The following is a 90,680-nucleotide window of genomic DNA, read 5'->3' on the forward strand; positions in this document are numbered from 1 at the left end:
AACCCTCGTAATGGAAGTCCTCCACTTCGGGGAACCCATCCTGAATACGTTTTCAAGTGAATCCTTTCCTATAGCCATTCATCCACCTCAGAGATCTACAGTTTTATGGTTGCCCTTCTCGGCTCCACACAGCATGCCAGCCTCATTGAGACTATTCTGACACCGCTGGCCCTTTGAGGCCCCACATTCACCAGGGAACCAAGGGCTGTTGTGGATCCCCCAAGACCCAGGGGTCCTGTTCCGGTACTGTTAAGGGATTCTGTAATGTAATCCTCAATTTCAGACTGCTCATCAAGGCTTCCAGTGGCCATTGCCCTGAGCATAAGGCCTGTGGCCTCAAAATGAGTTCTCCCAATACCTATAACAGGTATGCACGGGGTGCATCCAAGTAAAGGGACCTCTGTTTTCATCCATGTCAGAACTTCCTCAAATACTTTTCTATAACTGTGTCTGTGAAAAACCCTCCTGGTCCTCGCCCTTATCTCAGGGCCGCCTCCAAGGAGGAGAACATGGATTCTGACCTCATCTCCCGGGACTGAGTCAACAAGGAATGGTGCAGGGGGAAGTTTTGATGGGTCACTGTAGAGACCCCTGCTCTGCTCTATCCTCTCAATCTCATCGCCACGCACCGCCATTGGCCTTCCTGGAAGTTTGAGTAGGCCCTCAGCAATCCCCCTCCTTATGAGGTTGAAAAAGCCGGCGGGGATGAAGGAGTCCTCACCCACCTCCACAAGGACATGGGGTATTCCGGTGTCATCACAGAGGGGTCTGCCGCTTTCTTTGGCTATCCTGGCATTCTTAATGAGAAGTTCAAGGATCCATGCGGCCTTTTCATCCTCTTCCCTCTCAAGTGCCCGTTTATATGCCCTCATAACATCCGGTGGCGTGGTTGTGCCGGCCTCCACAAGGGCATCCCTCACCCTTGCTGCTATATCCAATCTACCTTCCCCCCACAGGTACCGCCAGGTCCTCTCCTGATGAAAACACCGCTTCAGGGTAGTAACGCTCTATCATGTCCCTAACAAGTACAACCTGCCTTATCCTCTCACGGGCCTGTGACTCTGTGGTGTCCCATCCATGGTGTCCAGCCACAGATCCCCCTGTTTTGAGGTAAACCGGGGATGCATACCTTATGATATCAGGGACCTCATAGTGCCTTATGAATCCACCGGATGATTTGGGGTTCTCTGTGTGGACATCGATTGAAATGTCAGTGGCCTCCCTTATCGCTGCAAGCATGGGTATCTGGAGGTCCCTCACAGGGTTGAGGGAATCGGCGCCTATATCCTGAAGTAGCCGTGCTGATGCAGGGTTACCGTGCCCGCAGTGGGCTGAAACCTTGAAGTGGAGGTCCGCTGGAAGTTCACCGTCACCACGCATCCTCCCCAGAACCCATAGGAGTCCCTCATCATAGACCACTATGCCCCTCACGCCCAGTTCAGCCGCTCTCCTCACATCCTCAACCGCATAAACCAGGTTGTCGTATCCCCTCAGCCTGTAACCTATCCTTGAGCCCTCCGGGGTCCTTGCAGATGCACTTGTATCGTAGGTTGCCCGAGGACCCACACTCAGGAAGAGTTCTATATCGGCTTCACGGGCCATTTCAGCCATCTCCTCAATCTCACCGTCGGTTAGGAGCATTATACCCTTTGTCTGGGTTACCCTGTGGACCCTGACGTCGTGTTCTTCCATTGCATCAAGGAGGGCCCTCATGGCCCCAGGTCTCTGTATCCCGGGGACCTCAAAGCGGTACTGTCCACCGTCACTGAATCTCTTCTCTGATTCACCTTTGGGAACTCCTATTCCTATTCTATCAAGGTATCTGCGGGTTTTTTCCAACTTTTCACCTCCAGTTTTAATTATACCCTTTAATCAGTAGCCCATGAATGTTCTGAGCATGTGTAAACCTAAGGAGCCACCATCAGCTCGCTCCAATGCATCAATCAAGGACCTCAGAGATTACCTCTGAGGTTGTCTCTGACCATGCACCCCTGAGGACCCCCAGTTTATCTCTCCTGTAACCCGGGTTCAGGAGGGCGAACTTCTCAAGGATGTCCTCCCAGGTGTAGGGGTCCTCTGGTTCCCCTGATGGGAGCTCTCTGAAGGCCGTGTGAACACTACCATCCCTGAGTCTCACCGTAACACGTGCAGGTCTCCTGTTCTTCATTCCCTGCATCTCTGGATCCACCATTATTCTGATCTTTGATGCCGTCTCCCTGACATCAGATGTTATCTCAAGATCCTCAATGTTCAGATCCCCTTTCTCCATGAGTATGGCCAGTGAAACAGGCAAACTCTGCCTCACCGCCTCAATGGTTTTTGGGGAATAGTTGTCGTGTTCTGCTGCAACCTCATAGGTCTCCACAAGGACATCATGGATCTCTGATGCGGAGAATCTGGTCATTTCAAGTATCTCAAGGGCGCAGTCAAGGGCGGAGTGGAGGTGCCTGCAGACAGGGTACCTCTTGAGGTAAACGTCTCCTATGTGGAACACGCCAGTTTCAGGTGTTCCTGATGGAGACTGGCACATTGCATTGATGAATCCCTCCTTTCCCTCAATTATGGACTCTGCCCCGGTGAAACCCTCCGATGCAAGCTTTGCAGATATAAGACCTGAATGGGCCGCCCTCCCGGCGTGAAGGTGCTTGCCCATTGACCCTGAATGGTCTGACTCAAGGAGTCCTGCTGCCTGGGTCCCTGCAAGTCCCAGTGCATTGACTGTCTCCTCGAAGTCAAGGCCCATTACGCTGGCTGCGGCTGCGGCGGCCCCAAACGTGCCACAGGTACCTGTGGTGTGGAAGCCCCTCTCCCTGTGACCGGGGTTTGCGAGGAGACCCATGAAGATGGCCACCTCATAACCTGCCACAACCCCTGCTATGAACTCCTTGAACTCTGCATCCATGGCCTCTGCAGCTGCCAGGGCCGCGGGGATCACGCATGCCCCCGGGTGCAGCTGGGCCCCCCTGTGGCCGTCATCAAGGTCAAGATTATGGGCGAATATACCATTCAGAAGGGCTGCTCTTTCATCGGAACCTCTTCCATGGCCTATAACCATCACATTGCCCTGCCCGGTGCCAAGTGCCCTTAGAGCTGAGATTCCGCTCCTTTCCTCTGAACCCCTGAGTGCGACTCCCATGAAGTCCAGGATGCATATCCTGGCCTTTTCAATGATTTGGGGAGGTAGATCAGTGTATGAGAGTGATGATGCAAATTGCGCGAGCTTTGCGGTTATCATTGATGCTACTATGTTGCCTTTAAATATAACAGTGATTGTTATAAAGGTTCCTATTTTTTATTAACTCCTGCTGAGGATATTCACCTGCAGGGGTTCCGTTTATTTAAGTCAATCAGGGTATCTGCCCCCCCTGATTCCCATTCTGACAAGCTGCTTTGAGAGATGTCTCCTGGCGCAGGTGGGAACCTCATAGTACCCCTCCCTGACCGGCCTCTCAAGTACCCTCTTAACCTTCCTGGAATTTCTTAGCCTCCGTCCGCAGGAGGGACACTTGAATCCCTTATTCCTGCCTGCAGATTTCATGCGCCTGCCACAGGTGCAGAGGGGGTTCTCCTCAACGTAGAGTTCAGATGCCCTCTCAAGGCGTATCTTTTCAATGTTGAGTGTCCCCTGGGCCCCGATACCCCCATAAACCGTGACCATGTCCCCAGGTATGAGTTCAAGGATAACCTTCCTGAAGTCCTTTGTTGGCTCATATGCGCCACATTCGATTTCTCCTGAAGCATCGCCAAGTGTGAAGAAGACGTGGCCACCCTCGATTACCTTTGGTCTGTCGAGCACCTCACCTCTGACACGGTAACAGCCAAAGGTTTCCATGGCAGCTATGCTGGGGGCGTCCTGTATATGCTGATCTGTGTGCTGGTTTGTCTCGAAGATGCAGAACCTCTCTATCTCCTCAGAGACATCAACCATCTCCATCGCCCTCAGAAGCACCTCAGGGGATTCTCCCCTGATACCATACAGTATGGGGCATGGCGTATGCGGTTCTATTGCAATGTAGTCCCCGTCAATGTTATCGAAGGTCTCCCTACCGGTCTCAGAGTCCATGAGTCTGACTGATTCAGGATCTATCTGGCGGGGTTTGCCATAGTTTTCAGGGATCCTGTAGGTGAGAAGTTCGTATGTACGGTCCTCCAGGGGGCATCCAATGGCTGCGAGAGCCCCTATGATCCCACGCCCCTTCTTGAAGCCATGAACCTCTGCCCCAACAGCCTCTGCAACCCTGAGCGCGTCTTCGATTTTAATTATTCTTCTTATGGCTGATATGGCAAATTTTCTCATGGCATCAGTGATTTCTCCCGTATAGAAGACCACTCCAGGGTTTGTTCTGTCATTATCAAGTTCTGCAAGTTCCTCAACCCTTTGAAGGACTTTATTCTTGATCTCTCTGATTTCATCCTCTGATTCAGCCTTTATGGTGAATGCCACTGCCCCGTTACCCCTCGTTTTATGGGGTGCGAAGGGGTTTAGTCTTATGAGGCGCGGGTAACCGTCAGGAGAGAAACCACAACTTTTAAGTTCATGGATTATAAAGCATGATATATAGGTTGTGCACATCCCATCCGGGGAGTCGGTATCATCTATACCCACATGAATTCTATACATTAAATCACCTGGTGATCCAGTTGGATAAATCTGTTAAAAGAGAACATGTATTAAGGGAGATACATGAACTTCTTGTCAACAACGGATTTGAAACATCCCATATATATGAGCGGAGCTGTTTTGACCTGATGGCGAGGAGAAAGCTCCTGCTACTCCTACTTAAGGTCCTTGTGAACATTGATGGTATAAATAGTTTGCAGGCCCATGAGATAAAAACCCTTGCACACACGTTCCTTGCATCACCACTCCTCATCGGTATAAGGTCAAAGACAGAGTACCTTGAGGAGGATGTTGTCTATGAGAGGCACGGCATCCCTGTTGTTGCCCCTGAGACATTCAGGAACATTGTGGTTGATGGTGAGTGCCCTGAGGTGATAGCTGACCGCGGGGGCTACTATGTGCACATAGATGGGAGAACCCTGAAGGAGGTCCGTGAGGAATACAGGCTATCACTTAAGGACCTGGCAGACCTCGCCCATGTATCACGCAAGACGATCTACAAGTATGAGAATGGACTTGCAAGGGCCTCAGCCGAAACAGCCATGGTACTTGAGGAACTGCTCAATGTGAGAATAACACTCTCAATTGACATCTTCAGTGTGCCTGAGAGGGGGGATGTGGAGATAAAACCTTCAGGTAGGCTGGGTGATATTGGATTCGGGATGATCGAGACCCAAAGGACCCCCTTTGATGCCGTTGCAAAGGAAATGGAATTTGAGAGGACCGTCATAACGGACCTTGAAAAGGGGAGAGATTCGAGGACCCTCAGGAGGATGGCTGTACCCCTGCGGGATCTGTCACTCATAAGTGGCTCAGAATCTGTTTTTATCATTGACAGCCCCCGTATAAGGGAGAACCTTGAGGGTGTCCCTGTGATCAAGAGCTGGGAGATAAATGATATGGAAAGCAGCAGGGACTTCCTGAAGGTAATAGCAGAAAGGAGGACCTGCAGCTAGCAGCTGAAGAATTTTTGCACCCCTTCCATCCCCTTTTAGTTTTATGAATCATTGATCCACCCATTCTTTTCATCAGTACAGTACCATATTTCACGGCCATTCAAGATCACCACATGGAACACCTTCAACAGTCAAAAAACCCTTTTATATTTTGAAAATATTTTATTTGCGCTAGCTGAACCCTTTAAAACCTGTAATATCCGCCATGCTTTTTTGATAGCGTTCTCAGCCAGTGTTGCAGCAGCCAACAATGCAGGTATAGAGAATAATCCTATGCCGTCCCATTTAAAAGGACAGGCACAGGATATGGCACCATAAAGGCCGCCATAGACGACACAGAACCAGGCGACACAGTAAGAGTGGAAACAGGACCATGCACAGAAAAACATCCAGATAAACAAGAAGCAGAAGGAAAAGCGATTTAATGAAAACGCCTGATAGGAATCCATATATTCCACGATGACAAAAATGTTGTAGGGTACCATTGTTTATCCTGGCTTACTGCCAAAATTCACAGTAGCTGTGAAAAATCTGGGCAGCTCATCGCCCCGACAGAGATATGTATCAACGGCTCATCCCCACCATGAGCCCCGCTCTTCCATCAAACACCCCCAACAGAGAGACTTATCAGCTCAGAATTTTATTTTATGTACCTACCTCTGAAAAACCAATACGATGAAAAAATCTCCATATCATATCCTAAAGAGTTCTCTGAAGGTTTCACCTGCCTCAGATACCGATGCAACACCAACTGCAACCATGTCCACATATTCAAGACTTTCTATGAACTTAAATGCCTCAGAAGGAGGTATTATCCCGGCTGCAAGGACCTTCTCAGCAACCACGGTTTTTCCAAGTTCATCAAGAAGCTTTCCGAGTTCCATCCGTTCATCCTCAAGGAAAACCGGGAAATCTGTCATGTAGCCAAGTCTGTTGATGGGGACCATGTAGAGCTCAAAGTTATCAATACCCTCATCAATCAGCCTCCCTGTTGTCTTCCGGGGCATGGTTGTGGCAAGACCCCTGAGCATCCCTTCCACCTCATCAAGGAGCTCAGAGACCCTGGATGCCGGGAGTAAGTCCGTGTAGTGTTCATCAAGAAGCACTGCGGTGGACCCAAGTTGAGATAGAGTCTCAAGGTCCTCTTCAAAGTGTTCATGTCTCACAGTACCCATGAGGGTCAGATCACAGCCAGCATCCCTCACCATCTCAAGGGCCTCAAGGACCTGATTCTCAGGTATGACCTGGAAACCCCTCACACCCACATCATATGCTCCCATGATAACCTCTGCAATATTTTCAGGCTTCCTTTTGAGGTCCATCTCATAGAGCCTCGATCGATGCCCAAAATAGGGTGCTGCAGTGAAGGGTGCGCTTCCCAGGAACGCCTCCGGGAGTTCAATTCCATTAACACTGACCGAACCTGTGAACATGATAAAGTCCTCCTCATAACACCAATAATTATAATATACACTACCTCTATAGATTCTCTATCATTCTATAAAATCTTCATTGTGATAAGTGTGGTGAAATTATGCCAGAGATGAAAGTTCTTATTGCTGATTCCATCAATGAGAAGGGAATATCCGAACTTGAAGAGGTGGCGGAGGTTGTGGTTAACACAACCATAACACCCGAAGAGCTCCTCGAGGCCATAAAGGACTTCGATGCCATAGTTGTCAGGAGCCGGACCAAGGTCACAAGGGACGTCATAGAGGCAGCCCCCCGCCTCAAGATAATCGCAAGGGCGGGTGTGGGTGTTGACAACGTGGATGTTAAGGCCGCCACAGAGAGGGGTATAATGGTCATAAATGCCCCTGAGTCAACATCCATAACAGTTGCCGAACATTCAATAGGCCTCATGCTGGCCCTTGCAAGGAAGATCTCCCTTGCAGATAAATCCGTAAAGGAGGGTAAATGGGAGAAGAACAGGTTCATGGGTATAGAGCTCAACGGCAAAACCCTCGGTATAATCGGTATGGGCCGTATAGGTTCACAGGTTGTTGTGAGGACAAAGGCCTTCGGAATGGACATACTGGTCTATGACCCATACATAAGCAGGGAGGCCGCCGAGGAGATGGGTGTGACCGTCACGGACCTTGAAACCCTCCTGAGGGAATCAGACATCGTAACCATACATGTCCCCCTAACACCTGAGACAAGGCACCTGATCTCAGATGATGAATTCAAACTGATGAAGGAAACCGCATTCATAGTTAACTGTGCCCGTGGCGGTATAATCGATGAGGAAGCCCTCCACAGAGCCCTCACAGAGGGCGAAATAGCTGGCGCAGCACTTGACGTCTTTGAGGAGGAGCCTCCAGAGGGCAGCCCTCTCCTTGAACTGGAAAACGTGGTCCTGACGCCACACATAGGAGCTTCAACCGCCGAGGCCCAGAGGGACGCTGCAATAATAGTTGCAAATGAGATAAAAACCGTTTTCCAGGGAGGTGCCCCGAGGAACGTCCTAAACATGCCAGTGATGGATCAGGAGACCTACAAGTCCCTCAGACCCTACACCGAGATCGCAGAGAAACTGGGCAGCATCATCACACAGGCCCTGCCCGGTAACATAGAGAAACTGGATGTCACATACTGCGGTGAACTTGCAGAGATGCAGTTCGACATCCTCACAAGGACCATGCTTCAGGCCATACTCAACCCCATACTCACAGAACCTGTGAACCTCATAAATGCCCCGGCAATTGCAAAGAAGAGGGGTATCATGGTTACAGAGGCCCGAAGGTCAGAGGCTGATGGCTACAGGTCCATCATAATGGTAAGGGCTGTCTCCGACAGGGGCGAGTTCAGCGTGGAGGCCACCCATATCAAGGAACCCACGATAATCGGTATCAATGGCTACAGGGTGGATGTGAAGCCAGAGGGTACCATGATAATAGCACGCTACAGGGACCTCCCGGGTACCATAGGGGCCATTGGAACCAAGCTGGGCGAGCACCAGATAAACATAGCCACCATGCAGGTGGGAAGGAAGGAGATCGGTGGCGAGGCGGTCATGGTCCTCAAGGTTGACCAGAGTGTCCCCTCTGAGGTCATAGATGAGGTCAAGAAGCTTGAGAACGTGGACGATGCTGTTGCAATAGAAATATAACTTGCTCTCAATCCTGACCTCAGGAACTGGGAGTAACCCCTTTTCATTTTGTTGTGAATGATGACCTGTAATCTGCCGCCATCATGTTACCTGTTTTCACACCCTACACTGATAACGGTGTGAATATACCATCTCAAAACAATTTAGAAGCTTCATTCCCAGCGTTCATAACCGGTATGAATATACCATCTCCTGATCGGTTCCAGCTGATGAATGGAAACTCAGAACTTACATTCAATTAGCAGCAGAGTCCAGATAGAAAAAACATTGGAAGAACCAATACAATCAAGGTTAATTCTGGAAATTCAAAAAATACCCGCCAACATTCAATGTTTTTTGATTTTATATGTTCTAATCCAATCATGGATAAAATCCCATCATATTATGTGAAAATTCAAGCTAATGATCAACATTATTATGAAAGGTTATCATCTGGCTCAACCACCTGGAAATCAACAGGAACGCCCTCTCTAGTATAGGCTGCCACAGTATCCATACTATATGGGTATGATATTATCATATGAAAAAGACCATTTTTTGAGAAGAACTGCATATCAGCACCCGATGGTAAATTGCTGGGACCCGGATGGGAGTGCACCGACCCCACAGTACCTGTGAATGGTGGGAGCATCAGGACATCCATGACAGCACCCTCATCAGAGGTCCTTGATGGGAGGAATATGAGGCCCGTGATGTGAAGGGCATCACCCTCCTGTTTTCCCTCAAGGAGCGCCACAAATTCGTGGGGATGTGACTTTTTTGCGATCTCCAGGGCCTCCTCAATGACATCGGAATCAACCAGCGCTCTCCTTACCGGTTTCACACCCATAAAATTAAGGATCCTTTCAATTAAACCCATTCTATCAGGCACTCTCTGATCCGTTGTCTTCCTTCAAACCCTTGAGCCCCTCAAAGAATTCCTCTGTGAAGAGGGGAAGCTCCATGTCGACCCTCACCCTCATCCTCACAGCAGAGACCTCCCTGTCGGTGATGGGATTGTAGCCCCTCACCTTCACCGGAGCCCTGTAGACCCCTATACCCCTTCGCTGCCATGCGGGCACCTCTGAGATGTTCAAACCCCTCTCAAAGAGCAGTTCATGGAGGGAATCCGATTTCATCCCATTCAGAGTTCTCGCAGCATCATCTCTATCCATTTCATCCCTCAGTGTCCAGTATGCATAGCTGTTGAGGCAGTTTCTCCAGGCCTCATTCTGCCTTGACCTGAAGTACTCCCAGACCAGCTCCCTGCCCAGTGGTATAACCCTGCAGTCAAATGAAACAGGTTTATCAAGTGATAAACCCCTGCTGACGGCCCCGAGTGTAAATGATGACGATAAAAAAGCCGGGAAGACCGAGTCAAGCTTCTCAACCCTTCCAGAGAATGGAACAGAATCCAGGAGTACATTGATCTCATCAGAGAAAGTGTATATGAAGGATGGACTGAACTCATTCATGATCTCAAGGCATGCTGAAACCATGAGGTCACGGAAGACATCATCATAGGGCCTCCTGAACCCTGCCTTTGCTGTTAACCTGTGGAAGCCCCTCCCATCAAGCCTCAGTATTATGCTGGAGGATGGTGGCACCCTGAGGTTTGAGTAGATTTCATGTTCTCGCATCATGCCATCAGGTTCCAATGCGCATGTTCTCACTGAGGGATTTAAGGAGTCTTATGGCGGAATATGCGGCCATCACACTTGTCTTGGGGTTTATGGAGCACCTGACATTCTCTGTTATTGTCTTGAACTCCCCGAAGTCCCCCTTAACGGTCAACTCATGGACGTTACGGTCAACTGCAGGGTCTGCTATTATCTCAACATCAATATCCCGTCCACAGGCGATACTGATGGCTGCAGCCACATTTATGTTAAGGGGAAACCTCTTAACGGCCTCTGATGCCTTCCCAGTGTAAAGGACCTTCTTCTCATCCATGCTGATTCCCAGGGACCGTGGGGGTTTCCTTGTAACAAGTTTAACTGACTCTATACTGCCCATGGATGCCGCCTTAAGACCATCGAGACCCACTATTGCCCCTGAGGGTACATGTATCTCAGCGTTATTCTCTGAGGCCTTCTTCTCAAGCAGACCCCTTAATTCAGGGTCCATGAGGGCACCTACACTCATAACGATGACGTCCCTGCCGGCCTCAAGTATCCCGGGGACCAGTTCCCTCACAGCCTCAGGTGATGCTGCTTCCACCACAAGGTCAACGTGGGGGATCATGTCTGCAACATCAAGGACCGCGGTCCCGTTCACCATGGACGCCAGGTTCTCTGCCCTCTCAAGGTCCCTGTCATAGAAGAATCCCAGTTCAACGGGCACCTTGCCGTCCCTCACGAAACCCGCTATAAGGTTGGCTATTGCACCGCAGCCCACTATACCCACGATCATGTCATCACACAGAAAGAATCAGGATTCAATGGGGTTTACCTTTTTCTCCGCTGAAACATCAGGAGATATTATGAGTATATCTCCAACCGCCTGGACACGTTCATAGTTTATGTCTATGATTCCCTCCTCCTGTATGGGTCTTATCTCATCTGATGATTCAGGGACTATCCTTATGCTGGTCTTGAGGACATCCTTTATACCCACATTCTTCTTATCGTGTCTCATTGGACGGACCTTCAGTGTTGATACACGTCCCTTTTTGATGTTGAGAACAACGTCCTGAACCCTTCCAACGTACTTACCCCTTGAGGTGTATATTTCAAGTCCATATAGACTGGATAATTCAACCATCTTTCCACCACCGGCAGTTTAAACATGTAGCGCTGCTGCATAACCTGCTGTTGGTTAATATTATTGTTCATAGCTTAAATAGTTATAGGGAAATAACAGATTACTGAAGTGGCAGGAAAAGGCTGTTGCTGGAATTAAAAAAAATGATTCTGGATTGTGATTGAAATGTGGGACACCAGTAAGGATTACAGGCTCATGGTTGCAGTTAAGGCAGTTGACCTCTTCAGGAGGGCCCTGGAGGCAGGGGGTTTCAGGGGGCAGTGGAAGAAGAAACCGGCCATCCAGGCCGCCTCTGAGATTGAGAGGATACTGCAGAGCCTCATATACTCATACCTTGAACCCGAGGACCTTGCAGCAAGTCCTGAGATGATGAGTATTGAGGAAAAACTTAAGGAGATAACCGATGCCCTGGGGGGTGAGGACTGGAGCCGTAAATTCCTTGATGGGGCCTCAAGGGATGAGAGGGAGAGGGTTGAGGAGAACATAGCAAAGGTGAAGTTCTTCATGAACACCATCGGAAACCTTAGGGGTCGGCTGATGCTTGGAAAGATATCAGATCCTGTTATTGCAGTTGATATAGTTGCAGGTGAGGTTATGAGTGTTGGGGGGCACCCATCTGCGGATAAACTTCAGATCTGCAATGTTAATGTGGGTGGAAGGTCCATAAAGGTGGTTACAAATGACCCTGATGTAAGGGAGAATGACAGGGTGGCGGTGGCCCTTTTACCGCCCCAGAACTTCATGGGTGTTGTTAGTGAGGGCATGTTCCTTGGTGCCGACGGTGTTCTGAGGGGCGTTGAAGGGATCCCTGGTGAAATGCCCAGGGGGATACCTCTTGAGGCGCTTAACGAGACAAGGAACCTCGTGGAGGAGTTCCTGGCTGGTTAACTCCTCCATGGCTCCCTGAGAATCGCCCTGCACACTTCATATCTGCAGCTTCCGCAGTCCCTTGGCAGACCGCATCCTGCTTTTCTCAGACGGTCCTCAAGCTTCAATTCTGATAATGGGTAGTATCCTGAATAATCAACCCTTTCAAGGCCCTCTGCCCTGCAATCATCCACGAGTTTCTCCATAAGTTTTCTGCCTGGTCCCCTGTGGTAGTATAGAAGGAAGTTCGGTCTGAAACCTATGAGGCGGTAGGGGATCTCTGGATTTATTTCTGCAATGAATGATGCTATCTCACCTATCTCATGGTGGTTTATACCGGGTATCACAACCGTCCTGAAGACCCGTATCTTTTCAGGGAATTTCTCTGCAAGGTAGGCTGCGTTGCGGAGTACAGGAGCCACTGGTGCCCCTGTCAGGTTTCTGTGGAGTTCATCTGAAATGGCCTTTATCTCAAAACTGAAGAGTGAGGTGAACCTTATGATGCGTTTTAATGTTTCAGGTGTTTGAAAGCCATTTGTTGCCACCATGACATCAGCATCGCATTCACCTTTTATTTCATGCAGCATCCTTTCGATGTAGGGTGTGTGTATTGTGGGTTCCCCGCCAGTAAAGCTCAGATTTGATATACCATGTGCTTCAAGTTCCCTCAACGCCTCCAATGCCAGATCCTCAGGTTTCACATGACCCCTGTAGACCCACCCTGAGTCAGGGTACTGTGATATCCTGTAGGCATTGCAGTAGGCACACCTGAAGGGGCAGGACAGGAGGGTTATCGAGTAACTTTTCAGGACATCTGTAATTGATGTGTAGGCGATCTCAGTCTCCGCAGCCCCACAGACGCCCCTCTCACCTGCGGAACGGTTTGCCCCGCACCTCCATTCGCATAGCTTGCAGTTCATTAGTTCGTCCATAAAACAAGTATAGGTATCTCTGTTAATACATTTTCCAAAAAATGTAAAAATAAAATGGATCAGGCTATCTGCCAGAAGCTGCTGATCCTCTTAACGTACCTGTAGGTCCAGTAGTACCTCCACTCGTATCTCCATTTGCCCCTGTACCTGTACCATTTTTTGTACCACTTTTTAACCTTTTCATTGACATAGTAGCTGAGGGTTACCGGTTTCATAACAGTGTAGGTGGCTGAGGACACTGCAGAGGATGCTCCGTTAACAACAGCGATGAATTTTAGTGTCGCTGATTTTGTGAGGAGAACTGGTGCTGTGTATTTTGTGCTGTTAACAGTTGGATTTGACCCGTTAAGGGTGTAATAGATCACTGACCCCTCTGGACCTGTCAGTGTCACTGTTACATTGTTCATGTAGATACCGGGAACTGGTGATGCTGTCGGTGTTGAGGGGATTGATTTGACACTGAAAGGTACCATGTCATTGACTGTAACATTGTAGAGCCCTGCTGGGAGGGTGTATGTGAATGTTACAGGGACAGTTTGACCTGTTGGGACGTTCACAGTTTTTGTATCCTTAACCTCACCGTTGACCCTGAGTTCTGCTGTGAATTCGTCTTCAATACCGGTGTTTGTGACATTAACTTTGACAGTCACATCAAGGGGTGCGTTGCCAGATTCTGGTGTGACCGTCAGGTTTTCCAGGGTGAAGTGTGGCTGCAGGTCCACTGTGAGCTGGGTTGAGTTGAGTACGGTTTCATTTTCAGGTCCACCGGCACCCATCTGGAAGGCCACTGAGTTTGCCCTCACCGTGAATACCTTGCCCTTTGCATTTTCAATTGCAAAGAGCCACCTGTAGCTTTTGCCGTCCTCCATGTACAGTTTTGCAGCTCCCTGAGGTACCGGTGCATTTGTGAATGAACTGAGCCAGACGGTGCTAAAACCCTCAGGGACCGTGTAGTTTGCAAAGGGTCCGCTGAGGTCACCTGTGTAGTACCATTTTATTTCTGAGCCTGTTATGTTACCGCTTACGAGTTCAAGTTTTGCATCAACGGCTAAACTCTGATCAACATCCTGAAGGTCATCACTGTAGTTTACATCCACAATTATCTGTGCCGGGTCAGATGCATTCTGCTGCATCTTCAGGCTCACGGCATCATTGGGTATGGCTGTCGCCGATGCTCCTGAGATGCCCGCTGCAAAGACAACGAGAAGCATCAATGACAGCAATTTATATTCAGTTTTCAATGTTTCACCTCCACATAGCTGTAAAAATGTTTATTCATATATCTAATATAAAAACTTTTTTGAATTTATAAAATAGTAAATTTTATATTTTTTTATTGAGATAAAAATCTGTTATTTCAAATTTATAATGACTTAATTTAATTTAAATGTCTACTATCTCTCCATATAATTAAAAGTGAACTGAAATATGTTTATAGCCATTTTTAATTAACATCGTCAATTCAAATGGTTCAAATAAGACATGTTCGTCTATTATTAAAAAAATAAATAATATGGTTTTTTTATTAAAGAATTGGAAAATATAAGACCCTGTTTTCAGCCAAAAGCCCCGGCATTATTCCTTAAATAGCGATGATCCTTCGGTTAATCAAATGCTGTTAAATGTTGATGGGACATGTGAAATCATCTGCTGTTTAAAACCACAAGTTTGGTCCGGGTCATGTCCTCTATGGCGTACTTAACGCCCTCCTTACCCATTCCACTGCACCTGAACCCGCCAAAGGGCATATGGTCCACCCTGAAGGTGGACTGTTTGTTCACAAGAACCGTGCCCGCCTCGATCTCAGATGCCATCTTCAGGGCGGTTCTTATGTTCTCAGTAAAAACCCCTGCCTGAAGTGCATAGCATGTACCATTTGCAATCCCTACAGCCTCATCAGCATCAGAAAACCTTATAATCGGGGAAACCGGCCCAAAGGTTTCCTCTGAAACAACCTCCATCTCAGGACGCACATGGTCAAGGACGGTGGGCTCAACAAAGTTGCCACTCCTTGACCCCCCATGGAGAAGCTGGGCACCATCATCAACGGCACCCTCAATTCGCCTTTCAACCTCAATGGCCGCCTCCTCATTTATAAGCGGTCCTATATCAGTTTTCGGGTCAAGTGGATCCCCGGCCCTTAACCTGCGGGTTTTATCCACAAGTTTATCTGCAAATTCGTCGGCCACATCTTCATGGACCACCATCCTCTTAACCGCGATGCAAACCTGTCCAGAGTAAAGATAGGAACCCCTCACCGCGGCCTCAACTGCAGAGTCAACGTCTGCGTCATCCATGACGATGAGGGGATCGTTGCCTCCCAGTTCAAGGGTAACCTTCTTCATTGAGGCCCTCCGGGATATGTATCTTCCAACCTCCACACTGCCTGTGAATGTTATCTTATCCACGAGGGGGCTATCTATTATAACATCCCCCACCTCCCGGCCCCTCCCTGTTAGAGCATTAACAGCACCCTGCGGGAAGTGCTCATTCAGTATCTCACAGAGTCTAAGTGCGGAGAGGGGCGCCTCAAGTGAAGGCTTGAGAACAGTGGTGTTACCTGCTGCCAGCGCCGGCCCAACCTTATGGATGGCGAGATTGAGTGGATAGTTGAATGGGGTTATCGCGGCCACGACCCCAAGCGGGATTCTTACAGTGAATCCAATAAGACCCTTCCCGCCAATACCTGCATCCATGGGTATTGATTCGCCGTAGAGCCTTCCTGCCTCCTCTGCACACAGACGTGCGGTTTCAACTGACCTTTTAACCTCATCACGTGAGAACCTTATGGGTTTACCTGACTCAAGGGTTATGAGACGGGCAAATTCATCCATCTCTGCCCTGAGCTCATCAGCCACATCATGGAGGTTCTCCGAGATGCGCCTGGCAGAAAGATCAGACATGGCACCTTTTGCACGGTGGGCCGCCTCAAGGGCCCTCAACACATCATCCCTGCCTGCGATGGGTACAGTGTCAACCTCCCTGCCATTGAAGGGGTTCCTGACACTGAAACGGTTATCTCCCCCCACGTATTCACCATCAATGATCATGTCCATATGACCACCTTAAAATTAGAACTTGTTCTTGAGTCCCTTAATGGAGTTGGTGACGTTCTGAACATCAGAGTTCATTGCAGTCTGAGATGAGCTCACATAGTTGCGGTACCACACCACCGCAAAGGTCACGATGACTATTATACCTCCAAATACAAGTATCAGCTCGGCTGACCCCTGACCTGAATCATCAGCAATTAAACCCCCTGACAAAACCTTAACCTCCTATGGTGCCATGCTTCCAACAAGGCTCAATCCAAATTTGCCTATAACATAGAATATTGCGTAGGCCACGATTGAAAGTGGCACAGAGAACTTAACACCCTTCCTTGCGCTCCCATACATTATGATGCCAATCAGCAGTCCAGCGATTATGGAGTGTATTATGATGTAACCTGCAGCGGCGATCTTGGCGGCGCCAAGGATGGGGTTGGGTTTCCCCACAGACTCCATGAATCCCGAGTAGACCATTATCATTCCAAGGGCGAATGGTGCCGCGATTATGGCGGCGACAATAAGGAACATCACAGACATCATAACATTGGCCTTCCTCTCCCTCTTGAGTGCCAGAACCGCCCTGAGATCCTCTGCAACTGTCTCAATTACATCAGATAGGCTTCCTCCTGCCCTTCTACCCTCAAGGATCATCCTGAATGTCCTGTCAAGGTTCTTGGATTTGAGCCGTTCGCTCATGGAGAGTATGGCATCATCGAATGTCCGCCCGATCTTTATCTCAATAACCGCCCTCCTGAGTTCATCGTAGAGTGGTCCCTCACCCTGTTTGGATACGTCCTCCAGGGCCGATTCAAGGCCTACCCCTGCCCTCAGCAGTGATGCTATCTGACGGAGGAAGTCGGGGGTTGACTGCTCAATGGCATCAACACGCCTCTCCATCATGACAAAGATGTAGGCCCCAAGAAGGATTGATGGCATGGAGAATCCCACAATTACTGCAAGGATAACATTCAGACCTGTAACTGCGGCTACAACTGATCCAAGAACAGCGAAGAGTGCCCCAGCGAGAAATGCAAGAGTTATTATCTCAGATGCCTTCACATAAAGGCCAGTCCTTATGAGCGTTTCCTGCACCCTGAGGAGCAGTTTATCAGGTAATATGCTCTCCAGGGCCTCGCTCACAGGTTTCAATGCTGCCGGTAATACTGCCATCTACACACCACTTGAAGTCCTTACCGTTACTAATTATTTACAGCCTATTATTTATACTATTATTTCATTGCCAGAAATGGTGGAAGGTCACATGGGACAGCGCCACCTTCTATATCCACCCCAGGTGATCAGGTAGGCGGTTCATTACCCCGCCACCCACAACGAACATGTCCTCCAGCCTCACACCGAATTCACCGGGAAGGTATATCCCTGGTTCAATGGTGAGGACCATTCCCTCAGTGAGAACCGTTTTATCGTCGGATGAAAGTGATGGCCTCTCATGGACCTCAAGTCCAACACCATGGCCGCTTGAGTGTATGAAATTATTAGCGTAGCCATATTCATCTATAACACCCCGCACTGCACTGTCAACTTCACATGCCCTTACACCAGGTTTAGCTGCCCTCAAACCCTCCCTTTTGGCTTCAATCAGTATATCCAGGACCTCATGTTCCCGTTCACTCTCCACGAATGTCCTTGTGGTGTCGGAGTGGTAGCCGCTGTGAACAGCGCCCCAGTCAACCAGTAAAGGGGAGCCTAAATCGTTAGAGGTGGGTACCGCATGGGGCATGCTTGACCTTGAGGCCGATGTTACGATGGTGTCGAATGAAACCCCCTCTGAACCTCCAAGACGCATAATGTAGTCCAGTCTGGCGGCTATCTCAGATTCGCTGCCATGGAATTCAATTTCCTTAAATGATTCCTCGGCAATTTTAAGGGCTTTATCCATCCTTCCTATCTCCTCCCTGTCCTTGACCATCCTAAGCTCTGCGATGGGATCCATCACCTGAAAGTCACTGCCAAGACCGATTCTCTCAATGAGACCCACCGGCATGGAGGGTTCAACCGCAAGTGCCCCGGGTTCAACCATTTCAGACACATCAGATACTTTCTTAAAGACATCAACATGAATCCCGCATCCCTCTGCTGACTCGATGTCCATTTCATTTACAAAGAGAACCGGTTCATCAGTCAGGAACAGGAAGGCCGTGACCGTTGGCATGAACCCTGTGAGGTAGTATATGTTCTCCCTCTTTGTTATGAGTGCCCTGTCAGCTTTACCGGAGATAGTTTCAAGTGCCCTTTCAATCCTTTCCAAGTACATCACCCAGACTTTCCATAACAGCTCTTTTAATGACCAGTTCAAGTTCATCCATAACCTCATCGGGTGACCTGCACTCAATGGGTAAAGGTATGTGACCAAAGTCAGGGTCCCGGAAGACCTCCCCTCCAAATTTCACGGGTCTCCTGTAGCGGGGGATGAAGTGCCAGTGCACCTCTGGGTCCGGATTTTCAGACCTGAAAGCCGAATTTTTAAAGCAGCTCCAGTTGAAGAGGTCCGGACCAAAAAGGCTCCCCACAGCGGATTCAAGTGCACTCACCACCACTGAGAAGTCAACCCACTCATCGTTGTTTAGTTCAGATAGGTCCCTGCATTTCCTCCGGAGGGCCACCACACAGGTTGCAAGGTAGCGCTGGCTCGGTGCAAGGTAAACAATCCATTTGTCTGTGCTGGCAATTTCACGACCATAATAACCATCAACCCCACAGTACTCACAGACCGCCATATGATCACCGCTAAAATCTATGGACAGTGTAACACCCAAGTTTTATATTGATCATTACACCTAATTTATATGTATGTAGCCATCACCGGCATCTGCACAGGTGGTTAGGATGGGGGAGCTTCGGAAATTTGTGACGGCTGAATTTGTTTTTGGAAACGGGGCCAGGTTCCTAGCTGGAAGATACGCTTCAAACCTCGGGGCCAGCAGGGTCCTCCTTGTAACAGATCATGGTATAATGGGGACTGGACTTGTGGATGACGTTACAGGTAGTCTCAGTGAGGAGGGCCTTGATTATGTCATATTCAGTGATGTAACACCAAATCCCCGCGACCACGAGGTCATGGAGGGTGCTGAGGTCTTTGATGCAGAGGAGTGCAACATGATAGTTGCGCTGGGCGGCGGAAGCCCCATTGACTGTGCAAAGGCCATGGGTGCTGTTGTATCCAACAGGATGAATGTGCTGGATTTTGAGGGTGTTGACCGCATCCCCATACCATCGGTTCCAATTATATGCATCCCCACAACCGCCGGCACAGGTGCAGATGTATCCCAGTTTGTGATAATCATGGATACCCGCAGGAGGGTCAAGATGGCCATCATAAGCAAGGCAATGATTCCTGATGCATCCCTCATAGACCCGGAAACCACTCTCACCATGGATGGTGAGCTGACAGCTGCGACGGGTATGGATGCCCTCGCACATGCCATTGAGGCGTACGTATCCAATGCAAGCTTCCACCTGACCGACCTAAACGCCCTCGACTCAATAGGCATCATAAACCGCGCCCTGCCCCGGGCTGTACTTGAACCCGATAACATGGATTACCGTGAGGATATGATGCTTGCAAGCCTTGAGGCTGGTCTTGCATTCTCCAACGCCAGTCTGGGACTTGTGCATGCCATGGCCCACAGCCTCGGTGGGATGCTGGACATACCCCATGGTGAGGCAAATGCTCTCCTCCTTGAATACGTTATTGAATTCAACTTCAAAGCCGCAAGGGAGCGGTACCTCAAAATCGCAGGGGCCATGGGCCTTGAGGGTTCGGGTCTGGAGGAACTCAAGGGACACATAGGGGAATTCCGGGAGGCCCTGGGAATGGACATAACACTGAAAGACCTCGGTGTTGATGAGGATGACATACCCGCCCTTGCAGAGACCTCAATGAGGGATCCCTGCATAGTCACAAACCCTGTCAGGCCAGAACAGAGGGATGTTGAGGAGATATTCAGGAGGGCCCTCTATGGACCTTGAGGTGTGATGAAATGTCTGATAGGGACTGGGAAACCCTAAGGGAGAAGATAATAGGGTTCGGTGAAAAATCCATAAGAAAGAGTTACTATCCCCGTCTTCAGGAGTCACTCGCAGAACTCAGGAGGTTCAAAAAACTCCTTGACTGTACAGATGACGCCATATTCCTGGTTAAAATACCCGGAGGTGAACTTACAGACGCCAACCGATCGGCCTGCGCAAAACTGGGGTATTCAACCCGTGATATACCCGGGCACAGGATCTATGATCTTCTGCCCGAGGACATGCATCCCCGCTTCAGTGAGATCCTTGAGGGTAATGATGAAAGGATAACAATGGAGGGGCACCTTATAAAGAGGAACCGCGAACTGATACCTGTTGAGATAAAGGTGGACCTGGTTGATTTTGATGGTGAAGGGTACGCTGTCCTGGTGGCCAGGGATATAACCGAGAGGCTGAAGATGGAGGCGGAACTCAGAAGGTCCCTGAGGGAGAAGGAGGTCCTTCTGAGTGAGATACACCACAGGGTAAAGAACAACCTCCAGATAATTTCAAGTCTCCTGAGCCTTCAGAGCCACAGCATCAATGATCCCACCTGCAGGGATCTCCTTGAGGAAAGCCAGGACCGGATAAGGTCCATGGGACTCATACATGAGCAGCTATACCGCTCAGGTGATTTCAGCTCCATAGACTTTGGATTGTACGCCTCCAGACTCCTGAAAAACCTCCAGAGGTCATACTCCCAGGGAAAGGATATAAAATTCTCACTTGAAGCCGATGAGATAAATTTGAGCCTTGAGACCTCAATTCCCCTTGGCCTCATACTGAGTGAACTGGTAACCAATGCACTCAAGCATGCCTTTAAGGGAAGGGATAGGGGGAAGATCACAGTCAGATTTAAAAGGAGGGACTCTACCTGTATTCTTGAGGTGAGGGATGATGGCGTGGGGTTCAGGGAGGAGGATCTCAGGAAGAGCAAGTCCCTTGGCTTCAAACTTGTTGAAATCCTCACAGAACAGCTTGACGGAACCCTCACCTTTTCAGGGGCAGACGGTGGACTTTTCAGGATAGAATTCAGGGAGCCACCCTACACCGACAGGATGTCAGTGGATTCTAAGAAATAATCTTCCAAGGCATTTAATTTTTCGACATAAATCAGGGGATTGCCATTAAATTTCTTCAGATAATGTAAAGGCAGTCTCAATCCAGCAATGGAAAGCATTATAAGCCCCGTGCCATGTTAATATAAACATGGTTAGATTCAGTAAGGGAGAGGTAAGGGATATTCTGATCTCAATGGTCGTGATCGCAGGGGTATTCGCCTATGTGTTCTCAGCTAGAAACCTGCAGGTCGCGCTGATTCTGCTTCCGGCAACCCTGGTTACCGTGGGGCTTGGATTTGTCCTCCATGAGATCGCCCATAAGTTAATGGCAATGAGGTATGGATTCTGGGCCGAATACCGGCTCTGGCCAGAGGGCCTAATACTGGCTCTTGTAACATCCTACTTTGGATTCGTCTTCGCAGCCCCGGGGGCCGTTTACATTCATGGAACCTACATTGACAGGGATGTTAACGGGAAGATATCAATTGCAGGACCCCTCACCAACATGATGCTGGCCCTCATATTCCTCATGGCCTCATCTGTACTTCCATCCCCATTTAGATATGTTGCTGTACTTGGATACACCGTTAACAGCTTCCTTGCCCTCTTTAACCTCATACCCATCGCTGTACTTGATGGTGCCAAGGTTTTCAGATGGAACCCCCTCATATGGCTCATTGCAGCCGCATCTGCATTTGCACTCACATTCACCAGACTGTTCCAAGTGATCTAGATGTTCCGGGATATCCCTGTTAAGTATGTTGGATGCACGCACCGGGCCATGAAGCCCTCGGAGACACTCAGGGCGTTCAGGGAAAAACTCAGGGCCATAGGTGTCACAAGGATAACCGAGATAACGCACCTTGACCGTATAGGCATACCGGTATTCTCAGCCATAAGGCCAACAGCAGAGGAGGGTGCCGTTAGCATATACGCAGGTAAGGGTGCCACCAGAAAACAGGCAAGGGCCTCTGCAATGATGGAGGCCTTTGAAAGGTACTCTGCTGAGAGAAGTCCCCTGGACGAAACACTGCGGGCCCATCCATCTGATATGGATAAACGGGTGGACCCTGAAGCACTTATTCTCCCTCAAAACGTTGATAGAGACTCTGAAGTTGAGTGGATAATTGCAGAGGACATAAAGAGCCAGGAAAAGGTTCATGTACCTGCAAATGCAGTGTTTCACCCTTACAATCCCCCTGAGGGATGTGTTAGTCTCTTCAGATCCAACACCAATGGACTTGCATCCGGCAACGTCCTGGAGGAGGCCATATTCCATGGTCTCATGGAGGTTATAGAGAGAGACGCCTGGAGCCTCTTTGAGGCTAGGAGGGGCCCCAGGATAGAGATCGACTGCTCAGGGACAGATAACAGGATTATAATGTGTCTCCTTGAAAGGTTCCAGAGGGCAGGGGTTGAGATAACACTTGTGGATCTCACCGCTGACACTGGCGTTGCAACGGTTGCCGCGGTTGCAGATGATGTTGTGCTCAGGGACCCTGCACTCCTCACCATGGGTGTGGGGACCCATCTTGACCCTGAAATTGCAGTTATAAGGGCCCTCACAGAGGTTGCCCAGAGCAGGGCTACCCAGATACACGGTACCAGGGAGGACACCGTAAGGGCGGAGTTCATGAGGAGGGCCGGTTATGAGAGGATGAAGAGGCTAAACAGGCACTGGTTCTCTGAACCCGATGATACAGTTGCACTTGAGGATATGGATGATCTCTCAAAAAGGTCATTCCAGAGGGACCTTGAGATCACCCTGGATAAACTGAAGAATGCTGGTCTGAAACAGACACTCTATGTGGATCTAACCCGTGATGTTGGTGTTCCAGTTGTAAGGGTCATTGTACCGGGACTTGAGGTTTTCTCTGTTGACCCTGAAAGGGTGGGGGGACGCATAAGGTCATCCCTCAGATAAAAACATCCAGTACATCACATGAAAGAGACATAGGGTAACAGATGAAAGGATTAAGTGACCCTACACACTAGATAACTCATATACATGAAAGAAAGATCATAATGAAAGGATTAAGTGACCCTACACACTAGATAACTCATATACATGAAAGAAAGATCATAATGAAAGGATTAAGTGACCCTACACACTAGATACTCATATGCCTGGAAGAAAGATCATAATATTTACAGGACCATCGCTTTCACACAGTGAGGCATCAGATATCCTCAGGGCAGATTACAGGCCACCGGTGAAGCGGGGTGACATCCATGACGCTCTCTCTGAGAAGCCATATATAATAGGGATAATTGACGGTGTTTTCCATCAGAGCCCGGCAGTGGGGCACCGTGAAATCATTAAAGCCCTCAGGAAGGGTGTTACCGTTGTTGGGGGGGCCAGTATGGGCGCACTAAGGGCCTCCGAACTTCATGAACTGGGGATGGTGGGAGTCGGTCGTATCTTCAGGGCCTACCTCAACGGTGATTTGGAATCTGATGATGATGTTGCAGTTGCCTTCAACCCTGAAACCCTTGAGGCCCTCTCTGATTCCCTTGTGAGCATTCATTTTAACTTTAAAAGGGCCCTCGAAAGGGGCATCATCGGTGAAGATGACTTCAGAGAACTCATGAAAATCGCCAAGAACCTTTTCTACCCCCTGAGGAACTACCAGAGGATTCTGCATGATGCAGAAATACCTGAAAACAGAAAGGCATCCCTCAGTTCATTCCTTGAATCTGAAGGGAGGGATATAAAAAGGGAGGATGCCCTTGAGGTTATAAATTACATTAAGCGACTGGTAAGCTCTGATGATCAGGATCAGGGATGTGGACCTCATGAATCTTGAATCAAAGATAAAAAAGGTGAAGGATGCCCTTAAGGGTAGGAGGGTTGCTGTTGGATTCTCGGGTGGGGCTGATAGCACAGCACTGCTTGATATTGCAGTGGAGTCTGCTGATGCCGTTGCTGCATTCACAGTTGACACAGGTGTCATGCCCCGTGGCTTCATAGAAAATGCGTCATCAATTGCCCGATCCCTTGGGGTGGAGCACTTTATAATAAACAGACCTCTGCTTGAAAACCAGGAATTTGTGAGTAACACCCCCCAGAGGTGTCTTGTATGCAAGAACATCATATACACCTCAATACTCCATGAGGCCAGAAAAAGGGGATTTGAGGTGGTCCTGGATGGCACCACTGCAAGCGACATGTTGGAGGACCGCCCTGGAACCCTGGTTAACCATCTCCTGGGGATAGAGACACCTCTACTTGATGCAGGGATTACGCGGCGTGATGTCCTTGAATATCTAAAAAAGAGGAACCTTGAATATTCAGAGAACACCACATGCCTTGCAACAAGGATAAAGGATCAGGAGATAACACCTGAAAGGATAAACAGGGTCTCATATGCTGAAACCCTCGTCAGGGGACTCTACGGTGAGGGCACCGTGAGGGTCAGACATGAGGGGGATTCTGCGATAATAGAGGTTGATGAACCAGAGAGGCTCCTCAGTCCCGGAAATCTGAGGCATATAGAGAATGAGTTGAGGGCCGTTGGGTTTAAGAGGGTGCTTCTGGACCTCACAGGCTATAGGGGGGGTGAGGATGACATCGTACTCTACAGGCCCTGCAGGGATGCTGAATCAAGGATAATGTTCGAGGTTAAACTGCCCTACCACATCGATATAAAGGAAACCTGTGAAAAGCTGGGGGAGATGGAGCCCCGATGCTCAGAGAAGATGGGTGTTGTCATGGTTGAGGTGGGTGACAGCAACGTGACCATCTTCAGGAACGGGAAGATAGTGGCAAGAAGGGTGATAGACAGGGAGGATGCTGAGGATGTGCTCCTTGAGGTGCTGCCACACATCATAAGGGAGCAGGGAGAGATGCATTCACAGGATAACTCCCAATCAGAAGCATGATTGCCCGGAAGAAGGTAATGTGGGACCTCAGATTATAGGTTCATTGGATTGTCCGGTCACAGGACCCTCTGGACATTCTCATCAACCCTTCTTCTGAAGGCGGTGATCCTCTGAAGGAGACCCCTCGAATCATCACCCCTTAAAATAAGTCCATAGGGTGTGCTGAATTCAATCCCATCGGCACTTATCTCATTGAAAATTATCTCAACCTCAGTGGAGTCATCAGGGAGGTCATCTGTCCTCACCGTGTAATCAATCAGTAGCTCATCGTGGGGGAGTACCTCCGAGACGGTCCTCTTCAGTGTCATCTCCAGCACATCCAGCAGTGTTTCAATAACAGGCAGATCATACCACCAGCAGTATCCGAGGAGCATCTTGATCTCGATGTCCCTTATTGAGACCTCACCATGGTTCTTAGCCGCCACCCTCAGAAGACCCTTTGAGGCCTTCAGGTTTATCCTCTGGTCACTCATTTGAATCAATCAGAGCATTTATAAGGTCATTGGCCCTTGCAAGCCCTGTGAGGTTTCCCTCATAGTCTATGATGGGTATCTGTTCAATGTTCCTCCTCTTCATTTTCCTTGCGCAGGAGGTGACCGTGGTTGAGGTGGTTGCGGTGACCACATCTGTGGTTGCAACATCCCTGACTTCCTTATCAGAGAATTTGAGCTGGTTTTTTATAACGTAGAGCACGTTTTTGCTGTCCCAGGACCACCTGTCACCCTCTGTACCCACAGATGTGTTATGAACCGTGCTTTCAGATACAACCTCACTCTCATTTATGAAGTCGGTCTCTGTGAGGACCCCTGAGAGTTCACCGCGGTTATTAAGGGCCAGGAGGACCTTCAGCCCGAAGTACCTCATTATCTCAAATGCCACACTGAGGGGTGTTCTGTCCCATGTTGTGGGGATGTTCCTTGTCATGTAATTTTCCACTGGTTCATCGATTTCCATCTCTGCAATTGCACCTGCAACCAGGTCATAGCTTGTCACTATACCCACAAGCCTGTCCTGGTCCACAACGGGGACCCTCCGTATGTTCTTCTCAAGCATCCTCTCTGCAGCCACCCTGACATCATCATCGGGGGCGACTGTCACGGGATTCCTCGTCATTATCAGCGCTATCTGCTCCTCATCCGGATTCTCAACAAGATCTGATCTTGTTATTATCCCCACAAGTTCCTCTGTTCCCTTCTTAACAACCGGGAGCCCTGATACATTCTCCTCTCTCATGAGTTCAAGGGCTGTTGCCCTGTTTCCTGGAACAGTTACATAGTGTATTTTCTCTGACATTATCTCCTTTACAAGCATGACCAACACCAGAAGTGAGTCGGTTAAAAAAAATGGTTTTCAGTGCACAACAAGGACCGGGCAGCCGGCGGACCTTACAACCTTCTCTGCCACGCTGCCCAGGAGGAATCTGTCAAGGCCGTGTTTGCCTGAGGTTCCCATGACCACGAGATCCACGCCCTCCTTCTCCACTGTCTTCAGTATGGCCTCTGCAGGTGAACCCTCATCGGTCCTGAGTGTCAGTTTAACACCTGCCCCTGATTCCTCAACAAGCTTCTTAACGGCTTCAAGGGATCTTGATGCCTCCTCCTCGAGCATCTCCCTCAGCCTTATTATAAGGTCGTCTGCCGGGAGACCCACAAGGGATGATGTCTCCATAACTGTTAAAGCAATTATCTCGGCTCCACTTTCCCTGGCGATCCATATAGCATGTTCAGCTGCCTTGTTGGCATGTTTTGAGCCGTCGGTTGGGAGCAGGATTTTACTGTACATAGCCTCACCTCTTAACTAATTTACCTTTTATTATTAAATATATTATATTTTTCGATTCAGTGCGGTTTATGATGGATAGGTAGGGGTCAGTGGATAGTTTCTCGCTGATCATTAGGTCGGCCGGGAATCCCTCCTCAATAACACCCCCGCCAGTTATCTCCGAGGCGTTAACGGTTGCCATCCTCATCACCTCAAGCGGTGGGAAGTACTCGCCTGTGGATCCCCTTGTAACCTTCAGGGTGTACTCCATCTCCCTGAGGATATCCGGTGAGTTGAACATGACGTTGTCTGTGCCAAGAAGGAGATTTATGCCCATCTCATGCATCCTCTTAACCGGGGGTATGCCTGCTGAGAGCGCCCCGTTGGATCTCGGGCACAGCACAACCGATGCCCCGCTTTCCCTTACAATTTCAAGGTCATCCCTGATTGGGTTTGTGAGGTGCACCAGAAGCTTAAATCCGGCTTCCACAGCCCTTTCTACCTCAGTCCTGCCGGTCTCCTCAAGTGACCTCATCTGGGATTCTGGGTGCTCTGCAACGTGAATCGATGCAACCTTACCCATCCTTTCACATTCATCAACGATTATGCGGGCTGCCTCATCGGTTATCTCGCCCATGCCGCTTGGTGCAAACCCGTCAGATACCTCAAGGATCCTCCTCACAGCACGCCTGACATCGGCATGTGATGCCTCAGGGTCAAAGACAGCAGGATCCCTGCCGAGTATCATTCCCTTCAGTGGGAGATCTTCCATTGCTTCAGTGAGGAGTTCAACACCACTAACACCACCCTCCCTGTAGTCAATGAATGACCCCACACCATGGGCCATCATCTCAGCCATTGCATCCTTCATGGATGCCTTAAGTTTCCAGCGTGGTGATGATTCAAGTATCCGGTGTTTCAGACCACTGGGGGGCCTCACTATATCCTCAATTGGTCTCCCATCCCCCACGTCCATTGCAACTGAATCTCCAAGGTGCACGTGGGAGTTCACAAGGGCGGGTGCAACTATGAGGTCTGATGCATCAATCCTGTTGCTTCCAGGGATCCTATCATGTGTTATCTCGGCTATGATACCATCCTCAATGAGGAGGTTTGTCCTCTCGGGTTTCAGACTGGAGCCGCGGAGGACAGTCCCGTTTTCAATAACAAGCATGTTTAATTATTGGTTTTTGCCCTTTTTATCCTTTGTGAATCCAGAAAACAAAGAAAAATTGAATCCATATGTTGTGCTCAGGAATAATTAAAAAATGAATCCAGACCACCACTACAAACCAAAAAAAAGAAATAACCAAAAACCAGAACACCAGAACTTCAGAACTTCCTGATGTTGTTTGTTTCTGATTTCTCAGAGACCCTGTTGTAGTAGTCGACCTTAACAGTCCCCCTGGAGTACCTGTAGTAGGTCTTCAGTGTGACCGTTGCACCGGGGTTCAGTGTACCTGTGTAAACCTGTTTATAATTCTTTGTTGAGTAGCTGCCATACCACACCCGTGTGTAGAAGTTTCTGGCTGCAGCTGTCCCCTGGTTCTTAACGTATATGTAGAGTGTGCTTCCAGATTTTCTTGTTCCTGTTACCACAAGGTCTGGTTTCGGGTTTCCAACCGTGATCATCTTCTTCTTAACTGATATCAGGCCGTTGCTATCTGTCGCGGTCAGTGAAACTGTGTAGTAGCCCTCCCTTGCATAGGTGTGGGTGACCTCTTCAGAGGTTGCTGTTGAGCCGTCACCGAAGTTCCATTTGAGTTTTATTGTGTCGTTATCAGGGTCATATGCAAGTGATCTGAAGGTGAATGCCCTGACTGATGCTGAACAGCAGTAGGTGTATGTGAATTCCGCCACAGGTTTGCTTCCTGTGAAGTTGGGTTTGACCTTGGTTCTGTACCATTCCTCTGCAGCGGCATCATCATAGGGTGTTGTATTGCCGGCCTTTGGGAATGTCCCGTTCCAGTCCCCGACGAAGGCTGCGTATCCGTGGTCGTTGCGCCAGATGGTTGTGCCATTGTAAACTGTACTATTATTTATAACCTCAAAGTTCTTCTGGTTGGCCTCATGGAAGTTCCTGGAGCCGTTCAGGAAGTCATATATTATCTCTGCACCATCCCATGCTGTGGCATAGTAGTTGGCTCCTGAACCTGTGAACATCCTTGAGAAGTGGTAGATGGTCTCTATGGGGTTTTTAACCTCATAATCCTCAACCCATCCAGTTGAGAAGCAGGCGTGGAGCAATATTGCGGGTATTCCTTCCTTGAAGGGCAGGTAAAATGTCTGCCCATTGACCTGCACCATGTCACCTGCACCCCATATGTAGCCGTCACTTGCAACCAGGGAAAATGGTGGACTGGCATATCCCCCACGGCAGTCATAGTTCCCTGACATGTATCCGCCATGGCCCGCGTATATCACAGCATCTGCACCGTACATGCCCTTGAGTATGTTCTTAACGGTTGCATTTTTCCGGTAGAGTTCAAGTACCTGGTAACCCTTATTCTTGAGGGTTGTTGCAACCTTCTTTGCCTCCTCATACATGCAGCTGCTATCTGAGAGGCTGTCTGCAACTATGAGTATGTGGGCCTCTGATAGGGGTAATGCAGTGAGTGATAATATCATGAATGCAGCGAGCATGAGTTTTCCATATCTCATGTTCTTCACCAGCACATCCTATAATATCACAACACTTTAAAATTTAAAAGAAAGTTGGTGCCAGGGGTCACATATCGTGGTATTCCTCAAGGGACTTCACGGTTATCCTCCCAAGTCGAACAGCCTCAATGGCATTAAGGGCTGCCCTTGCCCCGGCCAGTGTCGTAACGTAGGGTATTCCAAGTTCCACTGCCATTCTCCTTATTAGATAGCCATCGTCGGCTGACTGCTTCCCTGATGGTGTGTTGATTATGAGACCAACTTCACCATTGAGTATGGAGTCCCTTATGTTTGGTGACCCCTGGCTCACCTTCCTCACAACCTCTATATCGGCTATGTCACTGACCGCCCTGGCTGTCCCGCGGGTTGCCATGATCCTGAAGCCCAGGTCACTGGCCTTTTTAACGATGTCGGCTATCTTATCCTTATCCTGGTCCCTGACGCTTATGAACACCTTGCCCTCTGTGAGGAGGTCCATGCTGGCAGATAACTGGGACTTGTAGTAGGCTATCCCGAAGTTCTCATCGATACCCATTGCCTCCCCGGTGGATTTCATCTCAGGGCCCAGCACAGAGTCTGCCCCCGGCAGTTTTATGAAGGGGAACACTGACTCCTTCACCGCCACATGGTCTATCTCCTTCTCCTCTGTTAGTCCAAGGTCACTGAGCTTTGCCCCCATCATCAGCCTGGCAGCAATCTTGGCGAGGGGAACACCGGTGGCCTTGCTGACGAATGGAACTGTACGGCTGGCCCTGGGGTTCGCCTCGAGTATGTAGACCGCCGGGTCAGAGTCGGGTTTCACCGCATACTGGATGTTTATTAGGCCGACAACATCCAGTTCAAGGGCCAGTTTCCTGGTGTACTCCTTTATGGTTTCAATTATTTCCTTCGGGATGCTCTGGGGTGGTATCACACATGCCGAGTCCCCCGAGTGGACTCCTGCCTCCTCTATGTGCTCCATTATCCCGCCGATGTATACGTCAGTTCCATCGGACAGTGCATCCACGTCAACCTCTATTGCATCCTCAAGGAACTTATCCACCAGGATGGGGTGCTCAGGGGATACCCTCACAGCCTCCCTCATGTACTCCTCAAGCTCCCTCTCATCGTAGACTATCTCCATTGCCCTTCCACCGAGGACATATGATGGCCGTACAAGTACAGGGTACCCTATGCGTTCAGCCACCTCCCTTGCATCCTCAAAGGACTTGGCGATCCCGTAGGGTGCCTGGGGTATCCCCAGTTTATCAAGGACATGGGTGAACCTTTCACGGTCCTCAACCCTGTCTATGCTCTCATGAGGTGTTCCCAGTATCCTTACACCCTCCTCTGCCAGGGGTACAGCAAGGTTTATGGATGTCTGACCTCCGAACTGTACGACGACACCCTCCGGTTTCTCCTTATCCACCACAGCAAGGACGTCCTCCAGTGTGAGGGGTTCGAAGTAGAGCTTATCAGATATGTCGTAATCTGTACTCACGGTTTCAGGGTTGTTGTTGACCATTATGGTCTCATAACCCTCCTCACTGAGGGCCATCGCCGCATGTACACAGCAGTAATCGAATTCTATACCCTGACCTATCCTTATTGGACCCGAACCTATGATGAGGACCTTTTTCCTGTCTGAGACCTCAACCTCATCTTCAAGGTCATGGCAGCCATAGTAGTAGGGTGTTTTCGCCTCAAATTCGGCTGCGCATGTGTCAACCATCTTGTAGACAGGTTTTATATTATTCCTGATCCTGAGAGACCTTATTTCAGATTCTGCAAGACCTGTTATTGATGCCAGCCTTGAATCTGAAAAGCCCATCCTCTTGGCCTTAAGGAGGACCCGGGGATCCCTCACGGATTCTCTGGTGAGGGATGACTCAAAGTTCACTATATTCCAGATCTTCTCAAGGAAGAATGGATCTATCATTGTTAACTCATGTATCTCATCTATACCCATACCATCCTTAAGGGCAGTATAGATCTGGAACAGTCTGAGGTCAGTGGGGTTCTCAAGGTCTCTCCTTGTGTATGGTATCTCCATGAATCCATCTGCACCTATATCAAGGGATCTTATGGCCTTGTTAAGGGACTCCTCAAGGGTCCTTCCTATGGCCATGACCTCACCAGTGGATTTCATCTGAACCCCTATCTCCCGGCTTATTCCCCTGAACTTATCAAAGGGCCACCTTGGAATCTTTGTCACGATGTAGTCGATGGCTGGTTCAAAGGATGCCGGTGTTTCCTTTGTTATGTCATTCTCTATCTCATCGAGGGTCATGCCCACGGCTATCTTGGCGGCTATCTTGGCTATGGGGTAACCTGTGGCCTTTGATGCCAGTGCACTGCTCCTGCTCACCCTCGGGTTCACCTCTATGACCTTGTATTCCCCTGTCTCCGGGTGAACAGCGAACTGTATGTTGCAGCCCCCCTCAATCTTTAGGGCCCTTATTATCTTTATGGCCGCATCCCTCAGTCTCTGGTTGTCCTCGTCACTGAGGGTCTGGGCCGGTGCAACCACCACGCTCTCCCCTGTGTGTATGCCCATGGGGTCAATGTTCTCCATGTTACAGACGATTATGCAGGTGTCATTGCGGTCCCTCATGACCTCATACTCGAATTCCTTCCAGCCAAGGACAGACTGGTCTATGAGGACCTGGTTGATGAAACTCATCTCAAGGCCCCTTGTGGCTATCTCAATGAGCTCATCACGGTTCTGGGCCACCCCACCACCGGTACCCCCAAGGGTGAATGCTGGCCTGACTATAACAGGATACCCTATCTCCTCAACAGCTTCAAGAGCCTCTTCAACTGAATTTACCGCCCTCGCTGCGGGTACTGGCTCGTTGAGTTTCCTCATGAAACTGTCAAAGAGGTCACGGTCCTCAACGTTTCTTATGGTCTCAATGGAGGACCCTATAACCCTCACACCCTCAAGGGCCCCCATCTCTGCAAGGCCTGTCGCAACGTTGAGGCCTGTCTGTCCCCCCATGGTTGGGAGTACTGCGTCGGGTTTCTCCTTTTCGATTATCTTTGCAACTATCTCAGGTGTTAGGGGCTCCACATAGACCCTGTCGGCCATGTCCATGTCGGTCTGGATTGTGGCAGGGTTTGAGTTCACAAGTACTGTCTCGATCCCCTCCTCCCTCAGTGATTTGCATGCCTGAGAACCCGAATAATCAAATTCAGCAGCCTGCCCTATCTGTATAGGGCCGGATCCTATGATAAGTACCTTGTTGATGCTTTCATCCCGCGGCATTTTATCCCCATCTTCTCTTCTACTAGTATTCTTTCATAACACTTACAAGACGATCAAAGATGTTCATGGTATCATGTGGACCTGGTCCTGCCTCAGGGTGGTACTGGACACTGAAAACCGGGAGTTCCCTGTGCTCTATTGCCTCAGGTGTCCCGTCGTTGAGGTTCAGCTGTGTGATCTCAATATCCGTCCCGCTGACTGAATCCGGGTCGATGGTGAACCCGTGGTTCTGGGATGTTATTGAGACCGTGCCTGTCCTGAGGTCCTTCACCGGCTGGTTTATACCCCTGTGCCCGAATTTCATCTTGTATATGCTGGCTCCAAATGCAAGGCCGATTATCTGCTGTCCAAGGCATATCCCGAATATTGGCAGCTGTTCTGATAGTGTTCTGACCGTGCTTATGGCCTTTTTCACCCTTGTGGGGTCACCAGGTCCGCTTGATATGAGGAGTGCGTCAGGGTCATATTCCATTATTTCCTCGGGCTCCATTCTGTAGGGTACAACCACAACACCAGCGTCCCTTTCAAGGAGGGCCTTTATGCTGTTTCTCTTGATTCCACAGTCAACTATAACAACCCTCCTCTCTGCGTCCTCATTCATTGTGACTGGTTCGGTAACACATACCCTGTCCACAAGGTCCATCTCGGTTATGTCTGGCTGGTTCAGTGCCATCTCAAGGAGTTCATCATCATCAATTTCCTCCGTTGCAAGGGCACCCTTCATGGTCCCCCTCTCCCTTATCTTTATGGTGAGGGCCCTTGTATCAACGCCGGCTATGCCGGGGATTTCATATTCCTCCAGGAACTCTGAGAGTGTCTTTTCTGATAGCTGATGTGAGGGTTTCTGGCATTCCTCCCTCACTATCAGGCCCTCAACCTTTATCCCATCTGACTGGTACCATTTCTCAGATATTCCATAGTTGCCCTGCAGGGGGTAGGTTGGCATGAGTATCTGGCCCTTGTATGAGGGGTCGGTGAGCGATTCAACATAGCCAGTCATTCCAGTTGCAAATACAACTTCCCCCGTCTTAACTGTTTCAAATCCAAATGCCTCTCCTCTTATTATTGTACCATCTTCCAAGGCTAATTTTGCTTCCCTAAACATTTCACCACCGTGATCATGACTTCTGACCGATTAGATTTAATTTAATTATTCATTACCATAAGGAGAATCCCCTCCAGGGTGGATATCCATCCTCATCACTTTAATATTCATTACCATAAGGAGAATCCCCTCCAGGGTGGATATCCATCCTCATCACCACAGCGTCCTCTCCATCCTCATAGTAGTTCTCTATAACCTTCTCCTCACTGAAGCCAAGGGCCCGGTAGAAATTTATGGCCCCTCTATTCTTTGCCCTTACCTCCAGTTTAATATTTTTAATATGAAATTTTTCAAATATACCTATGGCTGTCCTGACAAGTTCCGCCCCGACACCCTGGCGGCGGTAATCTTTATCAACTGCAAGTGAGATAATATGACCTTCATCCTCAAAGCGGATCCAGAATATTATGAATCCAACCACCCTGCCATCATCCTGGGCCACAAGAAAACCTGCGCCAAGGTTGTATATGTCCCTCAGGAGGTGTGCCGGGTAGGGATCAGCAAATGATTCCCTCTCAATCTTCAGGACCGTTTTAAGGTCCTGTGGTCTGAATTCCCTTACTATCATCTCTATCTCCGTGGTACAATGTGGAAAGATCTTGCACTTTACATAATCAGGAGTTCGCAGCCATCCGACCGTGTTGTTGAGGTTGGTGCCGGTAGATTCCTGTATGTTTCAGATTATATCATGAAACATTCAAAAGTTGATTTGGTTCTAACAGATATTAAACCTTCCCGTGGGGACATAATTTGCGATGACATCACTTCACCGGACATGGATATCTACAGGGATGCAGCCACCATATATTCCATAAGACCCCCATCTGAACTCCACAACCCCCTTATGATGGTGGCGGACGCTGCCGGTGCCCGGCTGATCATCAAACCCCTCACTGGAGAAAATATAGTCACAGAAAAGCCCATGAAGCTTGTAAATTACAGGAAAAGCTTTTTCTACCAGTACATTCCATAGATCCGTCCAGTTATTATGATGTCCTCAGCTGTGGCTTGCTGAGATGATTTGCTTCAGAGTTGACCCCACCACAACCACACCAATCTTATAATAAAAACACGCCAATTCTCATAATACTATATACTTTATAAATGAGTAATGAATTTCATGATGGCAATCCAACCAATAATATCATAATCAGAGCCTGAAAAATTGAATTACTAAAGAAATTGAAAAGTGTTAAAAATGAAATGGGCCAGGATGAGTGTAAAGGAAGTCTTGAATGAACTTAAAACTTCAGAAAATGGTTTAAAGTCAGAGGAAGCAGTCAGAAGACTTGAAATTTATGGTAAAAACGAACTGATTGAGGAGAAAAAGGCAGGACCCCTCAGGATGTTCCTTGCCCAGTTCATGGATATACTCATCATACTCCTCATACTTGCGGCTGTGGCATCCTACTTCGTCGGTGATGTGCTCGATTCTGCCGTCATACTATTCGTGGTGATTGTGAATGCCACGGTTGGCTTCATACAGGAGTACAGGGCCGAGCGTGCAATGGAGAAGCTCAAGGGCCTGGTATCAACTGAGGCCACGGTTATAAGGGATGGGGTGACCCAGAAAATACCAGCCTCTGAGCTCACGGTAGGTGATATTGTAATCATAGAGGAGGGGGACAATGTACCTGCAGATATCAGACTCATAGAAGCCTATGAACTCCGTATAGACGAATCAGCACTCACAGGAGAATCCATACCCGTCCAGAAGACACATGAATCCCCTGAGGATGAAAGGGATGTTATCGCATTCATGGACTCTGACGTTGTATCAGGTCGCGGTAAGGGTGCTGTCATAGCCGTGGGTATGGATACATCAATAGGCAGGATAGCCGAGATGATACAGGAGGATGAGGGTAAGACACCTCTGCAGGAGAAGATAGCCTCCCTTGGAAAAAGCCTTGGGTTCATAGCGGTGGTTGTATGTACCCTGGTATTCGCCATACAGTTCCTCCGTGGACTTCCGCTGGTTGACACCTTCATGACCGCTGTTTCACTGGCAGTTGCCTCTGTACCTGAGGGTCTTCCCGCCATACTGACACTCACCCTCGCACTGGGCATGCAGAGGATGGCCCGTAGCAATGCCATAGTTAGGAGGCTCCTTGCAGTTGAAACCCTGGGTTCATGTTCGGTGATCTGCACCGACAAGACAGGTACACTCACCCATAACCGGATGACAGTGAGGGAATCAGAGCTCACCTCACCAGAGATGGCCCTCCTTGTATGCGCACTCTGCAACAACGCCACCATCTCAGATGATAGGGTCATAGGGGACCCCACCGATGCAGCCATACTGAGTTTTGCAGCTGAAAATGGATACAAAAGGAAGGATCTTGAGGAGAAATACCCCCGCCTCATGGAGATACCCCTCGACAGTAAAAGGAAGAGGATGACCACCATAAACCAGCTGGGTGACGGGCGATACCTCCTCATAAAGGGAGCCCCTGAGATAATACTCGGTAGATGCAGTTACGTGGATTACAGCGGCTCCCTGAGGGCAATGGATGATGATGAACTGGCTAAATGGATGTCAAGGCTCAACGATATGACATCAAGGGCCCTCCGTGTTCTGGCCCTTGCATACCGGAAACTACCTGATGGCGATGATGAGGAGAGGGACCTTGTGCTTGCTGGCCTCGTTGGTATGATGGACCCTCCCCGAAAGGAGGCTGCAGAGGCTATAGAGACCTGCAGAAAGGCAGGTATAAAGGTTGTTATGATCACAGGTGACCACAGGGACACTGCAGTTGCCATAGCACACGAACTGGGACTCATGGATGATGGTTTAGCCCTCACAGGTAGGGAACTCGATGATCTCTCTGATGATGAATTCGAGGAGATGGTGGAGGACGTGAGGGTCTATGCCCGTGTCTTCCCTGAACAGAAGGTCAGAATAGTTGAGGCCCTCCAGAGGAGGGGTCACGTGGTTGCCATGACAGGTGATGGTGTCAACGACGCACCCGCCCTCAAGAAGGCCGCTATAGGTGTCGCAATGGGCAGCGGGACAGATGTTGCAAGGGAATCCTCTGACATGGTGCTCCAGGATGACAACTTCGCAACGATAGTTAAAGCAGTGAGGGAGGGGCGGACCATCTTCGATAACATAAGGCGCTTCGTTAAGTTCCAGCTTTCAACAAACGTTGGGGCCATCCTGACAATCGTATCGGCCTCACTCATCAACCTTCCGGTGCCATTCAACCCGATACAGATACTCTGGATAAACATAATAATGGACGGGCCCCCTGCACAGTCCCTGGGTGTTGAGCCCCCTGAATCCGATATAATGCTCAGAAAACCCGAGAGGGAGGATATAATGCCAGGAAGGAACCTGCTGCGTATAGTGATTGCAGGTGCTGTCATGGCGGCGGGGACTCTGGGACTCTACATGTACATGCTCTCCTCAGGTACCGGTGTTGAGCGGGCCATGACAGTTGCATTCACGGTCTTTGTGATGTTCCAGATATTCAACGTATTCAACTGCAAGTCAAGGACCGGGTTTTCCAACAGGACCCTCATTCTTGCTGTTGCAGCCTCACTCCTGCTGCAGATCCTTGTGGTGTACCTTGCACCCCTGGAGGGTGTATTCAGGACCGTCCCCCTCACGCTTACAGACTGGGTCCTCATAGTCGCAGTGGCTTCACTCATACTGATTGTAGAGGCCCTCATGAGGTTTGCTGATGGGCGGGGATGAGCTATGAATGTTATTGTGATGGCAGGAACCAGGGACGCCAGGAGGATCATTGAAGAACTCTCAAAGGATCCTCGAATTGATATAACAGCCACGGCAACCACTGAATACGGTGCGGGGCTTGCAGAAATGTCAGGGGCATTGAGAACAGTGCGCGGACCCCTTGACCGGTTCGGACTGGGCGAACTGATAGATGAAATCGGTGTTGAGCTCCTAATAGACGCCACCCACCCCTTTGCGGCAAGGGCCACTGAAAACGCGCTCCTGGCATGCCATGATACAGGAATAACCTACCTGAGGTTCGAAAGACCGCTGCTGGATGTTGAGGGCGCCATAAGGGTTGAATCATTCCGCAGGGCCGGGGAGGTGGCCTCATCACTCCTTAGGGAGGGTGAGGTGGCAATGCACCTTGCAGGGGTCTCAACACTACCTGAGGTTCTTGAGTCACTTGAGCCAGAAAGGGTTGCGGTCCGGGTCCTCCCCCAGACATCATCCATTGAGGCATGCCACAGGCTTGGAGTGCCCCCAGGGCAGATCATCGCCATGCAGGGCACGTTCTCTCAAGAGATGAACAGGGTGCTCATGAAGGAATACCATGCCGGTGCAGTCATCACGAAGGAGAGTGGGGAGACAGGAGGTCTCCCTGAGAAGGTTGCTGCGGCATCAGAGCTTGGAATACCCATCATCCTCGTTGAAAGACCAGGAATTGACCTGAAAGGAGAGAGGGTATTCCATGACATTAAGGAACTTGTAGAGCATGTCACCGGCATCCCGAAGAAAGAAACCAATAACCGCCTTTAAATATTTCAAGGAATAATTTCACCTGTTCTCAAAGAGGACAACCTCAACCTCCTCCCCCTCATTGAGTATCTCAACGTTTTTTGGCACCTCAATGTACCCATCGGCCCCTGCAAGGGCTGCTATTGCACCGGAATCCCTGAATATGGGTCTTGCATATTGGCCATCAACCCTCACAAGTGCATACTGGACCCTGCCCCTTGATGAGTGGAATCTCTCCGCAAGTTTAAGTGTCCTCACGGAACCCTCGGGCGCTTTCATTCCTGAGAGTTCCCTGAGTAATGGTTCCACAAGTGACCTGAAAACCAGAAGGGCTGCAACCGGGAAACCAGGGAGCCCCACCACCATCTTACCGTCAACCACCCCCACTATGGTGGGCTTACCCGGTTTCATGGAGATGCCATGAATGATAACACGCCCGAGATCCTCAAGCACATCAGCCAGGACATCACCTGCCCCCGCAGAGGTGCCGCCTGATGTTATAACAAGGTCCGCTTTACCCAGCCCCTCAATGAGGGCCTTCCTGAGTTCATCGTAATCATCCCCAACTATACCCCCACGGCTGACACTGCAGCCGGCATCCCTCAGGGCTGCAGATATTCCTGAAGAATTTGAATCAAATATCTTTGCCGGTTCAAGTTTCCCTGCCGGCTCAATGAGCTCATTACCCGTTGATATGACATGCACAGAGGGTTTTGATATAACATTCACCGAGGTGACCCCTGCAGCTGAAAGCGCCGCGATCTTGTCGGGTGAGAGTACCTTTCCGCCCTCCACAAGTACACTGCCCGCCTCAATATCAGATCCTGCAGCCGCTATATGCTGCGATGGATATGCTGGCCTCTGGATGTAGACGTCCTCACCACTAACCTCGGTGTACTCAACCATGACAACTGCATCGGCACCCTCGGGTACAGGAGCCCCGGTACTTATCCTGGTGCATGAACCGCTTTCAACCCTCCTTGATGGAGAAGAGCCTGCCTCAACCGTCTCGATACACCTTAGCCTCACCGGTTTCTCATCGCTTGCCCCAAAGGTATCTGAGGACACCACCGCATACCCATCCCGGGATGCCCTGTCAAATGGTGGCAGGTCAATGGGGCTTTCAGCATCCTCTGCAAGTACCCTCCCAGGGGCATCATCAATATTAACTGTTTCGGAACCTCTACTGTAAAGTTCCCTGAAGAGATCAGCCATTATCCTCCTTGCATCGTCCAGATCGATTATATCAAGAAATTCGACTCCCATTGAATCACCATGAAGCAGTCTAGCAATTTATTTATATCTGCACCGGTAATAAATTATACTGTCTATTTCTTTGATTGCTGAATGTGTAATCGCATTAGAATCAAAGTTAATCAACGAAAAAAGAGGAGGAGAGTATTTGAGTAGAGGACACCAGACACAAGAAGTTAGGCGTGTGAGGACGCCCAGGAAGGGTGAGATACCTGGAGTTGTTGAGCAGATAATGGGGCACGGGAAGCTCAAGGTGAGGTGTGCCGATGGCCATATAAGGCTTGGCAGAATCCCGGGCAAGATGAAGAAGAGGATATGGATCCGTGAGGGTGACGTTGTACTCGTGAAGCCATGGGAGTTCCAGAGCGAGGAGAAGGCCGATATCGTGTGGAGGTACACCCGTACAGAGTCCAACTGGCTTGAGAGGAAGGGCTACCTTAAACTCTGATTGTTCCAAGAGAAGTTGATTTTAATGGATCCTGAAGAAACAGGGCAGCCTCCTGAACTCAGGGCACTTAAATCAGGGGCCATGGATAGGGTAGACTCTGATCTTGGACGGATGGAGGCTGTCAAGAGGTTGAAGGGTGTTGAGGACCGGAGGGTTGGTAGTGAGGTCTTTGATGAGCTTACCCTCAAAACACTCTACAAACTTGCCAATTCAGGTTACCTTGCTGTGCTCAATGGTGCTGTGAGCACCGGTAAGGAAGCGAATGTCTTCAAGGGCATAACCGATAACGATGAATTTGTTGCTGTCAAGATCTACCGTGTCGCCACATCTGACTTCAGGAAGATGCAGTACTACATACAGGGCGACCCGCGGTTCAGGGTGAGGACAACCAACAGACGCCAGCTTGTCCAGGCATGGGTTAACAAGGAGTTCAGGAACCTCAAAAGAGCCCTTGAAGCTGGTGTCCGTGTGCCGGAACCCATGGTTGCAAGGGACAACATCCTCATAATGGAGTTCATCGGGGATGATGGTGAGCCTGCGCCCACCATGAGGGAGGTTCCACCTGAGGATCCTGAGGGTGTACTTGAGTTAATAGTTGAGTACATGCACCGTCTCTACACCGGTGCAAGGCTTGTGCATGGGGATCTGTCATTCTTCAACATACTGAACCATTCAGGGGAGCCTGTTATAATCGATGTATCCCAGGCAATGGTCCTTGATCACCCGCTGGCCATGGAACTCCTTGAAAGGGATATAAAGAACGTGGTCCGCGACTTCAAAAGGCTGGGGGTCAGTGCAAGTGAGGATGATATAAGGAGAAGAATTAAAAGGGAACCAGAACCCTTAAAAAAACAAAGCCGGGAAAAAGAATTAAATGAACCGTAACCTTATAAAGAAAAGAATTAAAGAACCACGGTACCCCAATGCAGAAAAGAATTAAAAAGAAAACCATAAGATCCATTACCTGGAACCCTGAAGATAAGGATCCATCCCCGATAAGAAATCAGAAATAGAAAATCCGCTGGATACCCTGCAGGAAGTTACTGTAAGTGTTATAAAAGTTGATCCTTACTTACTCATTGAGGTGAATCAGATGCCCACCGAAGAATATCTCAAAATACCCCGAGAAAGGGTAGGAGTTCTGATAGGTAAGAATGGTGAGGTCAAGTCACAGATCGAACGCCTCACCCAGACAGACCTTGAAATTGACAGTGAAACAGGAGCAGTTACACTCATACCCAGGGATGAACTCGAAGATCCCCTATCACCATGGAAGGCAAGAAACATAGTGAGGGCCATAGGACGTGGCTTCAACCCAGAGGTTGCCCTCAGGCTCCTGGATGATGATGTTGCCCTTGACATCATCAAGATAACCGACTATGTCGGTAAATCCAAAAAGGCCATAGCAAGACAGAAGGGCCGTGTAATAGGTCGGGGCGGTATAACCAGACGCATAATCCATGATATGACCGGGGTGGATATATCGGTCTATGGAAAAACCGTTGCACTTATAGGTGAATTTGAAAAGCTCTCTGTTGCAAGGGAAGCAGTTGAAATGATACTCAATGGCGCCAGGCACAAGTCTGTGTATGCATTTCTTGAAAAGAAGAAACAGGAAATGAAAATGAAGGAGTTTCAGGAAGGCGTTAAATTCATGTAAACTCCGCCATAAACCTGTTTTTTGTGAGGGCGAATTTCAAGTATTTCACAAGTATCGCCCGAACTATGCTTTCTTGAATAGTTACATCTAGGGGTATAAGTTTATATGCTATAAGTTATACATATATGCATATGAGCATGGTATCCCATGTGTATTATCCTGTGAAAAATTTTTAAGGAGGCGAACTTTTGGCTAGGCAAGCTTTGGATCTCTTTGACGAAGGATTCCAGGAACTCACCCCCTCAGAATTCTTCAGGAAAAACAAGCAGATGCTGGGTTTTACAGGGAAGATAAGGTCACTGACGATAGTTTTTCATGAACTCATAACAAACAGTTTTGACGCCGCAGAAGAGGCGGGCATACTCCCTGAAATCAAAATAGATCTCAAAAGAATTGGCAAGGACCACTACATCCTCAGACACCAGGACAACGGCCCAGGAATACCTGAAAAGTACATTCCCAAGGTATTCTGTACCATGTTCGCCGGGTCCAAGTTCAGGAACATCCAGTCCAGGGGGCAGCAGGGACTTGGATGCAGTGGTTGCGTTCTATTATCACAGATGACCACAGGAAAACCCATAAAGGTCATCTCAGGAACCAGGGAAAACGGCGAACTCAAGGGGGTCAAAATGATCCTCAAGATGGACGTTAAGAAGAACCAGGGCCTCATACTCGAAAAGGAGGAGGTCGAGGTTGAGGACACGGGGGTCTGCATAGAGCTCCACTTCAAGGATGTCTCCTACTCACTCTCAGAGCAGGGAGCCTACGAGTACATAAGGAGGACAATGATAGCCAACCCCCATGCAAAGATAATATTCAATGACCCCACAGGAAACCGCTACGTCTTCAACAGGGCATCAGACGTTATCCCCCCAATGCCAAAGGAGGTCCTCCCACACCCATGGGGTGTCACAGCCGATGACCTCATATTCATGGCAAAGCACACCGATAAGAGACGGTTCAGGAGCATGCTTACAAGCAACCTCTCGAGGATGTCCTCCAAGAAGATAAAGGAACTCGAGGAGCTCACAGGCATAGACCTCAACAAGCGCCCCAAGGATATGAAGTGGGAGGAGGCCGAGAGCATAGTTGAGGCCTTCAAGAAGATGAAGTTCATGTCACCACCAACCTCTGGCCTCATACCCATCGGGGAGGAGCAGATTGAGAAGGGTATGAGGGAGATACTCCAGCCAGAGTTCACTGCCACCGTTACAAGAAAACCCAAAACCTACCGTGGGGGTATAGCATTTGTGGTTGAGGCGGGTATAGCCTACGGTGGAAACTCCGGTAGAATGGTTGGTGACCAGAGGAAGGCTGAGATAATGAGGTTCGCCAACAGGGTCCCCCTAACCTTTGATGCCGGCAGCTGCGCAATAACCGAGGGTGTTAAGAGCCTTGACTGGAGGCGCTACGGCATAAGGGACCTTGAAAATACGCCCCTCACCATATTTGTGAATATTGTATCAACCAATGTCCCCTACCTCTCAACAGGTAAGCAGAGCGTTGCGCCTGAACCTGAAATACTCCATGAGATCAGGCAGGCCACCATGATAGCTGCAAGAAAACTCTACAAGTACCTCAGGAAGAAGAAGGCCGCCAAGGAGGAGGCTGAGAGGGCAAAGGTATTTGAAACCTACGTCCCGGTGATCATAAAGCAGGCGGCTCTCCTGGCGGAGAGGGAGGAACCGGATTACAGGGAACTCCTGGACACAGTTACAAGAAGGGCAAAACTTGAAATTCTGGGGGAATCACTAGATGAATAGAAGGGAAATAGCCATCAACAAACTTAAAGGTCTTGGGGATGTCATACTCGACGATGTGACCCGCGGGAAGATCCCCAGGATAAAGGTACCATCAAGGGGTACATCAAACATAATCTATGATGAAGAGAAGAGGCACTACATCCTTGGTGACCGCTACGGTACACGTTCAATGGGTAATGTGAAGCAGATAAAGAAGATAGGCCAGATGCTCTACACCGCAAACTTCTGCAAGGACCTGGTGGCCAGGGAGAAAACAGCGACCCTCAGGGAGCTCTACTACATCTCAGAGGGCTGGGAGGTGGACTTTGCAGACCAGCAGGAATCCAACATCGTTGGGGAGGACCTTGAGGTTACCCTGGGGATGACCAGGGAGGAGCTGGGTCTCATGCCGGAGGAGGACGGTGCATCTGTCTACGGTGCCCTGACGGTTCGTGAGGGTGATATAGAGATAAACGCACTCAGATCTGGCAAATCAGGTTACAACATATCACCCACCATAGATGAGGTTGAATTCGTGGATCACGATGTTGAACGTGTCATTGCGGTAGAGACAATGGGTATGTTCCACCGTCTCGTGCAGGAGAAGGCCTACAAGAAGTTCGACGCCCTCATCGTCGGGCTTAAGGGTCAGGCCGCAAGGGCAACCAGAAGGTTCATAAAGAGGGTCAATGAGGAACTGGACCTTCCCGTCTACATCTGTAACGACGGAGACCCATGGGGATTCCACATCGCCATGGTCATAATCTCAGGAAGTGCGAAACTCGCCCATGTGAACCACCAGCTTGCAACCCCAGATGCAAAGTTCCTGGGGGTCACAGCAAGTGACATAATAAACTATGACCTCCCCACTGATCCCCTAAAGGACATCGATGTGGTGAGGCTCAAGGAACTCCTGAACGATCCAAGGTACAGGGACGAGTTCTGGAAGACCGAAATAAAGAAGATGCTGAAGATCGGTAAGAAGGCAGAACAGCAGTCCTTCTCGAAGTATGGTCTTGAGTACGTGGTTGACACGTATCTTCCAGAGAAACTTGAAGCCGTGGAGAACCAGTAACCCAGTTCTCCATATTTATTTATTTTTTAAGTTCCTTCTGGAATAATAGAAGTTCTCATCCCAAAAGCTACTGGTTTTTAATGGTTATCAAATCCTCAAATCCTCAGAAATAAATTTAGAATAAATCCAGAGATGATAAGAACCTCCATAACACGACCATCCCCCTCACAGACAACACCGGAATCAATCCCTAAGGCCTTCGCTCCACTTCAGAGATAACTATATAAAATAATCAATGCGAAATAATATCAGATTACACCTTTAACTTAAGAGGTTCCTCTGGGAACAGAAGTTTTCAGGGGATAGGAGGTTTCTTTAATGATATCTGTAGCCATTAACGGGTATGGAACAATAGGAAAGAGAGTCGCCGACGCTGTGGCTGCCCAGGACGACATGAAGGTCGTTGGTGTCAGCAAAACAAAACCTGATTTTGAGGCGAGGGTTGCAATTGAAAAGGGCTATGACCTCTATGTAAGCATCCCTGAACGTGAAAAGCTCTTTGATGATGCAGGAATCCCTGTGAGCGGTACCGTGGAGGACATGCTGGAGGAAGCAGACATAGTTGTGGATGCAACACCAGAGGGCATCGGGGCAAAGAACCTTGAACTGTACCGTAAAAAGGGGATAAAGGCCATATTCCAGGGCGGTGAAAAGCACGACGCCATTGGACTCTCATTCAACTCCTTCGCAAACTACGACGAGTCACTGGGGGCAGACTACACAAGGGTTGTTTCATGCAACACCACCGGCCTCTGCAGGACCCTGAAACCTATAGATGACCTCTGCGGGATAAAGAAGGTGAGGGCAGTGATGGTCAGAAGGGGCGCTGACCCTGTCCAGGTGAAAAAGGGCCCTATAAACGCCATTGTACCGAACCCCCCAACGGTTCCATCACACCACGGACCCGACCTCAAAACTGTCATGAAGGGTGTCAGCATCCACACCGTTGCACTCCTTGTCCCCACAACACTGATGCACCAGCACAACATAATGGTGGAAGTGGAGGACCCTGTGGACGCCGATGAGATAAAGGCGAAGCTCAATGAAACCACAAGGGTAATGCTTGTGAAAGCCTCAGAGGGCCTTGCATCAACCGCAGAGATAATGGAGTACGCCAAGGAACTTGGAAGGTCAAGGAATGACCTCTTCGAGATACCTGTCTGGGAGGAATCCATAAATGTGGTTGAAGGTGAACTCTTCTACATGCAGGCGGTCCATCAGGAATCCGATGCTGTCCCCGAGAGTGTGGATGCAATAAGGGCCCTCCTTGAACTTGAAGAGGACAACATGAAATCCATAATGAAGACCAACAGGGCCATGGGCATACTCTAAAAACATTTCTCTTTAACCCCTTAATCTGGTGTTTTTTTGATAAGGGTAGGTCCTGCAGGGAACCCCGTGGGTTACCGTGGCAGTACAGTCAGTGTTTTCCGGAAGATCAGGGCCATGGGACTTGACGCCTACGAGTACCAGGCAACCTATGGACTACGGTTAAAGAAGGAAAACGCACTTAAGATAGGTGAAAATTCAAGGAAGAATGACATACTTGTCTCAATGCACGGGCCCTACTATATAAACCTTTCATCATCCAGGGAGGAGACCATAGAGAAATCAATTGACCGGCTCTTTGACTGTGCGGTTGCAGGGGAGTGGATGGGGGCCTACCGTATTGTATTCCACCCCGGCTTTTACGGTGACCTGGGCAGGAGAAGGGCATTTGAGCTCTGCAGGAAGTCACTTGGAGAACTGATCTCAAGACTTGAAAGTGCCGGTATCAGGGACTTCACCCTTGCACCTGAGACCACCGGTAAGAGGTCGCAGGTGGGAAGTCTGGAGGAGATTATAAGCTTCTCAGAGGAATTTGAGAACGTCGTGCCCACCGTTGACTTTGCACACATACATGCAAGGGATGGTGGGTGCATAGGGGGCGCCAGTGATTACAGGAGAATACTTGAGGAGATTGAGGGAAGGCTCGGAGCTGAACACCTCCACTGTCACTTCACAGGGATAGAGTACACAGATGCGGGAGAGAGAAGGCATCACACCCTATCCGAAGGCTTTGGCCCTCCTGTTGAGCCCCTCCTTGATGTACTGGTTGATGGTGGCTGGGATGCTACCATAATCTCCGAGACACCCAGAAAGGATGAGGATGCAAGGAGGATAAAGGCCCTCCTTGAGGGGTACCTGAGCAGGTGACGCCGTCCAGAGAAATAAGTGTGCATACTGTATCAAAATCCAAAGCACCCCTGTTTTTATATGGCTGCATGAAGTTTGCCAAAGGCAGGGTTCATGTTTGGGTGGGATGTGCTGAAAGTTCGCACACCTCAGAGTGTACCTAAAACTTTATACACTTGCCTCACTGAGTAATTCATCTGGCTCAGTGAGACACCTCAGAGTGTACCTAAAACTTTATACACCCAGATGCACAATTTACCTATGATGAGTTTATTTCTTAGGATCACAGTATCAGAACTTGTTTCTGAAGAACAGGTGATGTGGTGAAATTCAATAACATAGTCTATGACCCCCAGCTATCAGATAAAAAGTTTCCTGTGAAGGCCTCTGATCCTGAAAGGGAGGCTAAACTTGTTGTTCTCCAGCCGGTTGGATACCCCTTCGTATGCAACTTGATGGAGTCACCAAGGATAGATGCTGTTAACAAGGAACTATTTGAGATCTATGCAAGGGACCAGTGGGAGGGTTTCAGGGCAACTGAGGGTTCCTATCTATTCGACCAGAAACTGCTCCCAGACTATGCATTCAAGATAATAAGGGCCCACCCTGATGGTTCAAAGATAACCAGGAACACCTCCATTATACTGCTGGAGAACGAGAGGGAGGAGTTCCATGAGGTGAAAAGTGACATCACCATGGATGATGTTATCGGTCAGGAGGACGCCAAGATAAAGTGCAGGATAATCATGAGGTACCTTGAGGATCCTGACAGATTCAGGGACTGGGCGCCCAGGAACGTCCTCTTCCATGGAAGCCCTGGTACCGGTAAGACCATGCTTGCAAAGTCCCTTGCAAATGAACTCAGGGTCCCCCTCTACCTTATAAAGGCCACAAGCCTCATAGGTGAGCATGTGGGTGATGGTGCAAGGCAGATACATGAACTCTATGAACTGGCATCAAAAACTGCCCCATCCGTTATATTCATAGATGAGATGGACGCAATTGGCCTCGACCGGAGATTCCAGTCCCTCCGTGGGGACGTTTCAGAGGTGGTTAACGCACTCCTGACCGAGATGGATGGTATAAATCAGAACTGGGGTGTTGTAACCATAGGCGCGACCAATAACCCTGAACTTCTTGATAATGCGATAAGAAGCCGTTTTGAGGAGGAAATAGAGTTCAAGTTACCGGGGGATGATGAGAGGCGGATGATGCTCGAGAAATACATTGAGACCATGCCCCTGGCTGTGGATTTCTCTCTGGATAAACTTGTTAAACTGACAAAGGGAATGTCAGGACGGGACATAAAGGAGAGGGTGCTTAAAACAGCCCTCCACAGGGCACTGGCAGATGACAGCCCCCGTGTGGAGCGTGAACACATAGAATATGCCCTTAAGGAGCGTGATCTAAAAGGCGAGCCCAGGCACATGTTCGCCTAGATCAAAAATTTTTCATAAAATCCGCTTAACTGAAGAGCTCCATGAGTGCACCTAAACCTGATTTCCAATCAAAGAACTCAGAACACACCAAAAAAACAACCACTAAAACTCTTCACAACCAAAGAGCTCAGAACACATCCTCAGGAACTCCGTGTCATCCCTCTCTGCAGCATCCCTGATTTTCAGTGCGATATCATGGAATATCTTATCAACGAGAGACCTTGTAAGGCCCTCAACAACCCTCTCAGGGTCCCCGCTGTTTTCAATTTTCTTAATTGCCTTACCTGCCTCCCTCTGCCGGAGAGACTCCATACGCCCCCTTATTTCAGCAAGAAGTGGCTCCACATCCCTTTGCTTCATTGCCCTAAGGAGGAGTTCAAGTTCAGCTCTCACTATCTCCTCTGCCTCCCTTGCCTCTGCCTCCCTCCTCTTCCGGTTCTCCTCGGCCACACCCCTGAGGTCATCAATTGTGAATAGCCTGACACCAAGCTCCCTCACGGATTCCTCTATATCTCTTGGGTTGGCTATGTCCACCATCACAATGCTGGACCTCCTCTCAGGGGGCACCGCCTCCATGACACGCTCACGGGTGAGTATGTAATGGGGTGAGCCTGTGGCACTTATAACAACATCCGCATCCCTTAGGGCCCTGTTGAGTCTGTCGAAGTGTATCGCATCACCGCCAAGTTCACATGCAAGCTGGTATGCCCTCTCATATGTCCTGTTTGCAACCATTATCGCCTTGAGGTGCTTTTCGGCGAGGGCACGCGCAACCAGTGTCCCCATTTTACCGGCCCCTATAACAAGGACCTTCTTGCATTTGAGATCCCCCTGTACTGACTCTGCAAGATCAACGGCCGCTGATCCTATTGAAACTGAACCCCTGTTTATCTTCGTCTTCCGCCTCACGGTCTGGCCCACATGGACCGCCTTGGTGAACACCATATCAAGGAGGGGGCCGCAGGTGCCCTCACGCAGGGCCTGAATCCTTGCAGCCTTTATCTGCCCGAGTATCTGATCCTCCCCGATTATCATTGACTCGAGGCCTGAAGCCAGTCTCAGGAGGTGTAGGAGGGCATCCTCATCCACTTCAACTGTAAATCCATTAAAATCAAATTCAGGGGGGGTCCCTGTAACGTTAAGGTAGTACTCGACCCTGTTGCAGGTCATCAGGGGTACCTTCTCGGTCACGGCTCCGAGGGCCTCAAGTTCACCCACAATCTCCTCTATCCTGCCTGAGGCTGTTTCCATTGTCCTCACATCGGAGGTCTTGTGGTCAAGCCTTATGTTAAGAATCACCTGAAGCCCTCCTGTCCATGATTATGTGCCGCGCCCTTCTTATGGCACCCTCCAGGTCTCCAGCTTCAAGTTTTTCCTGTACCATTTTATCCTCAGAGATTTCATAGAGAATTCTGCGCCTCTTTCTGTGATCAGGGACCTCTTCCATGAGCATACGACGGGATACATCCTGAACCTCAATCATGAGTATATCCTCTGGTTTTATGAGCTCCTGGATCCTCCTGCGGAGGTATTTTGCCATTAGCGGGCTCTTCTTACCTGTGAATACTGAGATTGAGACATCCGCTATTTTGAATGTTGACGGGACAACCACGTTACCCCTTGACGGGTCATCTGCCCTGTTAAGGAGTTTGTCCCCTGCAAGTTCAGTTACCCTTTCATTGAGACCTCTATCCGGACTTGCGGCAACTATGAGGTCTGCCTGCCTAATCCACTCCCCCAGTTTTTCCTCGGTGATTGAAACAGCACCTTCAACTTCCTGTCCGAAAACTGCAACCTCTGCACCTGCCTCAATGAACCTCATCGCCCTTCTTCTTCCAACTTCCCCTGAACCCACCACGAGTACCCTCTTACCTTCCATGTCAATGTAGAGGGGTGTGAGGGACATTTTACCATCCATCAGAGGGATTTCATTCTGAGTATCTTCATGGCTGTTCTGAGGTCATTATCTGCCTCTGCAAGGGCCTCCCTGGCCTCCTCAAGGGATACCTCAAAGGCGTCTGCCAGGGCCTTCACGCTCTCGGTGTCAGGCTCAGAGGTTCCCACAAGTTTCTCTGAGAGCTTCTTTTTGAGTTCCATGTACTCCTCGGTTGTCATGTTGATCCTCTTCATGGCCATGTCCCTGAGTGGACAGGGCTTTGAGGGCTTGCAGCACCAGACAAGTGAACCGAAGCATGTCCCCTGGCCCTCGCCGAGCCTGGTATTCCTTGCGAATGACTCCTTAATTTCAATGTAATCCTGTGGTGTCAGTCCTGCCTCCTCGAGTGCTATCATTATCGGGCAGGGCTTCACCGGTGGGCAGCAGAATGTAAGCGCCCTTTTATCACCACCCCTGCAGACATGGGATGGTGCGTCGCTCCATACCAAATACAGTCCTCCTTTATTAATTATATTTATTCTGTTAATAATAATTCATTACATGGGTTGAAACATGCCAATTAATGCCTTTAACAGCTTTTTGATAAATAAATTGTGGTTCCCCAATTAAAGGGGGGTTTATTCCCTGAGCATCCCCTTTTTCTCATCGGGTGTGAGGTCACCGACGATTGACTCAGGTTCACCTGTCTTGAGGATTCTGCCTCCCCTCATGAGGGATGCCCTGTCACAGACATCAAGCACGAAGTCCATGTCATGTGAAATTATCAGGAAGGTCTGATTCAGTTCCTCCCTGGCCTTCAGGATTGAATCTGTAACCTGCACCCTCGTTATGGGGTCCATGGTACCTGTGGGCTCATCAAGTATTATTATCCTGGGCTCCCTGATGAGGACCTGGGCAAGGGCAACCCTGTGTCTCTCACCACCGGAGAGCTCATCTGGGTACTTGTCAAGGAGGTTTTCTGCGTACTCCTCATCAAAGCCTACGGCCCTGAGGACATAGATTGCCTTCATCCTGGCAAATTCTGCAGGGAGCTCAAGGCTGATGGCCTCTGTGAGGTTACCCAGCACATCCCTGTGGGGGTACAGGCTGTACTCCTGGTGTAGTATCCCAATGTAGGGTGTTACACGGCCACGGCCAAGGGGTCCCTTCTCGGTCATGTCTATCCATTCATCACCCAGCCTCACGCAGACCTTTCCACTGCTTGGCTCGGTTATTCCGATTATTATCCTTGAGAGCGTCGTCTTACCGGCCCCGCTGAGTCCCACAACACCAAAGATCTCGCCCTCATAGACCGTGAGATCAACGCCGTCAACCGCCTTTACAACACCCCGGTCAATGGAGTAGTAGTGCTTCTTAACATCAACCATCTTTATGATGGGGGTTTCCCTTTCAAACTCCTTCACCTTTTCAGGTGCGGGAACCTGTTCCATGAACCTGGCAACCACGTCATCAGGGTCTCCCTCCTCAATTATCTCACCCCTCTCAATCCATATGGCATAATCAGAGAGGTCCCTCATGACCTCGGGCCAGTGGGAGGTTATGATCATGGTTATTCCCTTATCCTTGACACCCTCAAGGAGGGCGTCGTGTATGAGCTCCGCTGTCTGGGGGTCCAGGGTACCGGTTGGCTCATCAGCCAGGAAAACCATTGGCTCCTTGGCCAGCTGCCTTGCAAGGACAACCCTCTGCTTTTCACCACCACTGAGATCCCTTGCAATATGGGTTATCCTGTGGCTCATCTGAACCATTTCAAGGAGGTCAAGGGCATGGTAGAGGGCTGTTTCATATTCAACATCAGGCATGGACTTTATGACGTTATCAATTACCGTGTCGTCCTCATAGAGGGCGAATGTCCTCTGGAGCATTATGGCTATTCTTCTCCTGACGGCGGCGAAGGTCTTCTTGTCACAGTTCCAGAAGTCCACCTCCCGGACTGAAAATTCTGAGCCACATCCACATACCTTACCCTCAAAGGAGGGGGGTTCAACCCTGAGGCATTCAGGGCAGATTGCCACGTTGTAGATGACGCGTCCGCTGTCGGGCCTGTATTCCTTCATACCCCTCAGCATGTTTATGAGAACAGATTTTCCTGCCCCGCTTCTTCCCAGTATACCAAGGACCTTGCCCTCATCGATTTCAATGCTGATGTTTTTTAGAACCTCAACACCCTTAAACTTCTTTGTGACATTTTCCAGCTTTATGAAAGACATGTGCTCACCCTCAGTTGCTAAAATTAACGTTACCGGTGAAAGATGAATCTGTATTATTCTTTTGATAAAGGGACTATTAAAATTTTCTAAATTTTTAGTCCAGATTAAATCTGATTTCCCTGAGATTGAAGTCCATCCTTCCAGATATTGCGGCCCTTGCCACGGATACCGCATCTGCACCTGCAGCAAGCATTGCAGCGGCGGATTCAGGGTCTCTCACCGAATTGTTACCTATGAGGACCGCATTCCTTAAGTTCTGTGAAACTTCACTCACAAGTTCAAGGTCGGCCCTATCCTCACCTGGCTTCATGGCGTCCAGGTGAATGTAGCTTACCCCAAGGTCATCAAGCATCTCCGCAATGTCAGCCGTGGCAACTCCAGGTACATTTCCCCTTACCTTAACGGAGACCTCTGCATGGGCCCCCCTCACAACCTCGGATGTGAAGTCCTCAAGGAATTCAGGGTCATGTAGCATGGCCTGACCGGCGCCCAGCGAGGTTATCTCTGGCTGTCTGCAGTGTGCATTTATCTCAACAATATCCACTTCCCCAATGGACGATATCTCCATGATGGGTTCAGGGTCAAGGGCCCTGAGGTTCACAGAGACCAGCACCTCAAAACTGTCCTTTATCAGTGATGCCTCAGATTCTACTATTGATTTAAGTTCAGAGCAATCAAAATCAAATTCAGGTCTGCCCCTCTGGGCTATTAGCCTTCCAGCCCGGGATGTTTCCTCATCTGCATTGTAGCCACCCAGTGTGACAGCATCGAAACCATAGGGGATAAGTTTCATGCAGAATTCTGCATCGGTTATACCTGCCATTGGGGCCAGGACAATTATGCTATCAGCAACCATAAGTTTTGGGTTCGGAACATTTGATGATACAGGACCTCATCTAGCTATTCCTTCATCACATGAACCAGGTCATATGTGAAGCCGCCCCTTATCTCCTCAAGGGCCAGGTCTGCCAGATTAGCGGCCTTCTCAGCGGTTGGTGCCTTCCCGATACCTGCCTTGAGTGCGACGTTTATCTCGTCATCTATCTCATTCAGTATGCGAAGCAGGCCCTGTGGTTCAAGGCCATTGCAGGGGGACATGAAGTTATCCCCACCTATGAAGAATAGAAGGGCGCCCTCCTTTATGAGCTTCTTCATCAGAAAGTGCTGGACCCTGTTCACAATGAATGATGTGTCATAGGCCGGCACAATGTCGGTCATGGTCTCTGTGATGCCATTTATATCAATATGTGCAATCTGCACATGACCCTCCTCCACAAGACCATCTATGGCAAGGACCTCCTTCCTATCCTCTGATTGGGCTCCCCCATGACTCTGAAGAGCCCTTGAAGCGTTTCTCTGGGCATCATATGGGGTTTCAGCGGCCCCCACACCCATACTCACCGTTATGGGGTAACGGTTACCTATGGATTTCTGTATCCTTCTGTGGTCCTCCACCCCTATACCATTGGTGATGGCGAGCATGTTATCGAATCTTGTGAAGAAAACAAGTCCCTGACTGGCAGCAAACTGGCGCTGGAGGTCAGCGTAAAGTTCCGCCTGGAGTATCTGAAGATCAGCCTCATTACGTGGGGCCGGCGTAACTGTCCATGGCCCATAATTGTCTATCTGAATTAAGGTCATCTGTATCATAATATTTCACCCAAAAGTATTCTGGCCAACATTATTTTATCCCCTGTGTTTTCCATGATGGTGTTTGTTATCGTTACCTCTTTTATTAGTTTTTCTATTTCCATCTTGAGGTTTGAGTCGGCCTCATCAATCACCAGCATATCAAGAAAATCACTGTACATCTCTGCAAGGCCGAGACTTGAGGCCTCATAGCCTTTAGTTTCCATGAATTTCCCTGCGGGCCCACTGAATGGCCTCCTACCTATAAACGGGGATACTGCATATACCTCTGCACCCCGGAGGGCATTCCTCACACCCTCTGTTCTGATAATGGGTCCTATGGATGTGACGGGGTTGGATGGTCCCACTATGACCCTTTCAGCAGATTCGATCGCATCCAGAACACCTGGTGCCGGTTTAACCCTGCTGAATCGAACATCCAGGACCTCAGGCTCTGACCTCCTCTCCACAAGGAACTCGTGGAACCCCATCTCACCCTCATCTGTAAGTATCCTGATATCTGATTCCTGGTTGCTCATGGGGATAACCCCTGATTCCACGCCAAGGGCCCTGCACTGGTGTTCCACCACCCTGTGGAGTGGCATCTCCCTTAAAAGAAGGGTTTTCTGTATCTTGAATGCCCGGTCAAGGTCTCCTATCCTCAGGAGCTCGGGGCATCCAAGTTCAGCAAGCCTATCATGGGTTATGAATGTGTCGTCCCGGACCCCGTACCAGGTCTCCTCGTTTATTATCCCCGCAAGGGTGTAGATAACGGTATCAATGTCTGGTGCGACGTAGACTCCGGAGAAATAATCGTTCTCAACCGTGTTAACGATAACTGTAACCTCAGAGGGGTCCACAACCCTCACAATGCCCTGCAGGAGTTTCGGTGTGCCTGTACCCCCCGAGAGGACTGTTATCATTGAACCACCTAATCCCTGAAGACGTCGAGTTCCCGGGGCCTCAAAAGTTCCCTTGCGCTTCCAGTTGCGCGGAGGTGCCCCCATGGGTAACCCCTTATTATGACGGCGGGTACGCCTTCAGCTGCCTGTCCCATCACAAGTGAGGCCGCGGCTGCCAGCTCATCTGCAACCGCCACCCTGGTTGTCTGGAGGCTCCTGCCATAAAGGTCCAGTTCACCCTTCCGATCCCAGATTGGAGAGATTCCTGCAACACCAACAGCAACACCAACAGCCCCCTCCCTGAAGGGCCTTCCCTGTGTATCGGAGATTATGACAGCCAGTTCCCTCCCTGTGAGTTCCTGAAGACCCTCAAGTATCCTCCTGGCGCTTCCGTCAGGGTCCTCGGGGAGTGGAGTTGCCAGTCCATCCTCAACATTTGACTCGTCAATACCCGCATTGGCACATACAAACCCGTGCTGGGTTTCAGATACTATGAAGTCATGACCAACCTTTATTATCTCACTGGACTCTTCAAGTATTGCCTCAACGAGCCTGGGGTCCTTACCTGTCCTTGAGGCAATCTGAAGTGCCTCCCTTGATGGTTCGATCATCCCAAGGTCAACCGTGCTGCCCTCTGCCTTGGCCACCAGCGTTTCGGCTATCACAACTATGTCACCATCAAGGAGTTCCATGTCCGAGGACCCCATGGCGTCCACTATGAGGGCGGCTATGTCATCCCCCTCAGAAACAAGGGGGAGGCCCTCCACTCCACTTAGGGTTATCTCCATTTAAGCACCGGGATTCATTTTTCTACTGTGGCCAGCTTCCAGCCGTCTCCTTGGTTGAATGCAGCTGCAGAGGTGACGGGGTGTGTGAATGCTGCAAAATCTCCGCCACCTATTATGAACTCTGCCGCCTCCTCTGCATTTCCAGCTTCAAATAGGGTCTCTGCGGGTTCTGTCTGTTCATAGGTTGATATGTACATTGAAACGCCCTCAGGGACCCTTCTGACCTTTATCCCATCCTCTGTAACTATCCCTATGAATGCATCCGAGTCGTTGATTGCTGCTGCGATTCTGGGGGTGTTGAGTTCATCCTTCTCATAATCCATTGTAAGGAGCGAGAAGCCCAGGGCATCCTTCAGGTTCATCCCGAGGGATATCTTATCTGCAATTGTATCGGTATGGGAACCGTTGGATACAACCGCGGTCCCATCAACTATCCTTATGCAGTTGTATGCTATGTAGGGGTTTTTGAAGACATCACCCTCACAGCCCTCCACAGGTACAATTGCCACCCTCTCATCCAGGAGCCTTGCCGTCCTGTTTGGGAAGGATCTGCTGGAGACCCTGTACGCCACGAAGGATCCGCTGCTGTTTCTTCCAACTGCCAGTATTCTTCCAAGATACATAATATCACCTGCCAATTAATTATGATGGTGTTTTAACCGCCCTGTCAACCGGAAGATCCGGTGGTGCTGTTATGATTATGGCCCCCTCCCTGGGCCTTATTATTATTTCACCCTCATCTATAACCCTGGTGTGGACAGCCACTGCACTGTTCCTTATGTGGCTGGACATGTCAATCCCGTTAACCGTTACCCTTCTGAGACCTGCAACAGGTATCAGGTAGTACTCTGATGGGCCGGTGTTTTCACTTATCTGGGGCTTTCCTGAGGCCTCACCTGCCCCCCCTGAAAAGGTGGTTGTTACCACAAGGAATATCAGTATTGTGAAGAGTATATCAATGAAGGGGACCATGTTGAACCTTGGCCTTCCATGGATCTTGTTTCTGTACCTCTCTGTATCCAGGACCATTTTATCACTGCCGCAGCTTACTCTCAATGATCTCTGCGCTCTTACCGCACCTTTCAAGTATTATGTTGTTTATGCTCTTCTCAAGCATGCTGGGCTTGAATGCCACCACAAGGTTTGCCTCAGGGTCATCAACCGTCCTCACGCTTACAACGCCATCCGATTCCATGAGGGCCCCGACCACATCATCAACGTTTCCATCAACCCTTATCCTCATAATGGCATATCCCCAGTTTGTCATCTTCTTTATGAGTTCAATCTTGTCTATCTCATCGTCAATCCTGCCTGTTATGTAGGAGTAAAGGGGCATGAGGATTATTGCAACTGCCAGTCCAAGTATTGTGGTTATAAGTGCAACATAGATTCCCTCAGCCATTGCAGCGGGGTCAGCGTTAACACCGAGGGCCCTGAATGTGTACCATATCCCTATGACTGTCCCTATAAGACCCAGCATTGGGGCAACCTCTATTATTGTCCTGAGCGTCCCCAGACCCTTTGTCATGTTGCTCATCTCAACAATAAAAACACGCTCCATTGCATCCTCAACCTCTGAACGGTTCCTGTATCCTATCTTGAGGGCCTCTGATATTATCTTTGATACCGGGTTCTGGTACTGTCCTATCTCCCTGAGTGCTTCAAGTGCTCCGCCCTTCTCCATGGATTCATTGACCTTACCTATTATCTGGGGTGTGCTAACACGTGAAATCTTCCTGAGATAGTGTATTTTCTCAATGGACGTGATAAAACCATAGATGCCTGTGATTGCTATTATGTAGGTTATTACACCGCCGCTGCGGAACATTTCAAGTACCGTGCCAAAGAAGTTGAAAACTGGTTCTAGAAACATTTTTTCTGCCTCACCTGATGGGTATTTACCGGAGAGGATATATTTAAAAATAGTGGTCAGACCTATAAATTAAATCAATTTTTCTTCCTCTTCTGGACGGTGGCCCATGACTTCCTCACAAAGTCCGGGAGTTCATCGTAGCTCAAGGACTCCAGGAAAGCCCTGGTGCGTGGGTCACTGGGATAACCGGAACCCATATCCCCCAGTTTCCTGTTCCTCTTCTGTATCCTCTCTATTTCAAGGTCCCTTTCAACCTTGGCTATTATGGAGGCCGCTGCAACGGGGTAATACCTTGCATCTGCACCGTGCTCGGCCTTCACCTCTATGTCCCCAAAGTGGGACCTTATCTCCTCCGCCAGCCTCTCTGGTTTTACATCCACCGAATCTATGATGACCGAATCCGGCTGTGCCTCAGCTATTATCCTCTTTATTGCTATCTTTTCTATCTCATTGAGGTTGAAGCCCTTCTCACGCATGCTGTCAATATCCGATGCAGATATCTTAACCGTGAACACCCTTGAAATCCTTCTTATCTTACGGGCGAGAAATTTTCTTCTCTCAGGTGTGAGCTTCTTTGAGTCCCTTATACCCATCTTCCGGAGGATCGAGAACTTCCTCTCAGGTACCATGACACCCGCAACGACAAGGGGGCCTATTACGGGACCCCTTCCCGCCTCATCAATTCCAAGAACCTTCATCAGATCAGAAAAAATAAATTAATTATTTCATTGCCTTGAGCCTTACCTCAGGTTCAAGTGCCCTTGGCTCTGCAGCAACTATTGCGGCTCCCTTGGCAACCACTGTCATGGGGTCATCTGATATCTCGGCAGGAATGCCCACCTCGTCCAGTATCCTCTCCCTGAGGCCCCTGAGCTGTGAGGTTCCACCCACAACAACGGTTTTGTTGTAAACCCCTGAGATGAGTTCAGGTGAGAGTCTTTCAAGTACTGCTGCTATGGAATCCACTATGCCCTTTACAACGGGCTCAGCAGCCTTTGCAACCATTTCAGAGTCAATTTCAACCTTTTTAGGTTTGTTTGTCTCCATGCATTTACCTATAACCACTGTTTTGATGTTTTCAAGATCCTCATCACACCTGACCATTCCAACCTCTATCTTTGCCTTCTCTGCCTCATGGATGCCTATCTCAACATTGTACTTCTCCTTCACAAGTTCAACAAGGTTGTTGTCAATATCATCCCCGCCGACCCTGATTGTCTCAATGTCGGTTATGCCCCCAAGGGATATCACGACAATGTCACTTGAACCGGCTCCTATGTCAACAACCATGGTCCCTGATGCCTCTGCTATTGGCAGTCCGGCCCCTATTGCAGCTGCAAGACCCTCACTTATAACCAGGACATAATTTGCCCCGGTCTTTCTTCCTATCTCCTCAACGGCGTTTTTTTCAACCTCTGAGGCATCCCCTGGTATTCCTATAACTATCCTGTCAATGGACTCAGAATCTCCGGCCCCCATCTCCACCGCATATACAAGGAGAGCCTCTGCCTGTGCAACGCTCTCAATAACACCCTTCCTCAGCGGCCTTACAGCAATTATGTCCTCAGGAGTTCTTCCAAGCATCATCTTTGCCTCTTCACCCACTGCCAGGACATATGATGGGTCCTCCTTTTTGACAGCCACCACAGAGGGAATCTTGTAGATATCAAATTTATCCCCTGCTGGTTTGGCAACCACAGTGTTGAGGGTACCCAGGTCTATTCCGAGTGTATTGGTGATTGCACTCTTCCTTTCTGGTTTCTCTTCAGATTTCTTCTTTCCAAATGAAAACATGCTACTCCTCCTCAAATATGTCTCTAAAGTCAACTGCAAATATGTTGTTGCGGGATGCTATCTCATTTATCCTCTCAACATCCCCTAATTCATGAACAGATATCAACAGTGTCACCAGGACAACGTCTGTAACCTTGAAGAGGGGGTCGATTATACTTCTTATAAACCCCGGGAGCCTCTCTGTAAGGTAGACGTCTGTCTCTATAAACCCGCTCGTTCTGTCCTCGAGGATGAAGGAAAAGCCTATTTTATTCTTTTCAGCCTCCCCTGCAAACCTTTTCATATAGTTCTCAGGGGCCACCAGAAGCACAAGGTTGGGTTCTTTCTCAACGTAATATGGGGCTATCTTTATATAGGCCCCTCCCTTCTCCTTGCAGATAAGTGAAAGATCTCTTATCTTATTGCTTTCGCCATAAAGCATTATTAAATCAAAGCGTTTTCTTAAAAAGGAATCCCTGATGGTAACGTGTTCCCTGAAGAGTATCTTTACAAGATCCCTGGATGTGATTGCCTCGTATGCCACAGAGTTGACCATTTCCTCATTACCTACAATCACACACCACAGCCTGTCTGAACTCTGGGCTGTTGAAACCTGTGCTGCCTTTCTGAGAACCTTTATCTTACTCTCTATCATCACCATCACATCTACTCTAAAAGGAACTTAAAAGAAAGTTCCCCTGCTCCAGAGGAAAACACATGCATATCAACCACAGATTACATTTAATCTTCAGCACATGACTATATATATGTTTCACTATAATTATTCAACATCCAGTGTAGGTGCTGATTTCCCGGTACCGCAGTCCCGGTGCTTCATTAATGCTGATGATAAGTGAAAAACAGGGTGTTAATCTGAAAAGGGTCTTCATGTGCCTCTAAAACATTAGACCAGGTGAACTGTGTGTTTGTGAAGGGCGTTGCAAAAAGGGCCAGTTTCCTCATGAGTGTGGCCACCATCCCGTTTCTCCTTGGCTACCACGCGGTCAGTATACTCATGTTCACCCTCATAGCATTCATGATGCAGTTCTTCAGGGACCCCGAACGGAATATCCCCCCTGATGACAACCTGATAGTTGCCCCAGCGGATGGAAGGCGTTTATCCGGCAGTATAGACCGTATAAAAAGGGTGGGGCTCGATTATCCCCTCATTGACAGGATATTCCCCGATGGTGAGGGTATTCTCATAAGCACCTTCATGTCACCATTTGATGTTCATGTTAACCGGGCCCCTGTATCAGGAAGGGTGATATACACAGAGCACCTTGACGGCAAATTTCGTATTGCACGTTCACGTGTCCTGACGGAAAATGAAAGGAACCTCATTGTGATAGAAACAGAGCATGGAAATGTTGGTGTGGTGCAGATAGCAGGGTTCATTGCAAGGAGGATAGTTCAGTACGTCAATGAGGGAGACCATGTTGATAGGGGGAGCCGTATAGGTATGATAAGGTTCGGCTCAAGGGTCGACCTCATACTGCCAGAAAACTGTGAGGTGCTTGTGAAGACAGGTTCAAGACCTGTTGCCGGGGAGACCGTGGTCGCAAGGTTCATAAAGCCTAAATCAGACCGCAAAAATTAATTAGTCAGACACATATACTCATAAATCTGCAGGTGGCGCTGATGAATGACAAAAAAATAACATCCTTCATATCATTACCTGATCTCTTATCGATTTTAAATGCCTCTTCAGGCTATTTTTCCATTTTAATGTCCATTCAAGGGGCTTTTAGTGCTGCCTCTGTTCTGATGCTTCTGGCTGTCATCTTCGATTCAGTTGATGGGTGGGTTGCACGCCGCACTGGTAGAGTTGATATTCATGGATTTGGTAAAAACATGGACTCCCTTTCAGATGTAATCTCATTTGGTGTTGCTCCAGCCATCCTTATCTACCTAACAAGTGCCGATTTTCGATATATTAATATATTAGTAGGTCTCTTAATAGTAATATGTGGCATACTGAGACTTTCAAGGTTCAATGTTCTCACAGGGGGTGGGAAGAACTTCACGGGACTCCCAATACCCGTGGCGGCGGTTGTTACATCATCATTTTATCTCACAGGATTCTACAGTGAAAAAGTTGTGGGGGCCATGATGCTCGCTGTCAGTATCCTCATGGTCAGCAGCATCGAATACCCGCGTGTGGGGGGTAAAATGGCCCCTGCTGCTTTCATACTCATAATGGCAGTAATTGTAACAGGTTTAATTGGAATGGCTGCTGGTCCCGCAGCTACCATGCTTTTTATGGCCACTGTGGCATACATTGCACTGCCCATAACACCAATGAGACGTGATCTGAATGCTTGATAAGATTAAAGGTAATGACAAGGACAAAAAGAATAACCCTCCTGATCTCCGGAAAAACAACAGAAAAGATGACTCGAACATTGGAGACAGACTCAAGGGGCTTGTGGGTAAATTCAGTGGCGGTGAGGGCTCAGATAAGAAAAAACCCAGGCCCATGCCAAAACCCAGGCCCCGGCTGAAACCCCCTGAAGAGCCAAAGGCCAGGAAAACCCCTGAAAAACCTCTTAAAGGTGGTGAAAAACCTAAACCCAGACTTACACCACCACCCAAACGACCTGGAGGTTCATCAGGAGGTATAGGTCGAAAAATCCCGGACGAAGATCAGAAAACCCTCGTTGGTGCCCTCGTGTTTGGTGTTATTCTCATGGTTCTCGCTGGTGCAGGCTACTACTTCCTGGTCTACCAGCCATACCAGGAGGTGCTGCAGAACGCCAAGGCCACAAAAATCGCTGAGGTTGACGCACTCTTCAAGGGTCCCCTTGCAACCGACCCCCAGAAGCAGGCCATTCTTGCACAGATAGATGCCGCTGTTACACCAGAGGAGGCGCTGGCAGTTGACGTTGTGGGTCCCGCAACACAATCATGGCGTACCTATCAGAACCAGCAGATAAATGTAAAGAAGGACCGTGTCGGCAGGGTCATGGTTAATTATACAGATAATGGCCAGGAAAAGCGCGTGATAATGAAGGTGAATGATGCAAAGAAATTTGTGAGCCAGGCCGATGCAACCGTACTTGCAAATACACAGATTCAAACCCCTGATACCGTTGCCGTGCCAATAATGATCACGAGACTGCAGGCGGCAGGAGGCCTTATAAGTGTGGGTAACATGGTCGACGTCTACCTCAACCAGAACGCCACCGGAAACAATACATCAACTGCAGCATCAACACCAAGGATAAGCGGGGCGACTGTGCTTGCGATTCTCAGATCCAAGGACAGCGGTACAGTGGACGCCCGCATACTCAATAGCCAGCGGTTAACACTCAACACCATAACCTCACAGAGCGAAAATGAGAGGACATCATCAACAGATGTGGAGCAGCTCCTCAGGGCAGCTGCAGCAGGTGGTCTGAATGAAGCCGAGATCAATGCGATACTACAGAACTATGGTATAAGATTATCCGACTATGAGAGGTCATCAAATCTGGGAGAGCTTGATACAAACTACCTCATAATACTTGAGGTCCCAAGGGAGGATGTCCTCTTCCTGATACAGAACATGAACAGCATCGTTCTGACTGTGCCAACACAGAACGCCCCTGACTGGATGATAAGGGAGCTGCAGAGTATATACGGCTGATTAAGCCGAAAATTTTATTAAATTTTTATTTAATATTCTAGGTGGGGATGTTTATGAAATGGGTGTATGTTACTATAGCTGCTGTGTTCATGCTTTCCATTCTGGGAGTCTCTGATACAGGGTCAGCCGCCAAGGAGACATGGGTTTCTGAGAAACCATCTGCAACCAGTTTCAGGTTGAAGGACCTGACCGCTGTTATAACCGTGAAGATAAAGAACAATGACAACAACGTCCAGTACTTCAAAATAGGGCAAGTATACCAGGGAAGCCTTTCAGAGAACAACACGATTAAATGGCTCATCCAGTGGACGGATCCAGCGGCGGTTAAAATGGTCAAGTCAAGGACACCTGAACTAGGCGACTACGGATGGAAGGTGAACCCTGGGGAGACAAAAACAGTTTCCTTTGGTCTTAGGGCCACAGGGGATATGGGTGAGATACCCACTTACATCGTTAATGTTGATTCAGACAACAGCAACTACTGGCCACTTATAAATGAACCGGGCCTCATGTCCTCATGGTTCATGCCCAATGAGATAGAGGTCCTAAACCCATCACTGGACCTCAAATACTGGAAGGGGACCTTTGGATTCACTCTGATCAACATCGATGAGGAGAGGGTTTCAGGTATCGTGAGGGCCCCCATTGCCCCTGCAAATTCAAAGCTGGTGTACAGTTCACCAAAGGCATTTGTGGATGATGACCTCTTTGTGAGCACACAGGTTGCTGCATGGGATGTCACAATGGACCCCAAGACCTCACAGAGGTTCGTGTACACCTACGAATGGCCCGCAAAGGTAAGCGGGGGTAACGGTTCAACCGGTGGCGGAGGGTATTATCCACTAAGCACCCTCCAGGGTACAACTGGTTCATCATCTGTCCCCGGTGCGAAGACAGGTGCCCCCTACGGCCCACTGGTGATAGGTGTACTTGTGACTGCAGCCGCAGTTGCCTACACAAGGATCATGAGTTAATCATCCCACCTTAATTTTTTATGGGGACATTCATGAGGCTGGCAACTTTTCTGATAATTGCAGGTATGTTCATATTGTCACTCTACGCCCTTCTAGAGGTGAGTTTCTACTCCTCACAGGTAGTGGTCCAGAACCCTGACATCAGGGCACCTGTCATTGAGATACCATCCATTAACCTGCAGGAGACCATCAACAACAGATCTGTTTTCTACGGGGTCTACCATGAACCCATGTCCTATCCCCCGGGTAACAGAACCGTCATACTCTTCGGGCACAGGACACTATACGGCTCACCCTTCCTGAACCTCGATAAGGTTAAGCCAGGGGATGATGTTCTCCTCAACTGGCCAGGGTTTGGTCTTGCCAGCTACAGGGTTAATCGATCATTCATCGTGCCCGCATCCTACCAGATCTCTGTGAATCAGGGGGCAAGGCTATTTCTCATCACATGCCACCCCCTGGGATCAACGAGGGAGAGGCTGATAGTGGAGTGTAAACTTGAAGGAATGAAGCCCTACCAGAGAAACATCAGGGTGGAGAACCCCAAGAGGCACTATGCGCTCCTCATAATACTTGGATTCCTTGGTGTGGGTCTTCTGATCACCAGACTCTATCCTGTTTATGAAGATAGAAGGCTTCTTCTTGCAGCGGTGATCAGCCTCACACTCTTCCTTCTGCTGGGGTACATCTTTCCTATCCCTCCAGAATTCATATCAGAGAAGCTCATTGAATTCAACAGCATATTTGGAATGTAGTGAAAAATTTCAGGTGTTTAAAATGAGAGAACCCGGAGAAGACTACCTTTCAAATCTATCAGACAGGGAAAGGGCAATATTTGAAGGTGGCATAAGTATGGGTGCCCTCTTCCACCAGTTCGTTGGAACCCCTGTTAACCCTGAAACCGTTGAAGTCCTTGAGGGGGCCATTGAAGAATCCATAAAGCTTCAGCCAGCGATCAGGAATGTGGAGGTCCATATAGACAGGGATATGGTAAGGGATGCTGCTGGAGAATTCGGTTACGTCTCACTCACAGGGGAGATGCTGAGGGTGAGGTTAAGTGTGGAATATGGCTCATCAAGGATAACGGTTTGCATGGAGTACCTCGATGAACTGAGGTATCCCCTCATGTATGTGAAGGATTGATGGGGAACCCCATAAAATCCACACCAGAAGCTACACCAACTAATCCAACCATCAAAATTCGATTGACGGGAAACCCCCATAAAATCCACACCGATGAAAATCTATCTTGATTAATTATTTAAATTCTGAAAGCAAAGCTATGATAAGAACCTTGATGGAAGATTACCATGATAAAGATAGATTCAGATCTCTGTAAGGGATGCGACATATGCAGGGAGTTCTGCCCTGAAGGGGTTTATGTCAGGTCAGAGGAACTCAACAGGAAGGGCGTGCATGAACCCATCCCAAAAAATCTGGATAAATGTACGGGATGCAAGCTATGCATGCTCATGTGTCCTGATCAGGCGATAGTGGTGTATGACGATGACTGAGGAGTACTTTATTCAGGGAAATGATGCCTGCGCCCGTGGCGCCATAAGTGCCGGCTGCAGGTTCTTTGCAGGTTACCCCATCACACCATCCACAGAGATAGCTGAGCAGATTGCGGTTCTCCTTCCAAGGGAAGGCGGAGTCTTTGTTCAGATGGAAGATGAGATAGGCGCCCTCGGGGCAGTTATAGGTGCTGTGTGGAGTGGTGTTAAGGGAATGACCGCCACCTCAGGGCCCGGTTTTTCCCTCATGCAGGAGCATGTTGGATACGCTGCCATGACAGAAACCCCCCTTGTGATCGTTGATGTCCAGAGGGGTTCGCCCTCAACCGGACAGCCAACAATGGCATCACAGAGTGATATGATGCAGGCAAGGTGGGGGTCGCATGGGGACTATGAGATAATAGCCCTCTCACCATCCTCTGTGCAGGAGTGTTTCGATTTCACCGTAAGGGCATTCAACCTTGCAGAGGAATACAGGGTGCCTGTGGTGGTGCTCAGTGACGAAATAGTGGGCCATATGAGGGAGAAGATAACCATACCAGATAGAGTGGAGATCAGAAAGAGAAGGTCACCCACAGCTCCCCCAGGTGAGTTCATCCCATTCAAACCCAGGGGAGACTTCGTCCCTGAGATGCCAGCCTTTGGGGATGGGTACAGGATACCTGTGACAGGACTCACACATGATGAGAGGGGTTACCCTGACGCTTCAAACCCTGAGAGCCACGAGAAACTCGTGAAGAGACTCTGTGACAAGATACTGAATCACAGAGATAAAATAGTGGATGTCCAGGAGGTTTGGACCGATGATGCGGACATAACGGTCGTCTCATACGGTGCCCCCTCACGTTCAGTTGCAACCGCAGTTAAGATGGCAAGGTCAGAGGGTGTTAAGGCAGGGTACATCAAGATAAACACTCCCTGGCCGTTCCCTGAGACTGAAATCCGGAAAGCAGCTGAATCATCAGGGAAGCTTCTGGTGGTTGAAATGAACCTCGGGCAGATGTTCTATGAGGTTCAGAGAGTTGCCTCAGGCATGGCCGAGGTGGAACTGCTTCCAAAAATTGGTGGTGAGATCCACCAACCCGATGAAATCCTGAACAAAATCATGGGTATGAAATGAATGGGTGTCAGGATGAATGTGAGAAACACACCCACCATTATAAGAAATGAAGGAGTGTCCAGATGAATGTAAAGGAAAACCCATACCTCAAGTACCTCAGAAGGGAAAGGCTCCCCCACATATTCTGTGCAGGCTGCGGTAATGGGATAGTGCTCAACACCTTCTTTAAGGGCATGGAGATGGCCGGGGTTGACTTTGACAGCATTGCAATGGTTTCAGGCATAGGCTGCTCATCAAGGATCCCGGGTTATGTTAAATGCGACTCGCTCCATACAACCCATGGGCGGCCCATAGCCTTCGCAACTGGACTTAAACTTTCCAACCCCTCCCTAAATGTTGTGGTATTCACAGGCGATGGTGACGCTGCAGCCATCGGCGGAAACCATCTCATACACGGGGCAAGAAAAAATATTGACCTCACGGTGATCTGCATAAATAACAGCATATACGGGATGACCGGTGGACAGATAAGCCCCACGTCACCTGAGGGGAGTTTCGGCACCACAGCCCCATACGGTGCACTTGAGGACCCATTTGATCTCTCTGAACTGGTCAAGGCCGCGGGTGCAAGTTACGTTGCAAGGTGGACAGCCGCCCACCCTCTGCAGCTTGCAAACTCCATAAAGAAGGGACTTAAGAACCGGGGTTTCTCGTTCATAGAGGCCGTTTCACAGTGCCCAACCTACTTCGGAAGAAAGAACCGGATGCGTTCCCCGGTTGAAATGATGAAATTCATGAAGGAGAACAGTATCAACCGGCGGAAGGCCCTCAGAATGGATCCCGAAGAGGTTGAAGGAAAACTCATCATCGGTGAATTTGCTGATGCCCCGCGCCCTGAACTATGTGACAGGATCTACGGGATGGTTGAAGAGAAATCAGGAAAAATTGATATAATCAAATCAGCCTACAGAGATGATTGAAGTGAGGAAGGAAATCAGAATTGCTGGATTCGGTGGTCAGGGGGTTATACTTGCAGGAATCGTTCTGGGTAAAGCTGCAAGTTTATATGATGGCCTTTACGCTGTACAGACCCAGTCCTATGGACCCGAGGCAAGGGGTGGTGCCTCAAGGGCAGAGGTTGTTATAAGTGATGAGGAGATAGACTACCCCAAGGTCCAGAGACCTGACATACTCGTTGCAATGTCACACCAGGCACTTCTGACCTACATGGACGATCTCAGAGCCGGTGGAACCCTCATCGTCGACCCTGACATGGTCATTGAGGATGAAATCCAGGACTTCCTTGAGGAAAGGAACATCAATTACTTCCGTGCGCCTGCAACAAGGACAGCCGAGGAGAAGGTGGGTATAACCATAGTGGCCAATATGGTGATGATAGGGGCCCTGACAGAGGCCACTGGAGTTGTAAGTGTCAGGGCAGCTCAGGAGGCCATAAAGAACAGTGTACCTCCCGGAACTGAGGAAAAGAACATCATGGCATTCCAGGCAGGTCGTGAAATCATCATGGAGGCAGAGAAATGAAGTTTTATGAGTACAGCGCCAAGGAACTCTTCAGGACTGAGGGCATACCTGTCCCCGAGGGATCCGTCGCCAGGACCCCCGGAGAGGCCTCTGAGGTGGCTGAGGATATGGCCTCTGAGGTGGCCATTAAGGCTCAGGTCCTCACAGGTGGCCGGGGAAAGGCTGGAGGTATACGGTTTGCAACACCAGAAACTGCTGCTGATGTTGCTGCTGATCTCCTGGCATCCAGGGTTAAGGGTGAGGAGGTTAAATCTGTCCTTGTTGAAAGAAAGATCCCCATCGACAGGGAATTCTATGTGAGCGTCGTTGTTGACCGTGCTGCCAGAATGCCCCTTATAATGGCAAGCAGTGAGGGGGGAGTTGATATTGAGGATCTTGCAGCGGAATCCCCCGATAAGATAGTCCGTTACCATGTAAACCCCCTGGATGAGTTCCTCCCCTATGAGGCAAGGGAGATAGCAAGGAGGATGGGCCTCGAAAGTGAACTCATACCAAAGGTGGGGGCTGTGATATGGAAACTCTACCAGATCTTCAGAAAGTACGATGCGAGGCTTGCCGAGATAAACCCACTTGTCCTTTCAGGGGACGATGTTATTGCAGCGGATACAAAGCTCGAGGTGGATGATGACTCCATCTACCGTCACCGTGAATTCATGGAACTGGATGAGTATGAACCAGAGGAGTTCGCCTTTGTTAAACTTGACGGTGATATTGCAGTGATAGGGAACGGTGCCGGACTTACCCTCACCGCCATGGACCTCATAAAACTGAAGGGTGGTGAACCCGCCACATTCCTTGATATAGGTGGTGGTGCCTCAGAGGACATCATAAGGAGGGCCATAAACCTGGTAATATCCCACCCTGATGTGAAGGTTGTGTTTCTAAATGTTCTTGGGGGTATAACAAGGGCTGATGATGTTGCAAGGGGTGTTGTGAATGCCCTTAAGGATGCCAAGAGGGATGTGCCCCTTGTAATAAGGCTCACCGGGACCAATGAGGAGGAGGGACAGAGGATCCTCACCGATGCAGGGATTCCCTTTGAGACTTCCCTTGAGAGGGCCGCTGAGAAGGCTGTTGAAATATCAAAGGCCCTCTAAATATTTAATTTTCATGGCCCAGTTGCAACATCAGAACACCCCCATCTAATTAACTACTGCTCCGGGGCATCTATGAGTTCATCGAGCCATCTGAGCCACTCTATGTACTCCATGGCGGGGTATGAGATGTCTGCATCTGGATGCATGTATCTGCAGAGGGTCAGTGTTTTAAGGTGAGGTGCAAAGGCCTTGAGGGTTGAAAGGCCCTGTGAACCTAAATAGGGGACACCTATGAAGCATACAAGGTCATAGTTGCCATTTCCATGGAAGCCCTGCCATTCAGGATTTTTGAGATTGTTTACAAGTTCAGTTAACTATATGTTCTTCCCTCTCAGTTTAGCCTGAGGCCTGATCCTCCGTAGAGCAACTCCATTTTTTATTATTTTAAATATCCTTTCAATTTATCCTGTGGAAGGTCATTTACCAGCGGCCACCACCATAAGTTGCAGCTTTTAATGGCATAAAACCATTATCAGGAGCATAACCGTTGCATTCCATGTTGATGTAGAGCGGGTCCCATCTGGTCATGCTTCACAACATTTAAATACTTCCCACAATTTCCCGTCATTGATCCTGAAAGGTGTCTCGGCTGCAGGCTCTGCCTTGAGGCCTGTCCTGAAGGATGCATAATATTTGAAGATCCTGTGGCAGACAAGTGCGTCCTGTGCCTTGATGCGGACGTTCTGATTCCTGCATGTATTGAGGCATGCCCCAGCAGTCTTCTGAAGGTGGAAATCAGCAGACATCACTGAATGGTCCTCTTCACAGTGACGGTATGTGCCATTACAAGGGCGGATATTATTATATAGGTGAGCAGGGCCGATGAGTTAAAGGACCTGTTGAAGATGAAAAGTCCCACCAGGCTCTGTGAGAGGAAAGCAGCCAGTGAACCTATGAGAAGGGCCTCCCTGCCCAGGTACATCCTGCTCCCATTGAGCCTCTGCTCCTGGTATTTTTTAAGAACCCTGAGTCCACAGAAGGTGACTATCATGACCCATGCAAGGAGGAAGAGCAGGCCAAAGAACCCTGCATCAAAGGCCACCGCAAATATACCTGGCAGCATGTAGTCTATGTAGTCCTTCTTTACAACCAGAACTCCATAGAATATGTGGTAGGGAAGCCCGAGGTTCTGTATCATGGTAACGGGAAGTGTGATGTAACCATCGGCGCCACCCAGGCAGGCGGATTTCCAGTAACAGGACCCCTGGACATGACCCCAGAATGTGGTATTCTTGAGTACCAGTGAAAGGCTTGGGATGGTGTTCTCCTCAAGCCTTGTGATCCTGAGCATGGGGCTTAGAACACTTTTATGGAGAACCTTTGACAGGAACTCCAGCAGCGCAAATGCTCCTGCACCTGCAAGGATGAATGATAGAACCGATTTTCTGGTTATCCTTGTGCTCCTCCTGAAACTCTTCGACATGAGCAGATAGCCGAATGCCCATCCAATGAGCCATAATATCAGGAATGAGCGGTGCATGAGTCCCCCTGCAATTGCTATTATGAAGAAGAGAAGCAGAGAGAGTTTCTTAACCGATGTTGACCTTATACCTGCCTCTGTGAGGAGATTTGATGATGCCACCATTGTAACCCAGAATAGAACAGCAAATGGGCCAAAGGGGTGTGTGAACTCGTGGTGTGAGAGGAATGGTAGTAGGAGAAAGGCGGCATCAAATGAGAATATGAGAGCCAGTATAACCGTGATTACCGTTCCAAGGAACATCACAAGACTCAGAGGTACTGCAACCACATTGAAGAGTAGTATTATGCCAACGTGGATTATCACTGCAACTTCAAGTATGAACTGAAGGTTATTCTGAGCTATAAACATGATATGGATATTGTATTAACCTATAATATATATCCTTCTCCAGTACGGCCATCTGAATTAGTGGATCGCTGAGCCATGAACAGAAAAAGAGTTTATGGGGAAGTCATCCCCACAATGTAGTCATAGATGCTCTGGAGAAATGCGTAGATCTGATCAAGGATTCCTGAGCCTCCAAACTGCTGACTTACACTTTCAAGCCTCTGTTTAAATTCTGTGAGGTTTCCCTGGACCCTCTGGGATGCTGAAACCGAATCTGCAACCTGCTGAACCTGATTCTCTGTCAGGTTGATATTCATCTGCTGTGAAACATCAACGACAATGTTCTTTATCTCATCAGGGTTCTGAAGGTTCTGATCCTGTGTCCTGTTCTTGACCTCATCAAAGAGCTGTGCCACCTCATCACCGGTTGCATTGGTTTCGTTCACAAGTCTGCTCTGGAGGTAGATCTCCTCAACAGATGCCCTTTTGGCCTCCTCAGGTATCTTCTCACCCACAGCCACCTCATATGACTTCAGTACTCCCGCCAGGGCTGCCTCCCCTGAGGCAGGTACCGGGGATGTTACAACCACATGGCCGCGGTCAATACCAGATGACCTGAGGGCACTGGCATACATCTCAGGGGTCACAACCCTTATCTTACTGGTGTCCACGGAGACCTTGATTCCATCTGAGTATGAGAGGTCAACCATGGCACAGGAGAGTATCTGTGATGGTGAATATACTCGGCCTGTAACTCCCCTGGAGACCTCATTTACCTCAGATGCTGTTACAATCTTTATATTTGCGCTATTGATATCCTTATCTGTCTTTGACTTGAAGTAGTCCATCACTGCATTCCTATATGATGGGTTGCTGTCTGTTGCCTCCCCAAGTGTCACAGAGAATCCGGAGACTGCAAATACCGGTGCGGTTACCATGAATGCAACCACAAGCGCAATGATAAGTCGCCTCATAACAATACCTCCATTTATCAATTAATACATGAGGGGTATATGTATTAATCTGTGGCCACCTGCAACAAGAGCTCCAACCACATGAAGCACCAGATAAAGCCAACACAAAAAATAAAAATTAAGCTTTTACTGCATGATAAACACCAGATAAAGCCGCGGAAGAAATAATAAAACTACCATGCCAGGAGAACAACCCTGCTTTCCCTTGACTCGTCAACGATCTCCATTCCACAGCTGTCTGCAATGCCATCTGCAAATTCATGAACCTCATAGAATAGGGGCATGTTGTCAATTTCAAGCCTTTTCCTTGAGTACCCGATGTACATGTAGGCCTTGACCTCAACAAAATCTGGCTGGGCCCTTTCTATCATCCTGGCGAAAATTTCAGGTTTCTTCATGTTGATGTCCCTGACGGCGGTTATACGCAGAACCTTCCTGCAGTTAAAGGATGGGAGGATCTCAAGGGACCTGTTGAGAAGATCCCATGCACCAGGGATCTGGGGTCTGCAGAGTTTCTCATAGGTTTCCCTGTCGGGGGCGTCGAGGGATATGTAGAGCTGTGTTGGCTCGACAGAGAGTGCCTCAAGATTGCTGGATGCAAGGCCGTTTGTTACAAGGAACGTTGTGAAGTTTCTCTTATGGAATTCTGCAAGGAGTCCATCCATGTCAGGGTAGAGGAGGGGTTCACCTGCAAGGGATATCGCGGCATTCGTGGGATCCTGGGCCTCCATGACCTTTATCTTATCTGCCCTTTCATTGCCAAAGTACCCGCAGAGAAGTTTCCTCTGTGCCTCAATCGCCCCCTCAATTATATCCGCCGGCTCATCATGGGGGCCATTCCATGCTGTTTCTGTTGAAGAGAGGTCCCTCCAGCAGAAAAGACATTTTTGCTGGCAGAAGGGCACACTGGGAGACATCTGAAGACATCTGTGACTCCTGATGCCATAGAACTTCTCCTTGTAACAGACACCTTCATTGATCATGCTTTTCTTTGTCCAGAGGCATGTTTTAACTGCTGAGTGTCTGTTATCACCTACAAAACGGTATCCCATTTTTTCCATTCTTCTCTGAGATTCTTCCGCATACATTGCCAACCCATCTCAAACTATCCTTGCTGATACAATGTTAATTTTCGTTGTGATTTATGTAATATGATGTTATAAGATTGTGTATGTCACATGGGCTGATAGATGAATGTTCCATAACTGGAATATTAATACATGTGCCAATCAAAGTATTAAATATTTTTGATTTTTAACGGTCTCTTAAAATTCCATTCATATATATAAGCCATTTTAGTCTGTTTTAAGAGTTTTGAAGCGTTTAAAATCAATATAATTTATCCAAAATTATTGAACAGATTTAAAAGCCATTCAATCATTTTTAAGCCGCCATAATTCCCTTTTGGATGAAATAAAACATTTAAGAAAAGAATTGGGGAGTAACCGTCAATTCTTTACCAGATGCCCCCAAATCCAGAAAGAGGGCATATATAAGCCTTTTTGTCTTATTCGGGAAACAAAGGTTTATATATATGCTTGATGTGATTAAGGTCCATGGTAAGGTCCGGCGGGTATAGCCTGCCATTATCGGAGGCGGTAAAATTAAGAGACACTCGCGTTATCTCGCTCTACTTGCACTTGCAGTAGCAGTGAGTACCATACCATTTGGACAGATGGAATTTCTGGAATCAGGTGGCGAAAAGATAAAGACAAAATCAGCATCCACCCCAAAGGTTGATGCAGCCTCAAAGTACAGTAAATACAGTAAGGTCTACGCCAAATCAAATAAAAGGATAAAGAAGAAGTACAGGACAAAGGCAACCTACACCACCAAAACAAAGAAGAAGTACAGGACAAAGGCAACCTACACATCAACCTCCAGGAGAGCATACACCAGGGCAGTGAGTTCCGAAGATCTAGATGATCTGCAGGGCGACGAGGGACTTGAAAAACTTGCATCATACATCAACAGAAACTTCAACCATCGATCAGGAGGTCCTCACACCGCTGAGGGTGTTGAGAGGACAGGATACGGAGACTGCTGGGGACTCTCTGACTGGTCAGCAAAGAAACTGGCTGCAAACGGCTACAAGGTGAAGGTCGTCCAGGGAGCCACATCTGCATCATCAAGACACAGATGGCTGCACGTATATTCTGAGGGAAGGTGGACAAGCTTTGAACCGTCACTGGTAACCAAACGTTATGGAAGTAAACATTATACTGCAACCTGTGGGCGCGCAACAACTGTTGTGAAAACCTACAACATGTAGTATAATGTTTACTGCCTTTTTTTATTCCCGGCAACAATTTCTAAACCAACATCCATCATGAGCTTCACATACCCCTTATTCCCGGCAATAGTTTCTATGAAACCTGAAGATTCATTTATACATTCTACCCTGCTCTTTCATTCCAGAACAGAAGTCTCCAGCAAAATCCATGGATGGCATATTTTTATAACACATCAACCATACCTATGAAACATCAGGAATCATACCGGAGGATTTGGAGTTGATGGAAACACCTATCGTCATACTGAATTTTAAGACCTACATTGAGTCCACAGGTGAAAGAGCCCTTGAACTTGCAGGTACCTGTCAGGAGGTTGCAGATGAAACAGGCGTTAACATCGCAGTGGCACCCCAGCATATGGACCTCCAGCGGGTGGCTGAGGCCGTGGATATACCTGTACTGGCCCAGCACATCGACCCCATAGACGCCGGGGGGCACACCGGAGGCGTCCTTGCAGAATGTGCCCTGGAGGCAGGGGCAGCGGGTACCCTCATAAACCACTCAGAGAAGAGGATGAAGCTTGCAGACATTGAAGGTGTCATATCCAAGACGAGGAAACTTAAAATGGCTTCAGTCGTATGCACCAATAATGTAAACACCACAGCGGCCGCAGCAGCCCTCAAACCCGATTTTGTTGCTGTTGAACCCCCTGAACTCATAGGGTCAGGCATACCTGTTTCAAAGGCAGAACCCGAGGTTATAACAGGAAGCGTCAGTGCAGTGCGTGATATAAACCCGGATGTCAGAGTCCTCTGTGGGGCAGGAATATCCACCGGTGAGGACATGAGGGCAGCCCTTGACCTTGGGGCTGAGGGTGTTCTTCTTGCATCTGGCATCATACTCGCAGAAAGCCCCGGGGACGCACTACGGGACCTTGTAAGCAAACTGTGACGGTGATCCTGTGTCCTTCAAATTCAGAACCATGGATGACCTTGAGGTTGAGGGGAAAACTGTGCTTGTACGTGTTGACATAAACTCGCCGGTGGATCCCCAGAGCGGCTCAATACTCGATGACACAAGGATGAGGCTCCATGCTGAGACCATAAGGGAGCTTTCAGATAGGGGTGCCAGGACAGTCATAATGGCCCACCAGAGCCGGCCAGGAAAGAAGGACTTCACAACCCTTGAACAGCACTCCCATAAGCTCTCAGAGATACTTGGAAGGCATGTCAGGTACGTGGAGGACATATTCGGATCCGCAGCAAGGGAGAACATCAGAGATCTGAGGAACGGCGAGATACTCCTCCTTGAAAATGTAAGGTTCTACTCAGAGGAGGTGCTTAAGAGGGACCCCGAAGAACAGGCTGAAACTCACCTTGTGAGGAAACTCACACCCCTCATTGATTACTTCATCAATGACGCCTTTGCAGCTGCCCACAGATCCCAGCCATCACTGGTGGGCTTTGCCCTTAGGGTGCCATCAGCGGCGGGCAGGGTTATGGAACGTGAACTCAGAACACTCAGGAGTGCCCTTGAAAATGTTGAAAGACCCTGTGTCTATGTGCTGGGTGGTGTGAAGGTGGACGACTCCATCATGGTCATGAAGAACGTCCTTGAAAATGGCAGTGCAGACCTTGTACTCACAACGGGCCTTGTTGCCAACATATTCCTTGCAGGCTGTGGTGTTAAAATCGGGAAGGTGAACATGGAGTTCATCAGAAACAGGGGCTACTGTGACTTTATAAAGGTGGCGAAGAAGCTGAAAAAGAGGTTTCCCGATAAAATACTGGTTCCCGTTGATGTTGCAATCAGCAGGAATGGAAAACGGGTGGATGTGCCTGTGAAAAAGATACCCAATCATCCCATACAGGATATCGGTATCGAGACAATAAAACTCTATGCCGAGAGGATACGTGAGGCCAGGACCCTCTTTGCAAATGGTCCCGCAGGTGTATTTGAGAACCCTGACTTCAGCATAGGCACCGAGGATATACTCAATGCCATCTCCTCATCTGAGGGTTTCTCAATAATAGGTGGGGGTCACCTTGCCGCTGCGGCTGCCAAGATGGGCTTTGAGGATAATATAGGACACATAAGCAGTGGTGGGGGTGCCAGTATAAGTCTCCTTGCAGGTGAAGAACTGCCTGCTGTAAGGGTGCTTGAGGAGTCCGCACCACCATAACCCATACGGGAGGTGGTGGACCTCCCCTCAAGGGCGCCCCGGCTATCAACCACAAACTATATAAATGAGTAGTTACTAACATTGGAAATGCCTCGGTAGCTCAGTCTGGTGGAGCGCGAGACTTGTAATCTCGTGGTCGCGGGTTCAATTCCCGTCCGGGGCTTCGTAAGGGGACCATAGGGTAGCTTGGTCGATCCTTTGGGCTTTGGGAGCCTGAGACCCCGGTTCAAATCCGGGTGGTCCCATCCAAAAAGCTTAAATATACATCACCCCCAATGATGTATATCAACCCGCCTTAGCTCAATTGGCAGAGCATCGGACTGTAGATCCGAGGGTTGCTGGTTCAAGTCCGGCAGGCGGGACTTCACCAACAGTGTGAAAGCTTTAAATACTAGAAAAATAGAACTCATAACACATGTATGTCATACAGCAACAGTAAAGTATATAAGCAGGCAACGAGAGAACACAGTAATGCTCTCATTCTGGAGACCTGCCCTGGTGGTGTAGGGGCTATCATGCGGGCCTGTCGAGCCCGCGACTCGGGTTCAATTCCCGGCCAGGGCGTTCCTTCAGGGCCCGTAGCTCAGTCTGGCAGAGCGCTTGGCTTTTAACCAAGTGGTCGCGGGTTCAATTCCCGTCGGGCCCGCTATCTAATTTTACGGTGACTTTTTATCTGGAGGACTAAATTGTGAAGAGGGAAATCTTGAAACACCATCTGGTTCCGGAACACGTGGTTTTAAATGATTCTGAAGCAAAAAGGGTGCTGAAAGAACTGGATGCGCATCCAGAACAGCTTCCAAAAATAAAAACAACAGACCCTGTGGTGAAGGCCATAGGTGCTAAAAGGGGGGATATAGTGAAAATAATCCGTAAGAGTCCAACTGCCGAAGAATTCATTACATATAGACTCGTGCAGGACTAGTTTTTCGGGTAAAAACCGTAAGCTCATAACTCAACCATCTAATTTGTTTTGGAGGAAGTCCATGAAAAAAAGTGCATGGGGATTGGTAGACGCGTTTTTTGATAAATACGACCTTGTGGACCACCACATACATTCCTACAATGACTTCGTGAGTAACCGTATACAGGAGATAATCGACACAAGCGAACCCATAGAGCTGGAACAGGGAAAGTACCGTGTCGAGACAGGCAAGGTGAGCATAGAAAAACCCTTCATCAAGGAGGCAGACGGCTCAAAGAGCAAAATATATCCAACGGAGGCAAGACTCAGGAATTTGACCTACTCGGCCCACATGAGCCTCGAGATGAGACTCATAAAGGAGGGGGGTCCTGAAACAGAATTCGAAAAGGTCTACATCGGGGAACTGCCTGTTATGCTGAAATCAGAGATATGCCACCTGCATGGCCTCAGCAGGAATGAACTCATTGAAAAGGGCGAGGACCCGGCTGACCCTGGCGGCTACTTCATAGTCAACGGTTCAGAGAGATCAATAGTCACCATGGAGGAGATAGCCCCTAACAAGATAATACTTGAGAGGATCGGGGAAGAGGATGAAAACAGGGCCAGGGCAATAGTTACATCTATAAGAAGTGGTTTCAGGGCCAGAATATCCCTTGAATACAGGAAGCCCCGGAAGAGCGGAGTGTTCCTGAGAATATCATTCCCATATGTCCCCGGAGAACTCCCGCTGGTGATACTGCTAAGGGCCCTTGGGCTTGCAACTGACCAGGACATCATAACCAGCATATCAGATGACTTCAACTACCAGATGATCGCCGCCGACGACATACAGGTATCGCTGGACAAGCTGAACCTCAAAAAGGATGAAATGGAGAAACTGGACGAGGAGGGGAGAAGGGAGTACCTTGTAAGGAGCGCCATAAGATACATCGGTAACCGGGTCGCCAAGGGCATGACCGAGGACTACCGCATGAAAAGGGCTGAGGATGTCATAGACCGCTACCTCCTCCCCCACATAGGGACAGAACCAGAAAAGAGGCTGGAGAAGGCAATATACCTGGCTGAAATGACCGAAATGCTCCTCCAGGTTATATCCGGTGAGCGGAAGCCCCACGATAAGGACCACTACACCAACAAGAGGCTCAGGGTTTCAGGTGACCTCATGGAGGACCTTCTGAGGGTGGCCTTCACAAGTCTCAGCAGGGACATGAGCTACCAGCTGGAGAGAAGCCTCGCAAGGGGTAAGGAGCCCTCAGTCAAACAGGCTGTGAGGTCAGATGTCCTCACAGAGAACCTCAAACACGCCATAGCGACAGGTAACTGGGTTGGTGGAAGGGCAGGTGTGAGCCAGCTCCTGGATCGGACAAGTTACATGGGTACACTATCCCATATGAGAAGGGTTGTCTCCCCCCTCAGCAGGAGTCAGCCACACTTTGAGGCAAGAGACCTTCACCCGACACAGTTCGGTAAGATCTGCCCCAACGAGACCCCTGAGGGTCCAAACTGTGGTCTTGTTAAGAACCTCGCCCTCCTTGCAAAGATATCCGAGGGTTCAGATGGAAGGGATGTTGAGGAAGTGATCAGAAAAATGGGGGTTCTGAACTAATTTTTCCACCGGGAGGCTGTTAAGTGAGCAAAACCAAGATTTACATTAACGGGAAACTTATAGGGACCTGCGAAAACCCTGAAGAATTCGTACAGGAGATGAGGGAGAAGAGGAGATCTGGAGAGGTCTCACCTGAGATGAACATAACCCATTACCCTGAAAACCATGAGATATATATATTCACAGACCCTGGAAGGGCCAGAAGACCCCTCATCATTGTAAGGGAAGGCGAACCTATTTTAAAGGAGGAACACCTTGAAAAGCTTGAATCCGGGGAAATGGAATGGGATGACCTCATAAAGGAGGGTATAATAGAGTATCTGGATGCCGAGGAAGAGGAAAACGCCTACATAGCAATGAGTCCAGAGGACCTCACAGATGAACACACCCACCTTGAGATAGACCCCTCCACCATGCTGGGGATATGTGCAGGTATCATTCCATTCGCAAACCACAACTCATCACCTAGGAACACCATGGAGGCGGGGATGACCAAGCAGGCCCTTGGTCTCTATGCATCCAACTACGACCTCAGGACAGATACACGTGCACACCTACTCCACCACCCACAGGTCCCCATAGTCAAGACAAGGATAATAGATGTGACAGGCTACGATGAGAGGCCATCAGGCCAGAACTTCGTTGTGGCCGTAATGTCCTATGAGGGCTACAACATGGAGGATGCACTGATACTCAACAAGGCATCCCTTGAGAGGGGACTTGCAAGGTCATCATTCTTCAGATCATACGAGGCCGCAGAGCGGAGATACCCCGGTGGTCAGGAGGACCGCTTCGAGATACCCGAGAAGGGGGTCCGGGGCTACAGGTCAGAGAGCGACTACAGGCACCTTGACGAGGACGGCATAATAAACCCCGAGGCAGTGGTATCATCCGGTGACGTCCTCATAGGTAAAACATCACCACCCAGGTTCCTGGAGGAAATCGATGAGTTCGGAACCGTGGCAGAGCGTAGAAGAGAAACCTCAGTAACCGTTAGGCACGGTGAGAAGGGCATAGTTGACGCTGTGCTCCTGACAGAAACCGTTGAGGGCAGCAGACTCGCCAAGATAAGGGTGCGGGAACAGAGACAGCCAGAACTCGGTGACAAATTCGCATCAAGGCACGGTCAGAAGGGTGTTGTGGGCCTCATAGTATCACAGGAGGACATGCCCTTCACAGAGGACGGTGTTGTGCCAGACCTCATAGTCAACCCCCATGCCATACCATCAAGGATGTCTGTGGGGCAGGTCCTTGAGATGCTCGCAGGCAAGGCCGCGTGCATGGAGGGCCGCCGGGTGGACGGAACACCATTCACCGGAGAGGACGAGGGGGACATAAAGAAAGCCCTCAGAGACAATGGATTTGAAAGTGCCGGTGTGGAATCACTCTACAACGGAATAACCGGTGAAAGGATAGAGGCGGAGATATTCATAGGAGTGGCCTACTACCAGAAACTCCACCACATGACAACAGACAAGGTATACGCAAGATCAAGGGGTCCTGTACAGGTCCTCACAAGACAGCCAACCGAGGGAAGGGCCAGGGAAGGAGGTCTCAGATTCGGTGAAATGGAAAGGGACTGCCTGATTGCCCATGGAGCAGCGCTGGCCCTGAAGGAAAGGCTTCTTGATGAATCAGACAAATACGAAGCACTGGTATGTACCGAGTGCGGTATGATAGCAATCTACGACAAGATAAGGGATAAGAAGTACTGTCCAATATGTGAGGACTCAGAGTCATTCCCTGTGGAGATATCATACGCCTTCAAATTACTCCTTGATGAGCTTAAGAGTCTATGCATCTTCCCGAAACTCATACTGGAAGACAAGGCATGATTACGGATTTGAGGGAATAAATCAAAGGAGAGAATACCTTGAGTGGAATTTTAAAGAAAATTTCCCAGATAAATTTTGGTCTCATGTCCCCTGAGGATATAAGGAAGATGTCCGTTACCCAGGTCGTGACACCGGACACCTATGACGAGGACGGGTACCCCATCGAGAACGGGCTCATGGACCCGAGACTTGGTGTCATAGACCCCAGTCTCAGGTGCAGGACATGCGGGGCCAAGGGCGGTGAGTGCCCGGGACACTTTGGAAGCATAAACCTGGCAAGACCTGTTATCCACGTGGGATTCGCGGATACAATACACAAGATCCTCAGGTCAATCTGCAGAAAATGCAGCAGGGTACTGCTCACAGAGGTCGAGATTGAAGAGTACAGACAGCGGATACTCGAGGCCATGGAGAAGGAGGAGAGCCTCACACCCATAATAAAGGAAATATACGCAGAGGCCAGACGCGAGAAGTGCCCCCACTGTGAGGAGGAACAGGAGGAAATAAAACTGGATAAACCCGTCTCCATAGTTGAGGGTGACTACAAACTAACACCCAGCGAGGTGAGGGAGAGGCTTGAGAAGATAACCGACGACGACGCACTCATCCTCGGAGTCAACCCGGAGGTTGCAAGGCCCGAATGGATGGTCCTCACGGTCCTCCCGGTCCCCCCGGTCACTGTGAGGCCATCGATAACCCTTGAAACCGGTGAGAGATCAGAGGACGACCTGACCCACAAACTCGTGGATATCCTCAGGATAAACCAGCGCCTCAAGGAGAACATGGAGGCAGGGGCACCCCAGCTAATCGTCGAGGACCTCTGGGAACTCCTCCAGTACCATGTGACAACCTACTTCGACAATGAGGCCTCAGGTGTCCCGCCTGCAAGGCACCGCTCTGGAAGACCCCTCAAAACCCTCGCCCAGAGACTCAAGGGTAAGGAGGGGCGTTTCAGGAGCAACCTCTCAGGTAAGAGGGTTAACTTCTCTGCCCGTACAGTCATCTCCCCTGACCCCAACATAAGCATAAATGAGGTGGGAGTCCCTGAGATCATAGCCAGGGAGGTCACAGTACCAGTCTACGTTACAGAATGGAACATAGACCAGATGAGGGAGTACATAGAAAACGGCCCCGACATCCACCCCGGAGCCAACTACGTTATAAGACCAGACGGCCGCAAAATAAGGATATACAATGAAACCAAGGATGTTGTCCTTGAGAACCTCAAACCAGGGTACATAGTCGAGAGGCACCTCAAGGATGGTGACATAGTCCTCTTCAACCGCCAGCCATCCCTCCACAGGATGTCCATGATGGCCCATGAGGTCCGTGTACTGCCATACAAGACCTTCCGTCTCAACCTGTGCGTCTGCCCCCCATACAACGCAGACTTTGACGGGGACGAAATGAACATGCACGTATTCCAGACCGAGGAGTCAAGGGCAGAGGCCAAAACACTCATGCGCGTCCAGGAACACATACTCTCCCCAAGGTTCGGCGGCCCCATCATAGGCGGAATACACGACCATATATCAGGCGCATATCTCCTTACAAGAAAAAGGGCTGTTTTCAGTGAGGATAAGGTCTTCCAGATCCTCAAAAAAGCAGGACTACCCCTACCTGACAGGAAGGGCCGCGACTGGACAGGTAAAGAAATATTCAGCACGGTCCTCCCTGATGACCTCAACATGGTCTACCGGGCCGAAATATGCAGGAAATGCGAAGAATGCCTTGAAATGGACTGCGAAAACGATGCCTATGTCGTCATAGAAGACGGGAACCTCATATCAGGCGTTATTGATGAAAAAGCCTACGGCGCATTCGCCGGTAAAATACTCGACCACATAGTCAAAGAATACGGAGCCGACACCGCCAGAAAATTCCTTGACTCTGCAACAAAACTCGCCATTGCAGGTATAATGCACGCCGGTTTCACAACCAGCACCAACGATGAAGAAATCCCACAGGAAGCCCGTGAAAGAATAGAAGCCCACCTGAAGAACGCTGAGGCCAGAGTCGACCAGCTCATCGAAGCCTACGAGAACGGAGAACTCGAACCCCTCCCCGGTAGAAGCCTTGAGGAGACCCTGGAGATGAAGATAATGCAGGTTCTGGGTGAGGCAAGGGACAAATCAGGGGAGATAGCAGAGAGCTACTTTGACATGGATGAAAACCACGCAGTCATAATGGCACTCACAGGTGCAAGGGGGTCAATGCTCAACCTCACACAGATAACAGCCTGTGTGGGGCAGCAATCAGTCAGAGGTGGACGAATAAGCAGAGGATACGATAACAGGACACTCCCACACTTCAAAAAAGGAGAGCTCGGCGCCAAGTCCCGCGGATTCGTACACTCAAGTTACAAGGAGGGCCTCGACCCCATAGAATTCTTCTTCCACGCCATGGGGGGAAGAGAGGGGCTTGTGGATACAGCCATCCGTACAGCCCAGAGCGGTTACATGCAGAGGCGTCTTGTAAACGCCCTCCAGGACCTCACAGTCAACGAGGACGGAAAGGTCGTTGACAACAGGGGAGTCATAATACAGACTAGATTCGGTGAGGACGGCGTTGACCCCGCCAAAAGCGACTACGGAAAGATCGTGGACCTCGACAAACTCGTAGAGGAAATAAGGCTCAAATCAAAGGGGTAAGGTGATTCTGTGCAGGAAATTATGGCTAAAATAGAGGATTACTCCTCAAAGAACGGGATCCTGCTTCCAGATCCTGTTTTGGACTATGTTGCCAGGATCGCTGAGGAGGAAAAACTGAAGGAAGCAGATCTTTATGAAATGGTGAGACTCTTCAGCAGGATCTCAGAGAGAAATAGAGGTCTTGGAGGCGACGAGCTCCTCGACGCAGTTGAGGACGAATACCGGCGCATCCTTAAGGTCCGGGAACTTGTTAAAAGGAAAAGGGCAAAGTTTCCGCCGGGGCTCATTGAAGAAATAGCCGGGGCTATGAGGAAGCACGACCTCAGCGACGATGAACTGGATGAACTTATAAGAAGGGTCAGAAGGGCCTATGAGAGGGCGAAGGTTGAGGCCGGTGAGGCGGTCGGGACAGTTGCAGCCCAGTCAGTGGGTGAACCAGGTACCCAGATGACGATGCGTACCTTCCACTACGCAGGGGTGGCGGAACTCAACGTTACCCTGGGTCTCCCAAGGCTCATCGAGATCGTTGATGCCAGGAAGAAGATATCAACGCCAACCATGAGCATCTACTTTGAGGGTGACCTCAGGTATGATGAGGAATTTGTGCGCAAAAAGGCCAATAAGATAGGTAAAAGCACCCTCAACGATGTCCTCAAAAACTTCAGCATCCAGTACGCAGATATGGCAGTGGTTGCAGAACTGGACGAGGAGAAGATCCTTGAAAAACACCTTGAATATGATGATATAATAGAAAAGGTGGAAAAAACTTTTAAGAAAGTAGAAATAGATAACAGCATACTGAGATTTGAACCCCAGAAACCCACCATAAGGGAGCTCAGGTTACTGGCTGATAAGGTGAGGAAACTCCAGATAAGTGGGGTTAAAAATATAGGAAAGGTGGTTATCCGTAAAGAGGATGATGAATGGGTAATCCATACAGAGGGTTCAAACCTTGGAGCTGTTCTTAAAGAAGAGGGTGTGGATAAGGTCCGGACGACGACAAACGACATACACGAAATAGAAACCGTTCTGGGCATAGAAGCAGCGAGAAACGCAATAATACACGAAGCAAAAAGAACCATGGAGGAACAGGGTCTCACAGTGGACATACGTCACATAATGCTTGTTGCAGATATGATGACTGCTGATGGTTCTGTTAAATCCATTGGAAGACATGGTATAAGCGGTGAAAAGGCAAGCGTTCTTGCAAGAGCTTCTTTTGAGGAAACAGGTAAGCACCTTCTTAGAGCAAGTATCAGGGGAGAAGTGGACCATCTCACTGGTATCATAGAGAACATTATTATAGGACAGCCTATACCTCTGGGTACAGGTTCCGTTAGTGTTGTGATGAAAGAAAGAAAATAGGAGGCAGTAGATGGACATAGATAGAGGAATACGAGTCGCTGTAGATACTGGTAATGTTATCCTTGGATCAAAGAGGACAATTCAGAGCCTCAAACTGGGTAAGGGTAAGCTGGTGGTAATGGCCAGTAACATACCAGATGACCTCAGAGAGGACATAGAATACTATGCAGAGCTATCAGATATTCCGGTTTACACCCATGAGGGCACCAGCGTTGAACTGGGGTCTGTCTGCGGTAAACCCTTCACGGTGGGGGCGCTCTTAATCCAGGATCCTGGTGATTCAACAATACTGGAAATGGTGGGGTAGGTTGCTGTGACCATCAAATTTACCACAAACGAGATAAGATACATTGCACTCTTTGAAAGCATGACCGGTGCAATGGTGAAGGACTGCATTGTGGATGACGAAAATGGCAGGGTAACATTCCTTGTGAAAAAGGGTGATATGGGCCTTGCCATTGGTAAAAAGGGAAGTACAGTGGCCAAGGTTCAGAAGGCACTTGACAAGGGTGTTGAGGTAATCGAACACTCCAGTGACCCTGTGGAGTTCATAAAGAACCTCATGGCACCCGCCAAGATAAGGAGCATCAGGATACTTCAGAAGGAAAACGGTGAAAAGATAGCCACAGTGGAAACCGATCCAAAGAATAAGAGAATCGCCATTGGACGTGGCGGACAGAACATTGAGAGGGCCAGGTTACTGGCCAGAAGACAGCACAACATAAGCAATATTATAATAAAATAAATCTTATAGGAGGAATCTTATTTGCCAGGACTATTCGCAGCAAAAAAGCTCAAAAGCAAGAGGCAGAAATTCAGATGGAAGGACACACAATACAAGAGAAGATCACTCCGCCTTGATGTTAAGGCTGACCCGCTTGAAGGCGCCCCCCAGGCCAGGGGGATAGTGATTGAGAAGGTGGGTATAGAGGCAAAACAGCCCAACTCAGCAATAAGGAAATGTGTGAGGGTTCAGTTAATCAAAAACGGTAAACAGATCACAGCCTTCGCACCTGGAGACGGCGCTATAGGCTTTATCGATGAACACGATGAGGTCGTTGTTGAGGGTATCGGCGGACCATCAGGAAGGTCCATGGGTGACATACCCGGTGTGAGGTGGAAGGTTACAAAGGTCAACAATGTTTCCCTCCAGGAAATGGTCAAAGGGAAAATAGAAAAACCTGTGAGGTAATCATTATGAGTTTAGTTTTTGATAAATGGGAACTGGAGGAAGTCAGGGTTGAGGATATGGGCCTTGCAAAGTACATATGCCTTGACAGCATCCTGGTTCCCCACACAATGGGAAGACACGTGAAGAGGCAGTTTGCAAAGTCAAAGGTTTCAATAGTTGAGAGACTGATAAACAAGGTAATGAGAACCGAAAGGAACTCAGGTAAAAAGAACAAGGCCTACAAAATAGTAAAGGAAGCCTTTGAAATCATAAACCGGAGGACCAAGGAGAACCCGGTCCAGATCCTTGTTAAGGCCGTTGAAAACACCTCCCCCCGTGAGGAGACAACAAGGATAAAGTACGGTGGTATAGGTTACCAGGTTGCAGTTGACATATCCCCCCAGAGAAGGGTGGACCTCTCCCTCGGATTCATAACCAAGGGTGCAATGCAGGCGGCATTCAAGAACAAGAAATCCATAGAGGAGTGCCTGGCAAACGAGATAATGCTGGCTGCAGAGTATGACACCAGAAGCTTCGCAATCCAGAAGAAGGAAGAGAAAGAAAGGATAGCCAGGTCCGCACATTAAGTTTACAGGTGGTTTTAGTGAGCAGACGTGCAAAAATGATTAGCAAGATTAAGGAGCTCATGTACCAGCCGGAATACATCCGTAACATCGGTATAGTGGCGCACATCGACCATGGTAAAACAACCCTCTCAGACAACCTCCTGGCTGGTGCAGGGATGATCTCCGCCGAACTGGCAGGGGATCAGCGTTTCCTTGACTTCGACGAACAGGAACAGGCAAGGGGTATCACCATTGACGCAGCAAACGTATCAATGGTCCACTCCTATGACGGAGAAGAATACCTCATCAACCTCATAGACACCCCCGGTCACGTGGACTTCGGTGGTGACGTTACAAGGGCCATGAGGGCTGTGGACGGTGCCGTTGTGGTCGTATGCGCAGTTGAGGGTATAATGCCCCAGACCGAAACCGTGCTGAGACAGGCCCTTAAGGAAAATGTGAGGCCCGTCCTCTTCATCAACAAGGTTGACAGGCTCATAAATGAACTCAAACTGGACGCCAGTGAGCTCCAGGAGAGGTTCATAAAGATCATTGCCAATGCAAACAAACTCATCAAGAACATGGCACCTGAGGAATTCAGGGACAAGTGGCAGGTCCGTGTGGAGGATGGAAGCGTTGCCTTCGGTTCAGCATACCACAACTGGGCCATAAACGTCCCGATAATGCAGGAGACAGGTATAAACTTCAACGATATCTACCAGTACTGTAAGGATGACAACCAGAAGGAACTCGCCCAGAAGGTACCCCTCCACCAGGTGCTCCTGGGAATGGTGGTTGAGCACCTCCCGAGCCCTGCCAAGTCCCAGGCATACAGGGTACCCATCATATGGTCAGGGGACCTTGAAAGCGAGGAAGGACAGGCTATGCTCAAAACAGACCCTGACGGTCCCCTTGCAGTTATGGTTACAGATGTGAGTATAGATAAACACGCAGGGGAAGTTGCAACAGGACGTGTCTACGGTGGTACAATAGAGAAGGGAAGCGAGGTCTTCCTTGTTGGTTCACACAGCAAGGCACGTGTCCAGCAGGTCGGTGTCTACATGGGTCCTGAGAGGGTCAACACCGACAAAGTTCCAGCAGGTAATATCGTGGCCATAACAGGCGCCAAGAATGCCGTTGCAGGTGAAACAATCTGTGACACAGGAAGGAAGATAAAGGCCTTCGAGGGTCTCGAACACATATCAGAACCTGTGGTTACAGTTGCAGTTGAGGCCAAGAATACAAAGGATCTTCCAAAGCTAATAGAGGTCCTCAGACAGGTTGGTAAGGAGGACCCAACAGTAAGGGTTGAGATCAACGAGGAGACAGGTGAGCACCTCATCTCAGGTATGGGTGAACTCCACCTTGAGATCATAGCCTACAGGATAAACGAGAAGGGTGTTGAGATAGAAACCTCAGAGCCCATAGTGGTGTACAGGGAAACGGTTTCAGGAACCGCAGGACCAGTTGAGGGTAAATCACCCAACAAGCACAACAGATTCTACATAGAAATTGAACCTGTCGAAGAATCAGTGATGCAGGCGATACAGGAAGGTAAGATAAAGGAGGGCCGCGTCAAGGGTAAGGAGATGGCAAAGAACTTCATAGAGGCAGGTATGGACAAGGAGGAGGCCAGAAGGGTCTGGGATGTCTATGAGAAGAACCTGTTCATCAACATGACCCGTGGTATCCAGTACCTTGACGAGATAAAGGAGCTCCTCCTTGATGGTTTCGAGAGTGCAATGGATAACGGCCCCATCGCCAAGGAAAAGGTGATGGGTGTTAAGATAAAGCTCATGGACGCCAAGATCCACGAGGACGCAGTTCACAGGGGTCCGGCCCAGGTTTTACCCGCCATAAGGAAGGGTATATTCGGTGCCATGATGTCTGCCGAGCCCACAGTGCTTGAACCCATACAGAAGGTGTTCATCAACGTGCCCCAGGACTACATGGGAAGCGCAACCCGTGAGATACAGAACAGGCGCGGGCAGATCGTCAACATGACCCAGGAGGGTGACATGGTAACCGTTGAATCCGTGGTGCCTGTGGCAGAGATGTTCGGATTCGCAGGTGATATCAGGTCAGCCACCGAAGGAAGATGCCTATGGTCAACAGAGAACGCTGGATTCGAGAAACTGCCAAATGAACTGCAGCACACAATAATAAGGGAAGTGAGGACCAGGAAGGGTCTAAGTCCCGAGCCATACAGGGCAGACCACTACCTGGGTTAACCCCATTAAACTTATATAATTAAAAGGAATATAGGAAATTACCTTAGACAAACAACACGTATAGGTGTTGAATCTAGATCAGGCTAAATCATCACATATGGAGGTATAATATGGCTAAAGAAAAAGAACACATGAACCTGGCGTTTATTGGACACGTAGACCACGGAAAATCCACACTAGTGGGACACCTGCTCCTCCAGGCAGGGGCAATCGCCGAGCAGCAGCTGGCTGACGGTGAGGACAAGTTCAGGTTCGTCATGGACAGACTCTCCGAAGAAAGGGAAAGGGGAGTTACAATCGACCTTGCGCACGCAAAATTCGAAACAGACAAGTACGAGTTCACCATCGTGGACTGCCCTGGACACCGTGACTTCGTTAAGAACATGATCACAGGTGCATCCCAGGCAGACGCCGCAGTCCTTGTGGTGGCAGTTGACGACGGTGTAATGCCCCAGACCAAGGAGCATGTCTTCCTATCAAGGACACTGGGTATAAACCAGCTAATAGTGGCCATCAACAAGATGGACCTTGTCAACTACGACGAAGAAAAATTCAACGCCCTCAAGGATGAGGTTGCAGCCCTCATCAAAACAGTTGGTTACAAGCCAAGCGACGTTGAATTCATACCACTCTCAGCCTTCGAGGGTGACAACATAACAACCAAGAGCGACAACACCCCCTGGTACAAGGGTAAAACACTCGTTGAAGCACTCGACGACCTTGAAGCACCTGAAAAACCTGTGGACCTTCCACTAAGGATACCCATACAGGACGTCTACTCCATCACAGGTGTGGGTACAGTCCCTGTTGGACGTGTAGAGACAGGTGTACTCAAGAAAGGTGAAAACGTCATATTTGAACCAGCAGGTGTCAGTGGAGAGGTCAAATCCATCGAAATGCACCACGAAATGATCGACCAGGCAGAGCCCGGTGACAACATCGGTTTCAACGTCAGGGGTGTAGGTAAAAACGACATCAGAAGGGGAGACGTTGCAGGACACCTTGACAACCCGCCAAAGGTTGCCAAGGAGTTCACAGCACAGATCGTCGTTCTACAGCACCCGGGTGTCATAACAGTCGGTTACACACCTGTATTCCACTGTCACACAGCACAGGTTGCCTGCACATTCCTTGAACTTGTGCAGAAAATGAACCCTGCAACAGGTCAGGTTGAAGAGGAAAACCCTGACTTCCTCAAAACAGGTAACGCTGCTGTTGTGAAGGTCAAACCAACAAAGCCACTGGTCATCGAAAAGATAAAGGACATCCCACACATGGGAAGGTTCGCCATAAGGGACATGGGACAGACAGTGGCTGCTGGAATGTGTATAGACCTCGTACCAGCAAAATAAACCCCATCCCTTCCCTTTTTTAAAGGAGGATTCAGATGCACAAAGCAAGGATTAAACTCACAGGGACAGACCCCGAAAAACTGGCATACGTCTGTGACCAGCTTAAGAAGATCGCTGAGAGGACAGGCGTGGACATGTCAGGTCCAATACCCCTCCCAACCAAGAAACTTGTGGTCCCAACAAGGAAATCACCCGATGGTGAGGGAACCGCAACCTGGGAGAAGTGGGAGATGAGGATTCACAAGAGACTTGTGGGTATAGAGGCCGATGAAAGGGCAATGCGTCAGGTCATGAAGGTCAATGTACCTGACAACGTCAGCATAGAAATAGAACTCAGGAGTTAAGTGGGGTGAAAACCCCTATAACCAAATTCAGGGACCAAAAACTATATAAATAAGAGTTTATCAATCTCTTTTATCTGATGCTGCCGGGATAGCCTAGCCAGGTAAGGCGCGGGACTTGAGATCCCGTGGAGATTCTCTCCGCCTGGGTTCAAATCCCAGTCCCGGCGCTTAAAAACCTTTTTCTGATGAAATTAAAAGCTTATTCTGCCGGGATAGCCTAGCCAGGTAAGGCGCAAGACTGGAAATCTTGTGGAGCT

At 49.1% G+C, this 90,680-nt stretch carries 89 protein-coding genes, 6 tRNA genes and 1 pseudogene; 53 read left to right on the forward strand and 43 right to left on the reverse strand.

Features of this window, described 5'->3' with window-relative positions; translation table 11 throughout:
• Positions 1–95 precede the first annotated feature (95 nt).
• The 4 genes from ACPLJI_RS01640 to ACPLJI_RS01655 form a co-directional block, all read right to left on the reverse strand.
• Positions 96–938, reverse strand: a complete 843-nt coding sequence (locus tag ACPLJI_RS01640; RefSeq protein ID WP_321210963.1) for a fumarate hydratase — start codon at positions 936–938, stop codon at positions 96–98.
• A 1-nt stretch (position 939) separates the two neighbouring features.
• A complete protein-coding gene (locus ACPLJI_RS01645) occupies positions 940–1,839 on the reverse strand; it encodes a peptidase (RefSeq protein ID WP_321210964.1) in 900 nt (299 codons plus the stop codon).
• 100 nt (positions 1,840–1,939) lie between these two features.
• Positions 1,940–3,235 (reverse strand): MmgE/PrpD family protein, encoded by a 1,296-nt coding sequence (locus tag ACPLJI_RS01650; protein WP_424741094.1) that lies wholly within the window; start codon positions 3,233–3,235, stop codon positions 1,940–1,942.
• Positions 3,236–3,343: 108 nt separating this feature from the next.
• Entirely contained in the window at positions 3,344–4,621 is a 1,278-nt protein-coding gene (locus tag ACPLJI_RS01655; protein WP_424731509.1) for a TiaS agmantine-binding domain-containing protein, read from the reverse strand.
• A 20-nt stretch (positions 4,622–4,641) separates the two neighbouring features.
• On the opposite strand from ACPLJI_RS01655, the gene ACPLJI_RS01660 reads away from it, so the two are divergent.
• A complete protein-coding gene (locus ACPLJI_RS01660) occupies positions 4,642–5,577 on the forward strand; it encodes a transcriptional regulator (protein ID WP_424731508.1) in 936 nt (311 codons plus the stop codon).
• Between the two features lie 692 nt (positions 5,578–6,269).
• On the opposite strand, the gene ACPLJI_RS01665 is transcribed toward ACPLJI_RS01660, so the two are convergent.
• The gene (locus ACPLJI_RS01665; RefSeq protein ID WP_424731507.1) at positions 6,270–7,010 is read right to left on the reverse strand and encodes a hypothetical protein; all 741 of its coding nucleotides are present in this window, start codon (positions 7,008–7,010) and stop codon (positions 6,270–6,272) included.
• Positions 7,011–7,120: 110 nt separating this feature from the next.
• On the opposite strand from ACPLJI_RS01665, the gene serA reads away from it, so the two are divergent.
• On the forward strand, positions 7,121–8,689 hold the full coding sequence (serA, locus tag ACPLJI_RS01670; RefSeq protein ID WP_424731511.1) for a phosphoglycerate dehydrogenase: 1,569 nt from the start codon (positions 7,121–7,123) through the stop codon (positions 8,687–8,689).
• 415 nt (positions 8,690–9,104) lie between these two features.
• Here the strand turns inward: serA and ACPLJI_RS01675 are convergent, their stop codons facing one another.
• Genes ACPLJI_RS01675 through ACPLJI_RS01690 form a run of 4 tightly spaced genes read right to left on the reverse strand, consistent with a single transcriptional unit; the run spans position 9,105 to position 11,431 of the window.
• Positions 9,105–9,548 (reverse strand): Mov34/MPN/PAD-1 family protein, encoded by a 444-nt coding sequence (locus tag ACPLJI_RS01675; RefSeq protein WP_424731506.1) that lies wholly within the window; start codon positions 9,546–9,548, stop codon positions 9,105–9,107.
• Between the two features lie 4 nt (positions 9,549–9,552).
• On the reverse strand, positions 9,553–10,308 hold the full coding sequence (locus ACPLJI_RS01680) for a tRNA(His) guanylyltransferase Thg1 family protein (RefSeq protein WP_321210971.1): 756 nt from the start codon (positions 10,306–10,308) through the stop codon (positions 9,553–9,555).
• 7 nt (positions 10,309–10,315) lie between these two features.
• Positions 10,316–11,080, reverse strand: coding sequence for an aspartate dehydrogenase (locus ACPLJI_RS01685; RefSeq protein WP_424741095.1), 765 nt, complete (start codon positions 11,078–11,080; stop codon positions 10,316–10,318).
• An 18-nt stretch (positions 11,081–11,098) separates the two neighbouring features.
• The gene (locus tag ACPLJI_RS01690) at positions 11,099–11,431 is read right to left on the reverse strand and encodes a PRC-barrel domain-containing protein (protein ID WP_321210973.1); all 333 of its coding nucleotides are present in this window, start codon (positions 11,429–11,431) and stop codon (positions 11,099–11,101) included.
• Positions 11,432–11,596: 165 nt separating this feature from the next.
• Between ACPLJI_RS01690 and ACPLJI_RS01695 the strand changes: the two genes are divergently transcribed.
• On the forward strand, positions 11,597–12,319 hold the full coding sequence (locus ACPLJI_RS01695; protein WP_424730518.1) for a tRNA-binding protein: 723 nt from the start codon (positions 11,597–11,599) through the stop codon (positions 12,317–12,319).
• Here the strand turns inward: ACPLJI_RS01695 and ACPLJI_RS01700 are convergent.
• From ACPLJI_RS01700 to ACPLJI_RS01730, 7 genes are all read right to left on the reverse strand, one after another.
• On the reverse strand, positions 12,316–13,230 hold the full coding sequence (locus ACPLJI_RS01700; RefSeq protein ID WP_321210974.1) for a radical SAM protein: 915 nt from the start codon (positions 13,228–13,230) through the stop codon (positions 12,316–12,318). The two genes, ACPLJI_RS01695 and ACPLJI_RS01700, sit on opposite strands and share 4 nt — an antisense overlap.
• Positions 13,231–13,289: 59 nt before the next feature.
• Positions 13,290–14,471 carry a chitobiase/beta-hexosaminidase C-terminal domain-containing protein gene (locus ACPLJI_RS01705; RefSeq protein WP_424730509.1) on the reverse strand — a complete coding sequence of 394 codons (1,182 nt, stop codon included), beginning with the start codon at positions 14,469–14,471 and terminating at the stop codon, positions 13,290–13,292.
• Between the two features lie 402 nt (positions 14,472–14,873).
• The gene (locus ACPLJI_RS01710) at positions 14,874–16,286 is read right to left on the reverse strand and encodes a lactaldehyde dehydrogenase (protein WP_424730510.1); all 1,413 of its coding nucleotides are present in this window, start codon (positions 16,284–16,286) and stop codon (positions 14,874–14,876) included.
• A 15-nt stretch (positions 16,287–16,301) separates the two neighbouring features.
• Positions 16,302–16,496 (reverse strand): class III signal peptide-containing protein, encoded by a 195-nt coding sequence (locus tag ACPLJI_RS01715; protein ID WP_147671624.1) that lies wholly within the window; start codon positions 16,494–16,496, stop codon positions 16,302–16,304.
• A gap of 12 nt (positions 16,497–16,508) precedes the next feature.
• Positions 16,509–17,450: a type II secretion system F family protein gene (locus tag ACPLJI_RS01720; protein WP_424730511.1), complete on the reverse strand. Its 942-nt coding sequence runs from the start codon at positions 17,448–17,450 to the stop codon at positions 16,509–16,511.
• A gap of 109 nt (positions 17,451–17,559) precedes the next feature.
• Positions 17,560–18,549 (reverse strand): M24 family metallopeptidase, encoded by a 990-nt coding sequence (locus ACPLJI_RS01725; protein WP_424730512.1) that lies wholly within the window; start codon positions 18,547–18,549, stop codon positions 17,560–17,562.
• On the reverse strand, positions 18,536–19,018 hold the full coding sequence (locus ACPLJI_RS01730; RefSeq protein WP_424730513.1) for an HIT family protein: 483 nt from the start codon (positions 19,016–19,018) through the stop codon (positions 18,536–18,538). Before ACPLJI_RS01730 ends, ACPLJI_RS01725 begins: the two co-directional genes overlap by 14 nt.
• A 109-nt stretch (positions 19,019–19,127) precedes the next feature.
• Here ACPLJI_RS01730 and ercA point away from each other — a divergent pair, with 109 nt between their 5' ends.
• The 6 genes from ercA (at position 19,128) to ACPLJI_RS01760 (ending at position 25,252) form a co-directional block, all read left to right on the forward strand.
• Complete coding sequence (gene ercA / locus ACPLJI_RS01735; RefSeq protein WP_424730514.1) at positions 19,128–20,270, forward strand: alcohol dehydrogenase-like regulatory protein ErcA; 1,143 nt, start codon at positions 19,128–19,130, stop codon at positions 20,268–20,270.
• Positions 20,271–20,281: 11 nt separating this feature from the next.
• On the forward strand, positions 20,282–21,391 hold the full coding sequence (locus tag ACPLJI_RS01740; protein WP_424730515.1) for a sensor histidine kinase: 1,110 nt from the start codon (positions 20,282–20,284) through the stop codon (positions 21,389–21,391).
• Positions 21,392–21,518: 127 nt separating this feature from the next.
• Complete coding sequence (locus ACPLJI_RS01745; RefSeq protein ID WP_424730516.1) at positions 21,519–22,103, forward strand: site-2 protease family protein; 585 nt, start codon at positions 21,519–21,521, stop codon at positions 22,101–22,103.
• On the forward strand, positions 22,104–23,294 hold the full coding sequence (locus ACPLJI_RS01750) for a YcaO-related McrA-glycine thioamidation protein (protein ID WP_424730517.1): 1,191 nt from the start codon (positions 22,104–22,106) through the stop codon (positions 23,292–23,294).
• Positions 23,295–23,493: 199 nt separating this feature from the next.
• Positions 23,494–24,177 carry a TfuA-related McrA-glycine thioamidation protein gene (locus tag ACPLJI_RS01755; protein WP_424730191.1) on the forward strand — a complete coding sequence of 228 codons (684 nt, stop codon included), beginning with the start codon at positions 23,494–23,496 and terminating at the stop codon, positions 24,175–24,177.
• Positions 24,140–25,252, forward strand: a complete 1,113-nt coding sequence (locus ACPLJI_RS01760; protein ID WP_424730192.1) for a 7-cyano-7-deazaguanine synthase — start codon at positions 24,140–24,142, stop codon at positions 25,250–25,252. The genes ACPLJI_RS01755 and ACPLJI_RS01760 overlap by 38 nt, the downstream gene beginning before the upstream one ends.
• Positions 25,253–25,308: 56 nt before the next feature.
• Here ACPLJI_RS01760 and ACPLJI_RS01765 read toward each other — a convergent pair whose 3' ends face one another.
• From ACPLJI_RS01765 to rimI, 8 genes are all read right to left on the reverse strand, one after another.
• Entirely contained in the window at positions 25,309–25,725 is a 417-nt protein-coding gene (locus tag ACPLJI_RS01765) for a hypothetical protein (RefSeq protein WP_424730193.1), read from the reverse strand.
• A complete protein-coding gene (locus ACPLJI_RS01770; protein WP_424730194.1) occupies positions 25,718–26,563 on the reverse strand; it encodes a CBS domain-containing protein in 846 nt (281 codons plus the stop codon). Before ACPLJI_RS01770 ends, ACPLJI_RS01765 begins: the two co-directional genes overlap by 8 nt.
• A gap of 39 nt (positions 26,564–26,602) precedes the next feature.
• Positions 26,603–27,034: a universal stress protein gene (locus tag ACPLJI_RS01775; protein ID WP_424730195.1), complete on the reverse strand. Its 432-nt coding sequence runs from the start codon at positions 27,032–27,034 to the stop codon at positions 26,603–26,605.
• 4 nt (positions 27,035–27,038) lie between these two features.
• Entirely contained in the window at positions 27,039–28,187 is a 1,149-nt protein-coding gene (locus ACPLJI_RS01780) for an amidohydrolase family protein (protein WP_424730196.1), read from the reverse strand.
• A gap of 158 nt (positions 28,188–28,345) precedes the next feature.
• Positions 28,346–29,674, reverse strand: a complete 1,329-nt coding sequence (locus ACPLJI_RS01785) for a PKD domain-containing protein (protein WP_424730228.1) — start codon at positions 29,672–29,674, stop codon at positions 28,346–28,348.
• A 67-nt stretch (positions 29,675–29,741) separates the two neighbouring features.
• Positions 29,742–32,921: a carbamoyl-phosphate synthase large subunit gene (gene carB / locus ACPLJI_RS01790; RefSeq protein WP_424730197.1), complete on the reverse strand. Its 3,180-nt coding sequence runs from the start codon at positions 32,919–32,921 to the stop codon at positions 29,742–29,744.
• Positions 32,922–32,943: 22 nt separating this feature from the next.
• Positions 32,944–34,026, reverse strand: coding sequence for a glutamine-hydrolyzing carbamoyl-phosphate synthase small subunit (gene carA, locus ACPLJI_RS01795; protein WP_424730198.1), 1,083 nt, complete (start codon positions 34,024–34,026; stop codon positions 32,944–32,946).
• A 100-nt stretch (positions 34,027–34,126) separates the two neighbouring features.
• Entirely contained in the window at positions 34,127–34,594 is a 468-nt protein-coding gene (gene rimI / locus ACPLJI_RS01800) for a ribosomal protein S18-alanine N-acetyltransferase (RefSeq protein ID WP_424730199.1), read from the reverse strand.
• Positions 34,595–34,612: 18 nt separating this feature from the next.
• Here rimI and ACPLJI_RS01805 point away from each other — a divergent pair, with 18 nt between their 5' ends.
• From ACPLJI_RS01805 to cobK, 3 genes are all read left to right on the forward strand, one after another.
• A complete protein-coding gene (locus ACPLJI_RS01805) occupies positions 34,613–34,999 on the forward strand; it encodes a UPF0146 family protein (RefSeq protein WP_424730200.1) in 387 nt (128 codons plus the stop codon).
• A gap of 225 nt (positions 35,000–35,224) precedes the next feature.
• On the forward strand, positions 35,225–37,723 hold the full coding sequence (locus tag ACPLJI_RS01810; protein WP_424730201.1) for a calcium-transporting P-type ATPase, PMR1-type: 2,499 nt from the start codon (positions 35,225–35,227) through the stop codon (positions 37,721–37,723).
• Between the two features lie 3 nt (positions 37,724–37,726).
• On the forward strand, positions 37,727–38,521 hold the full coding sequence (gene cobK, locus ACPLJI_RS01815) for a precorrin-6A reductase (RefSeq protein ID WP_424730202.1): 795 nt from the start codon (positions 37,727–37,729) through the stop codon (positions 38,519–38,521).
• An 18-nt stretch (positions 38,522–38,539) separates the two neighbouring features.
• Here the strand turns inward: cobK and glp are convergent, their stop codons facing one another.
• Positions 38,540–39,766 carry a gephyrin-like molybdotransferase Glp gene (gene glp / locus ACPLJI_RS01820; RefSeq protein ID WP_424730203.1) on the reverse strand — a complete coding sequence of 409 codons (1,227 nt, stop codon included), beginning with the start codon at positions 39,764–39,766 and terminating at the stop codon, positions 38,540–38,542.
• A gap of 136 nt (positions 39,767–39,902) precedes the next feature.
• On the opposite strand from glp, the gene eif1A reads away from it, so the two are divergent.
• The 8 genes from eif1A (at position 39,903) to ACPLJI_RS01860 (ending at position 48,293) form a co-directional block, all read left to right on the forward strand.
• On the forward strand, positions 39,903–40,202 hold the full coding sequence (eif1A, locus tag ACPLJI_RS01825) for a translation initiation factor eIF-1A (protein WP_013296185.1): 300 nt from the start codon (positions 39,903–39,905) through the stop codon (positions 40,200–40,202).
• Between the two features lie 24 nt (positions 40,203–40,226).
• Positions 40,227–41,087: a serine protein kinase RIO gene (locus ACPLJI_RS01830; protein ID WP_424730204.1), complete on the forward strand. Its 861-nt coding sequence runs from the start codon at positions 40,227–40,229 to the stop codon at positions 41,085–41,087.
• Positions 41,088–41,295: 208 nt separating this feature from the next.
• Positions 41,296–41,862, forward strand: a complete 567-nt coding sequence (locus ACPLJI_RS01835) for a KH domain-containing protein (RefSeq protein WP_424730205.1) — start codon at positions 41,296–41,298, stop codon at positions 41,860–41,862.
• 188 nt (positions 41,863–42,050) lie between these two features.
• Positions 42,051–43,625 (forward strand): DNA topoisomerase VI subunit B, encoded by a 1,575-nt coding sequence (gene top6B / locus ACPLJI_RS01840; protein WP_424730206.1) that lies wholly within the window; start codon positions 42,051–42,053, stop codon positions 43,623–43,625.
• On the forward strand, positions 43,618–44,679 hold the full coding sequence (locus ACPLJI_RS01845; protein ID WP_424730207.1) for a DNA topoisomerase IV subunit A: 1,062 nt from the start codon (positions 43,618–43,620) through the stop codon (positions 44,677–44,679). The genes top6B and ACPLJI_RS01845 overlap by 8 nt, the downstream gene beginning before the upstream one ends.
• Before the next feature lie 318 nt (positions 44,680–44,997).
• Positions 44,998–46,011, forward strand: coding sequence for a phosphorylating glyceraldehyde-3-phosphate dehydrogenase (locus ACPLJI_RS01850; RefSeq protein ID WP_424730208.1), 1,014 nt, complete (start codon positions 44,998–45,000; stop codon positions 46,009–46,011).
• A gap of 36 nt (positions 46,012–46,047) precedes the next feature.
• Positions 46,048–46,875 carry a deoxyribonuclease IV gene (locus ACPLJI_RS01855; RefSeq protein ID WP_424730209.1) on the forward strand — a complete coding sequence of 276 codons (828 nt, stop codon included), beginning with the start codon at positions 46,048–46,050 and terminating at the stop codon, positions 46,873–46,875.
• Positions 46,876–47,177: 302 nt separating this feature from the next.
• Positions 47,178–48,293 carry an AAA family ATPase gene (locus ACPLJI_RS01860; protein WP_424730210.1) on the forward strand — a complete coding sequence of 372 codons (1,116 nt, stop codon included), beginning with the start codon at positions 47,178–47,180 and terminating at the stop codon, positions 48,291–48,293.
• A gap of 102 nt (positions 48,294–48,395) precedes the next feature.
• Here the strand turns inward: ACPLJI_RS01860 and hemA are convergent, their stop codons facing one another.
• From hemA to ACPLJI_RS01930, 14 genes are all read right to left on the reverse strand, one after another.
• Positions 48,396–49,592 (reverse strand): glutamyl-tRNA reductase, encoded by a 1,197-nt coding sequence (hemA, locus tag ACPLJI_RS01865; RefSeq protein ID WP_424730211.1) that lies wholly within the window; start codon positions 49,590–49,592, stop codon positions 48,396–48,398.
• Positions 49,582–50,199 (reverse strand): precorrin-2 dehydrogenase/sirohydrochlorin ferrochelatase family protein, encoded by a 618-nt coding sequence (locus ACPLJI_RS01870; RefSeq protein ID WP_424741096.1) that lies wholly within the window; start codon positions 50,197–50,199, stop codon positions 49,582–49,584. Before ACPLJI_RS01870 ends, hemA begins: the two co-directional genes overlap by 11 nt.
• An 11-nt stretch (positions 50,200–50,210) precedes the next feature.
• The gene (locus ACPLJI_RS01875; RefSeq protein ID WP_424730213.1) at positions 50,211–50,678 is read right to left on the reverse strand and encodes a methanogenesis marker 9 domain-containing protein; all 468 of its coding nucleotides are present in this window, start codon (positions 50,676–50,678) and stop codon (positions 50,211–50,213) included.
• A 129-nt stretch (positions 50,679–50,807) separates the two neighbouring features.
• Positions 50,808–52,400 carry a methyl coenzyme M reductase system, component A2 gene (atwA, locus tag ACPLJI_RS01880; RefSeq protein ID WP_424730214.1) on the reverse strand — a complete coding sequence of 531 codons (1,593 nt, stop codon included), beginning with the start codon at positions 52,398–52,400 and terminating at the stop codon, positions 50,808–50,810.
• 94 nt (positions 52,401–52,494) lie between these two features.
• Positions 52,495–53,256 (reverse strand): MJ0144 family RNA dihydrouridine synthase-like protein, encoded by a 762-nt coding sequence (locus tag ACPLJI_RS01885; protein WP_424730215.1) that lies wholly within the window; start codon positions 53,254–53,256, stop codon positions 52,495–52,497.
• 44 nt (positions 53,257–53,300) lie between these two features.
• On the reverse strand, positions 53,301–54,050 hold the full coding sequence (locus ACPLJI_RS01890; RefSeq protein ID WP_424730216.1) for a GTP cyclohydrolase III: 750 nt from the start codon (positions 54,048–54,050) through the stop codon (positions 53,301–53,303).
• The gene (gene cofD, locus ACPLJI_RS01895) at positions 54,047–54,952 is read right to left on the reverse strand and encodes a 2-phospho-L-lactate transferase (protein ID WP_424730217.1); all 906 of its coding nucleotides are present in this window, start codon (positions 54,950–54,952) and stop codon (positions 54,047–54,049) included. Before cofD ends, ACPLJI_RS01890 begins: the two co-directional genes overlap by 4 nt.
• A gap of 8 nt (positions 54,953–54,960) precedes the next feature.
• Positions 54,961–55,719, reverse strand: coding sequence for a coenzyme F420-0:L-glutamate ligase (locus ACPLJI_RS01900; RefSeq protein ID WP_424730218.1), 759 nt, complete (start codon positions 55,717–55,719; stop codon positions 54,961–54,963).
• Between the two features lie 14 nt (positions 55,720–55,733).
• On the reverse strand, positions 55,734–56,342 hold the full coding sequence (gene purO, locus ACPLJI_RS01905) for an IMP cyclohydrolase (RefSeq protein ID WP_424730219.1): 609 nt from the start codon (positions 56,340–56,342) through the stop codon (positions 55,734–55,736).
• Between the two features lie 19 nt (positions 56,343–56,361).
• On the reverse strand, positions 56,362–56,748 hold the full coding sequence (locus ACPLJI_RS01910; RefSeq protein WP_424730220.1) for an ExbD/TolR family protein: 387 nt from the start codon (positions 56,746–56,748) through the stop codon (positions 56,362–56,364).
• Positions 56,749–56,752: 4 nt separating this feature from the next.
• Positions 56,753–57,592, reverse strand: coding sequence for a MotA/TolQ/ExbB proton channel family protein (locus ACPLJI_RS01915; protein WP_424730221.1), 840 nt, complete (start codon positions 57,590–57,592; stop codon positions 56,753–56,755).
• A 74-nt stretch (positions 57,593–57,666) separates the two neighbouring features.
• Positions 57,667–58,290: a ribonuclease HII gene (gene rnhB, locus ACPLJI_RS01920; protein ID WP_424730222.1), complete on the reverse strand. Its 624-nt coding sequence runs from the start codon at positions 58,288–58,290 to the stop codon at positions 57,667–57,669.
• Positions 58,291–58,312: 22 nt separating this feature from the next.
• Entirely contained in the window at positions 58,313–59,386 is a 1,074-nt protein-coding gene (locus tag ACPLJI_RS01925) for a rod shape-determining protein (RefSeq protein ID WP_424730223.1), read from the reverse strand.
• A gap of 1 nt (position 59,387) precedes the next feature.
• On the reverse strand, positions 59,388–60,020 hold the full coding sequence (locus ACPLJI_RS01930; RefSeq protein ID WP_424741097.1) for a hypothetical protein: 633 nt from the start codon (positions 60,018–60,020) through the stop codon (positions 59,388–59,390).
• 267 nt (positions 60,021–60,287) lie between these two features.
• Between ACPLJI_RS01930 and ACPLJI_RS01935 the strand changes: the two genes are divergently transcribed.
• The 11 genes from ACPLJI_RS01935 to sucC all read left to right on the forward strand — a co-directional run bounded on the left by ACPLJI_RS01935 (position 60,288) and on the right by sucC (position 69,180).
• Positions 60,288–60,965 carry an archaetidylserine decarboxylase gene (locus tag ACPLJI_RS01935; protein ID WP_424730225.1) on the forward strand — a complete coding sequence of 226 codons (678 nt, stop codon included), beginning with the start codon at positions 60,288–60,290 and terminating at the stop codon, positions 60,963–60,965.
• 41 nt (positions 60,966–61,006) lie between these two features.
• Complete coding sequence (locus ACPLJI_RS01940) at positions 61,007–61,690, forward strand: archaetidylserine synthase (protein ID WP_424730226.1); 684 nt, start codon at positions 61,007–61,009, stop codon at positions 61,688–61,690.
• Positions 61,683–62,993, forward strand: coding sequence for a DUF515 domain-containing protein (locus tag ACPLJI_RS01945; RefSeq protein ID WP_424730227.1), 1,311 nt, complete (start codon positions 61,683–61,685; stop codon positions 62,991–62,993). The genes ACPLJI_RS01940 and ACPLJI_RS01945 overlap by 8 nt, the downstream gene beginning before the upstream one ends.
• Positions 62,994–63,046: 53 nt before the next feature.
• Positions 63,047–63,967 carry a hypothetical protein gene (locus tag ACPLJI_RS01950; RefSeq protein WP_424741098.1) on the forward strand — a complete coding sequence of 307 codons (921 nt, stop codon included), beginning with the start codon at positions 63,047–63,049 and terminating at the stop codon, positions 63,965–63,967.
• A 32-nt stretch (positions 63,968–63,999) separates the two neighbouring features.
• Positions 64,000–64,722: a class E sortase gene (locus ACPLJI_RS01955; protein ID WP_424730859.1), complete on the forward strand. Its 723-nt coding sequence runs from the start codon at positions 64,000–64,002 to the stop codon at positions 64,720–64,722.
• Positions 64,723–64,744: 22 nt separating this feature from the next.
• Complete coding sequence (locus ACPLJI_RS01960) at positions 64,745–65,110, forward strand: dihydroneopterin aldolase family protein (RefSeq protein ID WP_424730858.1); 366 nt, start codon at positions 64,745–64,747, stop codon at positions 65,108–65,110.
• Between the two features lie 167 nt (positions 65,111–65,277).
• Positions 65,278–65,481, forward strand: a complete 204-nt coding sequence (locus ACPLJI_RS01965; RefSeq protein ID WP_147671569.1) for a 4Fe-4S dicluster domain-containing protein — start codon at positions 65,278–65,280, stop codon at positions 65,479–65,481.
• Positions 65,474–66,601, forward strand: coding sequence for a 2-oxoacid:acceptor oxidoreductase subunit alpha (locus ACPLJI_RS01970; RefSeq protein ID WP_424730857.1), 1,128 nt, complete (start codon positions 65,474–65,476; stop codon positions 66,599–66,601). Before ACPLJI_RS01965 ends, ACPLJI_RS01970 begins: the two co-directional genes overlap by 8 nt.
• Positions 66,602–66,663: 62 nt before the next feature.
• Positions 66,664–67,521 (forward strand): 2-oxoglutarate synthase subunit KorB, encoded by an 858-nt coding sequence (gene korB / locus ACPLJI_RS01975; RefSeq protein WP_424730856.1) that lies wholly within the window; start codon positions 66,664–66,666, stop codon positions 67,519–67,521.
• 1 nt (position 67,522) lies between these two features.
• Positions 67,523–68,083, forward strand: coding sequence for a 2-oxoacid:ferredoxin oxidoreductase subunit gamma (locus tag ACPLJI_RS01980; protein ID WP_424730855.1), 561 nt, complete (start codon positions 67,523–67,525; stop codon positions 68,081–68,083).
• On the forward strand, positions 68,080–69,180 hold the full coding sequence (gene sucC / locus ACPLJI_RS01985; protein WP_424730854.1) for an ADP-forming succinate--CoA ligase subunit beta: 1,101 nt from the start codon (positions 68,080–68,082) through the stop codon (positions 69,178–69,180). The genes ACPLJI_RS01980 and sucC overlap by 4 nt, the downstream gene beginning before the upstream one ends.
• 53 nt (positions 69,181–69,233) lie before the next feature.
• On the opposite strand, the pseudogene ACPLJI_RS01990 reads toward sucC, so the two are convergent.
• Positions 69,234–69,428: pseudogene (locus ACPLJI_RS01990) on the reverse strand (carbon monoxide dehydrogenase beta subunit family protein); the annotation flags it as partial.
• 318 nt (positions 69,429–69,746) lie between these two features.
• Between ACPLJI_RS01990 and ACPLJI_RS01995 the strand changes: the two are divergent.
• A complete protein-coding gene (locus tag ACPLJI_RS01995; protein ID WP_424741100.1) occupies positions 69,747–69,932 on the forward strand; it encodes a 4Fe-4S binding protein in 186 nt (61 codons plus the stop codon).
• Here ACPLJI_RS01995 and ACPLJI_RS02000 read toward each other — a convergent pair.
• From ACPLJI_RS02000 to twy1, 3 genes are all read right to left on the reverse strand, one after another.
• A complete protein-coding gene (locus ACPLJI_RS02000) occupies positions 69,926–71,011 on the reverse strand; it encodes a hypothetical protein (protein ID WP_424730853.1) in 1,086 nt (361 codons plus the stop codon). The two genes, ACPLJI_RS01995 and ACPLJI_RS02000, sit on opposite strands and share 7 nt — an antisense overlap.
• A gap of 92 nt (positions 71,012–71,103) precedes the next feature.
• The gene (locus ACPLJI_RS02005) at positions 71,104–71,964 is read right to left on the reverse strand and encodes a DUF1002 domain-containing protein (RefSeq protein ID WP_424730852.1); all 861 of its coding nucleotides are present in this window, start codon (positions 71,962–71,964) and stop codon (positions 71,104–71,106) included.
• 173 nt (positions 71,965–72,137) lie between these two features.
• Entirely contained in the window at positions 72,138–73,052 is a 915-nt protein-coding gene (twy1, locus tag ACPLJI_RS02010) for a 4-demethylwyosine synthase TYW1 (protein ID WP_424730851.1), read from the reverse strand.
• Between the two features lie 587 nt (positions 73,053–73,639).
• Between twy1 and ACPLJI_RS02015 the strand changes: the two genes are divergently transcribed.
• The 21 genes from ACPLJI_RS02015 (at position 73,640) to ACPLJI_RS02115 (ending at position 90,590) form a co-directional block, all read left to right on the forward strand.
• A complete protein-coding gene (locus tag ACPLJI_RS02015; RefSeq protein ID WP_424741099.1) occupies positions 73,640–74,236 on the forward strand; it encodes a transglutaminase domain-containing protein in 597 nt (198 codons plus the stop codon).
• A 244-nt stretch (positions 74,237–74,480) separates the two neighbouring features.
• Positions 74,481–75,149 carry a triose-phosphate isomerase gene (gene tpiA, locus ACPLJI_RS02020; RefSeq protein WP_424730860.1) on the forward strand — a complete coding sequence of 223 codons (669 nt, stop codon included), beginning with the start codon at positions 74,481–74,483 and terminating at the stop codon, positions 75,147–75,149.
• Between the two features lie 10 nt (positions 75,150–75,159).
• Positions 75,160–76,380: a phosphoglycerate kinase gene (locus tag ACPLJI_RS02025; protein ID WP_424730849.1), complete on the forward strand. Its 1,221-nt coding sequence runs from the start codon at positions 75,160–75,162 to the stop codon at positions 76,378–76,380.
• A gap of 89 nt (positions 76,381–76,469) precedes the next feature.
• Positions 76,470–76,543: transfer RNA gene (locus ACPLJI_RS02030), tRNA-Thr, on the forward strand.
• 7 nt (positions 76,544–76,550) lie between these two features.
• Positions 76,551–76,625 (forward strand) — tRNA-Pro (locus ACPLJI_RS02035).
• A gap of 44 nt (positions 76,626–76,669) precedes the next feature.
• Positions 76,670–76,742: transfer RNA gene (locus ACPLJI_RS02040), tRNA-Tyr, on the forward strand.
• A 130-nt stretch (positions 76,743–76,872) separates the two neighbouring features.
• Positions 76,873–76,944: transfer RNA gene (locus ACPLJI_RS02045), tRNA-Asp, on the forward strand.
• Positions 76,945–76,952: 8 nt separating this feature from the next.
• Positions 76,953–77,026, forward strand: a tRNA-Lys gene (locus ACPLJI_RS02050).
• Between the two features lie 42 nt (positions 77,027–77,068).
• A complete protein-coding gene (locus ACPLJI_RS02055) occupies positions 77,069–77,302 on the forward strand; it encodes a DNA-directed RNA polymerase subunit H (protein WP_013296229.1) in 234 nt (77 codons plus the stop codon).
• Between the two features lie 61 nt (positions 77,303–77,363).
• On the forward strand, positions 77,364–78,908 hold the full coding sequence (locus tag ACPLJI_RS02060) for a DNA-directed RNA polymerase subunit B'' (protein ID WP_424730848.1): 1,545 nt from the start codon (positions 77,364–77,366) through the stop codon (positions 78,906–78,908).
• Between the two features lie 23 nt (positions 78,909–78,931).
• Positions 78,932–80,743: a DNA-directed RNA polymerase subunit B gene (gene rpoB / locus ACPLJI_RS02065; protein WP_424730847.1), complete on the forward strand. Its 1,812-nt coding sequence runs from the start codon at positions 78,932–78,934 to the stop codon at positions 80,741–80,743.
• Between the two features lie 38 nt (positions 80,744–80,781).
• Positions 80,782–83,394, forward strand: coding sequence for a DNA-directed RNA polymerase subunit A' (rpoA1, locus tag ACPLJI_RS02070; protein ID WP_424730846.1), 2,613 nt, complete (start codon positions 80,782–80,784; stop codon positions 83,392–83,394).
• A gap of 9 nt (positions 83,395–83,403) precedes the next feature.
• Positions 83,404–84,759 carry a DNA-directed RNA polymerase subunit A'' gene (gene rpoA2 / locus ACPLJI_RS02075; protein WP_424730845.1) on the forward strand — a complete coding sequence of 452 codons (1,356 nt, stop codon included), beginning with the start codon at positions 83,404–83,406 and terminating at the stop codon, positions 84,757–84,759.
• A gap of 10 nt (positions 84,760–84,769) precedes the next feature.
• Positions 84,770–85,066 (forward strand): 50S ribosomal protein L30e, encoded by a 297-nt coding sequence (locus tag ACPLJI_RS02080; RefSeq protein WP_374891696.1) that lies wholly within the window; start codon positions 84,770–84,772, stop codon positions 85,064–85,066.
• Between the two features lie 6 nt (positions 85,067–85,072).
• Entirely contained in the window at positions 85,073–85,504 is a 432-nt protein-coding gene (locus tag ACPLJI_RS02085; RefSeq protein WP_374891697.1) for a NusA-like transcription termination signal-binding factor, read from the forward strand.
• A gap of 21 nt (positions 85,505–85,525) precedes the next feature.
• Positions 85,526–85,951: a 30S ribosomal protein S12 gene (locus ACPLJI_RS02090; protein WP_374891698.1), complete on the forward strand. Its 426-nt coding sequence runs from the start codon at positions 85,526–85,528 to the stop codon at positions 85,949–85,951.
• Between the two features lie 5 nt (positions 85,952–85,956).
• Positions 85,957–86,517: a 30S ribosomal protein S7 gene (rpsG, locus tag ACPLJI_RS02095; RefSeq protein ID WP_374891699.1), complete on the forward strand. Its 561-nt coding sequence runs from the start codon at positions 85,957–85,959 to the stop codon at positions 86,515–86,517.
• Between the two features lie 17 nt (positions 86,518–86,534).
• Entirely contained in the window at positions 86,535–88,727 is a 2,193-nt protein-coding gene (locus ACPLJI_RS02100; RefSeq protein WP_374891700.1) for an elongation factor EF-2, read from the forward strand.
• Positions 88,728–88,837: 110 nt separating this feature from the next.
• Entirely contained in the window at positions 88,838–90,079 is a 1,242-nt protein-coding gene (gene tuf, locus ACPLJI_RS02105; protein ID WP_147671537.1) for a translation elongation factor EF-1 subunit alpha, read from the forward strand.
• A gap of 35 nt (positions 90,080–90,114) precedes the next feature.
• A complete protein-coding gene (rpsJ, locus tag ACPLJI_RS02110) occupies positions 90,115–90,423 on the forward strand; it encodes a 30S ribosomal protein S10 (protein ID WP_147671535.1) in 309 nt (102 codons plus the stop codon).
• An 82-nt stretch (positions 90,424–90,505) separates the two neighbouring features.
• A tRNA-Ser gene (locus ACPLJI_RS02115) sits at positions 90,506–90,590 on the forward strand.
• Positions 90,591–90,680: the final 90 nt, after the last annotated feature.

The sequence above is a fragment of the Methanothermobacter sp. genome, assembly GCF_049720995.1.
Taxonomy (GTDB): Archaea; Methanobacteriota; Methanobacteria; order Methanobacteriales; family Methanothermobacteraceae; genus Methanothermobacter.

Coding starts and splice junctions, on each gene's coding strand:
- ACPLJI_RS01650 (WP_424741094.1), bottom strand. CDS start 3,235: ATGATAACCGCAAAGCTCGCGCAATTTGCATCATCACTCTCATACACT.
- ACPLJI_RS01655 (WP_424731509.1), bottom strand. CDS start 4,621: ATGTATAGAATTCATGTGGGTATAGATGATACCGACTCCCCGGATGGG.
- ACPLJI_RS01665 (WP_424731507.1), bottom strand. CDS start 7,010: ATGTTCACAGGTTCGGTCAGTGTTAATGGAATTGAACTCCCGGAGGCG.
- serA (WP_424731511.1), top strand. CDS start 7,121: ATGAAAGTTCTTATTGCTGATTCCATCAATGAGAAGGGAATATCCGAA.
- ACPLJI_RS01675 (WP_424731506.1), bottom strand. CDS start 9,548: ATGGGTTTAATTGAAAGGATCCTTAATTTTATGGGTGTGAAACCGGTA.
- ACPLJI_RS01680 (WP_321210971.1), bottom strand. CDS start 10,308: ATGCGAGAACATGAAATCTACTCAAACCTCAGGGTGCCACCATCCTCC.
- ACPLJI_RS01685 (WP_424741095.1), bottom strand. CDS start 11,080: ATGATCGTGGGTATAGTGGGCTGCGGTGCAATAGCCAACCTTATAGCG.
- ACPLJI_RS01690 (WP_321210973.1), bottom strand. CDS start 11,431: ATGGTTGAATTATCCAGTCTATATGGACTTGAAATATACACCTCAAGG.
- ACPLJI_RS01695 (WP_424730518.1), top strand. CDS start 11,597: ATGTGGGACACCAGTAAGGATTACAGGCTCATGGTTGCAGTTAAGGCA.
- ACPLJI_RS01700 (WP_321210974.1), bottom strand. CDS start 13,230: ATGGACGAACTAATGAACTGCAAGCTATGCGAATGGAGGTGCGGGGCA.
- ACPLJI_RS01710 (WP_424730510.1), bottom strand. CDS start 16,286: ATGGACATGATCATTGATGGTGAATACGTGGGGGGAGATAACCGTTTC.
- ACPLJI_RS01720 (WP_424730511.1), bottom strand. CDS start 17,450: ATGGCAGTATTACCGGCAGCATTGAAACCTGTGAGCGAGGCCCTGGAG.
- ACPLJI_RS01730 (WP_424730513.1), bottom strand. CDS start 19,018: ATGGCGGTCTGTGAGTACTGTGGGGTTGATGGTTATTATGGTCGTGAA.
- ercA (WP_424730514.1), top strand. CDS start 19,128: ATGGGGGAGCTTCGGAAATTTGTGACGGCTGAATTTGTTTTTGGAAAC.
- ACPLJI_RS01740 (WP_424730515.1), top strand. CDS start 20,282: ATGTCTGATAGGGACTGGGAAACCCTAAGGGAGAAGATAATAGGGTTC.
- ACPLJI_RS01745 (WP_424730516.1), top strand. CDS start 21,519: ATGGTTAGATTCAGTAAGGGAGAGGTAAGGGATATTCTGATCTCAATG.
- ACPLJI_RS01750 (WP_424730517.1), top strand. CDS start 22,104: ATGTTCCGGGATATCCCTGTTAAGTATGTTGGATGCACGCACCGGGCC.
- ACPLJI_RS01755 (WP_424730191.1), top strand. CDS start 23,494: ATGCCTGGAAGAAAGATCATAATATTTACAGGACCATCGCTTTCACAC.
- ACPLJI_RS01760 (WP_424730192.1), top strand. CDS start 24,140: ATGATCAGGATCAGGGATGTGGACCTCATGAATCTTGAATCAAAGATA.
- ACPLJI_RS01765 (WP_424730193.1), bottom strand. CDS start 25,725: ATGAGTGACCAGAGGATAAACCTGAAGGCCTCAAAGGGTCTTCTGAGG.
- ACPLJI_RS01770 (WP_424730194.1), bottom strand. CDS start 26,563: ATGCTTGTAAAGGAGATAATGTCAGAGAAAATACACTATGTAACTGTT.
- ACPLJI_RS01775 (WP_424730195.1), bottom strand. CDS start 27,034: ATGTACAGTAAAATCCTGCTCCCAACCGACGGCTCAAAACATGCCAAC.
- ACPLJI_RS01780 (WP_424730196.1), bottom strand. CDS start 28,187: ATGCTTGTTATTGAAAACGGGACTGTCCTCCGCGGCTCCAGTCTGAAA.
- ACPLJI_RS01785 (WP_424730228.1), bottom strand. CDS start 29,674: ATGAGATATGGAAAACTCATGCTCGCTGCATTCATGATATTATCACTC.
- carB (WP_424730197.1), bottom strand. CDS start 32,921: ATGCCGCGGGATGAAAGCATCAACAAGGTACTTATCATAGGATCCGGC.
- carA (WP_424730198.1), bottom strand. CDS start 34,026: ATGTTTAGGGAAGCAAAATTAGCCTTGGAAGATGGTACAATAATAAGA.
- rimI (WP_424730199.1), bottom strand. CDS start 34,594: ATGATAGTAAGGGAATTCAGACCACAGGACCTTAAAACGGTCCTGAAG.
- ACPLJI_RS01805 (WP_424730200.1), top strand. CDS start 34,613: ATGTGGAAAGATCTTGCACTTTACATAATCAGGAGTTCGCAGCCATCC.
- ACPLJI_RS01810 (WP_424730201.1), top strand. CDS start 35,225: ATGAAATGGGCCAGGATGAGTGTAAAGGAAGTCTTGAATGAACTTAAA.
- cobK (WP_424730202.1), top strand. CDS start 37,727: ATGAATGTTATTGTGATGGCAGGAACCAGGGACGCCAGGAGGATCATT.
- glp (WP_424730203.1), bottom strand. CDS start 39,766: ATGGGAGTCGAATTTCTTGATATAATCGATCTGGACGATGCAAGGAGG.
- ACPLJI_RS01830 (WP_424730204.1), top strand. CDS start 40,227: ATGGATCCTGAAGAAACAGGGCAGCCTCCTGAACTCAGGGCACTTAAA.
- ACPLJI_RS01835 (WP_424730205.1), top strand. CDS start 41,296: ATGCCCACCGAAGAATATCTCAAAATACCCCGAGAAAGGGTAGGAGTT.
- ACPLJI_RS01845 (WP_424730207.1), top strand. CDS start 43,618: ATGAATAGAAGGGAAATAGCCATCAACAAACTTAAAGGTCTTGGGGAT.
- ACPLJI_RS01850 (WP_424730208.1), top strand. CDS start 44,998: ATGATATCTGTAGCCATTAACGGGTATGGAACAATAGGAAAGAGAGTC.
- ACPLJI_RS01870 (WP_424741096.1), bottom strand. CDS start 50,199: ATGTCCCTCACACCCCTCTACATTGACATGGAAGGTAAGAGGGTACTC.
- atwA (WP_424730214.1), bottom strand. CDS start 52,400: ATGTCTTTCATAAAGCTGGAAAATGTCACAAAGAAGTTTAAGGGTGTT.
- ACPLJI_RS01885 (WP_424730215.1), bottom strand. CDS start 53,256: ATGGTTGCTGATAGCATAATTGTCCTGGCCCCAATGGCAGGTATAACC.
- ACPLJI_RS01890 (WP_424730216.1), bottom strand. CDS start 54,050: ATGATACAGATGACCTTAATTCAGATAGACAATTATGGGCCATGGACA.
- cofD (WP_424730217.1), bottom strand. CDS start 54,952: ATGATAACAGTCCTCTCGGGGGGTACAGGCACACCGAAACTCCTGCAG.
- ACPLJI_RS01900 (WP_424730218.1), bottom strand. CDS start 55,719: ATGGAGATAACCCTAAGTGGAGTGGAGGGCCTCCCCCTTGTTTCTGAG.
- purO (WP_424730219.1), bottom strand. CDS start 56,342: ATGTATCTTGGAAGAATACTGGCAGTTGGAAGAAACAGCAGCGGATCC.
- ACPLJI_RS01910 (WP_424730220.1), bottom strand. CDS start 56,748: ATGGTCCTGGATACAGAGAGGTACAGAAACAAGATCCATGGAAGGCCA.
- ACPLJI_RS01915 (WP_424730221.1), bottom strand. CDS start 57,592: ATGTTTCTAGAACCAGTTTTCAACTTCTTTGGCACGGTACTTGAAATG.
- rnhB (WP_424730222.1), bottom strand. CDS start 58,290: ATGAAGGTTCTTGGAATTGATGAGGCGGGAAGGGGTCCCGTAATAGGC.
- ACPLJI_RS01925 (WP_424730223.1), bottom strand. CDS start 59,386: ATGTTTTCATTTGGAAAGAAGAAATCTGAAGAGAAACCAGAAAGGAAG.
- ACPLJI_RS01930 (WP_424741097.1), bottom strand. CDS start 60,020: ATGATAGAGAGTAAGATAAAGGTTCTCAGAAAGGCAGCACAGGTTTCA.
- ACPLJI_RS01940 (WP_424730226.1), top strand. CDS start 61,007: ATGAATGACAAAAAAATAACATCCTTCATATCATTACCTGATCTCTTA.
- ACPLJI_RS01945 (WP_424730227.1), top strand. CDS start 61,683: ATGCTTGATAAGATTAAAGGTAATGACAAGGACAAAAAGAATAACCCT.
- ACPLJI_RS01950 (WP_424741098.1), top strand. CDS start 63,047: ATGAAATGGGTGTATGTTACTATAGCTGCTGTGTTCATGCTTTCCATT.
- ACPLJI_RS01955 (WP_424730859.1), top strand. CDS start 64,000: ATGAGGCTGGCAACTTTTCTGATAATTGCAGGTATGTTCATATTGTCA.
- ACPLJI_RS01960 (WP_424730858.1), top strand. CDS start 64,745: ATGAGAGAACCCGGAGAAGACTACCTTTCAAATCTATCAGACAGGGAA.
- ACPLJI_RS01965 (WP_147671569.1), top strand. CDS start 65,278: ATGATAAAGATAGATTCAGATCTCTGTAAGGGATGCGACATATGCAGG.
- ACPLJI_RS01970 (WP_424730857.1), top strand. CDS start 65,474: ATGACTGAGGAGTACTTTATTCAGGGAAATGATGCCTGCGCCCGTGGC.
- korB (WP_424730856.1), top strand. CDS start 66,664: ATGAATGTAAAGGAAAACCCATACCTCAAGTACCTCAGAAGGGAAAGG.
- sucC (WP_424730854.1), top strand. CDS start 68,080: ATGAAGTTTTATGAGTACAGCGCCAAGGAACTCTTCAGGACTGAGGGC.
- ACPLJI_RS02000 (WP_424730853.1), bottom strand. CDS start 71,011: ATGTTTATAGCTCAGAATAACCTTCAGTTCATACTTGAAGTTGCAGTG.
- ACPLJI_RS02005 (WP_424730852.1), bottom strand. CDS start 71,964: ATGAGGCGACTTATCATTGCGCTTGTGGTTGCATTCATGGTAACCGCA.
- twy1 (WP_424730851.1), bottom strand. CDS start 73,052: ATGTATGCGGAAGAATCTCAGAGAAGAATGGAAAAAATGGGATACCGT.
- ACPLJI_RS02015 (WP_424741099.1), top strand. CDS start 73,640: ATGGAATTTCTGGAATCAGGTGGCGAAAAGATAAAGACAAAATCAGCA.
- tpiA (WP_424730860.1), top strand. CDS start 74,481: ATGGAAACACCTATCGTCATACTGAATTTTAAGACCTACATTGAGTCC.
- ACPLJI_RS02060 (WP_424730848.1), top strand. CDS start 77,364: ATGAAAAAAAGTGCATGGGGATTGGTAGACGCGTTTTTTGATAAATAC.
- ACPLJI_RS02080 (WP_374891696.1), top strand. CDS start 84,770: ATGGACATAGATAGAGGAATACGAGTCGCTGTAGATACTGGTAATGTT.
- rpsG (WP_374891699.1), top strand. CDS start 85,957: ATGAGTTTAGTTTTTGATAAATGGGAACTGGAGGAAGTCAGGGTTGAG.
- tuf (WP_147671537.1), top strand. CDS start 88,838: ATGGCTAAAGAAAAAGAACACATGAACCTGGCGTTTATTGGACACGTA.
- rpsJ (WP_147671535.1), top strand. CDS start 90,115: ATGCACAAAGCAAGGATTAAACTCACAGGGACAGACCCCGAAAAACTG.